At 54.7% G+C, this 112,368-nt stretch carries 116 protein-coding genes, 4 pseudogenes, 2 riboswitches and 1 other annotated feature (1 of these 123 only partly in view); of the genes and pseudogenes, 20 read left to right on the forward strand and 100 right to left on the reverse strand.

Annotated elements, in window-relative coordinates:
* The 5 genes from BLO51_RS30130 to BLO51_RS05755 form a co-directional block, all read right to left on the reverse strand.
* Positions 1–418: DUF7666 domain-containing protein (locus BLO51_RS30130; protein WP_425415798.1), on the reverse strand; the 418-nt coding region annotated here is incomplete at its 3' end.
* Between the two features lie 96 nt (positions 419–514).
* Positions 515–664, reverse strand: coding sequence for a hypothetical protein (locus tag BLO51_RS29105; protein WP_167670114.1), 150 nt, complete (start codon positions 662–664; stop codon positions 515–517).
* Between the two features lie 8 nt (positions 665–672).
* A complete protein-coding gene (locus BLO51_RS05745) occupies positions 673–864 on the reverse strand; it encodes a helix-turn-helix domain-containing protein (RefSeq protein WP_090668169.1) in 192 nt (63 codons plus the stop codon).
* Positions 861–1,652 (reverse strand): ORF6N domain-containing protein, encoded by a 792-nt coding sequence (locus BLO51_RS05750; RefSeq protein WP_090668172.1) that lies wholly within the window; start codon positions 1,650–1,652, stop codon positions 861–863. The genes BLO51_RS05745 and BLO51_RS05750 overlap by 4 nt, the downstream gene beginning before the upstream one ends.
* Positions 1,649–1,849, reverse strand: a complete 201-nt coding sequence (locus BLO51_RS05755; protein WP_090668175.1) for a helix-turn-helix domain-containing protein — start codon at positions 1,847–1,849, stop codon at positions 1,649–1,651. Before BLO51_RS05755 ends, BLO51_RS05750 begins: the two co-directional genes overlap by 4 nt.
* 265 nt (positions 1,850–2,114) lie before the next feature.
* Between BLO51_RS05755 and BLO51_RS31130 the strand changes: the two are divergent.
* The 4 genes and pseudogenes from BLO51_RS31130 to BLO51_RS05770 form a co-directional block, all read left to right on the forward strand.
* Positions 2,115–2,267: pseudogene (locus BLO51_RS31130) on the forward strand (helix-turn-helix domain-containing protein); the annotation flags it as partial.
* Between the two features lie 477 nt (positions 2,268–2,744).
* A pseudogene (locus BLO51_RS30140) lies at positions 2,745–2,852 on the forward strand (helix-turn-helix domain-containing protein); the annotation flags it as partial.
* Positions 2,853–2,856: 4 nt separating this feature from the next.
* Positions 2,857–3,327 (forward strand): ImmA/IrrE family metallo-endopeptidase, encoded by a 471-nt coding sequence (locus tag BLO51_RS05765; RefSeq protein WP_090668179.1) that lies wholly within the window; start codon positions 2,857–2,859, stop codon positions 3,325–3,327.
* A gap of 76 nt (positions 3,328–3,403) precedes the next feature.
* Positions 3,404–4,588, forward strand: a complete 1,185-nt coding sequence (locus BLO51_RS05770) for a site-specific integrase (RefSeq protein ID WP_090668182.1) — start codon at positions 3,404–3,406, stop codon at positions 4,586–4,588.
* Between the two features lie 274 nt (positions 4,589–4,862).
* Here the strand turns inward: BLO51_RS05770 and ileS are convergent, their stop codons facing one another.
* From ileS to BLO51_RS05895, 26 genes and pseudogenes are all read right to left on the reverse strand, one after another.
* Positions 4,863–7,943, reverse strand: a complete 3,081-nt coding sequence (gene ileS, locus BLO51_RS05775) for an isoleucine--tRNA ligase (protein WP_090668185.1) — start codon at positions 7,941–7,943, stop codon at positions 4,863–4,865.
* 42 nt (positions 7,944–7,985) lie between these two features.
* Positions 7,986–8,241: a binding site (T-box leader), on the reverse strand.
* Positions 8,242–8,345: 104 nt separating this feature from the next.
* The gene (locus tag BLO51_RS05780) at positions 8,346–9,644 is read right to left on the reverse strand and encodes an SMI1/KNR4 family protein (RefSeq protein WP_090668188.1); all 1,299 of its coding nucleotides are present in this window, start codon (positions 9,642–9,644) and stop codon (positions 8,346–8,348) included.
* Positions 9,641–10,354: a DUF4274 domain-containing protein gene (locus tag BLO51_RS05785; protein WP_090668191.1), complete on the reverse strand. Its 714-nt coding sequence runs from the start codon at positions 10,352–10,354 to the stop codon at positions 9,641–9,643. The genes BLO51_RS05780 and BLO51_RS05785 overlap by 4 nt, the downstream gene beginning before the upstream one ends.
* Positions 10,355–10,384: 30 nt before the next feature.
* Complete coding sequence (locus BLO51_RS05790; protein WP_090668194.1) at positions 10,385–11,368, reverse strand: phosphotransferase enzyme family protein; 984 nt, start codon at positions 11,366–11,368, stop codon at positions 10,385–10,387.
* A gap of 93 nt (positions 11,369–11,461) precedes the next feature.
* Positions 11,462–12,019 carry a hypothetical protein gene (locus tag BLO51_RS05795; RefSeq protein ID WP_090668197.1) on the reverse strand — a complete coding sequence of 186 codons (558 nt, stop codon included), beginning with the start codon at positions 12,017–12,019 and terminating at the stop codon, positions 11,462–11,464.
* Between the two features lie 173 nt (positions 12,020–12,192).
* On the reverse strand, positions 12,193–12,528 hold the full coding sequence (locus BLO51_RS05800) for an antibiotic biosynthesis monooxygenase family protein (protein WP_090668201.1): 336 nt from the start codon (positions 12,526–12,528) through the stop codon (positions 12,193–12,195).
* Between the two features lie 57 nt (positions 12,529–12,585).
* Positions 12,586–13,686 carry a GerAB/ArcD/ProY family transporter gene (locus BLO51_RS05805; RefSeq protein ID WP_090668204.1) on the reverse strand — a complete coding sequence of 367 codons (1,101 nt, stop codon included), beginning with the start codon at positions 13,684–13,686 and terminating at the stop codon, positions 12,586–12,588.
* Between the two features lie 98 nt (positions 13,687–13,784).
* On the reverse strand, positions 13,785–14,900 hold the full coding sequence (locus tag BLO51_RS05810; protein ID WP_090668207.1) for a GerAB/ArcD/ProY family transporter: 1,116 nt from the start codon (positions 14,898–14,900) through the stop codon (positions 13,785–13,787).
* A gap of 9 nt (positions 14,901–14,909) precedes the next feature.
* On the reverse strand, positions 14,910–16,004 hold the full coding sequence (locus tag BLO51_RS05815; protein ID WP_090668210.1) for a GerAB/ArcD/ProY family transporter: 1,095 nt from the start codon (positions 16,002–16,004) through the stop codon (positions 14,910–14,912).
* A 39-nt stretch (positions 16,005–16,043) separates the two neighbouring features.
* Positions 16,044–16,277 (reverse strand): hypothetical protein, encoded by a 234-nt coding sequence (locus BLO51_RS05820; protein ID WP_090668213.1) that lies wholly within the window; start codon positions 16,275–16,277, stop codon positions 16,044–16,046.
* Between the two features lie 15 nt (positions 16,278–16,292).
* Positions 16,293–17,498, reverse strand: a complete 1,206-nt coding sequence (locus tag BLO51_RS05825) for a Ger(x)C family spore germination protein (protein ID WP_090668216.1) — start codon at positions 17,496–17,498, stop codon at positions 16,293–16,295.
* A gap of 3 nt (positions 17,499–17,501) precedes the next feature.
* A complete protein-coding gene (locus BLO51_RS05830; RefSeq protein ID WP_245719540.1) occupies positions 17,502–19,019 on the reverse strand; it encodes a spore germination protein in 1,518 nt (505 codons plus the stop codon).
* Positions 19,009–19,149, reverse strand: coding sequence for a hypothetical protein (locus BLO51_RS30145; RefSeq protein WP_245719541.1), 141 nt, complete (start codon positions 19,147–19,149; stop codon positions 19,009–19,011). Before BLO51_RS30145 ends, BLO51_RS05830 begins: the two co-directional genes overlap by 11 nt.
* A gap of 221 nt (positions 19,150–19,370) precedes the next feature.
* The gene (locus BLO51_RS05835) at positions 19,371–19,739 is read right to left on the reverse strand and encodes a hypothetical protein (protein ID WP_090668221.1); all 369 of its coding nucleotides are present in this window, start codon (positions 19,737–19,739) and stop codon (positions 19,371–19,373) included.
* Between the two features lie 54 nt (positions 19,740–19,793).
* The gene (gene bioC, locus BLO51_RS05840; protein ID WP_090668224.1) at positions 19,794–20,654 is read right to left on the reverse strand and encodes a malonyl-ACP O-methyltransferase BioC; all 861 of its coding nucleotides are present in this window, start codon (positions 20,652–20,654) and stop codon (positions 19,794–19,796) included.
* Positions 20,617–21,480: an alpha/beta hydrolase gene (locus tag BLO51_RS05845; RefSeq protein ID WP_090668227.1), complete on the reverse strand. Its 864-nt coding sequence runs from the start codon at positions 21,478–21,480 to the stop codon at positions 20,617–20,619. The genes bioC and BLO51_RS05845 overlap by 38 nt, the downstream gene beginning before the upstream one ends.
* Positions 21,477–22,655, reverse strand: a complete 1,179-nt coding sequence (gene bioF / locus BLO51_RS05850) for an 8-amino-7-oxononanoate synthase (protein ID WP_090668230.1) — start codon at positions 22,653–22,655, stop codon at positions 21,477–21,479. Before bioF ends, BLO51_RS05845 begins: the two co-directional genes overlap by 4 nt.
* Positions 22,656–22,667: 12 nt before the next feature.
* Positions 22,668–23,678 (reverse strand): biotin synthase BioB, encoded by a 1,011-nt coding sequence (bioB, locus tag BLO51_RS05855; RefSeq protein WP_425415799.1) that lies wholly within the window; start codon positions 23,676–23,678, stop codon positions 22,668–22,670.
* 30 nt (positions 23,679–23,708) lie between these two features.
* Positions 23,709–24,503 (reverse strand): dethiobiotin synthase, encoded by a 795-nt coding sequence (bioD, locus tag BLO51_RS05860; protein ID WP_090668236.1) that lies wholly within the window; start codon positions 24,501–24,503, stop codon positions 23,709–23,711.
* Positions 24,500–25,867: an adenosylmethionine--8-amino-7-oxononanoate transaminase gene (gene bioA / locus BLO51_RS05865; protein WP_090668240.1), complete on the reverse strand. Its 1,368-nt coding sequence runs from the start codon at positions 25,865–25,867 to the stop codon at positions 24,500–24,502. The genes bioD and bioA overlap by 4 nt, the downstream gene beginning before the upstream one ends.
* A gap of 195 nt (positions 25,868–26,062) precedes the next feature.
* The gene (locus BLO51_RS05870) at positions 26,063–27,478 is read right to left on the reverse strand and encodes an amino acid permease (RefSeq protein WP_090668243.1); all 1,416 of its coding nucleotides are present in this window, start codon (positions 27,476–27,478) and stop codon (positions 26,063–26,065) included.
* A gap of 277 nt (positions 27,479–27,755) precedes the next feature.
* On the reverse strand, positions 27,756–28,745 hold the full coding sequence (locus BLO51_RS05875) for an ABC transporter substrate-binding protein (protein WP_090668246.1): 990 nt from the start codon (positions 28,743–28,745) through the stop codon (positions 27,756–27,758).
* A gap of 213 nt (positions 28,746–28,958) precedes the next feature.
* On the reverse strand, positions 28,959–29,945 hold the full coding sequence (locus BLO51_RS05880) for an AraC family transcriptional regulator (protein WP_090668249.1): 987 nt from the start codon (positions 29,943–29,945) through the stop codon (positions 28,959–28,961).
* A gap of 131 nt (positions 29,946–30,076) precedes the next feature.
* Positions 30,077–30,730, reverse strand: a pseudogene (locus BLO51_RS05885) (discoidin domain-containing protein); the annotation flags it as partial.
* Between the two features lie 200 nt (positions 30,731–30,930).
* The gene (locus BLO51_RS05890) at positions 30,931–32,166 is read right to left on the reverse strand and encodes a Ger(x)C family spore germination protein (RefSeq protein WP_143006829.1); all 1,236 of its coding nucleotides are present in this window, start codon (positions 32,164–32,166) and stop codon (positions 30,931–30,933) included.
* On the reverse strand, positions 32,163–33,221 hold the full coding sequence (locus tag BLO51_RS05895) for a spore germination protein (protein WP_090668740.1): 1,059 nt from the start codon (positions 33,219–33,221) through the stop codon (positions 32,163–32,165). Before BLO51_RS05895 ends, BLO51_RS05890 begins: the two co-directional genes overlap by 4 nt.
* Before the next feature lie 299 nt (positions 33,222–33,520).
* Here BLO51_RS05895 and BLO51_RS05900 point away from each other — a divergent pair, with 299 nt between their 5' ends.
* Complete coding sequence (locus BLO51_RS05900; protein ID WP_090668256.1) at positions 33,521–34,045, forward strand: DUF420 domain-containing protein; 525 nt, start codon at positions 33,521–33,523, stop codon at positions 34,043–34,045.
* A 57-nt stretch (positions 34,046–34,102) separates the two neighbouring features.
* On the opposite strand, the gene BLO51_RS05905 is transcribed toward BLO51_RS05900, so the two are convergent.
* The 10 genes from BLO51_RS05905 to BLO51_RS05950 all read right to left on the reverse strand — a co-directional run bounded on the left by BLO51_RS05905 (position 34,103) and on the right by BLO51_RS05950 (position 47,237).
* Positions 34,103–35,698 (reverse strand): SagB family peptide dehydrogenase, encoded by a 1,596-nt coding sequence (locus tag BLO51_RS05905; protein ID WP_090668259.1) that lies wholly within the window; start codon positions 35,696–35,698, stop codon positions 34,103–34,105.
* A 24-nt stretch (positions 35,699–35,722) separates the two neighbouring features.
* A complete protein-coding gene (locus tag BLO51_RS05910; protein ID WP_090668261.1) occupies positions 35,723–37,666 on the reverse strand; it encodes a TOMM precursor leader peptide-binding protein in 1,944 nt (647 codons plus the stop codon).
* Complete coding sequence (locus BLO51_RS05915; protein WP_090668264.1) at positions 37,663–39,636, reverse strand: putative thiazole-containing bacteriocin maturation protein; 1,974 nt, start codon at positions 39,634–39,636, stop codon at positions 37,663–37,665. The genes BLO51_RS05910 and BLO51_RS05915 overlap by 4 nt, the downstream gene beginning before the upstream one ends.
* A 151-nt stretch (positions 39,637–39,787) precedes the next feature.
* Positions 39,788–39,991, reverse strand: a complete 204-nt coding sequence (locus BLO51_RS29110) for a hypothetical protein (protein WP_217266694.1) — start codon at positions 39,989–39,991, stop codon at positions 39,788–39,790.
* A gap of 407 nt (positions 39,992–40,398) precedes the next feature.
* Entirely contained in the window at positions 40,399–42,018 is a 1,620-nt protein-coding gene (locus tag BLO51_RS05925; protein WP_090668270.1) for a spore germination protein, read from the reverse strand.
* 125 nt (positions 42,019–42,143) lie between these two features.
* Positions 42,144–42,794, reverse strand: coding sequence for a 5,6-dimethylbenzimidazole synthase (bluB, locus tag BLO51_RS05930; protein ID WP_090668273.1), 651 nt, complete (start codon positions 42,792–42,794; stop codon positions 42,144–42,146).
* Positions 42,795–42,813: 19 nt separating this feature from the next.
* A complete protein-coding gene (thiC, locus tag BLO51_RS05935) occupies positions 42,814–44,601 on the reverse strand; it encodes a phosphomethylpyrimidine synthase ThiC (RefSeq protein ID WP_090668276.1) in 1,788 nt (595 codons plus the stop codon).
* A gap of 88 nt (positions 44,602–44,689) precedes the next feature.
* A riboswitch (TPP riboswitch) is annotated at positions 44,690–44,800 on the reverse strand.
* Positions 44,801–44,858: 58 nt separating this feature from the next.
* Complete coding sequence (locus BLO51_RS05940; protein ID WP_090668282.1) at positions 44,859–45,728, reverse strand: MetQ/NlpA family ABC transporter substrate-binding protein; 870 nt, start codon at positions 45,726–45,728, stop codon at positions 44,859–44,861.
* 58 nt (positions 45,729–45,786) lie between these two features.
* The gene (locus BLO51_RS05945) at positions 45,787–46,455 is read right to left on the reverse strand and encodes a methionine ABC transporter permease (RefSeq protein ID WP_090668286.1); all 669 of its coding nucleotides are present in this window, start codon (positions 46,453–46,455) and stop codon (positions 45,787–45,789) included.
* Positions 46,452–47,237, reverse strand: a complete 786-nt coding sequence (locus BLO51_RS05950) for a methionine ABC transporter ATP-binding protein (protein WP_090668289.1) — start codon at positions 47,235–47,237, stop codon at positions 46,452–46,454. Before BLO51_RS05950 ends, BLO51_RS05945 begins: the two co-directional genes overlap by 4 nt.
* A 291-nt stretch (positions 47,238–47,528) precedes the next feature.
* Here BLO51_RS05950 and BLO51_RS05955 point away from each other — a divergent pair, with 291 nt between their 5' ends.
* Positions 47,529–48,881: an LLM class flavin-dependent oxidoreductase gene (locus BLO51_RS05955; protein WP_090668293.1), complete on the forward strand. Its 1,353-nt coding sequence runs from the start codon at positions 47,529–47,531 to the stop codon at positions 48,879–48,881.
* Positions 48,882–48,990: 109 nt separating this feature from the next.
* Here BLO51_RS05955 and BLO51_RS05960 read toward each other — a convergent pair whose 3' ends face one another.
* Together BLO51_RS05960 and BLO51_RS05965 are read right to left on the reverse strand one after the other, a co-directional pair.
* Entirely contained in the window at positions 48,991–49,644 is a 654-nt protein-coding gene (locus tag BLO51_RS05960) for a deoxynucleoside kinase (RefSeq protein ID WP_090668297.1), read from the reverse strand.
* A 173-nt stretch (positions 49,645–49,817) separates the two neighbouring features.
* Positions 49,818–51,614, reverse strand: a complete 1,797-nt coding sequence (locus BLO51_RS05965; protein ID WP_090668300.1) for a M3 family oligoendopeptidase — start codon at positions 51,612–51,614, stop codon at positions 49,818–49,820.
* Positions 51,615–51,818: 204 nt separating this feature from the next.
* On the opposite strand from BLO51_RS05965, the gene BLO51_RS29115 reads away from it, so the two are divergent.
* Entirely contained in the window at positions 51,819–51,992 is a 174-nt protein-coding gene (locus BLO51_RS29115; protein ID WP_167670116.1) for a hypothetical protein, read from the forward strand.
* On the opposite strand, the gene cysC is transcribed toward BLO51_RS29115, so the two are convergent.
* From cysC to BLO51_RS05995, 6 genes are read right to left on the reverse strand one after another with little or no spacing between them, the layout of a single operon-like run.
* The gene (gene cysC / locus BLO51_RS05970; RefSeq protein WP_090668303.1) at positions 51,986–52,525 is read right to left on the reverse strand and encodes an adenylyl-sulfate kinase; all 540 of its coding nucleotides are present in this window, start codon (positions 52,523–52,525) and stop codon (positions 51,986–51,988) included. The genes BLO51_RS29115 and cysC overlap by 7 nt on opposite strands.
* Positions 52,513–53,415, reverse strand: a complete 903-nt coding sequence (locus tag BLO51_RS05975; RefSeq protein WP_090668306.1) for an STM4011 family radical SAM protein — start codon at positions 53,413–53,415, stop codon at positions 52,513–52,515. Before BLO51_RS05975 ends, cysC begins: the two co-directional genes overlap by 13 nt.
* Positions 53,406–54,752: an STM4012 family radical SAM protein gene (locus BLO51_RS05980; RefSeq protein WP_090668309.1), complete on the reverse strand. Its 1,347-nt coding sequence runs from the start codon at positions 54,750–54,752 to the stop codon at positions 53,406–53,408. The genes BLO51_RS05975 and BLO51_RS05980 overlap by 10 nt, the downstream gene beginning before the upstream one ends.
* Positions 54,753–54,782: 30 nt before the next feature.
* The gene (locus BLO51_RS05985) at positions 54,783–55,568 is read right to left on the reverse strand and encodes an STM4013/SEN3800 family hydrolase (protein WP_090668313.1); all 786 of its coding nucleotides are present in this window, start codon (positions 55,566–55,568) and stop codon (positions 54,783–54,785) included.
* A gap of 3 nt (positions 55,569–55,571) precedes the next feature.
* Entirely contained in the window at positions 55,572–56,759 is a 1,188-nt protein-coding gene (locus BLO51_RS05990; protein ID WP_090668316.1) for an STM4014 family protein, read from the reverse strand.
* Complete coding sequence (locus BLO51_RS05995; protein ID WP_090668320.1) at positions 56,760–57,605, reverse strand: STM4015 family protein; 846 nt, start codon at positions 57,603–57,605, stop codon at positions 56,760–56,762.
* 222 nt (positions 57,606–57,827) lie between these two features.
* Here BLO51_RS05995 and BLO51_RS06000 point away from each other — a divergent pair, with 222 nt between their 5' ends.
* Positions 57,828–58,124, forward strand: a complete 297-nt coding sequence (locus BLO51_RS06000; protein WP_090668325.1) for a hypothetical protein — start codon at positions 57,828–57,830, stop codon at positions 58,122–58,124.
* Positions 58,125–58,232: 108 nt separating this feature from the next.
* Here BLO51_RS06000 and fabF read toward each other — a convergent pair whose 3' ends face one another.
* The gene (fabF, locus tag BLO51_RS06005; protein ID WP_090668328.1) at positions 58,233–59,471 is read right to left on the reverse strand and encodes a beta-ketoacyl-ACP synthase II; all 1,239 of its coding nucleotides are present in this window, start codon (positions 59,469–59,471) and stop codon (positions 58,233–58,235) included.
* A 124-nt stretch (positions 59,472–59,595) separates the two neighbouring features.
* Here fabF and BLO51_RS06010 point away from each other — a divergent pair, with 124 nt between their 5' ends.
* On the forward strand, positions 59,596–60,459 hold the full coding sequence (locus BLO51_RS06010) for a helix-turn-helix transcriptional regulator (protein ID WP_090668331.1): 864 nt from the start codon (positions 59,596–59,598) through the stop codon (positions 60,457–60,459).
* A 126-nt stretch (positions 60,460–60,585) separates the two neighbouring features.
* A complete protein-coding gene (locus BLO51_RS06015) occupies positions 60,586–60,801 on the forward strand; it encodes a hypothetical protein (protein ID WP_090668335.1) in 216 nt (71 codons plus the stop codon).
* 67 nt (positions 60,802–60,868) lie between these two features.
* Here BLO51_RS06015 and def read toward each other — a convergent pair whose 3' ends face one another.
* The 3 genes from def to BLO51_RS06030 all read right to left on the reverse strand — a co-directional run bounded on the left by def (position 60,869) and on the right by BLO51_RS06030 (position 62,633).
* Complete coding sequence (def, locus tag BLO51_RS06020; RefSeq protein ID WP_090668338.1) at positions 60,869–61,387, reverse strand: peptide deformylase; 519 nt, start codon at positions 61,385–61,387, stop codon at positions 60,869–60,871.
* A 23-nt stretch (positions 61,388–61,410) separates the two neighbouring features.
* A complete protein-coding gene (locus BLO51_RS06025) occupies positions 61,411–61,656 on the reverse strand; it encodes a helix-turn-helix domain-containing protein (protein ID WP_090668341.1) in 246 nt (81 codons plus the stop codon).
* A gap of 224 nt (positions 61,657–61,880) precedes the next feature.
* Positions 61,881–62,633: a DUF2087 domain-containing protein gene (locus tag BLO51_RS06030; RefSeq protein ID WP_090668343.1), complete on the reverse strand. Its 753-nt coding sequence runs from the start codon at positions 62,631–62,633 to the stop codon at positions 61,881–61,883.
* A 208-nt stretch (positions 62,634–62,841) separates the two neighbouring features.
* Here BLO51_RS06030 and BLO51_RS06035 point away from each other — a divergent pair, with 208 nt between their 5' ends.
* On the forward strand, positions 62,842–63,618 hold the full coding sequence (locus BLO51_RS06035; protein ID WP_090668349.1) for a stalk domain-containing protein: 777 nt from the start codon (positions 62,842–62,844) through the stop codon (positions 63,616–63,618).
* A gap of 475 nt (positions 63,619–64,093) precedes the next feature.
* Here BLO51_RS06035 and BLO51_RS06045 read toward each other — a convergent pair whose 3' ends face one another.
* Positions 64,094–64,456: a hypothetical protein gene (locus BLO51_RS06045; protein ID WP_245719542.1), complete on the reverse strand. Its 363-nt coding sequence runs from the start codon at positions 64,454–64,456 to the stop codon at positions 64,094–64,096.
* 481 nt (positions 64,457–64,937) lie between these two features.
* The gene (locus BLO51_RS06050) at positions 64,938–65,714 is read right to left on the reverse strand and encodes a DUF1836 domain-containing protein (RefSeq protein ID WP_090668356.1); all 777 of its coding nucleotides are present in this window, start codon (positions 65,712–65,714) and stop codon (positions 64,938–64,940) included.
* 236 nt (positions 65,715–65,950) lie between these two features.
* Here BLO51_RS06050 and BLO51_RS06055 point away from each other — a divergent pair, with 236 nt between their 5' ends.
* On the forward strand, positions 65,951–66,898 hold the full coding sequence (locus BLO51_RS06055) for a cation diffusion facilitator family transporter (RefSeq protein WP_090668359.1): 948 nt from the start codon (positions 65,951–65,953) through the stop codon (positions 66,896–66,898).
* Complete coding sequence (locus BLO51_RS06060) at positions 66,874–68,103, forward strand: MFS transporter (protein WP_245719543.1); 1,230 nt, start codon at positions 66,874–66,876, stop codon at positions 68,101–68,103. The genes BLO51_RS06055 and BLO51_RS06060 overlap by 25 nt, the downstream gene beginning before the upstream one ends.
* 4 nt (positions 68,104–68,107) lie before the next feature.
* On the opposite strand, the gene BLO51_RS06065 is transcribed toward BLO51_RS06060, so the two are convergent.
* Positions 68,108–69,007 (reverse strand): aldo/keto reductase, encoded by a 900-nt coding sequence (locus tag BLO51_RS06065; protein WP_090668362.1) that lies wholly within the window; start codon positions 69,005–69,007, stop codon positions 68,108–68,110.
* 126 nt (positions 69,008–69,133) lie between these two features.
* Entirely contained in the window at positions 69,134–70,033 is a 900-nt protein-coding gene (gene rarD, locus BLO51_RS06070) for an EamA family transporter RarD (RefSeq protein WP_090668365.1), read from the reverse strand.
* A 603-nt stretch (positions 70,034–70,636) separates the two neighbouring features.
* Between rarD and BLO51_RS06075 the strand changes: the two genes are divergently transcribed.
* A complete protein-coding gene (locus tag BLO51_RS06075; RefSeq protein WP_245719553.1) occupies positions 70,637–71,479 on the forward strand; it encodes an IS4 family transposase in 843 nt (280 codons plus the stop codon).
* A 282-nt stretch (positions 71,480–71,761) separates the two neighbouring features.
* Here the strand turns inward: BLO51_RS06075 and BLO51_RS06080 are convergent, their stop codons facing one another.
* The 5 genes from BLO51_RS06080 to infC form a co-directional block, all read right to left on the reverse strand.
* Positions 71,762–72,358 (reverse strand): TetR/AcrR family transcriptional regulator, encoded by a 597-nt coding sequence (locus BLO51_RS06080; protein WP_090668368.1) that lies wholly within the window; start codon positions 72,356–72,358, stop codon positions 71,762–71,764.
* A gap of 3 nt (positions 72,359–72,361) precedes the next feature.
* Positions 72,362–73,090, reverse strand: a complete 729-nt coding sequence (locus BLO51_RS06085; RefSeq protein ID WP_090668372.1) for an MBL fold metallo-hydrolase — start codon at positions 73,088–73,090, stop codon at positions 72,362–72,364.
* Positions 73,091–73,335: 245 nt separating this feature from the next.
* Positions 73,336–73,527, reverse strand: a complete 192-nt coding sequence (locus BLO51_RS06090; protein ID WP_090668376.1) for a hypothetical protein — start codon at positions 73,525–73,527, stop codon at positions 73,336–73,338.
* Entirely contained in the window at positions 73,512–73,637 is a 126-nt protein-coding gene (locus BLO51_RS30735) for a hypothetical protein (protein ID WP_281180329.1), read from the reverse strand. The genes BLO51_RS06090 and BLO51_RS30735 overlap by 16 nt, the downstream gene beginning before the upstream one ends.
* Positions 73,638–73,645: 8 nt before the next feature.
* Positions 73,646–74,125, reverse strand: coding sequence for a translation initiation factor IF-3 (gene infC / locus BLO51_RS06095; RefSeq protein ID WP_090668379.1), 480 nt, complete (start codon positions 74,123–74,125; stop codon positions 73,646–73,648).
* A 63-nt stretch (positions 74,126–74,188) separates the two neighbouring features.
* On the opposite strand from infC, the gene BLO51_RS06100 reads away from it, so the two are divergent.
* A complete protein-coding gene (locus BLO51_RS06100; RefSeq protein ID WP_090668382.1) occupies positions 74,189–74,497 on the forward strand; it encodes a hypothetical protein in 309 nt (102 codons plus the stop codon).
* 86 nt (positions 74,498–74,583) lie between these two features.
* On the opposite strand, the gene BLO51_RS06105 is transcribed toward BLO51_RS06100, so the two are convergent.
* From BLO51_RS06105 to BLO51_RS06120, 4 genes are all read right to left on the reverse strand, one after another.
* Positions 74,584–74,823, reverse strand: coding sequence for a YkuS family protein (locus BLO51_RS06105; protein ID WP_090668385.1), 240 nt, complete (start codon positions 74,821–74,823; stop codon positions 74,584–74,586).
* Between the two features lie 48 nt (positions 74,824–74,871).
* The gene (locus tag BLO51_RS06110) at positions 74,872–75,450 is read right to left on the reverse strand and encodes a hypothetical protein (protein ID WP_090668388.1); all 579 of its coding nucleotides are present in this window, start codon (positions 75,448–75,450) and stop codon (positions 74,872–74,874) included.
* Positions 75,451–75,477: 27 nt separating this feature from the next.
* A complete protein-coding gene (locus BLO51_RS06115) occupies positions 75,478–76,257 on the reverse strand; it encodes a (S)-benzoin forming benzil reductase (RefSeq protein ID WP_090668391.1) in 780 nt (259 codons plus the stop codon).
* Between the two features lie 286 nt (positions 76,258–76,543).
* Positions 76,544–77,068, reverse strand: a complete 525-nt coding sequence (locus BLO51_RS06120) for an ADP-heptose synthase (RefSeq protein WP_090668396.1) — start codon at positions 77,066–77,068, stop codon at positions 76,544–76,546.
* A gap of 209 nt (positions 77,069–77,277) precedes the next feature.
* Between BLO51_RS06120 and BLO51_RS06125 the strand changes: the two genes are divergently transcribed.
* The gene (locus BLO51_RS06125; protein WP_090668399.1) at positions 77,278–78,195 is read left to right on the forward strand and encodes a DMT family transporter; all 918 of its coding nucleotides are present in this window, start codon (positions 77,278–77,280) and stop codon (positions 78,193–78,195) included.
* 66 nt (positions 78,196–78,261) lie between these two features.
* Here the strand turns inward: BLO51_RS06125 and BLO51_RS06130 are convergent, their stop codons facing one another.
* The 3 genes from BLO51_RS06130 to BLO51_RS06140 all read right to left on the reverse strand — a co-directional run bounded on the left by BLO51_RS06130 (position 78,262) and on the right by BLO51_RS06140 (position 80,960).
* Positions 78,262–78,744, reverse strand: a complete 483-nt coding sequence (locus BLO51_RS06130; protein ID WP_090668402.1) for a C40 family peptidase — start codon at positions 78,742–78,744, stop codon at positions 78,262–78,264.
* Positions 78,745–78,903: 159 nt separating this feature from the next.
* Positions 78,904–80,274, reverse strand: a complete 1,371-nt coding sequence (locus BLO51_RS06135; protein ID WP_090668405.1) for a sensor histidine kinase — start codon at positions 80,272–80,274, stop codon at positions 78,904–78,906.
* On the reverse strand, positions 80,271–80,960 hold the full coding sequence (locus BLO51_RS06140) for a response regulator transcription factor (protein WP_090668408.1): 690 nt from the start codon (positions 80,958–80,960) through the stop codon (positions 80,271–80,273). Before BLO51_RS06140 ends, BLO51_RS06135 begins: the two co-directional genes overlap by 4 nt.
* 181 nt (positions 80,961–81,141) lie before the next feature.
* Here BLO51_RS06140 and BLO51_RS06145 point away from each other — a divergent pair, with 181 nt between their 5' ends.
* Complete coding sequence (locus BLO51_RS06145) at positions 81,142–81,621, forward strand: GAF domain-containing protein (protein WP_090668412.1); 480 nt, start codon at positions 81,142–81,144, stop codon at positions 81,619–81,621.
* 96 nt (positions 81,622–81,717) lie between these two features.
* Here the strand turns inward: BLO51_RS06145 and BLO51_RS06150 are convergent, their stop codons facing one another.
* From BLO51_RS06150 to BLO51_RS06190, 10 genes are all read right to left on the reverse strand, one after another.
* Positions 81,718–82,239 carry a hypothetical protein gene (locus tag BLO51_RS06150; protein ID WP_090668415.1) on the reverse strand — a complete coding sequence of 174 codons (522 nt, stop codon included), beginning with the start codon at positions 82,237–82,239 and terminating at the stop codon, positions 81,718–81,720.
* A gap of 20 nt (positions 82,240–82,259) precedes the next feature.
* Positions 82,260–82,559 carry a hypothetical protein gene (locus tag BLO51_RS06155; RefSeq protein WP_090668418.1) on the reverse strand — a complete coding sequence of 100 codons (300 nt, stop codon included), beginning with the start codon at positions 82,557–82,559 and terminating at the stop codon, positions 82,260–82,262.
* An 89-nt stretch (positions 82,560–82,648) separates the two neighbouring features.
* On the reverse strand, positions 82,649–84,952 hold the full coding sequence (locus tag BLO51_RS06160; RefSeq protein ID WP_090668420.1) for a thiamine pyrophosphate-dependent enzyme: 2,304 nt from the start codon (positions 84,950–84,952) through the stop codon (positions 82,649–82,651).
* Between the two features lie 38 nt (positions 84,953–84,990).
* Positions 84,991–85,995 (reverse strand): 2-oxoacid:acceptor oxidoreductase family protein, encoded by a 1,005-nt coding sequence (locus BLO51_RS06165; RefSeq protein WP_090668423.1) that lies wholly within the window; start codon positions 85,993–85,995, stop codon positions 84,991–84,993.
* A gap of 401 nt (positions 85,996–86,396) precedes the next feature.
* Entirely contained in the window at positions 86,397–87,281 is an 885-nt protein-coding gene (locus BLO51_RS06170) for a transporter substrate-binding domain-containing protein (RefSeq protein WP_174551199.1), read from the reverse strand.
* Entirely contained in the window at positions 87,278–88,045 is a 768-nt protein-coding gene (locus BLO51_RS06175) for an amino acid ABC transporter ATP-binding protein (protein WP_090668426.1), read from the reverse strand. The genes BLO51_RS06170 and BLO51_RS06175 overlap by 4 nt, the downstream gene beginning before the upstream one ends.
* Positions 88,026–88,712 (reverse strand): amino acid ABC transporter permease, encoded by a 687-nt coding sequence (locus BLO51_RS06180; RefSeq protein WP_090668429.1) that lies wholly within the window; start codon positions 88,710–88,712, stop codon positions 88,026–88,028. Before BLO51_RS06180 ends, BLO51_RS06175 begins: the two co-directional genes overlap by 20 nt.
* A complete protein-coding gene (locus BLO51_RS06185; protein WP_090668432.1) occupies positions 88,693–89,358 on the reverse strand; it encodes an amino acid ABC transporter permease in 666 nt (221 codons plus the stop codon). The genes BLO51_RS06180 and BLO51_RS06185 overlap by 20 nt, the downstream gene beginning before the upstream one ends.
* A 230-nt stretch (positions 89,359–89,588) precedes the next feature.
* Positions 89,589–89,738, reverse strand: coding sequence for a hypothetical protein (locus BLO51_RS29120; RefSeq protein ID WP_167670117.1), 150 nt, complete (start codon positions 89,736–89,738; stop codon positions 89,589–89,591).
* The gene (locus tag BLO51_RS06190; RefSeq protein ID WP_245719544.1) at positions 89,735–90,211 is read right to left on the reverse strand and encodes a hypothetical protein; all 477 of its coding nucleotides are present in this window, start codon (positions 90,209–90,211) and stop codon (positions 89,735–89,737) included. The genes BLO51_RS29120 and BLO51_RS06190 overlap by 4 nt, the downstream gene beginning before the upstream one ends.
* Positions 90,212–90,512: 301 nt before the next feature.
* On the opposite strand from BLO51_RS06190, the pseudogene BLO51_RS06195 reads away from it, so the two are divergent.
* Positions 90,513–90,668: pseudogene (locus BLO51_RS06195) on the forward strand (response regulator transcription factor); the annotation flags it as partial.
* A 149-nt stretch (positions 90,669–90,817) separates the two neighbouring features.
* Here the strand turns inward: BLO51_RS06195 and BLO51_RS06200 are convergent.
* From BLO51_RS06200 to BLO51_RS06230, 7 genes are all read right to left on the reverse strand, one after another.
* Positions 90,818–91,492 carry a response regulator transcription factor gene (locus BLO51_RS06200; protein WP_090668434.1) on the reverse strand — a complete coding sequence of 225 codons (675 nt, stop codon included), beginning with the start codon at positions 91,490–91,492 and terminating at the stop codon, positions 90,818–90,820.
* Between the two features lie 183 nt (positions 91,493–91,675).
* On the reverse strand, positions 91,676–91,942 hold the full coding sequence (locus BLO51_RS06205) for an HPr family phosphocarrier protein (RefSeq protein WP_090668437.1): 267 nt from the start codon (positions 91,940–91,942) through the stop codon (positions 91,676–91,678).
* A gap of 203 nt (positions 91,943–92,145) precedes the next feature.
* Positions 92,146–92,233: riboswitch (cyclic di-GMP riboswitch) on the reverse strand.
* A gap of 147 nt (positions 92,234–92,380) precedes the next feature.
* A complete protein-coding gene (locus tag BLO51_RS06210; protein ID WP_090668440.1) occupies positions 92,381–93,967 on the reverse strand; it encodes a PucR family transcriptional regulator in 1,587 nt (528 codons plus the stop codon).
* 288 nt (positions 93,968–94,255) lie between these two features.
* Positions 94,256–95,704: a nicotinate phosphoribosyltransferase gene (locus tag BLO51_RS06215; RefSeq protein ID WP_090668443.1), complete on the reverse strand. Its 1,449-nt coding sequence runs from the start codon at positions 95,702–95,704 to the stop codon at positions 94,256–94,258.
* Between the two features lie 21 nt (positions 95,705–95,725).
* Positions 95,726–96,280: a cysteine hydrolase family protein gene (locus BLO51_RS06220; protein WP_090668447.1), complete on the reverse strand. Its 555-nt coding sequence runs from the start codon at positions 96,278–96,280 to the stop codon at positions 95,726–95,728.
* A 92-nt stretch (positions 96,281–96,372) separates the two neighbouring features.
* The gene (locus BLO51_RS06225) at positions 96,373–97,089 is read right to left on the reverse strand and encodes a hypothetical protein (RefSeq protein ID WP_090668450.1); all 717 of its coding nucleotides are present in this window, start codon (positions 97,087–97,089) and stop codon (positions 96,373–96,375) included.
* 11 nt (positions 97,090–97,100) lie between these two features.
* A complete protein-coding gene (locus BLO51_RS06230; protein ID WP_090668746.1) occupies positions 97,101–98,252 on the reverse strand; it encodes a nitric oxide synthase oxygenase in 1,152 nt (383 codons plus the stop codon).
* A 261-nt stretch (positions 98,253–98,513) separates the two neighbouring features.
* On the opposite strand from BLO51_RS06230, the gene BLO51_RS06235 reads away from it, so the two are divergent.
* Complete coding sequence (locus tag BLO51_RS06235; protein ID WP_090668453.1) at positions 98,514–98,840, forward strand: hypothetical protein; 327 nt, start codon at positions 98,514–98,516, stop codon at positions 98,838–98,840.
* A 101-nt stretch (positions 98,841–98,941) separates the two neighbouring features.
* Here the strand turns inward: BLO51_RS06235 and hrpB are convergent, their stop codons facing one another.
* The 7 genes from hrpB to BLO51_RS06270 form a co-directional block, all read right to left on the reverse strand.
* Positions 98,942–101,425: an ATP-dependent helicase HrpB gene (gene hrpB / locus BLO51_RS06240; protein WP_174551200.1), complete on the reverse strand. Its 2,484-nt coding sequence runs from the start codon at positions 101,423–101,425 to the stop codon at positions 98,942–98,944.
* A gap of 97 nt (positions 101,426–101,522) precedes the next feature.
* Positions 101,523–102,059, reverse strand: a complete 537-nt coding sequence (locus tag BLO51_RS06245) for a chromate transporter (RefSeq protein WP_090668458.1) — start codon at positions 102,057–102,059, stop codon at positions 101,523–101,525.
* 15 nt (positions 102,060–102,074) lie between these two features.
* Positions 102,075–102,725, reverse strand: coding sequence for a chromate transporter (locus BLO51_RS06250; protein ID WP_245719545.1), 651 nt, complete (start codon positions 102,723–102,725; stop codon positions 102,075–102,077).
* A gap of 272 nt (positions 102,726–102,997) precedes the next feature.
* A complete protein-coding gene (locus BLO51_RS06255) occupies positions 102,998–103,396 on the reverse strand; it encodes a YmaF family protein (RefSeq protein WP_090668461.1) in 399 nt (132 codons plus the stop codon).
* 63 nt (positions 103,397–103,459) lie between these two features.
* Positions 103,460–103,684: a YwbE family protein gene (locus tag BLO51_RS06260; protein ID WP_090668463.1), complete on the reverse strand. Its 225-nt coding sequence runs from the start codon at positions 103,682–103,684 to the stop codon at positions 103,460–103,462.
* Positions 103,681–103,869, reverse strand: a complete 189-nt coding sequence (locus tag BLO51_RS06265) for a hypothetical protein (protein ID WP_090668466.1) — start codon at positions 103,867–103,869, stop codon at positions 103,681–103,683. Before BLO51_RS06265 ends, BLO51_RS06260 begins: the two co-directional genes overlap by 4 nt.
* 172 nt (positions 103,870–104,041) lie before the next feature.
* Entirely contained in the window at positions 104,042–104,389 is a 348-nt protein-coding gene (locus BLO51_RS06270; RefSeq protein WP_167670119.1) for a c-type cytochrome, read from the reverse strand.
* A 92-nt stretch (positions 104,390–104,481) separates the two neighbouring features.
* Here BLO51_RS06270 and BLO51_RS06275 point away from each other — a divergent pair, with 92 nt between their 5' ends.
* Positions 104,482–104,910, forward strand: a complete 429-nt coding sequence (locus tag BLO51_RS06275; protein ID WP_090668472.1) for a hypothetical protein — start codon at positions 104,482–104,484, stop codon at positions 104,908–104,910.
* A gap of 119 nt (positions 104,911–105,029) precedes the next feature.
* Here the strand turns inward: BLO51_RS06275 and BLO51_RS06280 are convergent, their stop codons facing one another.
* From BLO51_RS06280 to BLO51_RS06310, 7 genes are all read right to left on the reverse strand, one after another.
* Positions 105,030–105,716 (reverse strand): sulfite exporter TauE/SafE family protein, encoded by a 687-nt coding sequence (locus BLO51_RS06280; RefSeq protein ID WP_090668477.1) that lies wholly within the window; start codon positions 105,714–105,716, stop codon positions 105,030–105,032.
* Positions 105,717–105,754: 38 nt separating this feature from the next.
* Entirely contained in the window at positions 105,755–107,977 is a 2,223-nt protein-coding gene (locus BLO51_RS06285; RefSeq protein WP_090668480.1) for a heavy metal translocating P-type ATPase, read from the reverse strand.
* A gap of 142 nt (positions 107,978–108,119) precedes the next feature.
* Complete coding sequence (gene nikR / locus BLO51_RS06290; protein ID WP_090668482.1) at positions 108,120–108,584, reverse strand: nickel-responsive transcriptional regulator NikR; 465 nt, start codon at positions 108,582–108,584, stop codon at positions 108,120–108,122.
* A gap of 238 nt (positions 108,585–108,822) precedes the next feature.
* Entirely contained in the window at positions 108,823–109,266 is a 444-nt protein-coding gene (locus BLO51_RS06295) for a YlbF/YmcA family competence regulator (RefSeq protein WP_090668485.1), read from the reverse strand.
* 28 nt (positions 109,267–109,294) lie between these two features.
* Positions 109,295–110,770 carry a tRNA (N6-isopentenyl adenosine(37)-C2)-methylthiotransferase MiaB gene (gene miaB / locus BLO51_RS06300; RefSeq protein ID WP_090668489.1) on the reverse strand — a complete coding sequence of 492 codons (1,476 nt, stop codon included), beginning with the start codon at positions 110,768–110,770 and terminating at the stop codon, positions 109,295–109,297.
* Between the two features lie 97 nt (positions 110,771–110,867).
* Complete coding sequence (gene pduL / locus BLO51_RS06305) at positions 110,868–111,437, reverse strand: phosphate propanoyltransferase (RefSeq protein ID WP_090668754.1); 570 nt, start codon at positions 111,435–111,437, stop codon at positions 110,868–110,870.
* A gap of 114 nt (positions 111,438–111,551) precedes the next feature.
* Positions 111,552–112,368, reverse strand: the 3' portion of a protein-coding gene (locus BLO51_RS06310) for a 2-oxoacid:ferredoxin oxidoreductase subunit beta (RefSeq protein WP_090668492.1). The gene runs 50 nt beyond the window's last position; the window shows 817 of its 867 coding nt (coding positions 51–867); its start codon lies off the right edge, out of view; it ends in the stop codon at positions 111,552–111,554.

The raw sequence follows: 112,368 nt of genomic DNA on the forward strand, positions 1-112,368 counted from the left end.
GGGCACCGTCTCCGCTGCTGGCGAGCTGGGCACCGTCTCCGCTGCTGGCGAGCCGGGCACCGTCGTCCGAATTAGGTTCAAGCTTGCTCGGATCAGACCAACATTTGCTCCAAAGGAAGTCAAAACTAGCTTTGATGAATCCTGGAAGATCAAGTTTCGCACCGATCTCAATTTTATTTGTTGCGGACTTGTCGTCTTTGGTCCGCACATCTCCGAGCGCCTCAACACTAGCGAAATCTGTTACTTCGCCATTCTCATCCACCAGAGGATAGTAGTTCAAAACATCCAGCGGGTTCTCGCAGAAATGGAAGCCACGCCCACATACTTCTGGTGCCCCGGTTTGCTCAAATGTCTTTCCTTCTGAATATTGAAATCCACGACAAACGAGACCTTTTTCAAATGCCTTAAATCCTTTCAAATTAAACCCTCCCGTTTTTTAGCCATTCATGATAAAATGGCTTTGAGTAGTTTGATCAGTCGGCCCGCCAGCCGGCTGTTTTTCTTTTGATAGAATTTACTCCGCTGCTCCGGAGTCAAGTACTTCGATACTTTGACTTTGACCTTCATGGATTTGCATTGCCTCCCCGATTGTTAGCTTTTGCCGGAAGTAACTTTCCGGCAGATCACCGTCGCACGCCCAATTGATGAGTGGATTATCGCCCATGTCGCTGTTCACCTCCTCCCAATGGAGCTTTCTAATTTTTTGATCCACTCTGAATACGCTTCTTTCCGAATACGTCGGCTGTTACCTGACTTAAAGCTCGGCAGATCCCCGCTAGTGCAACGTTGATAGACTGTGTTCGGATGCCAGCCCATCAATTCGGCGACTTGTTTAACGGTAAGGATTTCAGGCAAGTTGTTCATGATGCAATATCTCCGGTATCAACCTTATTCTGAACGGACATTTCCTTAACAATTGCAAAGTAAATCTCCGTCAGTCGGGCATCGTCGAAAATCACATCCAGTTTGCTAACCTTGTCGATCTTGGACTTCGCCACCCCTTCAAGCGCCATTTTCTTCCTCTTGTTCGTCTGACGAATTGAAAGATTACATTCGGCCCGGCTTTCAAGTCGCTGGTAGCTGTCCATACGCACGTCCTGATACGAACTGCCGCCGCCGAGGGACTGCGCAATTTTGTTCAGCAGGGCCGTGACCTTCTTCCGCCCGTCAATGGGATTGAGTCCCATGATTTCTACCGCATCGTCGATTTTCTTTTCCATGACCGTGATCCGCTTTGCTTGCTCAGCTTGCTTCTGCTCCAGTTCGACCGCTTGATTAGCCATCGCCGCTATGATCTCCGTCGTAGTCATGACGGGTAGGGCTTGTTTAATGTAGTAATCGTCGACAAGCGCTTCATATGCCGACCATGCCGCATCAGTGTTCAGTGATTTGGCGTGCATCCACGCGCCTTTTTCGGTCCAGAGGTAGAGCACAGCGGCTTTTTTTGAACTGTCCTCAATTTGAAGACGGTCCAGAAACTCGCGTTTCTCATCGCCTTGAAGAGCAATAAAGTGCTTGCCTTCGGTGTAACGGTCTTGATTACGGTTGAAGTTTTGGCTGATGATTTTCGACTCCGTCCCATAAGATTCCGCCAGTTGTGCCGTCAGCAGCACGCGCTGGTTGTTGTGGTTGATTACTGTTAGCTGTTTCATTTCGAGATTACCTCGCTTTCCATCTCAAGCATTTTTGCAATTAGCGGCTTTTGCTTTTCACCAGGTCGTGTCCCTTTGAAAATTTCTGACACATAAGTGACGGACACGCCGAGTTCCTGCGCTACATCCTTCATTTTGATGTTTTTCTGAAACATGATCTTCCTCGCCTCAGCACCGAATTCAGTGTAATGCGGCATCTCTTAACCTCCTTCTCCTAATGTTTGTAAAAAATACAGCTTAATCATTGACAATCGGCTGAAAATATTCTATTATCGGAAAGAAGGCATAACCAAATAAACGTCGTTGGGGAACGATTTTTAAAATTGGGTATCAAACCCTCTGGTTTTTTGTTGCCTTTTTTGCCATTGATTAAGCTGTTAATGAGATTATAGCGTTAAATTTGCAGACAGTCAATAATATTGCGTTAAATTTTACGTATTTTATTTTCGGGAGTGAATTATCTTGTTAGAAAATATACAGAAACTGTGCAAAGAGAGAGGAATTAAGGTATCGCACCTTGAGAAAGAGCTTGGCTTCGGGCGCGGAGCTATGTATAAATGGGATGTAAATTCGCCGTCCATTGATAAAGTCCAGAAAGTGGCTGATTACTTCAAAGTATCAATGGACCGAATTTTATACGGATTTGATTATACGGAATTTGTGAATATGGTTAATTATGTAAAAGAAAACAGAACTATAGAACAGTTTTCAAAAGAAACAGGTGTCGATCTAAATGAGCTGTATAAAATCTGTCTAGGATTAACATTCAACCCCCCTAGCTTAGAGGTTGTGGAAAAAATAGCATCAAGCAATCCCGTTGATTTTATCGTCAGCAGAGACGACTTATTGGAAGCCGCAGGTTATGTTAACGAGCGGCGAGGAGGCGGAAACACAAGGAAGATGATTGACGTCTTAAGTGACCAATTTGAAAAAGCTGGTTTTTCAGTCAGATTCGAGAATGAAGATCACTATGAAAAAGTTTACATTGATCATGAAGACCAGACCGTCCAAAGCATGTTTCTCCATGAGTTTATTGATATAGGGGAATCCATCCTTGAAGCTCTTAAAGAAAAATATAAAAAATATGAGCCCAAAACCATCGCGGCCCACCATGATGGGGAAGACTGGACAGAGGAAGAACTTGAAGATATCAAACAATTCAAGGAATTTGTGAGGTCAAAACGAAAACAACAGGAGTGACGCTATGACGTATGAAAGCCTGCTTAACGAGGCAGCGCAACATGGAATAGACATCTATGAAATGCCCATGACACCAAGAAACAAGGGGTTATATTCAGATAAGGTAATTTGGATAAACAAGTATACGCCCACTAAAGTCGAAAAGGCTTGCATTCTTGCGGAAGAGCTTGGACATTTCCATACGTCCAGCGGCAACATTCTGGATTTGACCGATATCAGAAATCGTAAGCAAGAGCTGCGAGCTCGACAGTGGGCTTATTACAAACTCATTCCGTTGAGTCGTATCGTAGATGCATACAAGGACTATGTTAAAGGGCGCTACGAAATCGCTGATTACTTGGACGTGACGGAAGAATTTTTACAGGCAGCGATGGACCAGTACCGTGATAGATATGGGTTATGTACTATACTCGATGGGCGGTACATTATATATTTTGATCCTTTAGGCGTTGCTGAATTGTTTATAGACACCTAACTTTGCGCTTCCCAGCCGCAAGGCTGTTTACTTATACACTTGAAACCAAACATATGTTCGAAAGGGGAGTGTGGGCATGATCGGTTCATTCCGTCGCCGTAACTGCAAATGTAAAAAGAAGCGCTGCACATGTGGGTCAAAGTGGACATACCGTTACCACATCGTCGACCCAAAGACAGGTAAGCGGAAACAGAAAGAAACACGCGGATTTGATACGAAGGAAGAAGCGGAGGCAGAAGCCAAACGCATACTCGTGGAGCTTCAAAACGGCACATATATCGAGGAAAAAGATATAACGTTCCAAGACTTCGCTTCCCAATGGCTGGATTTATACTCAAAGTCGGGCAGAGTCAAGCAAAGTACGATTGATATACGAAAGGAAAAACTCAAGATATTAGAAGACCACTTCGCGCAAATCAAGATGAAGGATATTACGCGGCTGATGTATCAGGAGTTTTTGAATAGCCTTCAGGAAAAGTATGCCCGGAAAACGATAGCCAGTATCCATGAAGTTGGAAGTCTAATCTTTAAAAAGGCTGTTGAACTGGAGATCATCGCGAAAAACATCATCGAGTACGCTGAGATCCCAACTAAAAAACTCACGGTTGAAGAACTAGAGGGACAAATCAAAGTCCCGCGATATCTGGAAAAAGAAGAACTGAAACAGTTCTTGGAAGCAGCTAAACTTTCTAACCGAGCAACTGACTATCCGATGTTCGTTACGCTTGCCTATACTGGGTTGCGTGTTGGTGAATTATGCGCCTTAAAGTGGAAGGATATTGACTTTTCCGAACAAACAATCAGCATTACGAAAACCCTTTACAACAAAAATAATAAGTCGGGCGAACATGCCTTGCACACCCCTAAAACGAAAAGCTCCATACGTACCCTTGACGTGGATGAAATCGTACTCACTGCACTAGAGCAGCATAAAAAGAGCCAGAAAGTAGTAAGTCTGGAAGACCGAAAAAACGATTTCGTTTTTGTGGACAGACAGGGGAATCCTGTCTCGACAGCGTATGTTCAAAAACGGATGCGCTCCCTGCTCAAGCACGCTAAGATTGATCTGCATCTTACCCCGCACTCCTTGCGGCATACACACACATCTTTGCTTGCGGAAGCTGGCGTAAGTCTGGAAGTCATACAGAACAGGCTTGGTCACCAGGACGAAAAAATAACACGGGCTATTTACCTTCACATAACCAAACCAAAAAGAAAAGAAGCCTCCCAAAAGTTCTCGGAACTAATGAGAGGCATTTAATATCAACACGATGTGGGCAAATTGTGGGCAAATCAAAATTTCAGGAATAAAAACCCTTGATATATCAATAAAAATCACCATTTGTATTCGAGGAGCATCCTCAAATATCCTTTTTTTCCGTATGATGCTGCTCATTATAACCGATTAACGGTACCCGGTGACATCCGCCGGTTTTCCTGCATTCTGCACCAAAAGGCACAAAGCGTCAAGACGTCTCGCATCTTGATGCTTTGTACCGTAGATGTCCCCTCTGCTTCAAGCAAAAGCAGTTGGATTATTCAATACGCAGGCCGATCGTCCGCTCCCCTAACGAAACGGATTCCATCCCTGTTTCCTTGGCATACCGGACGCCGGACAGCAGCACATTGTCCCGCAGCACATGATCGAACCGCTCCAGCGCTTCCTTCAACTGCGGATCGACGTCGAGCACAAGCGCGACGCGCTTTTCGATCGGCAGCTCCAGCTTTTTGCGGTAATCCTGAACGGCGCGGACGACCTCCCGAACAAGCCCTTCCTGCTCCAGCTCCTCGGTGATCGCCGTATTTAAAGCAACGGTGATTCCGTAGCCGGACGCCGAAGCGAAGCCGGCTTTGGCTTGTTTGTCCACGAGCAGCTCGTCGAGCGTAAGATGAAGCGTTTCTCCGTCAACCGTCACTTCCAGGAAGCCCGCGTTGACGGCTTGCTTCGCTTCCGCGGCGGACAGCTGCTTCAGACGGCTCTGCACCGGACCGACGAATTTGCCGTATTTTTTGCCTGCCACTTTCAGGTTCAGCTTCAAGCTGAAGTCCACGAACCCGCTGTCGCTTTGCTCGATGCGGATGTCTTTGACGTTGATCTCCTCTTTGACGATATCCGCGTACCGGCTCAGCTCGAAGTCCCGGTCCAGCGAAACGATCAGCTCCGCCAGCGGCTGGCGGGTTTTGATCCCGGTTTCGTTCCGGACGCTGCGTGCCAGCTCGACAATTTGCCGCGCGGTTTCCATGTCCCGCTCCAGCGTCGGGTCCACCGCAGAATCGTTCGCCTTCGGGTAATCCGCGAGATGAACGCTTCCCTCGCTGCCAAGATTGCCGTGGATATCTTCGGCGATGAGCGGCGCATAGGGCGCGATCATGGCGGCAACCGTCAAGAGCGCTTCGCGGAGCGTCTGGTACGCGGACACTTTATCCTCGGTCATGCCGCTGGCCCAGAAACGGTCGCGGGAGCGGCGGATATACCAGTTGCTCAGCTCGTCGACAAACGCCTCGATCTGCTTCGCCGGATTCAGGAAGTCGTTGTCGTCCAGCCCTTTCACGACCTGACGTAAGGTGCTGTTCAGCCGCGATAAAATCCAGCGGTCCAGCTCGTTCGCGGAGGTACGTGTCGGGTGCTCCTCCGGCTTATAACCGTCGATCGCCGCGTACAGCGCATAAAACGCATGCGCATTATGGAGCGTGTCGATCACCTTCGATTTCGCTTCGGCGACGATTTGCTTGGAGAACCGCTTGCTGTTCCACGGCGCGCTGTCGGCCAGTAGCGCCCAACGGAACGCGTCGGTGCCGAACTCCTCGATGATTTCCCAAGGATCGATGCCGTTGCCCTTGCTCTTGGACATCTTCTGCCCGTTCTCGTCCAGCACGTGTCCGGTCGAAATGACAGCTTTGTAAGGCGACTGCCCGTTGTACAGCGTCGAGACGGCCAGCAGGCTGAAGAACCAGCCCCGCGTCTGATCGATCCCTTCGCAGATCATATCCGCCGGGTACTGCTCCTGGAACTGCTGCTCGTCGCCGAACGGGTGATGGTACTGCGCGAACGGCATCGAGCCGCTGTCGAACCAGACGTCGATCACTTCCGGGGTTCTCTCCATCGTGCCGCCGCAGGCGCAGCGCAGCTTCACTTCATCGACGTACGGCTTGTGCAGCTCCAGACTCTCGTCAAGTGGCTGAATCGCCCGCTCCCGCAGCTCCTTCCGGCTTCCCGGCGCATGCTCTTCTCCGCAATCCCCGCACACCCAGACGTTCAGCGGCGTCCCCCAGTAGCGGTTGCGGCTGATGTTCCAATCGACGAGCTCTTCGAGAAACTTGCCGAAGCGCCCTTCGCGGAGGTGGGAAGGATACCAGTTGATGTTCCGGTTGTTCTCGATCAATTGGTCCTTGACCGCCGTCGTCCGGATGAACCAGCTTTCCATCGCATAGTACAGCAGCGGCGATTTGCAGCGCCAGCAGAACGGGTAGCTGTGCTCGTAACGCTCTTTGGAGAACAGCAGGCCGCGCTCGGACAAGCTTTTCACGATATCGACGTCGCAATCTTTGACGAAGCGTCCGGCAAATTCCGTCACCTGCTCGGTGTAGCGTCCGGCCAGATTCACGAGGTTGACGTAATCCAGTCCGTGCTTGCGGGTCGTACGATAGTCGTCGTCCCCGTGCGCGGGAGCCGTATGGACGATACCGGTCCCGCTCGTATCGCTCACGTAGTCGGCATCGACGACGATATGCCCTTTGCCCGGACGAATATAGCCGAAAGGCGGCTCGTAAGGGGTGCCGACGAACTCCGATCCCTTATGCACCGACACGATTTCGTAGTCCGCCTTGAACACGTTCTCGGCGAGCTTCTCCGCGACGACGTACACTTCGCCGTTATACTTTACCTTCGCATAGTCGATGTCTTTATTCACGGCAAGCGCTACGTTGGACGGCAGCGTCCACGGGGTAGTCGTCCAGGCGAGGAAGATTTCGTCCCCGCGCTTGCTTTTGAATTTTACGGTTGCGCTCAAGTCCTTGACATCCTCATAGCCTTGCGCCACTTCGTGGGAGCTGAGCGTCGTTTGACAGTCCGGACAGTACGGGCTGACCCGGTGGCCTTTATACAACAGCCCTTTGCCGTGGATCGCGGACAAAAGGTGCCAGACGCTCTCGATATATTCGTTGGTCAGCGTCACATACGGATGGTCCATATCCGTCCAATACGCAATCGCCTCGGTCAGCTCCCGCCACTGCTTCTCGTATTCGAACACGCTGCTTTTGCATTGTTCCACAAATTCGGCCACGCCGTATTTCTCAATCTCCTGCTTGCCCGAGATGCCGAGCTGCTTCTCGACGCCCAGCTCGACCGGGAGACCATGCGTGTCCCAGCCGGCTTTGCGGACGACGCGGTAGCCGGACATCGTTTTGTAGCGGCAAATAAAATCTTTCACGACGCGCCCGAGCACATGCCCGATATGCGGCGAGCCGTTGGCTGTCGGCGGCCCTTCGTAGAATACGAAATTCGGCCGTCCGGTCCGGTTTTCGATCGATTTGCGGTGCGTTTCGTCCCGTTTCCACTGCTCCAGCACGCGAAGCTCGCGGACTCTCGCTTTTTCTTTCACGTCGACTTTTCTCACAGGTCTCATCCTTTCTTCTTGAAAAACAAAAAATCCCGCCCCGTAAGGGACGAGATTCGTTCTCGCGCTACCACCCTTGTTCCGCAGCGATCATCATGAAACATGATCCCGCGGCACCTCCACGACGTACCATCATACGCGTCCCTTATAACGGCGGGACCCCGGGGCTGCTTACTGAAGCTTCAGCATTCCTTCTCAGAGAGGATGTTCGGCTAATTCTTGAACGTTGGCTTTCAGCACAAGGCCAACTCTCTGGGGAACAAGGGATTAGCGTACTCGTTCTCGACAATGAATTTAACAGGCGATTCAATTACTACAGTTGTACACCAGTTTCGACCAAATGTCAACGGCGCTAATCGCGCGGGCGCGAACAAATGGGACAAATTCATTCGTCCCGCCCCGTTACCGCCAATCGGCCAAATGCGCCATTACCTGCCGAGCCGCTTCCTTTTCCTTCTTCAGCACGCCTTCCTGTTCGGCCTTATCCAGCAAACGGAGAATTTCACCGCGATCCGGTTCGCCCTCCGGAGCTTCCCCTTTCGCGAACAGCTGCCCGAGTGCGGACAGCACCGTCTGCCGCATGGCCTCATGCCCGTCCAGCCAGCGGCAGACGTCCTCCCAGTGCGGCGCGGATGACGCGAACAGCGAGTCCCACCCCCCGAACGGAAACGAAACGCGGGACTCCATCCACCGAATGACGTCCCGGCTGTGGAAATACCACAGCAAGCGGTTGGCGCTGTAGCCGTCGATTTTGCTAAGATGCGCCCACTGGGCCAATACCCGCTCCAGTCCTTCGCGCTCCGGCAGGCAGGATGCAGACAAATACGCTCTGCTGTCGTTCGACACTTCAACCGGAGGCTGATCCGACCACAGCGAACGCACCCAATCCGCCGCCGCTTCGCCGACGGTTCCCCCTATATAGCCGAGCACCCGATCCCGGTTAGCCGGGTGCGTCTCCTCCTCAAGTCTGGACAGCCATGCGTCCAGCACATCGGCGGGCTCGTAGCGAGCAAGCGCTTCGCGCACTCCCTCATTCTCCGCTTTATGGAACGTAATATAGTCGAGAAGGAGAGGCAACTCCTTCGCCGCCTCTTCCAGCGTAAGCGTCAAATAGCGATCCAGCCAAGCTTTCCATGCCTTCGCTTCCGGCCCCTCAACATCCAGACCGTCCGGACCGCAGAACGGCTCGTACTCCCACTCCTCGGCGCCGACGAAAGCCAGCTCCGTAACCCGCTCCACAAATTCAGTGAATGAGGGAGCGAGCCGCTGAAACTCGACCGTCTCATGTCCCCAGTTGACGACAGGCGGATCGTCCGGATCGCCTTCAAGATCGAGCAGCACATAGTCCCCGTTGCCGGCCACATGAAAAACGAGATAACGTTTCTCCTCCTCCAGCTCGTCGTCGCCGAAATACGGCCATTCGAACGCATCGAGACTCCACCCCAGCTCTCCGGACGATGCAAAAGGGGACCACGTCTCCTTGTCGAAATACCAGTAAATTGCAACTTTTCCGGCTCCTTCGGCAATGATCTGGCGCACGGTCGACGGCAGTCCGATTCCGAGGCGCGTCTCCGTTTCCCGCACGTGTTCCTCGTCCACATCCGGCTCGACGCCCCGTACGCACACCGTGGCGCCCTGCGCTTCAAGGCGCTTCAGCAGCGTGTCCCAGCGCCCGATCCATCCTTTGACTCTCTCCCTCATTCTTCTGCTTTCTCCTCTAGGTAATTTTCAATTTGTGGAAATCGCTTCAGCATATAACGGATCAACGCGATGTACTGCCGCTCGTCATCGTCCTCTCCCTCGTGCTCCAGCCAGTCGTCCCCGTCGGCGAGGTCGTATATTTCGTAAGCCGTCGCTTCCCGGCACTCCGGGTGCCGTAGAATCGCCTCGATCGGCTCCAAGTCGTCATCCCAGTTAAATTCCAGCACATAAGCGTGCAGAAGCTCCGGCGTGTTCAACAGATGCAGCCGGGCCATGCGCTCCTCAGTCTCGGTATAGAGCAGAGTATCGACAATTTCGCGTTCCGCCTCCGTCAGCGTTAACCGGATGGCCCCTTTTGTGCCAAGCAAAAGATCGGCAATTTCCGGTTGATTTCTCGCCTTAAACCAAGGCGTATGCGCAATGCCCTTCGGATGGTCCAGTTCGATGCTATGCGCGATCAGCAGCTCCACCGCCTGCTTATTGCCGAATTTGATCGCTTTTTCCAGTACCGTTAAGCCGAGCTTGTCTTCCAGCTGCGGATCGGCTCCCTTGGTGAGCAAAAACGCAAACATCTCCATCGGCGCTTTTTGCGTAATGATGTAGTGCAGCGGAGTGCGGCCGGACTTGTCCTGTCCGTTCACATCGTCTGCTAACGCTGCGGCTTCGAGCGCCTCCATCGACCGGTTTTTGATCGCTTCAAAAAGTAGCATAATATCCCCCTCGTTGATCCTCGTTATTTTCTAACTGCTCCCGATTTCCAGAATCGGTTCGTCTTTCAAATAGTTTTCAAAGTAGCTTTTCGCCACTCTGGGGATAAGCTCGGATAACGACGCATGCTCCGCAGGATTGTTGGCGAGAAAAGCGAAATTTCGCAGAATCGCCCAGACGAAAAATAGGTCGAGACTGTTCGCATCGATCTCCCGTAGCTGACGTTCCTCCCGGTAGGCGGACAAAAATTCGCGTCGGTTCTCCGGCGAAAGATGCAAAAACGTTTGGGCCACGTCAAACAGGTAAAAGCCGTAGCCGCACGAGGAGAAATCGATGGGCCTCGGACTGCCCTGATCGAAAACATAATTGCTTTCGTGCAGGTCCGAGTGAATCAGTCCCCACGCGGGCTTGGCCACCGTTTGCCGCTGCAGCCCGACGACGATTTTATGCGCGGTCCGATCGAGGCAAGCATACGCTTCGCCCGAAATGACGTTCAGCTCCAGCAGCCGCTTTAACGGACCGGGCAGCGACAACACGTTGTCCGTATCGTACACCGGGCGGGTGAACCCTGCGGGAGCGCTCCACTCCATCGCATGCCGATGCAGCGCGGCCATGAGCTGCGCCAGGCTCCGAGCTTCTCCGGGTGTCGGCTCCCTGTCCAGCAGTTCGCCATTCACCCATTGATACAGCGTGACGACGACGCTTTCCCCGGATGCGTTGACGGCGACCTCTGCGGTCAGCCCGTTGTCCCGGTTTCTGATCGGAGAAGGCACCGTCAAGGTCGTATCCGCAGCTAACGCTTCGAGCCAAAGCAGCTCCGATTCGACAGTCTTTTTGGAATGGTTTCCCTTTGTAGCATAATGCAGCTTCATCAGATAGTTCAAGTTTTCCTGCTTCGTCTTCACCTGAAAGGTCACATTATCGCTCTTCCCCAAGTAAACAAGCCGCTCCCCATAAACCGGGAATTGCTTTAATGCTTCTCTCGCGATACTCTCGTCGTCCCAATGGAAAAACATAATGATCCCTCCTGCAAGCTTCCGTTGGTCTATCCTGCATCCTACAAAAAAAGGAGGCCGGCTGCAGAACGAACCGACGCTCCTCTATGGGACTTACTTCTCTGCTTTGGTCGCTGCCGCTTCGGCTGCCGTTGGCACAGCGGCCAGCTCGAACGTCTGATTGCCGTTCACCTCGATGTTTTGAACCGCTCCGTTCGTATTCACCCAGCCTCTCGAAAGCAGCGAGGCTTTGCCCGAGTTGACGGAGATTTTCCCCAGATACACGCGATCTTTGCAATTGAGATGGTTGCCAAAGTTAATATGGTACAGCCCTGTGGCATAGCCTTTCAGCGTAAAAGGCTTGCCGGGGATGATCGTGGAGCCGATCTCCTGGTAGGATGTGCCTTCTGTCGTAAACTTGCCGCCGTCCTGTTGATAAAAGGACACCGTAATATCCGCAGGCGTGCTGCCGGCATTGGATAATTGGAACGAAAAGTCCAGAGACTTATCCGCGCTGCAATAATTGTTCGTCGGAATTTGGAAGGCGATTTCTTCAGGCAGCGCCTGCTGCTGTCCCGCCGTTCGGGACGGTCCTTCCGCAATAGCCGGAGCCATGATCATCAGACTTAGCGCCATGGCAGGCAGTAATACTTTGTTAAGCTTGCTTTTCATTTGCCGTACTCCTTTTGTCAAGTCATTCCTCTTCTACTTTAATGGAGCCCGCCCCGATTGTCCAGAGGGATTCCTTCCAGCATATGGGCAGCAAAAAAAGCCTCCGGCGCCCCGTGAGGAGTTTAAGCCGAAGGCTTCGTTTCCGAATCGATAGAACGGACGGAGCGGGCCCGTCACGCTTGCGCTTGCTGCTGATACGGTCCTTTGACCGTTTTCACTTCATAGTTTCCGTGGCTCGAGCTGAGGATGTGCTCCGGCTTCGGCTTGCCTCTTGCTTGTCTGTGACCTTCGAGATGAATCTCGCTGGTCTCCCATTTCTTCCACGCTTCCTCAGACTCCCAGCGAATCATCACAATGACCTCTTCGTCGCCTTTTCTTGCCTTCTTGACAAGGACGCTTAAATCGATGAAGCCTTCGGATTTTTCAATGGCGCCCTCTCCGCTGAAGCGCTGAACGACCAGATCCGAGGTTCCTTCTTTGACGATAATCGTTTTCATTTCAATAAACACGAAATCACTCCCCTAGATAAACTTACCATTTTATAATATTGATAAAGATTATCATTGTCAATGAACTGACGTCTTCCGGTACCGATCGGCAGCAGCAACAAGCATCCATAACAAAAACGGAAAGACGACGGCAAAGCCTGCTCCAAGTTTGCCCATCCAACCGATCATTTTGTCGTTGTCACGGAACGTCGGCTGATAAAAGATGTAAGACACAACGAGCAGCAGCAAAAACACGAACAGATGCGGCCGATGGTCCGGCTTGCCCAGCATCCAGCTCGTGGCGTATACGCTGCAGTACGTAAAAGGTATCCACGTCAAAGAGATAAGCAAAAGATAAAAGGCGAGGAACACGATTTCAAATCGTTCGATGAAGGGAAATTCGACCACCTTCAGCAAGCTGATCACCGGTTCGTTGTATTGCAAGATCTCGTCCGGGCTGTAAAACACCAACGAAGTAAGGTCCAGCAGCAAGTAGACAAGCAGGGCCAGCGTATTGGCGGCAATCACCCCAAGAGCCGCCCGGTCTTTCTTTTGCAGAAACGGATACAGCACAAACGTCATTTCAAAGCCTAAAAAAGTGAACACCATCTCCGGCGTACCCTTCAGCACCGGTCCCCACCCTTCCTTAAGCACGGGAAGCAGATGAAGCCATTCGGCGTCACTAAGCACGTCGATAAAAATCAGAGGCATCCAACAGCAAATCAAAACAACGAACCCCGCAAATCTGCCATGGACCCGGACTCCGCTGCGGGCAATGAGCCAGAATGGAATCATCAGCAGAGCGACGAGCATGAGCTCCGACGTTTGCGGCAGCAGCCATGCTTTGACGTAGATCACCGTCCGGGAGAAAACGACGTACGTGAAATAAGCAAAATAGAGAGCGACGACGATCGCGCCGGCACCCCCCGCCCATTTGCCCCAATAATTCGTCAGCAGATCAAGCAGCGTCCCGTCCGGGCAACGCTTCATGGCTTGGATGATGACCAAGCTGGCAGCCGTAATCAGAACCCAGCCCAAGATGACCGATATCCAGCTGTCCGTCCCCGCATACCGGGTCACATTCGCAGGAAACGGGAGGACGCCGATGCCAATTTCCGAGGCGAAAATGAGAAATACATATTGCCAAGTCGTAATTTCGTTAAAAGCATATTTTTTCATCCGCGAAGCCTCCGAGTTGGACGATCCTGAATGATTAAGATATCCAATTCAAGGAATTATATGCAGTCGCTTACCGCTGCGGCGCATGGCTTCCCGGCTCACCTGCCATTTTTGGTATGACGATTCGTCCTTCGGCCCCGAATCGCCGCAACCGGCAGCAAAACCGCCGGCCACAAGGCATACGTCAACGAAAATAACGGCCACACTTTAAAATCCCATACGTGCTCGTAGCCCACATTCGGATAAATGAGCAGCGCAAAAGGCACAAGGCACAGGCCTGCGGACAAATTGAGCGAGCGATAATCATCCACCTGAACCATTTGTGCCAAGCCCGTTACGGCAGCGTAGTAGCTGACTACCGCTTGATAAAATATGGCCAACAGCCATAACAAGACAAGCAGCGCTTCGATGCGTTCGAAGAAATGGCTGATGTTGATTTTCATCGTCAGGTTATAGGTAGGATACGCCTCGATGGCCGTCCGGTCGGGTCCGAGCACCATAACCGTCAACGCGGTTACAGCCGTCAAAATCGCGCCTGAGCTTAGAACGGCGGTATATAGCGCTTTACCGCACGCTTCGGGACGGGTCACATGCTTCGGATAGATCATCAGCAGCGAAATCCACGGGAAGTAGGCGAAGCTGACGAACGTAAACGAAGCCCGTGCGAGCGGCCCGGGTCCCGATTCCAGAACCGGCAGCAGGTTCCCGGTCCGGGCTTCCGGCAGCAGCGATAACATGACGACAGCAAGCGCGAGCATAAAGATCAGAAAAGACGTTTCCGCAGACCGGGCCAAGGTCCCAAGCCCCAGATGCGTCCCGTATAGCATGACGGCAGCATAAAGAATCATCAGGACCGGCCGGGGGGTTTCCGTGAACAGATTGATCGTCAAAAAGTTGCCAACATACCAGATTAAAGCAGCCGCGGAGTAAAAGTTGAAGAAGAGGTAACCAAGCTTAAAGATGCGGCCTGCCGTTCTTCCAAGCAGATGCGTGCTCATCTCCGGCAAGGTCATGCCCGGCAACCGTCCCGCCAAGGCATCATACAGCGCGACGAGCGCCAACCCTCCCAGAGTGCCTAAAGCGGCGCCCAGCCAGGCATCCTGCTTCAGCTCATCGGCCAGTCCCGATGAAATGACTAGCAGCGTGGAACCTAACGAGAACAAGATCGTCAGGACCGTAAATTGATATACCGATATTTTCCGTTGACCGTCCATTCCTTCACCTCATCTCTTCCCGGGCGACCTGCGCATCCAAGCCGCTCCGAGCATTAGCAAAGGGAGAAACAATCCGAAGGTAAGCATGTAAGGGGTCCAGAACTTCGTTGCAAAATGGTCAAAATACGGCCGGTTCGGAACGAACACCAGAGCCAGCACAACGGAAATCATGGCGAGCGGCAGCGTGACCGGACGATATTTCGGCAGCTTCACGATCTGCGCTATCCCATAGGAAGCGGCATAGTAGCAGACGGATATTTTTACAAACACGGAGATAAACCAAATAAACGCCATGATGGCCTCGATCCGTTCCAATAACTTGCCGACAGCAACCTTCTGCGCCAGCACATAGCTCGGATAGGCCAACAAAGCGGTCATATCACTGCCCATCACCAGAATGGAAACCGTGGAAAACACGGTAAGCATCATCGTGCCGACAGCCAAGCCCGTCGCATAAGCCTTCGCCCCCTTACTCGGATTGCGGATCAAAGGAAACAGCATGAGCAGGATGACGCTTTCCTCCAAATTGCCGAAAAATCTTAAATTCCCTTCCAGAATCGGTTTCAAGCCCTCGCTTAACACCGGCTGGGCATGCTCCAGCTTGATCTGCGGAGAAATAAACAAGACCAGCATCAGGTAAAGCAGCACAAACAAAGGAAACGCCATTTCGGATGATCGAACCAGCGCCACCGCTCCCTGCCGCACACCAAGTACGATGACGCCGGTGAACAGCAGAATGACAACCTCGATCGGAGTCTCCGGCATCATCTGCGTCGTGATGAAGTCTCCGATTTCAAACAGCATGATGGAAATATCGACCAGAATAAAGCTGACGAAGAAGCAGGCCGCGACCGTTCCTGCCCACCGGCCGAAGACGGAGCGGCATAGATCGATCAACGTCGCCGGAAAGTGGCGTTTGGCCAGCGTCGTGTACAGCCAGGCAATCGCCAAGCCCTCAACGCATCCGATCCCGGCTGCCAGCCAGGCATCCTGTTTGGCGGAGGAAGCCAGCCACGAAGGCACGTACAACAGCGCATCCCCGACGACAAATAAAATCACAAGCAGCGTAAATTGATGGGTCTCGATCTTATCGTTCTCGAACATACGGTTCCACCTGCCATTTCCTCGACAGACGATTTGAGCTTAAGCCGAATTTCCGTAGATGAGATTGCTCAGCGGCTTATACAGCACGGAGATCCAGTCCAGCGGATTGGGGATGTCGAGCCGCAGCACTTCCGCCACCCCCAGACTTGTTCCGACAAGACACAGCAGGAAAAATGTCCATAGCTCTCTTTTCAGCTTTCGCTCCATCAAGGAACGCCATTCGATCGCAACAATTGCGGCGGCGGCCAATAAGACGAGCAGCACCTTCCACATGATGAACGCTCCTCCTTATTTTATTTTGTCGATGAACGATTGTCCCACCTTGCCCGTTCTGCGCAGCTTGACGTCGATCCGGGTCTCGACTTTGGCGCTCATGAAATACCGGTCCCAATCGTCTTTCAGCCGATTCCAGTTCCGGGGATCGTACCGGCGAATCGCCTCGCCGAATCCGAAGATGTCGGAACGGCTGCTCTGCCGGGCTTTGCGAACCGCCTGCTGGATGTAGCCTTCAATTTTCCGCTCCGCCCTGCGTTCGAACGCATAGATCGTCTCCGGCTTGGATAAATATTCCTTGCATGAGACTTCGCCGATATTGCCCTCGGCATGGACTTCGACGGTAATCACCGGTTCCCCGCGGGGCGCGCTTCCTTTCAAGCTCGTTTGGCTTCGAAGAATTTCGACCGTCACCCTTCCCCCCGAATCGCATGGAACATCCGTCACCGTAGCGTCGACACGGTTGGTAATATAACTGAAGCCCCGGCTTTCATCCTCATTCAGCCAGCCGACCAGCTTGTCGTTTTTGAACACCCCAATGCTGGAAAACCGGAAATAGCTTGGAGGGTTGACGCTTTTTAAATTCGCATCCGTCTGGCCATGGCGAGGGTTCCCGTTCAATTGCAAACCGGTGATCACTCCTTCCTTGCCTGCTTTCATCAGATCCGTAATAAACTCGTCCAACGTAATGGCAATGGTGGGAGACCAGTTTTTTTCGGAGATTTCCAAGCTTTTCAGCAAGGCGTTGGCAGGCGACTGCTCGATCGGTACCACTTGGCTCATCACTTCCCTGGCTTCGACGCCTTTGGTGACGATAAGGAAAAAATCCGGCCGAATTTCATGGTCGCGCACAAACAGATCAAGGATGTCCCGAAGCCCTTCCCGCGCAAGCGTTTCGCTAAATACAAGGACCCGGATATGAGAAAAATACAGCTTGCGGGGAAGCTCGGTCGTCAACCGGCGAATGCCTTCAAAGACCGAGTCCGCCTTCATATATTGCGTCGTCACCGGCAAACTTGCCCCGCCCCCGCCTCCTCCCGGAGATTCGCTCCCTTGTCCCATATTGAGCACTTGGATCGACAGCAAGTATTGGTTATCGATCTTATCGATGCCGACGCCTGTAACGATTGCCAGCTCGTTCAGCTCGCGACGGCTCCAGCAGCCCGTGGTCAAGACGAGCAGCAGGCATAAAACGCAAACCACCGACACGTTACGCCTCATCGTTTACCTCTCCCGCCTCTCCCGCTGATGATGCGTATCCGACTCAGACGGGACCGTATTTTGCCGAACCGGGTTCGGACTCTGCATCAGGACCGGCCGTTTTCGCATCGCGGACAACGGGAACCGGAATATGGAGTCTTTCATATCGCTTGGAATGAACGGGGCAAAAGGCGCCATATATGGAACTCCGAACGAACGCAGACTGCACAAATGCAAATTAAGCGCAATCAGTCCGATGAATACGCCGAAAAGGCCGAACGAAGCGGCCAGCCCCATCAGGGCGAAGCGCAAAATCCGGATCGGTATGGACATCGCGAACGAAGGAAAGGCAAAGCTGGCAATCGCCGTAATCGAGACGACGATAACCATGGCCGGGGATACCAGTCCGGCCATGACCGACGCTTCCCCTAGCACAAGCGCCCCTACAATGGAAATGGCGGGGCCGATCGCTCGGGGCATCCGGATACCCGCCTCACGGAGAAGCTCGAACGTAAACTCCATCAGGAACGCTTCGATGGCCGCCGGAAAAGGTACCCTTTCCCGTTGTGCCGCGATGCTGGTCATCAGCGTGGTCGGCAGCATCTCTTGATGAAAGGTCGTAATGGAAATAAATAAAGCGGGAGCGAGCAGCGCAATCATCAGGGAAATGTATCGGAGCATGCGAATAATCCCATAATCCGACCGGTGATAGTAATCTTCGGGAGATTGAAAAAATTGGGCGAATACGACCGGCACGATCAGAACAAACGGCGTCCCGTCCACCATGATCGCCACCCGGCCCTCCAAAAGATTCGCCGCGACCGAATCGGGGCGTTCCGTATTGTACACCGTCGGAAACGGGGTAATCGTTTTCTCTTGAATCAGCTCCTCGATATTGCCGCTCTCAAAAATACCGTCGATATCGATGCGGTCCAGCCTGCTGCGCACTTCCTCAATCGCGCTGTCGTTGGCAATGCCTTTGATGTACATCAAAGCGACTTTTGTCTTCGTCACCCGGCCGATCGACCGGGACTCGACCCATAGCTTCGGGTCTTTGATTTTGCGCCGGATTAAGGCAATGTTGGTGCCCAGACATTCCGAGAACGATTCCCGGGGCCCGCGTACCACGGATTGTACGGAAGCCTCCTGGACGCCGCGATCTTCCCAGCCCTTCGTATCAGCGGACAGTCCTTTGCCGAACCCGTCGATCAGAATGATCATATTGCCGGACAGCAGATTGTCGAACAACGCATGAAAGTTGTCGATTTCCGTTACCGAACTGAGCGTTAAGGTAAAGTCTTCAAGCATTTGCAGTGGAGCCCAAGGGGCCTCCGCTCCGTTCAATTCCTGGAATAGCGCCGGATCGCGGGCATGCAGCATGAACGACTCCAGGAACCGGGTAATGATTTCTTTGTCCGTCAGCCCGTCGGTATGAATGACCGCCGCCTTCGTCGTGCCTGAAGCGCCGATGCGAATCGTCCGTATGATCAGATCCGGGCTATTTCCCGTCGTGCCCCGAATGTGCTCTAAATTAAGCTCCATGTCCGGGCTTAAGGGCTCGGCTTCCTGCGGCGGCGACTCGATCCGGCTCGCGTCCCGCTTTGCCGCTGCGCTGCGTCCGGACCTTCCAGCTCTGTTTGATTTGAAGAAACGCATCCTCCGTCACCTGCATTTTTGTAAGTGGCTCTGCTTCTACTGATACATTGCTCAAATTTGGTAAAAAGTATTCATGTGGTAGATGTAATCGAACAAACGTTCTCTTGCTACCGACTTCCAAAATACGGTACACTAAGACCTAGTGGCTCGAATAGCCGAAAGGTCCGTCAAGCCATCAAAAAAAGGCCTGTGGGAAAGCATCCCCGGCCTTTTTTTCGTTCATTAATATCTCCAATCCTACACCTTGACCGACAGCTTCTGCAGCAGAACCTCTCCTTCGGTCTTGAACGTTTGTTTCGCCTCCAGAAACGCTTCGACTTCGCTCAGCTTCGCCGGCCGGTACCCCGGTCCGTCGCAGCCGCAGGAATGATAGCTGAAGCCGTGAGCATACAGGACCTCGACTTTTTTCCACTGTTTACTATCTTTCTGCTTGGGCGCTTGAAAGTCGTGTCCCATATCGTTCATAACTTCGCCGCATTGCGGACATTTGTATTGTCTGTTCGCCGCTTCGATTTTGCCCAGTTCATAATCGGGCCTTTGCTTAAACACTTTGCGGCACGAAAAACAAGCGTAAATATTTTTGTACGTTATCGCATAACGGCACATCGCCATCCACCTCCGGTAACTTCCTTTCCATTTTACCGTTTCCAGCAAATTTTGTCATGAGGGGACTTCCGCTTGGAGCAAAAGAAGCTGGTACGTGGCTGAAATCCCTTCGGGGGCCGGAAACCGCTTTTCGTATTCCCGAAACATACCGGCGAATAAGGAACGCCAGCCAAGGCCTCGCGAAGCGTCGGCCGCCGATGCGCTGGCTCCCGTCGCTTTGACCGAGTGCAGAAATTCGCTGACGGAGGTATAGCCTTCGGTCCGGATGACGCTCTCATCCCGAGCCTCCGCAAAGCCCGCATGTTGAAGCAGGGTCCGCCACTCGCCGGCAGAGGGAAACGCAAGGCCGTGCCGCTGCGGCTCCAGACCGCGGGAGCGATAAACGGCGGCAAACGATTCGTGCAGCTCGCGGAACGTCTCCGGACCGAAGGTCGTGAACGTCAATAGACCGCCGGGACGCAGCCGCCGCCGCAGATGCCTCAGCGTTTCCTGCGGGCTGGCCAGCCATTGAAAGCAAGCGTTCGAGACGATGAGATCGAACGACAACAGCTCCGCTTGGGCGGCCCACACTTCGGCATCCGCCAGACGGAAGTTTACGGGGAGCCGTTGGTTTGCGGCCGTCGATGAAGCCTTGGAGCGGATGCGCCGTTCCGCCGCTTCCAGCATGGCTGGCGCGATATCCAGCGCGGTAATGACCGCATCGGGCCAATCGCGCAGCAGCATCTCGGTCAGCAGACCGGTGCCGCAGCCGATTTCCAGCAGATGCGGCCGTGTTTCCCCGGTTCCCTGCTTCCGGCGGGCCAGCGACCGGACAAGCTCGTCTGCCATGACGCGTTGTACGCGTGCATGCGCGTCGTAGGATGCCTTGGCAGAGCGGTCAAACCGGCGGCGAATCGTATGCGGCCTGTACTCCATGCCACCACCTCCTGATCGCTTCGGCGATAGCTGCCTCCCGCGCAAGAAACGGGATATGCCCGCCGCCTTCGACCGGCAGGATCTCCGCCTGCGGCAGCCGTTCATACAGCTCCTCCGCCGCACCGTACGGGCACACCTTGTCCTCTTTGCCGTGGACAAGAAGCGTCGGACAAACGATCTCCCGCAGATCCGGCACATGATTCGCGGTCCGCAGAAGCTGAATGCCAGCGAGCAGCGCTGCGGTCGGCCAGCTTCCTGTCCGGGGTAGCTGCGGGAGGAGGCCCGCTTTCTTTTCCCCATCCGAGAGCAGCCGTTCGCGGAACTGGGCTTCCACGGCCAGACGGTCCTTGGCGATGGCCGCCGCCATGTGCCGGAGAACCGCGTCCGGCCAGCCGCGGTCCGACTCTTCCCTAGGGCGGACGAACCGCGCAGTTGCGCCGAAAAGCACTAGCGCGTCCGCGAATCCCCGTGCGGCGAGACGCAGCGCAAGCAATCCGCCGAGCGACCAGCCGGCGATCAGGAGTTTTCTGCTTCTGCGGGAGGTCATCGGAAGCCGCTGGAGGGAACCGTCCCACTCGGCGATCCAAGCGACGGCAGCCGCTTCAGCCTGAGCTATCATCTGCTCCGGCGTTTCGGCGCAGCTCAGCCTTACTGGGACATGAATGAACTCCGGCAGATGCGATTGAAGCTCCGCGAATACCGTTTCCGGCATGCTCCATCCGGCCAGCCATAAGATAACGGCACCGCGCGGCTTTGTGGTTTTTGGCGTTCCGGCCGATGCGCCGAGCGCCGCTCTGTTCGCGAAGATGCGAATCGGGTCCGTCATCGCGCCAGCACCCCCAGCCGATGAGCGACCTGTTCGATGCGGCGGGCGGCATCGGCCAGGTCGTCCGGAGTATGCGCGGCGGATAAGGAAAAGCGGATGCGCGCCGTTCCGTCCGGGACCGTCGGGGGACGGACGGCAACGGCGGCAATGCCTCCCGCTTCCAGCGCAGAGCTGAAATGCAGGGCAGTCGCGTTATCTCCGACGATAACCGGGACGATCGGCGAATCTCCGGGCCCGACTTGGAATCCTGCCTTGCGCAGTAAGGAACGAAACTGCCGACTGGACGCAGCAAGCCGTTCGCGCCGCCACTGATCCGTTTGCACCAGATTCAGAGCTTCCGCAATCCCGGCTAACACGGACGGAGGCAGCGCCGTCGAGTAGATGACCGGCCTCGCCTTATTGACCAGCCAACGGATGAGCGTACGGCTGCCGGAAACGTAGGCGCCGTAGACGCCAAACGCTTTGCTAAAGGTTCCCACGTGCACGTCTACGCCGCTCTGCAACCCCAGCGCATGACACAGCCCTTCGCCTCGCGCTCCATATACGCCTCCGCTGTGAGCTTCGTCGACCATGAGGATGGCTCCGTATTCCCGCTTCAGCGCAACTAACTCCGCCAACAGCGCTTGGTCGCCGTCCATCGAGAAAACCGCGTCCGTGACGATCAGCTTGCGTCTTGCATCGCGGTGCTTGTGCAATAACCGGCGCAAATGCTCCATGTCATTGTGGCGGTATCGGGCGTGATCGGCGCGGCTTAGCCCGATGCCGTCCACGATGCTCGCGTGATTCAGCCGGTCGCTGAACACGACATCTCCGCGGCCTGCAAGCGCCTGTATGACGCCGAGGTTCGCCATATACCCGTTGGCAAAAACAAGCGTGGCCTCGCTTTGCTGCCAATCCGCGAGGGCCTCTTCCAATCGGCCGTAGGGAGGCCGGTTGCCGGTGATGAGACGCGATGCGCCGGAACCGACTCCTTCGGAGAGAAGCCCGCGGTTCATGGCGACAGCAATAGCCGGATGGCATGCCAACCCAAGGTAATCGTTCGAGGACAGATCAAGCAGCGTTTTTTGTCCGCGCAACATATACCCTTGGCGGCCGGGTACCGGGGCGCTGGTCTGCAGCGAGCGGTTGAGCGACTGATCTTCCAGCTTCTGAAGCTCGTCTTCGATCCATTTCATGCCACCACCGCCTTATAGGGCACAGACTTCAATCTCGAAGCCCAAATCCTCGATCATTTGATAGTCAGCCGCAGCCTCCTGCCCTTTCGTCGTCAAATAGTCGCCGACGAACAGCGAATTGGCGGCGTACAGGCCAAGCGGCTGCAGCGTCCGGAGATTGACCTCACGGCCGCCCGCTACGCGGATTTCCTTGGATGGGCAGATCAACCGGAACAACGCCAGCACCTTGAGCGCCTTCAACGCGGGAGTACGCCCCGCTTTTTCCAGCGGAGTCCCCGGAATGGCGTTCAAGAAGTTGACCGGAATCGAGTCGGCATCAAGCTCCCGGAGCGCATAAGCCATCTCCACGATTTCGCGGTTCGTTTCGCCCATGCCGATAATTACGCCGGAGCAAGGAGACAGGCCGTAATGCTTCACCTTTTCTACGCTTTCGACCCGTTGATCGTAGGTATGGGTATTCGTGATGGAAGGGTAGTTCGCTCTGCTCGTGTTCAAGTTATGATTGTAGCGGTGTACGCCCGCTTCCGCGAGGCGTTCGGCCTGATCGTCCTTCAGAAGGCCGAGGCACGCGCAAATCTTGAGCGGCATCGTCGCGCGGATTTCCTTGACTGCTTCGACGACCTGATCCAATTCTTTGTCCGTCGGGCCTTTGCCGGATGCGACGATGCAGTAGGTTCCCGCTTGGCGGGCCATCGCTTCGCGCGCCCCGGCCAGCAGCGTGGCTTTTTCCAGCAGCGGGTACTTGGCAATTGGCGCCGAGGATACGATAGATTGGGCACAGTAGCCGCAGTCCTCGGGGCAAAGGCCGCTTTTGGCGTTAATAATCATGTTCAGCTTGACTTTCTTCCCGTAAAAATGTTTGCGTACCCGAAAAACGGCTTGCAGCAGCGGCAGCACTTCGTCGTCATCGGCCTCAAGCACGGCAAGCCCTTCTTCGACGGACAAGCGTTCTTCATTCAGCGCTTTTTGAGCCAATGCCTGCCAATCCGCAGCCGTTTCGGGTATTCCGGGTATTCCAGACACGTTTGCCTTCATCCTTATCTCCCTCTCCTCCTATTGACTTCTTGCGTTTTCCAACATTTGTCGGATCGGCGAAATGTCGATATGCCGCTTCACGGCTCGTACGAGTTTCTCCATCGTGGCTTCGCCGCATATCCACGGGAATCGCCCAAGCACGCGGAGGCCGCCGTAGCGCTCAATCAGCTCCGCATTCGCAGCGGTGCTTGGGTCGTCGCGCGATGTTGCGGGATCGACCTCGTTCATCACAACGCCTGCGACTGGAATCCCCCGCTGCCGCAGCAGCGCAGCGGTTAACAGCGTATGATTGACCGTGCCCAGGCCGCAGCGGGCGACGATCAGCGCCGGAACGCCAAGCTCGGCGATAAAATCCGCTACGAGGGTATCGGAGGTTAACGGCACGGCAGCGCCCCCCGCCCCTTCGATCAGCAGCGCGTCGTAGCGTTCGGCCAATGGTTCTCCTGCCGCCAGAAGCCCGGCTGTCGTCATGGTTACCCCGGCTTGCTTGGCGGCAAGTGCCGGAGCCAGCGGCGCTGCGAACGTAAACGGTGCGACTTGTTCCGGGCGGTCGGAAATATCGGTTCCGCGCAGCAGCCGTTCGGCGTCGGTGATTCCCTTGCCGAGAAGCGCCCCGCTCTGGACCGGCTTCCAGACGCCAACGTTCCGCCCTTCGCTGCGAAGCGCAGCGGCGATTGCCGCCGTAATCACCGTCTTGCCGACGCCGGTATCCGTGCCCGTGACGAACAATCCGCGCCACCGCTTCCGGTCGGGCGCATTCCAGCCGTGCAGCTTCTCGCTGCCCTGTGCAGACACTACGTGCACCCCGGTCACGCTCCCCAGCCTTCCTCGGTGACATCGTAGATCGCGGCCGCCAAAATGTCCGTCATCGCATCCAGCTCCGATTCCGTACTCGCGAGAGGCGGGATCAAAACGATCACGTTGCCGAGCGGACGGGTCAGCATGCCGAGCTCTCGCGCCCGCATGCAGACGCGGACGCCAACACGGTCCGTCCAGACATACGGCTCGCGGGACTTTTTATCCTGAACAAGCTCTATCCCGATCATCAGACCTTGCTGCCGGATCTCGCCGACATGCGACCAATCGGCAAGCGGAGCCAATTTCTTCGCCGCAAATGCGGCCAGTGCATTTACCGTATGTATCCTATTCCGTTCCTCAAGAAGTTGGAGGCTGGCCAGAGCGACGGCGCAGCCAAGCGGATTGCCTGTATACGAGTGACCGTGAAAAAACGTTTTTTGCTCCGAGTAGTCCGCATAAAAAGCAGCATAAATCTCGTCGGTTGCCAGCGTCGCCGCCAGCGGCAGATAGCCGCCGGTCAATCCTTTGCCGACGACCATCAAGTCGGGCGATACGCCCTCCAAATCGCAGGCAAACATCGCTCCGGTACGGCCGAAGCCGGTCGCCACCTCGTCGGCGATCAGCAGCACGTCGTGCTTGCGGCACAGCGCGGCAATCTCGCGCAAGCATCCTTGCGGCATGACAATAATGCCGCTCGCTCCTTGCACAACAGGCTCCACAAGAAGAGCCGCAATCTCGTCCGCCCGCGACTCCAGCAGCTCCCGCAGCGCGGACAGCGTTGCCTCCATCGCGGCGGAAGCCCCACCTTCGGTGCGGTAAGCATAAGGATACGGAATGACGTAGGAGGAAAAAAGCAGCGGGCGGAAGACGTCGTGGTAAAGCGGAATCGCACCGACGCTAACGGCGCCGAGCGTGTCCCCGTGATAAGCTTGGTTCATCGTAATAAATTTCGTTTTGCGGCCGCTGCCCCGGTTGTGCCAATACTGGAACGCCATTTTGAGCGCAATCTCCACGCCAGTCGCACCGGCATCGGAATAAAACACCTTCGTCAGCCATTCCGGAGCGATGCGCACCAGGTTCGCGGCCAGCTCGATCGCCGGCACGTTGGCCATGCCGAGCAGAGTCGAGTGGGCGACTTTCGCCAGTTGAGACGCAACCGCTTCGTTCAACTCGGGAACGTTATGTCCATGCACATTGAGCCAGACCGACGAAAACCCGTCATAGTAAGCGCGTCCCCGAACATCGTAAAGCATGATGCCTTCGCCCCGTTCGATAATGAGAGGCTCGCCTTTAACATAGTCCTTCATCTGTGTAAACGGATGCCATAAGTACGCCTTATTCCAAGCCGCAAGCTCTTCGCAGGTTGTGGCCGTTTCCATGACCGTTCACCGCCTCTATCGTTTTTAATTGTTAACCTAAAAATATAATTCTCGGTTAACAATCGATCCTATTCTAGCAAACCGATGACCTCGTGTAAAGCGAGAGACTAGCACTACCTGTAGTCCTGACAAAACGAAAGGCCCATGGAGGACATTCTTCCATAGGCCTTTGGGGGGCTTCGATCCAAGCCCTTTTTATAAGTTTCTCCCCGTCTGCTCTTGCTTTGGGCGCTTGTGCCGGTAAAACAGATAGTGAATCAAATAGCAAATGATCGTAAACGGGATTCCGTAGTAAAGGGCGATTTTCTGCTGCTGATCGAAGGCTAGTCCGACCAGCGCAACGATGCACAGGATGATCGCAAGAATCGGCACAAAAGGAAATAGCCTGACCCTGTATTTCAGATCGTGAACACTGTTCCCTTCGGCAATAAAACGGCGGCGGAACACATATTGCGATAAGGCGACCCCCATCCAAACCATGATTCCGGCGAATCCGGATATGCCGCTCAGCCACAGAAACACGGTGCCGGGGGCCACGACGCTTGAAATCAAGGCTAACGACGCAATAACGGCGCTGACGATAAGCGCCCGAAACGGCACGCCTTGAGGGGTCAGCTTGCTTAAGTAAGGGCTGGCCATATTGCTTTTGGAAAGCGCCCACAGCATCCGCGAGGAAGCATACAGCCCGGAGTTGCTCGCCGAGAGCAGAGCCGTCAAAATAACAAAGTTCATAATATCGGCGGCAAAAGGAATGCCCATTTTATCGAATACAAGCACAAACGGACTGTCCGTCAAACCTGCCTCCCGCCACGGAATCAGCGAACTGAGGACAAAGACCGACGCGACGAACAAAAACAAAATTCTCCAAATCGTATTTCTTGTCGCTCTCGGAACCGATTCTTCGGGATTTTCGCTCTCTCCCGCAGCAATGCCGATAAGCTCCGTTCCCTGATAGCTGAAATTGACGGCGACCATCGTCATGAATACGGGAATAAACCCATGGGGAAACAGCCCCCCGTCATGGGCGAAGCCCGAGTGGATCGGAGCCGCATTCAAGCCCTCGAAAGGCATCAGTCCCACAATAGCGGCCAGCCCTAACAAGATGAACAGCATGATCGTCGTCACTTTAATGCTGGAGAACCAAAACTCGGATTCGGCAAAAAGACTCGCGGAAAAGGCGTTTAACAGGAACATCAGCACAATGAACAGCGCGATCCACACCCACGAGGGCACGTCGGGGAACCAGCGGGTCATCAGAATCCCGGCGCCGACCCATTCGGAGCCGACGGCGACAATCCAGTTGATCCAATACAACCAGCCGATCGTAAACCCGGTAGCCGGACCTATAAACTTGGTGGTATAGGCCTGAAAAGAACCCGTCACCGGCATCACGACCGCCAGCTCGGCCAAACACAGCATGACCAGATACATAAGAAGTCCGCCGGCCAAATAGGCCAGGACGACACCGCCTGGCCCGGCTTGATTGATCAAGTACCCCGTGCTGACAAACAAGCCCGTACCGATGGCCCCGCCCAGCGAAATCATAAACATATGCCGGCTTTTCATGGAACGTTTGAGACGGTTGTCCTTTTCCTCGATGGCACCAGCCATATGACGATACCCCATTTCCAACAATGTCATTTTACAGAAAACGCTTACAATTATTTTGTAGAATTGACCGTTTTCGAAGACGGCCCGCTGCATTTCTATAGACATGACCTAAACAGAGATATGAAAATAAAATTTTGTAATTTTTTACTATTATACTATAATCCATCATTATGTCAATATTTTGCATATCTAAGCCATTCGGTTTTACCGATGCTCGATAAACAACAATAGCCCGCTCCATCCTTAGGGTTAGGAGGGGTCAGGCCATTGCTTGGATCTAATGGGCTTTTTGCACAATATCGTTGCCTAGCTGCTCCAGAAGCGCTTTCTTACCCAGGGCATAAAATGCCTCGTTATAGTTTTGCTTGCTTGTCAAGCGGTAGACGCGCCCGTTTTTGACCGCTTTCAGACCGCTCCACAGCTTGCTTTCCTGCAGCACGTTGTTTTCGCTGGCGGTCAACAGAATCAGATGATCGGGGTTCAGATTCGACAGCCCTTCCAGACTGGTCACCTTTCCTCCCCATGGGTCCGGCTCCGGCGTCCCCGGAGCTTGGGGAAGCTGCATATCCCGGAAAATCATATCCGCGACGCCCGTTTTCGAATATATCCGGATTTCTTTGGCCGTTGCCTCGATCACCGCGAAGGTTTCGTCCTTCGTGACCGCCGTAATTTTCTCGCGCAGCCGCTTGGCCTGTTCGTCGTACGCTTTCATCCAGGCCTCCATTTCCTTCGTTCTATCCAACACTCCGGCGACGAAGGCGAAACGCTTCCGGAACGCATTGAAGCCGTACGGGACCCGGACGGTCGGCGCGATTTTGCTTAATTGATCGTAAATTTTATCCTGCGTCGGGCCGGCAAAAATCAGATCCGGATTGGCCGAAGCGATCGCTTCGACACTAACCTCGGTTTGAAACCAACCGGTCTTGATTGTATCGGCTTTCAGCTTTTGCTTCAAAATCGGCGTAAGCTCCTTCGGGTTACCCATCTCGGTATTTCCGGTCGCGATCGGCTGAAAGCTCAGGACCAGCAGCTCTTCGGTCGAGCCGGATACATCCGCGATCCGCAGCGGACGGGCTGGGATTTCGACCTCCCCTTTGGCGTCTTTGACTTTGCGGGTTTGCGCTTCCGGACTCTTTCCCGCTTGGCCGGATTGGGCAGCAGTTACGCCGCTGTCTGCCCCGCTCCCCGTACTGCCGCCGCAACCGAACAAGGCGAGCGCCATCGCGATCAGCATAAAACCGGCAATCCCTTTTCTGAAAGAAATCATTTGTTGTCTCCCTCTCCTGTATTGATAATGATTATCATTTAGTCATGATACTCGTCCTTGGACACGAGCACTACCGACGGAGGGATAGGATTGCGGTGTGGCGGATTTTTTGCGGCGAAACAACGAAAAAAAACGCCGGGACGGGTCGTCCTGGCGTCAATTCGATTCGCGCCTGCTTGGATGATGCTGCGATTTCCAGCGAATGGCCCACGGTTAATCAAGCTCGGCCCGCCTGCGAATGAATTCGGAAGGATTGATCCCGAACTTGCCCCGGAACGATTCGGAAAAATGGCTCACATTCGCATAACCGACGATGCTGGCTGCGCGGCTTACGTTGGCGGCGCCGTTTTGCAGCAGCGTCATGGCTTGTTCCAGCCGATTGTCGCGCAAATAACCGAAAACGGTCGTGCCGTACATTTCCTTAAACCCGATCTTGAGCTTGAAATCGTTCAAGCGGACCATCCGCGATAGTTCAAGAAGCGAAGGAGGACAATCCATGCGCCCAAGCAAAATTTCTCCGGCTTGCCGGACTTTGTCCAAGTCGCTCTTAGACAGCCGGGCCTTCCTCGTCTGCTGCTCCCGATCGAACAGAAACGTCTCGAAGTAGATGGAAAGCAGCTCCAGCGCCTTGCTTTCCATATAAAGCTTCCGGGCCGGGGCACGGTCCGTGCGTTCGAGCATTTGAGATATGATATAGGAAGCCCTCGGATCAATGGGCTTCTGGAACTTGCGGAAAGCGCCCCCGCCGATCAGTCCGGCAAAATTGACGCTTCGCCCTTCGGATTCGTCTGCCATGAAGTCGTTGAATAGCGAGACAGGGATGCCGATAGCCAATGATCGTACCGGGTCGCGCTTGTCGTATTCGAACGAAGCCCGGAAGCCTTGCATGAATTGCAAAGCGCAGCTTCCGGCAGCAAGCTCGTGTCGTTCGCCCGACACGCTAACCTCTCCCTTGCCCTGCAAGCAAAAGCTGAGCTCGACCATAGCTCCGCCGGAAGCGACTTGGATGGTCCGGTCCTTGAGCAGCCGGAAATCCGATAACACGATTTCCATACTGGAGCGGGTGACGAGGCGCCGGATCACACCGTCGCCCACAGGCTCGGACAACGGCATCCGTTCCGTCCGTCCCGGAAGGGCGCGGGATAGCCGCATCCCATGAAAGTATTGATCAAAAATGTCATGAAAACGGGTCGATTCCATAGAAGCTACTCCTGCTGATCTCTATTCTGTACAGACCATTTTTGAATGATAATGATTCTCATATATTTCATTATAGGACAAACCCGGGTGACGGGCAATCTACGCTATGGCGGCAGCCTTATGGTTCCTTCCTATTTGTCCGAGCCGTACACTTCAAATTCGTAGAGCGAGTACCCGTAGGACGTGCCTCTTGCCGTGCCGTACATCCGGACATAACGGGCATCCTGCGCGGCAAACGCGATCTCTTCCACTCCTCCCTTCCCCTTTTTCTTCGAATATACGTCCGTCCAATTCACCGGCGAGCCGCTATCGTTCGACACCTGAATTTTGTAGTTTTTGCCGTAAGCGGCTTCCCAGTTCAGCTTTACTTTATGGATGCTGTACGTCTTCCCGAGATTGACATAAATCCATTGCGGGTCGTTTTCTTCCTTGCTCGCCCAGCGGGTGGAGGGATCGCCGTCGAACGCTTTGGACGCTTCGTAGCCGCTTCCTTCCAGCGAGCTGGCCTCGCCTGCTTTCCCCTTCGCAAGATCGGCTTCCGTAGAAGGACCGTCACTCGTCGGAATCCACCAGTTGCCGGAAATGAAGAGCATCGATAATAGATTAAAGGAATCGCTAAAATAGCCTTCTTTCTTGTTTTTCATCCAATCCCAGCCCGCATTGATCCATGCCTGATGGCTGCTGTTCGTCGTGGACGCGGCGATGAACGGTGAGACGAACACGGCCGTCGCATAGCTTGCCTTTTCGTTTACGGTGCCGTCAAGCTTGTAGCCGTCTTTGATATTGTTCGGGTGTGATCGGTTCACCCGTGTTCCAGCGGAGAGGCATGAGCAAAAAGAACCTGAAACAAACTTACAGGTTCTGTGCCGGTCCACGGAATGAACGTCCTTCATCGTATGTAATTTTATATATCTAATTACAATATATAACAATTTATTGCAAAAGTCTTATGTTTTTTATATTTTCTCCAAGCGAGGGATTGCCTTTATGGTCCGGGCGGATTGCGATGCTCAATGACTTTGGAACCGCTCGCTCCGTACTCCGCCACGATCGTTTTGGCGTGTACGCGAACCTCGGCTTGACTGAATTTTTGGTCCCACTGGGATTTGACTTTATCCCATGTTTTCGGCTCATGAATGCGCAGTTCTTTGCCAAAACCGATCACGTCGGCTTTGTACTGCTTCTGAATTTTTTTCAGTGTCTGGCGGATGTTCTGTTCCAATTGCTTCGCCGCGTACTGCCCCTGACGCTTCAGGAAACGGTCGTTGAAGCTTTTCTCATTCATCACCCAGCTTTCGCTTAGCCGGCCCCGGGATTCGATCTGAATCTCGAACGAAAGGTTCTCCCCGTCCACGCGCGGCACAATGTCGCTTTTATACGATAAGATTTCATACAGGTTTTTTTGCCCGGTTTCCTCGTCGGTGAATTTGACGACGCCTCCCCGTACTTGTCCCGTGATCAGCGTAATGCTGCCCAACTCATCTTCATCGAGAAAGCCGACCAGCTTTCCGCTCTGTCCGTGAACGATTCCGGCCCCGGCAAATTTAATCTCCCCTCCCCCTTTGACGATCGCTTGCAGCAAAAAACTCGACTTGCTCTGCAGGTACGTCAGCAGCTTGGCCAAAGATACCGGAGGTAGGATGCGGGTCGATTTGTATTGATTGTCGACCATTTTCAAGATGCGGAACGCCGGAATTTCCTTCGTCCCTTTCAGCTCGAACGTTTCCCTCGCCAATCCGCGGGCGACGAACACCAGGGCGCTCGGTCTAAATTCCGACTCGCGGTACATCAGATCCATAAAATTCCGGATCGGTGTCGTACGAAGCAACTCGTCGCCGATCACCAGCGTCTTGAAATGCTGGGCGAATATCGGCCGTTCCGTCCGGAGCGAAATTTCCCGGGTCGACTCCAATAACAAATCGCCGGTTTCCGTAAAATTTTCGTATCTCTTTTTCTCAGGGGAACCACCGCCCCCGCGGCCTTGCCCGCCCCCGGAGCTGGAAGTGAAAACCTGATACGTAATCGAGATCAAATCGTCTTTTTTGCGCGCCGCCCCATTTTTGTTCAGTGCCGTCTCAACCTTCGTTTCATGAGCTTTATCCAGCGCGATTCCGGCCACAAGACTAAGGTCGTCAATCTCCCGCTGACTCCAGCAGCCCGTCAGAAGCGGTATCACCAGCAGCAGAGCCAGGATCGCGAGCATCCTATTTCGTCGTTTCAAGACCGGGCCCCCTTCCTGCCCGGGAGAACGTACAGAACCGCGGGCACCAGGATAAACAGAACTAACGATGACAAGCCTAACATTTCCCCCAGCTTAAACAATTCGTTCGTATCCGCAGGCGCTAAAGAGATCATATAAATGACCGTCAGCAAGACAAAAATGACCGTCCGATGATTCACCTTCCAGCTTTGGGCAATACCAAGCGCTCCGAGAAAATAAGACAACGTAAAGGTGGTAAAAATCTGCATCAGCCAGATGACGAGCAGCAGCGTCTCGAAGCGCTCGAAGAAAATTCCCCTGAACTCGAAGCTCCGGAAAAGCGAGATGGTCGGCCAGGTGCGGGTAATCACACCGTCCACCGATAACGTTCCTATGACAATGACGCAGGTGACGACGTAGAAGAACACCGGGATGAGCACCCCGATCAGCACCGCTTTGACCGCCTTTTCCGGATGCTTCATAAAAGCAGGAACGACGAGCATGATCTCGACGGACGTGTAGGATAGTACAGTCGTTTTCAGCCCGCGCAGCACGGGCATGATGCCGTGACCCAGTACGGGCCGCATATTGTTGGGCTCGAATACGCTGAGGCCCATGAAAGCGATCAAGATCAGAATGACGGTCGTGATCGGAAAGATCACTTCGAAGAGCCGGGCGACCGGATTGATTCCGCCCAATATCAAATAAACCCCCACCCACATAAAAGCGAACGTAATCGCCCAAGAAGGCGTGCCCTCCAGCAGGAACAGCCGGGTAACGTCGAGCACCGCCCGAAGTTGAAAAGAGGCCATAAATATGAAATATAAAGCCGTAAAAAAACTGAGCGCGATCCCAAGCCACTTGCCGACGAGCAGCCGGTTATATTGATAGTAGGTTTGGCCCGGGAAGCGTTGGGACAATTTTACAATCAAAGTTCCGACCGCAACCGTGATCAGTCCGCTCAGGATGAGCGAAATCCAGACATCTGGCGTTTGCGCCGCCTCTACTGAGGTACGGGGCAGCGTCAGAATGCTTACGCCCAGCATATAATTGGAGATTAGCACGGCTGCTTGCATGGTTGTGATACGGTCCTCGGGCGGCAAAAAAGCCACGACAGGCCCCCCTTCCGAAGTAATGGCGCCTCATTTGTCTCCGAAACGGTGTTTTGAACACGGTACCACATTCTGCTCCAGAGTCCATAATATGGTGCACATTCCGTTCCAACGTTATGCAAGAACGGCAGGCCGGACCTCACGGTACCCAGCTTTCGATAAAATGTAACAAAACGCGGGCAAACCCCGTTGTTTTTAAAGAATAGGATGTCTATCCTTAAATGGACGATAGTTGCAAAATGTCAGGAAAAAGGGGAGATAACATGAGCAAACCACGCAATTTTACCGCATGGATCACAGTTTTTTCGATCATCCTTATCGGAGTGATCGCCGCTTTGTTTTTTATGCCGAAATACGAAGGGACGGTCGGCTTCGACGTGACGGTGCTTCCTCTGCTGAACGCCGTCTTTAACTGCTTTACCTTTGCTTTCTTGCTGCTTTCACTTTATTTCGTTAAGAAGAAAAACATCGCGGCGCACCGGAACTTTGTGCTTCTTGCTTTTGTGACCACGGCGTTATTCCTCGTTTCGTACGTCATTTACCATTTTCTGACCGAGCCGACGAAATTCGGAGGAAGCCTATGGCTGAAATACGTTTACTTGTTTGTCCTGATCACCCACGTGCTGCTGGCGATCGTGAACGTCCCTATGGCCTTAATCACCGTAACCCGGGGCTTCAGTATGAACATCGCGGCGCACCGGAAAATCGCCCGTTGGACGATGCCCATTTGGCTGTATGTAAGCTCTACCGGAGTTCTTGTGTACCTGTTAATTTCACCTTACTATTAACGAAAAAAAGACAGCATGCCCGAATGTGACTTCGAGCTGCTGTCTTTTGCCGTTCTCTCAGGAGTATAGTCCGCCCTCCAGCCGGGAGCTGGGTCTGCAAGCTCCTAGCGGCACTTGGATGAGACTAGTAACGCCCTCCGCTTCCATCTTATATATTTTGTCGCAATCGGCCGGGTTAAAGCTGAGGAGCGGATGCCCGTTAAGCCCAAGAGCGACCCCCGCGATCAATAGTCGCTGAACAAGCATTCCCGCTTCCATCTGCTGAATGCGGTACCCCCGGAAACCGAGCGCATCCGCATAGTGATTCCTGTCCGCGGCCACATGCAGGCAAAGCGGTGTCTGAAACAGATTCACGTTGCCTAGCGTTATTCCTTCCTGCAGCAGCATCCTATAGTCTCCCGGACGGATCATCCGCAGCTCGTGAGCCAGGGCATCGTAACGGTAAGCGCCGTCGGGAATGCCTTCAAGGCCGTACAAGCAGCCATAAATGGATACCCGCTTCCTGGACTCGTGGCCTGCCGTATCCAAATCGTTCGTATAAGGGAACGAGGCCGTTGCCTCGTGCAGTAAAGCGGCGGCCTGATGAGCATCAACCGTGTTAAAAACAAAGTCCAAGTGCGGCGAATACCGTTTGCGGACGACCGAAGCCAGATCAAACGACAGCCTTTGCGCCCGGGGCAGTGCAACCGTCTCCCCACCGCCGGTCATCGTACCTCCGATATTCGCGGCATCGAGCGGACCGAACGATTCCGTTGTTTCCATCAACGAAGCTTCGTTCATGCGAAGCAGCAGCGGGTACTCTGTGGTGCGAAGCGAGCGGACGTAATGCTCGTGCCGGACTACAGGCAGTGCTGCGCACAATTGGCGGGAAGTCAAGACTCCCGCTTCAGCTCCGCTGCCATAGAACCAGCTGCCGGAAGGCTGTAGCGATAAGGGGATGACCGCATACACGCTCTCCTCCTGCTCGGTAAGGCCAAGCAAATGGTTAACGGCCCGGTCGAGAAAACGGAAGTACACCCCTGTATGATATCCGAAGCGTTTGGCTGTTTCCAGCAGCTGTCCGATGAGCGCGCCGGCGTCAAGCCCTTGCAGACGATAACCGAAGTTATTGTATTTATAGAAGTTTTTCCAGAATACAGTGGACACGAACACGGCGCCGAAGCAAGCCGAAAGGTCGCAGCGGTCCCCCAGCCCTCGGGTCAGATAAGCATCAAAATCGCCAAGTCGCAGCAGCACGAGACGATGATGCGCCGTATCGTAATGATAGATCCCGACAGGCAAATCGTCCGTTTTCAAGTATACATACATTTCGCTCGGATACAGGGAGCCGCCGGAAGGCGCGAACCGCCGGAGCGAGTGGAATACGTTCGCTCCTCCCTCCAGCCCGCCGTAATCCATGTAAAAGACAGACTGGCTCAGCTGTGCAAGCCCATAAACATACCAGAGAAAATGACCGATATCGCGAATTTCCGCTCGATCTGGCACAGGCCTTCCTTCAAGGGTCAGCGGCACTTCCGAAGAGAGCGCAAAGGTCGGTAAGCCGCGGTACAGCTTATAAGCGAGCGGAGCATTGTACCAATCGGGTTCGAAGTCCGGCGGCTTGGAATGATCGGGATCGTAATGCAGCTTATGCAAAAAAGACTTAAGGCTCACGGCACTCTCCCCTCTCGTCGTCCCTTACGGAAACGGATGGGGATGCGGATTGAGCTGTTCGACCGTGAGCGGCTGCTTCGTATAGCCGAGCTGCGCCGGAACCTTCAGTACCCGCTCCAGCCCTGTAACACGCGTCAAATGATGACCGAACGTCATCGGCAGCATCCCCGGAATCAGCACTTTGACGCAGGTTAACCCATTTCGCTTCAGTTCGGGTGAGGTCTGATCGACTACGATCACATCCAGATTCAAGGAGCGGAATTTTTCCAAGATCATCTTCAAGTCGTCTGCAAGATCCGTATGCAAACTTTGCGGCGGGAACGCCTCCCGAAACGTCAGCGGAGGTCCGGGCTTCTTCCACAAGAAATCCAAACGCTTCTCCATCTGCGGCAAGCCGTACAGCATAGAGTGATGCTCCATCTCTCTCACTTGGAAAGGGTCCTCTGCCATCCGTTCGCTTTCCTGCCGGTTGGCTTCGAATCGATCATCCAGCGAGAGCATCATGCCGGCCAGTTCAAAGATCGCGCTTTTCAGCGCCCGGATCGGGTCGAGATGGGCTCCCGCCGCACAGATGAGGTTCATCCCGCGCGGTTTCAGGTTTTTCGCGTAGGTCCAGATGCACGGAATGCCATGCTCCATCGTCGCATCGAATACGTGCAGCTCATAACCGGCCACCGCCCTCATCCGGTCGATCATCAGATTTAATTCGCGATCGCCGGCGGAATAGGGGTCGACACGGGAAAGTGGAAGCTGCGCGTACCAAGTCAGCAGGAACGAGTCGCGCTCCAGCACCTCCATAATCCCGTGGAAAATCGCCTCCTCCATGCTGCCGCCCAAAGCGCATCCGTTGGACGTTTCATAGACAACGCCGTTTCCGCAGCCGAGACTGTAATAAGCGAGCAGCTCCGGTACCAGAATGGGACGATTGTGTATGATGGAGCGGCCCCAGACCCAGTCGATCTCGCGGTTGGGATCAAAACGCCGGAAAGGGAAATCAGGCCGCGCATACTGCTTTTCCGCGTGGACTCCTACTTCGAGCGGATTTAACGCATGATCGGCGATCTCGCGGTAGCTTTTGCGAATCTTCGTCCATTTGCCTCGCGGGACCACGCCGCAATGACGCTCCAAGCCTTCCAGTATCGCCGTCAGCTCACTATCCGCATAGGAGAGCGTCCGCCCCGAGCTCGGTTCGTCGCCGGTAAAAAATGGAAGATTTACGGTGATATCGGCGAACGGCGACAAGCCGTCCTTCATTTTGCCATTGATGAGCCCGGTCCGGAAATCCAAATAATCGCGGGTAAGCACCTGCTTCAGTTCATCGATCGAACGGCAGCGGAAGCTGTTCGGATGGATCTTCGGACTTGACCCGAGCGAAAAATTAGCCAGTTCCTCCGAATCTTCCGGCAATTCGCCGCAAACCGGGCACATTGGATCGTGTAAAAAGAGGTGGCGTGAAGTCTTCAAGGTTTTCAGATTCACGAGCAGGATACGTCCTTCCAATTGGGGCTGTCCGCCGAGAAGTACGCGCCGGGCTTCCGTGGCCAAGAGCGTCGCCGCCTGTGTCAGTCCCGTGCGGGAAGCCCAGACGTCCTGCGGGATTCCTCCGCGTTCGACAAGCTGCTGCTGCAGCACACGAAGCTCCTTGCGGTCGCCAGTGGCCATAAGCCGCCGCATATCCGCGCATCTGGAGCATCCCTGAACGCCTGGCCGGACCAACGGTCCGATTATCGCCTCCCCAAAAGACACGAAACCCCGCAGCCACGGTACTTTGGCAGACTGAAGAACCTCCTCCGCTCTGTCCTGCACGGCAGGGAGCCAGCCATCCTGCGCAAGGATAACCAGATCAGCCGAACGGAATTCCTTTTCCTCCAGCTCGCCCGTACGGATCACCCAAAAGGCAGAATTCAGTTCAGCGCATATCAAATCCGCCAGCACGCCTTTGCCGATTACGGCTACAACACTGCTCATGTCGAAACCTCCTCTCCCAGCGCAACGCCCAGGACGTGAATGGGCCCTTTATTCAAGAAAGGATCGAGCCTGTAATCAAATACATGCAGCCGTCTGCCGTGCTGCTTCAGCTGTTGTATGGCGGAGGCCAGTACGCCAGCTTGCGGCGTTTCTTCGCAGGCCGGGATGGTCAGGCTGCGCGGCCTTACCATTTTCGGAGCCCGGCTTGGAACCGAAGCAATCCGGACTTGAAACCGGGGCGCTTGACTTTGAACCTCCGACAGCGCTTGAAGCAGAGCCCTTCGAAGCGCAAGGGTGATATTCAAATCGACGCCCGAGTACCATCTTCCGCCGATATCCGCACGAACCACCGGGAAGCCGAACAGCTCTTCCTCCAGAAGGAGGTCCGGCTCCCCCTGCAGCGTAGACAAGGATTTCAAATAATAACGGACCCGCTCGTCATCCACCATACTCAGCTGCACCGGAGTGACAAGCGGCTTTCGACCGGTCCGCCGAATGTCCAGCTCTTCCGCCAGACACTTTCGCAAGCCCCGGCATACAGCTTCCGTCAGCGTCTCACCCGCCCCGATGCCGACATATTCGGATACACGCAGACCCGTTGCGCCCGTTTCCGACGGCGAAGACGACTGCCCCATACGTTCGGCCAACCGGGACGTATAAGCTTCCAATCCGGCAAGCGCCGATTCCCGTCTTGCTTCCTCATGCGTCAATCCTGTACCGACTATGGAAGGAAGCAGTTCAACCGGCCCGTCCGAGAGCGGGTCCGCCACCTGAACCCGGCATTGCGCAAGCGGCAGCTGCTTTAAGTCGCCTTCGTCCCATTCGTAAAAAATGCCCGTATCCGGCGAGGTTATCCGTTCACAATAATCCAGTAACGGGCTGTGCCTTCCGCTCTGCGGCGCCGGGCCCGGATCCTGCATCAACCGCGGCTCAATATCCGGAATGCGTTCAATCCGGTTGCAGCCGACCACCATCGGGTGAGCCACAAACGAATACCAGTCCCCTTCCAGCGTCTCCAGGTTCAGTAAATATACCGCCTGATTTCGCAGCGGATCGGCAGCTCCCGTCACCGTTTTGAACAGTTCGAACACGATCACATTCGACAGCAAAGCCCCGGCGTGGACAGAAAACCCATGCTGCTGCGGATCTTGACGTAGAACAGGCTGATGAATGCGCCGCAGCGCCGACTCCCAACCATTCCCATCTTCCGGCCGCTCAAGAGGCCCTGCCAAACCGGCTTGCTGCAAGCAAATTGCGGGAAGGAATAGTTTTCTCTCCGCTTTGCAGGCCGCTTGGACGATCCGAAGCTCTTCAATATCCCCCTCCTGCGATACGTACATGATCGAATCGAACGGTTTCAGGACCTCCTGCCAAGCGGAAACGTCCCGTCTGGGGTAAGGCACTTCCTGAATATGTACCTCCGGATCGGATTTCCGGGCATGCTCCCCCAGTTCCTTCAGCCGCTCACGGTTGGTTGGCAATGAATCGCCAATGACCACTCCGATTCGGGATAACCCGGATTCCAGCAAAGCCGCCACCAATGAAACCATGAACGGACCGGAACCAATCGCCAACACCTTCTCTTGGCGATATTGCTCAAAGCGGTGCGCGCCGGAGCCTCCAAAATTGCTCAGAAATTCAATTTGCGAGCCGAACTTCTCAAGAATCGTTTCCGATAGCCGGTGGGGATGGTCTCCGCTTACATCCCGGGCGAAGCCGTTTTGGATCAATAAAGCGGCAATATCGAACACGTGGCCTTTGTGCGGCTCTGGCAACCCGTCCGTCAATTCCATAAGCGTGTACTTCCCGTTAAATACCGGTACCAGCTTCTCGACCCAACGATCAATGGACTCGCCTTCCAACCGGAACGAGCCCATGTTGTTTCTAAAATAGACCGCGCCGTTCCGATCGGGGATAAAAAAGGTGTCCCCGTTCATTTTCGGACGCACGGAAGCATCGAATGTGGTCATCTCACTCCTCCTTATCCTTACTTTTGGTCAATCCGGCCGGATGTTCACTGTTATCTTATGTATTGTCGTTTGTCCTTCTTGTCAATTATTTTCAAGGGGCCGTTCCAGCCCCTGCGGTTTGGATCAAAGGCCGCATGTGCAGGGGCTGATACTACCAGGGGAGTCCCGTTAATGACTTAACCGCAACGATGTCCGCAACGATGTCCGCAACGTCCTCCGCAAGCGCAGCCTCCGCCTCCGCAGCCGCAACCTCCTCCGCAACCTCCTCCGCAGCCGCAACCCCCGCCGCAGAAACAGCTGCAGAAGCAGCGGAAGCAACCGCAGCCGCATGGACAACGGAAACAACCGCAGCCACCTCCACATAGACGAGAATCGGCTTCGTATTGGCCTTGATGTTGTAAAGGCGTTACCTGACCTGCATTGTATGCTGCGACTTGCAATTGTTGAAGCTCATTCTGAAATTCACTCATGTTGAACATTCCCTCCGTCAAATTAATTTGTATGCCGGCTCGCGCCGGAGACTGACCAGAGATAGAAAGGGAAGGGCCCGGGCAAGGAGCATGCGGCCGGGTGATCGCGCTTTCTCTGCTCTCGACAGAACATACAACATTTTTATGAATTTTGATCCGCATGTGTTACGGGGTGCCAAGCTTTATTCCCAATCATTTTTCAATAATGGTTAAAAGTAGGTTTTCATATCGGATAACAACGAATAACCCGGACGACTTATGTCACCCGGGTGATCTAACGAACCCAACCTTTTTATCCACGGCGCTTCGGCTGTTTGACCTGCATGGTCTTCGGGCGGCGCGTCATTAAAGAAAGCGGCGCGCGCAGGACGAAGTCCTTCCAATCGCTGAGCCGGTAAGGAGCCGCGGGGCTCAAGTAAGGAATGCCGAAGCTCTTCAGTTTGGCCAAATGGCTGCATATCAGCAGGAAGAACAGGATGACCCCATACAGTCCGAAGATGGCCGCCGAAAACATCGTACCGAAGCGTATGATCCGCAGAGCAATTCCTGCGCTGTATTGAGGGATGGCAAACGAAGAAATCGCCGTAATGGCAACGACGATGACCATGATGGGGCTGACGATGCCGGCTTGTACCGCCGCTTCCCCAATGACCAGGCCGCCGACAATGCCGATGGTCTGACCGATAGGCTTCGGCAAGCGTAAACCGGCCTCCCGCAAAATTTCGATCGATACTTCCATGATCAACGCTTCGATTAACGAAGGGAAGGGCACGCCTTCTCTTGAGCCGGCGATGGATACCGCCAATTTGGTTGGAATCAGCCCTTGATGGAACGAGATGAACGAAATGTAGAGCGCGGGCCCGAGCGTGGAAATCAATGCTGCGATATAGCGCAGCACGCGCACGAGCGTGCCCGGGATCCAGCGCTCGTAATAATCCTCCGGGGATTGCAGCAGCATGCTGATGCTTACCGGGACGATCAGCGCAAACGGGGAGCCGTCCAGCAGAATCGCCACTCTGCCTTCCATCAGCGCGCTGTTCACCCGATCCGGCCGTTCCGTATTTTGCACTTGGGGAAACAGCGTAAGATGGTTATCCTCGATAAACTGTTCGATATATCCGGAATCGGGAACGTCGTCCATATCGATCCGGTCGATGCGCTTCCGGACCTCCTGCACCAAAGCGTCATTGGCAATGTCGCCGTTGTAAGCAATTGCTACCGTTTTGGGAGCTTTACGCCCCACCACCGTATAAGCGATACATAGGGTGTGACTCCCGCCAAGCTGGCGCAGCAGCGCGGTATTATCCGCCAGGCTTTCATTGAAGCTGACGCGCGGCCCTCGGACCAAAGCCTCCGAGGCCGGTTCGCCGAGGCTGCGTTTTTTCTCGTTCCCGGTGGCCAACACGAAGACATTCGGGCAGCCGTCGATCAAGAGACCAGCATTCCCTTTCCATAAGCCGGGCAGCAGATCGCGCAGGTTCCCTGCTTCGCCCAGCTCGCTCACGGACAAGATCCGATTTTTGATGTGTGGCGGCACTTCCTCCGCGCAGTTTGGTATCGTAAAGTCCGACATCAGAGCGGATAAAATGTGCGTATCGATGTAGTTTTTGTCCGCAAGCTCCTTCACCAGAATCAAGGCAGCCTTCGTACGCGAGCCGCCCATTTCAAACGTCCGGATCAAGATGTCATCATTGCGGCCTAATCTGTCTTGAAGTTCCGGCAAGTCCTTTTCGAACTTTCCGGTAAAGACGTATAACCGCTCTTCGGAGGCGGGTTTACTGCTGCTGCGGATCGTCAACACCGATTTCAACCAAGCTCCCAGCTTGTACACACCATAGGGCGCCACACTGCACAGGATGGCCTGCAAAATAATTTCCCAATTCGTCATATGAGTCGAAATAAATTTCCACATGCCTGTCGCCCCCCATATTATGGTGAGCAAACCGTAATCTTGTTATGCGAGGGTGACGGCTGCACAACAAAAATCCACCTATGTTCCCATAGATGGATCATGTATTTGAAAATAGAAAAGTTCGATCATTCCGGCTGCCGATTTCCCCATGTCTCATGATAGATGAGGTCCTGCAAAGAGCGGCGCTTCTCCCATTGGGCCGTCTCCAGAATCGGCTTCTCCGGGTAGTTTTCCGTATACCCGACCGACAGCAGCGCGACCGGCTCGATATGCGGCGGAATGCCCAGAATTTCGCGCACGTCGTTTTTCTTGTAGAAGCTTACCCATCCCATAGCAAGCCCTTCCACACAGGCGGCCAGCCACATATTTTGGATCGCGCAGGCGACGGACAGCATGTCGGTCTCGGGAATCGAATTCCGGCCGAGCACATGGGCGCCTCCCCGGGTAGGATCGCATGTAATGCAGATCGTCAGCGGCGCCTGCTTCAGTCCTTCCACCTTGAGGCTTAAGAATTGGTCCTGTCGCTGGCCTTCGTAATGGATCGCCAGCGCCCTTCTTTCCTTGTCCGCGGCCCAGGCCAGCTTTTCTTTCAGCGGCTCCGAAGTCACCAGGATAAAGTTCCAAGGCTGCATGAAGCCGACGGACGGCGCATGGTGGCCGGCGTGAAGCACGTTCGTCACCGCTTCCTCCGGAATCGGGTCCGGCAGGAAGGAGCGGACATCCCTTCGCGTATAGATGACTTTGTATAACGCTTCCTTTTCCTGCTCCGTAAACATACGATCCCTCCCAAGGCGATTAATTGTAAATGAAACCACCCGCTTTCTTGAACTCCTTGGACTTATCCTCCAAGCCTTTCTCGAGCGCGGCGCGGTCTTCCAAACCGTGTTGTTTAGCATATTCCCGTATATCCTGCGTGATACGCATGCTGCAAAACTTGGGGCCGCACATCGAGCAAAAATGCGCCGTCTTCGCGCCTTCCGCCGGAAGCGTCTCATCGTGGTACTCCAGCGCTCTTTCGGGATCGAGCGACAAATGAAACTGATCCCGCCAGCGGAATTCGAACCGCGCCTTCGACAGCGCATCGTCCCGCTCCTGCGCGCCCGGATGGCCTTTGGCCAAGTCGGCTGCATGGGCCGCGATTTTGTAGGCGATGACGCCTTCCCGCACGTCGTTCTTGTTGGGGAGCCCCAAATGCTCCTTCGGGGTGACATAGCACAGCATCGACGTCCCGAACCAGCCGATCATCGCTGCGCCGATGGCCGAAGTAATGTGATCGTAGCCGGGCGCAATGTCGGTCGTGAGCGGTCCGAGCGTATAGAACGGCGCCTCCTCGCACACCTCAAGCTGCCGGTCCACGTTCTCCTTGATCAAATGCATCGGCACATGGCCGGGGCCTTCGATCATCACCTGTACATCGTGCTTCCAGGCGATTTGCGTCAGCTCGCCCAGCGTATCCAGCTCTGCAAACTGCGCCTCGTCGTTCGCATCGGCAATGGAACCCGGACGCAAGCCGTCCCCAAGCGAAAAAGCGACGTCGTACGTTTTCATAATTTCGCAAATTTCTTCGAAGTGCGTGTACAAGAAATTTTCCTGATGATGCGCCAGACACCACGAAGCCATGATCGACCCGCCCCGGGATACGATCCCGGTCACGCGATTCGCGGTCAGCGGGATGTACCGCAGCAGCACCCCGGCATGGATCGTAAAATAATCGATACCCTGCTCCGCCTGCTCGATCAGCGTATCCCGGTAAATTTCCCAAGACAATTCCTCCGCTTTGCCTCCGACCTTCTCAAGCGCCTGATACAGCGGCACCGTCCCGATCGGCACCGGAGAGTTGCGGACGATCCATTCGCGCGTCGTATGAATGTGCTTGCCGGTCGATAGGTCCATGACCGTATCCGCTCCCCAGCGCGTCGCCCACCGCATCTTTTCCACTTCCTCGTCGATCGACGAAGCGACGGCGGAATTCCCGATGTTCGCATTGATCTTCACAAGGAAATTCCGGCCGATAATCATCGGCTCGCTTTCCGGGTGGTTGATGTTCGACGGAATGATCGCCCGGCCGCGCGCCACCTCGCTGCGCACGAACTCGGGGGTTACATTTTCGCGGATAGCTATATATTCCATCTCGGACGTGATAATTCCTTTTTTGGCGTAGTGCATCTGGGTAACATTCACTCCCGGCTTGGCCCGCAGCGGACGGCGCGCCGTTCCGGGAAACCATTCCTGCCGCCGGGCCCCCTCTTCCTCCTTGAAGCCGTTATCTTCCGGCTTTACCGCTCTTCCGTCATACGCCTCCACGTCGCCCCGTTCCATAATCCATCCCCGCCGATTGGCCGGAAGCCCCTGCCGGATGTCCGTCCGGACACCGCCGTCCGTGTACGGACCGCTGCTATCGTAGACGCGCACGGGCGGATTGGCCGTTTCCCCTTCCGAGCCCACCGTCGGGCTCAAAGCAATTTCCCGCATCGGGACCCGAATGTCGCTGCGAGAGCCTTGAATGTACACTTTTCGGCTCCCGGGAAATCCCGATACGTCCGGCACTTCATGTTGTTGGTTTGGTTTGTTTTCGCTTGTCATGTTCAATTCCTCCTCGAATGAATGTGAGCAAGCGGGGAACGTAATGCATACAAAAAAGACCGCAACGGCAAAGAAGCGGTCTTTGTGCATACAAAGGCTACGTGTTTCCTCCGCTGGCATTACCCAGATCAGGTTTAACGGTCGATAACATCCGGTTATCCTCTCAGCCTGGCTTCACCAAGCTCCCGCGCATATGAAGTTGTCAGTACAAGAATAACCTGCGGACCGATAGAAATCAACAGGTAATCTAAATTTTTCTAAAATGCCGGAACGACCGCCACGCCGTACTTGTCTTCGATAAACTTCTTCACTTCCGGCGCCGTCAAAGCGGCGTCAAGCTTTTTCACTTCGTCCCGCGTCTCGTCTCCCTTGCGAACGACGATGACATTGGCGTAAGGCGATTTGGAATCTTCCCGGAACAAGGCCGATTTTGGATCAATTTTGGCTTCCAGCACGAGGTTCGTATTAATAATCGCGCCTTCCAGATCGGGAAGCGACCGGGGCAAGGTTGCGGAATCGGCTTCGACGAATTTCAGCTTTTTCGGATTGCCCGCGATGTCCTTGGGCGTCGCTTCATATGTCGTCAGGCCGTCCTTGAGCTTGATCAGCCCTTGCTGCTGCAGCAGTGCCAGCGCGCGGTATTCGTTGGACGGGTTGTTCGGAATGCCGATCCGCGCCCCTTCCTTGATCTCGTCCTTCGATTTCAGCTTGCTCGAATAGAACCCGATCGGCTCCACGTGAACCTTGGTCGTGACGGCAAAATCATAGCCCTTCTCGCCCTTGACCGAATCCAGATAAGGAACGTGCTGAAAGTAGTTCGCGTCGATCTGCTTGTCTTTCAGCGCAGGATTCAACTGCCCTTCGTCGTCATAGACGACCACTTCGAGGTTGACCCCTTGCTCCTTCAGCTTCGGCTTGACGAAGTTCAAAATTTCCGCATGCGGCACGGCGGCCGCGCCGATTTTCAGCGTCGTTTCTTTCGTCGGCTTGGCCGTGCTGGCTGCAGTGCCTTGCGCCGCAGACTTCGTGTCCGGGGCCTGCGCGGTGCCGCCCGAGGCGCAGCCCGAAACGATGGCACCGATAACAACCAAGATGGATGCGAGAGAGAAAAGACCTTTTTTTCCCATACCTACGCCTACTTTCTATAATTAAAATGACGTTCCTTCACAAACGCGATGTCCGCGCTCAATCCAGCTTGTAACGCTTCTTGTCGATCGATTTGGCGATGTAGTCGCCCGACCATTGGATGAGCTGAACCAAAACGATGATGAGCAGAACGGTTGCGATCAGAACGTCCTCGCGGAACCGTTGGTACCCGAAGCGTATGGCCAGGCTGCCCAGACCGCCCGCTCCGATTGCGCCGGCCACGGCGGTGAATTCCGTAATCGCAATGACCGCAATCGTCATCGCGCGGACAAGCGCCGGCAGCGCTTCGGGAATCAGCACCCTGAAAATGATCGTGAACGGCGAGGCGCCGACCGCTTTGGCGGCCTCGATCTTGCCCGCGCTCACTTCCTTGAGCGAATTCTCAATCACCCGGCCCAGAAAGGGCGCCGCGCCGATCGAGAGCGACACGATGGCGGCCGTCGGACCGAGCGAGGTGCCAACGATCAGCCGGGAGAGCGGCAGCAGCAGAATGATCAGAATAATAAAAGGCAGCGAACGGACGCTGTTGATGACCGTGCCGAAGATTTTGTGCAGCAGCGGCGCTTCCAGAATACCGCCCTTCTCCGTCACGACAAGCGTAATGCCCAGCGCAATGCCGAGCACAAGCGCGAAGACGGAAGACCAGAGCACCATGTAGACCGTCTCACCAAGTCCCTGCAGCAGCAGCTCGATCAGATCGTCTTTCATATTCCCGCTCCCACTCCTTCCATCACATATCGGCTGTCGCGGTAATGCTCCAGAATGCGGACGAATCTGCGCGCCGTATCGCTCTCGGGATTCAGAAACAGCTTGTCAACCGGCCCGGTCTCGACGATTTTGCCGTTCTCGATCACCGCCATGCTGCGGCAAATATGCTGCAATACGTCCAGCTCATGCGTGATCAGGACAACGGTCAGCTTAAGCTGACGATTGATGTCCCTCAGCAGCTCCAGAATGGAGTAGGTCGTCTGCGGATCGAGCGCCGACGTCGCTTCGTCGCTGAGCAGCACGTCGGGCTCGTTCACGAGCGCTCTCGCGATGCCGACCCGCTGCTTCTGGCCGCCGCTGAGCTGCGACGGATAGGCGTTCTCTTTATCGCCAAGGCCGACAAGGTCGAGAATTTCCCGGACCCGCCCGCGGATGTGCGCTTTCGGATGCCCGGCGACCTGAAGAGGAAACGCGACATTCTGGTACACCGTCTTCGCGTCCAGCAGGTTAAACTGCTGAAAAATCATTCCGATTTTTTGCCGGGCCAGCCGCAACTCCTTCCCGTTCAAGTCCGTAATGACCGTACCCTCGATCTCGATGCTGCCGGAATCCGGCTCCTCCAACCGGTTGAGGCAGCGGATCAACGTCGATTTGCCCGCGCCACTGAAGCCGATAATGCCGAAAATATCCCCCTTTTCGATCTGCAAGTTGACATTCTGAAGCGCAGGAAATGCGCCTGACGACGTTTTGTACGATTTGCTAAGATTGCGAATGACGATCATTCCTTCACCTGCTTTTCAGGATAAAAATAAAAAAACCAAGCGTCGCCCCGCTGCCATAGCTCGGGGAAAGCTTAGTTTCCAGTGGACTGGTCAACTCATCGTGCATGTTGTCGTTTTTTAATTCCGACTATACCGATTATATTTATTTAATTTAAAGGATGGACTGGGTGCTGTCAAGAACTTTTAGCACGGAACTTATCCTCGGAAACGAACTTGACGGGGTGAGAAGATCATGCTAAATTATAACAAATTAAATCCATTGATTAACTTGGATATATGGAGGTATGGCCTGTGACCCGAACAAGACAAATCAAACTGTCCGCCTATTTGGTCGGCACCGGCATGCATGTCGCTTCGTGGCGGCATCCTGAAGCCCAACCCGATGCGAGTATCGACATCGATTATTACAAGCGGCTCGCGCAGCTTGCCGAAGGCGGAAAATTCGATATCGCCTTTATCGCCGACAGTCTCGCGATCAACGAAGCGTCTCATCCGAATATTTTGAACCGCTACGAACCGATCACGCTCATTACCGCGCTGGCGGGCGCCACTTCGAAGATCGGTGTCGTCGCCACCGCTTCCACCTCGTATATCGAGCCGTTCAATCTGGCCCGCCTCTTCATGTCGGCTGATCATATCAGCAAAGGCCGGGTCGGCTGGAATATCGTCACGACCCGGGACTTGTCCGGAAATACGGCGCTCAACTTCGGAGGCAAGGAGCATTATGAGCACTCGCTGCGCTATAAGCGCGCGGAGGAGTTCCTCGAAGTCGTCAAAGGACTGTGGGATTCGTGGGAGGACGACGCTTTTGTCCGCGACAAGGAGAGCGGTCAATTTTTCGACCGGAGCAAGCTGCATTGCATCAACTACCAAGGCGAGTTTTTCGCCGTGCAAGGTCCGCTCAACATCGGCCGGTCCCCGCAGGGCCATCCCGTCCTCGTGCAGGCCGGCAATTCCGAATCCGGGCAAAGCTTTGCCGCAGGCACGGCGGAGGTCGTGTTTTCCATCAAATACGATATCGACGATGCGAAGCAGTTTTACCGTTCCTTCAAAAGCAAGGTCACTGCTGCGGGAAGGTCGGCCGACGACGTGTACATTTTGCAGGGCATCTCTCCGGTCATCGCCGAAACGGAGGAAGCAGCCCAGCGGAAGCTGAAGCAGTTGGAGTCCTGCATTACCGAGGAGACGGGTATCGGCTTCTTATCCGACTATTTCAAAAGCGTCGATTTTACGGGAGCCACCCTCGGTTCGAGAGCGGCGGACTTCGGGCTGGACCGGCTGCCGGAGACGAAATCCGATTACATCAAGCACCGGCCCGTCATTGCGCGGGAAAACCCTACGCTGCGGGAGGTTTATTCTCTGCTGACCGGTTCGTTCAGCAGCGAGCATTTCGTCGGCACGCCGGAGAAAATTGCGGACACGCTGGAAACCTGGTTTACGGAAAGAGCCGCCGACGGCTTTATGCTGATGGCGCCCCTGCTTCCGCAAGGCTTGGAAGATTTCGTGGAACACGTCGTCCCCCTGCTGCAGCAAAGAGGGCTGTTCCGTACAGAGTACGAGGGCAGTACGCTGAGAGACCATTTTCACCTGCCGAAGCCGCAGAATCGGTTCGCCGCTGCCAGAGCGGAGCAGGCGCAGCTTTAGATTGCAGGAATAGCGAAAGACCGGGCCTCTTCACCTGTGAAGGAAGGAGTTCCGGTCTTTCGTTTGATGCATGGCGGCCGTTGTCTTGTCGGATAAGGAGATTATCCGTTTACATTTGCAACATACTGAGCTTGTCCTTCACCTGCTCGACTAGCTTCCGGGCGTCTTCTTGATTGTTCACCACGTCGGTCAAGTCCATATCGACGATTAATACGTCGGACTGATTGTAATATTTCATCAGCCACTCGTCGTATCCTTTCCACAAATACCGATAATACTCGACAAGCGATTCGTCCTGCTCGAATTCGCGTCCGCGCTGCGAAATGCGCTGCAGTACCGTCTCGAACGTACCCTTCAAATAAACCATCAGATCAGGAGCCTTCTTCGGCAGCTCCTCCAGCTCTTCCAGCATATTGTTCGCAAGGTTCTCGTACACCTGAAACTCCAGATCGTTGATACGTCCGAGCTCGTGGTTTACTTTTGCAAAATACCAGTCTTCGTAGATGCTCCGGTCCAGGACGTTGCGGTTGCTCCGCAGCGCTTTCTTGATCGACTTAAACCGGCTGTCCAAAAAATACAGCTGGAGTAAAAACGGGTATCGGTGCTTCTCGATCTCTTCCTTCGATGCCGTATAGAAAAGCGGTAAAATCGGATTATCGTCCACGCTCTCGTAAAACACTTCCGATCCGAGCTCCCGCCCAAGCAATTCGGCTACGGACGTTTTCCCCAGACCGATCATCCCCCCGACAACAATCACTGACATTGTCCCCTTTCTCCTTACGCCGCTTCTGTGAAGCTTATCATTTTAACAATACTTAACTCATGGCTTAAAACAACTGCTCTATTATAGCAGGAAAGCCCGGCTTTGTCTCAAATTACAACGGTTGGGCGTTCGCATCCAAAGAAAAAAGCGGTCATGTCGACCGCTTCCATAGCTTAGCCTTCTTCTGTTAAAGCGAGGAACTGCTTCACATCTTCGATAGAAAGATCGACCGCCTGCTGCCAAAACTCCGGCTGCTCCAAGTCCACCCCCAAATGCTTGCTCGCCAGCTGCTCGACCGTCAAGCGGCCGGTGTCCTGAAGCAAGGCAATGTACCGCGCCTCGAACGATTCGCCTTCCCGGCGCGCAAGCGAGTAGATGCCCGAGGAAAACAGGAAGCCGAACGTGTACGGGAAATTGTAAAACGGCACGGAGGTCCGGTAAAAGTGCGACTTCGCCGCCCAGAAATGCGGGTGGTACTCGCTCAGAGCGTCGCAGAACGCGTCTTTTTGAGCCTCGATCATCAGCTCGTTCAACCGGTCCGGGCTGACGAGTCCGACCTTGCGCTCCTCGTAGAACCGCGTCTCGAACAGGAACCGCGCATGAATGTCCATGAAAAAGGTGACGGCCCGCTGGATTTTATCATTCAGCAAGAACAGCTTTTGCTCCCGCGTCTCCGCCTGCTTCAACGCAGCGTCGCTGACGATCAATTCGGCAAAGGTCGAAGCCGTCTCCGCCACGTTCATCGCGTAGCGCTGAGTCATCGGCGGAAGCTCGTTCATCACATGCTGGTGAAACGCATGGCCGAGCTCGTGCGCCAGCGTCGACAAGTTCCCCGCCCCGGAGTAAGTCATGAAGATCCGGCTCTGCTTGCTGACCGGGAACGAGGTGCAGAAGCCTCCGGGCCGTTTGCCCGGGCGGTCCTCCGCCTCCACCCACCGCTCCTCGAACGCACGCACGGTAAAGTCGGCGAGCTGCGGCGAGAACCGGCGGAACTGCTCCTCGATCATCACGGCAGCCTCGTCGTAGGAGATGTTCGTGTCCTTGCCTTCAAGCGGCGCATACAGATCGGACCAAGCCAGGCGCTCCACCCCCATCAGCTTGGCGAGCCGCCCCAGATAAGCGATAAAGACCGGCTTGTTCTTCTCGATCACTTCCCACATGGTCAGCAGCGTTTTCCTGGTCATCCGGTTGTTTTCCAGCGGCTCTCGAAGCACCGAATCCCAGCCCCGATGCTTGTACAGCTGGAGGCGAAAGCCTGCAATATGGTTCAACGTATCGGCGCAAAAATCTTCCTGAGCCGTCCATGTTTCCTCCCATTGCCGGAACAGGCGTCCCCGTTCCTGACGATCCTGCTCTTTAAACATCTGGTTGAAAAACTGCCCGACTGAGAGCATGACCGTATTCCCGTCCTTCTCATACGGAAACCGGATCTGCTTCACGATCGTGTTGTACAAGGCGCTCCAGCCATGATAGCCGTCCACAGCAAGGTCGTTCACTAACGTTTCTTGCTCCAGCGGCAGCTTGTCTTTTACCTGCGTCCGGCGTTCCTCCAGATTGAAGGCGAGGGCTGTCATCGCTTCGCTGCCGACCCACTGGGCGAATACGGAGTCCGGCATCTCCGCAAGCAGCACGTCGAAGCGCGTCATGGCGGACTGGTAGTTCGCCTGAATGCCGTCCAGCCGACCGCCTAGCCGAACGGCCCCCCGGTCTGCCTGATTTTGCGCGGACAGGCAGATGATGAAGGCTGCTGCTTGACGCAGCCGTTTTTGCAAGTCCTGCAGCAGCTCCACGAAGCCCTGCAATGCGGCGGCAGCTTCTGCGGTTTGCGGCGACGGCAGAGCGTCCAGCTCGCTGCGAAAGCGGTTCGTGTCGGCTTCAAGCGCATTCAAATATTGCGCGAAATCGGAAGAGTCGCTGCCTCCCGAGAAAAAAACGTCCAGATCCCAAGTTTGCCGCAATGATCGGTTCATCCAGGGGAACCCCTTTCGGATAAGAGTATATAAACGGATAATGACGCGAAAAAATGCGCACTTCATGTTATTCTACAAACGGTCAATTATCCCTTCCGAAAACCCTCCACTCAGCTGTACGCGGCGTTGCCCGGCCTGAAAGTGGAGAACGGCTGCGAATCATTTTAGAAAACAACGACTTGAGGCAGACCGCGAGGACATACCATGAGATTCGGAACGAAAACGAGACTGGACCGTCTTCAGACGCTCCTCCAATCCATCGCCGACGAGCAGCAGCAAAAAGAAGCCCTGCATCTTCTGGAATCGCTCAAACGGGATATCGATGAAAATTACGCAGAAATCCGCAAACCGATCCGCCTTTATGAGAAAGATCAATGACCGCCCAACGAGCGCAGCGCCAGCATAATTTTCTCCACGTTATGCGTCAGGGAATGCTCATTTGTATGAATCGTAAGCTCCGCATGCTCCGGGGGCTCGTAGGCGTCGGATATGCCGGTAAAATTCGGAATAAGCCCGAGCCGCGCCTTGGCATACAGCCCTTTGACGTCCCGCTGCTCGCATACCTCCAGCGGACACTCTACATAAATTTCCATGAACCGCGGCAATACCGACCTCGCGTAAGCTCTCATGCTGCGGTACGGCGTGATAGCCGACACGAGCACGATTGCGCCACTACCGGCGTGTGTTTTCGCAAGCTCGACAATCCGGCGGATATGCTCAAGCCGATCGGCGGGCGTGAATCCCAGATCGCTGGACAGCGTCTTGCGCAGCTCGTCTCCGTCCAGCCATTCGACCCGGCGTCCCTGTTCGCGCAGAACGGATGCCGCCTCCCGCGCCGTCGTCGTCTTCCCTGAGCCGGACAGCCCGGTAAACCAGAGGACCGCCCCTTCCTTTTCGTTCAAAAACCGCATGGCGACGCCTCCTTCGCGACATATCGCGCATCCGCGCCGGGAACTCGTTCCAATATTCCTTTTCCGTAAATCGACTCCATCGACAGCTCCGGCATATGCACGTAGCCGATGTAACAGCCGCACGTTTTCATCCGACACGGTCTTTCCGCGGATAATCGTTCCAAGCCGTCGCGGTACAAATTCCCGATCACTCTCCGGTCCTTATAGCAGCGTTTGACCAGCCCCGAGCCCGTAACGAAAAACACGCGGCTTCCCGTGGCGCAAGGCTTCCCCATGCTGTCATAATCCCGCGCGTTCCACTCAAAATAAGGGTCAATCTCGCGAAAGGCCGCCTTTTCCTCGGGCGAATAATACGCCGGCTGGTCCTTGTACGCGTTCACCCACAAGTAAACATCCTGAGGCAGCGTACGGCGCAGCGAACGGATCGGCTCAAGGTAGCTTTTGATCCCGACGGAGCCGACGCTGAAGGATATCCCTTTGTCGTAAAGCTGCGCGCACTGGGCCAGAAACGACGCTTCGCTCGTTTGACCGGGATGGTATGTGACCCAGAACGCCGCCTTTTCCTTGTTCAGCCCGTTCGTCCAGTCCAGCTTGACGGACAAGTTCGTCTGGATCGCCACTTTGTCAACGTGCTCCAGATGGGACAGCTCCGTTAACGCCTCGCGGTACCATCGGTGGACCAGCGCCTCGCCGTACGGATTGAAGAAGAGGGACAGACGCCTGCCGTCTGCCCCCTGCTCCCGAACCCATGACACAAATCGCTCCAGCTGCGCCTTGTCCTTCGCCAGCGTCTCGCGGCTGTCCGTCGTTTTGCTGAACGGACAATACGGACAATCGTAGTTGCAGGAGGATAACGCGCCCCGGTAATATAACGTCGTGCTTACACGCATACGAATTCCTCCATCCGCTCCCTGACCTCCGGCGAGATCAGCCAGTCGCCGATCGCATCGGAGTAGGCCATGCCTTCGTCCGTCAGGCGCATCGTACCGTCTTCCAACACAGCGAACCCGGCAGCCAGCAGCCGGTTCAGCTCGGGACGGCTGGCGAACGGATCGCTGCCGAACCTCGCTTCATAAGCGCGCCGCTCCAGCCCTTCGCGGTGGAGCAGCGCCTTGATAACGAAACGGCGCTGCTGCTCGGCCAGGTTCAAGACGTAGCCGTAATCGGCCGTATCGTAGCTTGACGCAGAGACGTAGTCGGCGATAATGCTTTGAGTCGCCTTGTAGCTTACGCCGTAGCGGGAAGCGTAATGCACTTCCCCCGTGTACGAACGCGCGCCGCAGCCGAGACCGACCATCCCTTCCTCCTGACAGCCGTAAGGCAGCAGGCTCTTCCCGGACTTCGCGTCCGGCTTGGCGAAACGCCGCATTGAGAACGCTTCGTAGCCTTTCTCCTTCAAGCGCTCGAAAGCGGCTCGGTACATATCCAGCCGGTGATCCTGCCCTTTGCGACGCAGCTCCTCCGGCTTCAAGATCGTATTCTCGCGCGTATACAGCGGGTAAATGAAAATTTCCTCCGGCTCATATTCCATCGCCCGATCCAGCGAATACAACCACGACTCCACCGTCTGGCCCGGCAGCCCGTAAATCAGATCGAGATTAAGCACGGCAAAGTCGTACCGTTTCAGCACTTCGAGCGCGCGCATCACTTCGCCCGGCTTTTGCGGGCGGTAGATCGCAGCGGCTTCGGCTTCGATGAAGCTTTGTATGCCCATACTCACCCGGTCGACCTTCCGTTCCTTCAGCAGCTTCATTCGCGCGTCGGTCACGGTATCCGGGGACGTCTCGACGGAGATCGAGGCACGGTCCGGATCGAGCCCCATCACCTGCTCCGCAATATCAAACAAACGTTCGAGAAGCCGCTCGTTCAGCAGCGTCGGCGTCCCGCCGCCGATCGCAAAGCGGGAGAATGGCCGGTGAGAAACCATGGGCGCCCACTGCCTCGCCTGACGCTCCAATGCAGCGACATACTGCTCGTGCGCGTCGACGCTCCGGTCGGGCAGCGTAAATAGATTGCAGAACCCGCACCGGGCCGCGCAGAACGGAATGTGCATATATAAAAAGAACGACTCCCCGCTCTCCCGCTTCCACAGCTCATGCAGCGGCAGCGGCGGATTCAGTTCGCGATAGGCCGTTTTATGCGGATAGGAGTACAAGTAAGACCGGTATGGCGATGCGGCGATTTGCTCCGACCAGCGCCGGATGTCTTCTGATTCCCGGAATTCCACTTGATGTCCCTCCTTCGATAGCTTTTATGTCTACAAAATAAACTCCCGGTACGGCACGTTCCATACGACCTCGTGCGCAAGCCGGTGGCCGTGATAGCCGTCCTCGCCGTAAGCGGTCCCGTGGTCGGAGGAGACGATGCAGAACGTCTTGCCCCGCGCGCGCATCGCCTCGAACAGCCTTCCAAGCTGTCCGTCCACATAGCGCAGTGCCGCCCGTTGGGTATCCACCGAATCGCGCTTGGCGCCGGGCACGAAATAATGGTTCGGACCGTGAATGGCGCTCACGTTCGTGAAGAGAAACAGCCTCTGGTCCGGGTCGGCCGAGCCGATCAGCTTCAGCGCATGATTCACCTGATGCTCGGTGGAGCGCGGATTCGTTACGCCGAACGTCTGGCGCCAGTAACTCTCTTGAAAATACGACGGTAACACTTTCGCCAGCGGCACTTTTTTCGTAAAAAAAATAACGCCGCCGATGCAGATCGTCCGGTATCCTTCCTTAGCAAGGCCAGAAACGATGTCGGGCGTATCGAACAGCCATGTGTTCGGATTGGTCTGCAGTCCCGTATTTTTCGAGTGGAACAGCCGGATATGACTGGCTTTGTCCGTATTCGCAGGCGTCGGCAAAAAACCGCCGAAGAACGCGTGATGCGCGGCATACGTAAAGCTGCCTGGCGTATGACGCTTTTCCCAGCCGCCCGTTCCGCACAGATTGGGGCAGTTCTCTTCCTCCAGCTTCGCCACGTCGTAGCGAAGCGTGTCAAGCGTCACAAACAAAATGTCGTGCGTGCCGACAATGTCGTTCATATTGATAGTCATGCTTCATTCATCCTTTAACATGCGGGTCATTTGCCATTCGTAGGTGTCCATGCCTTCGTAACGAACGTTCAGCAGCAGATCGCCGAACGGATTAATATCGACGATATAAGGACGCAAGGCGCCCTTGGCGAGAAGCACGTCGATCCCTGCCACAGCGGAACGCGGAAACAGCGAAGCCACCTGCTCCCCGGCCTCGGCCACCGCCTGAACGGTGGCTGCGGGTAGCCCGAGCTCCTCCAGACCGGCCCGCTCGTTGCGCAGGTGGAGGTTCGTGATCGGCGTGCGACTGAGCCGGGCAACCCGGTGGCACGCTTCGCCGCCGACGACGAGCTGGCGGATATCGAATGCCCGGCCGTCGTGCGAAGCTTTCTGCACCCACTGCTCGACGTGCATGCCTTGAGCGCCCAGCCAATTGATAATTTCGCGGATGATCGGGCGCTCCCGGTATCTGCGAAGACGGCGCGAATTGTAATATACCCGCTCATACCCAAGTCGTTCGAAGCCGATCGTCGTGTCGGCCAGTTCCGCTCCGGTAGTTGGGTTAATCTGGTAAGCCAGTATCCCGGAGGCCGAAGAGCCGAACGCCAGCTTAACAAAGACGCGCCGCATGCCGGTCCGCTCCATCGCTTCGCGGAGCTGGTCGTAGCCCCGGATAGAGCCAGCCTCCCCCGGAGCCGGGGGCACCGGCACGCCTCGGGAGCTGAGCAGCCTATGGCAGCGGCGCTTGTCGAACATGACCGCGATTTCCTGCGGATCGTTCGTCCAGCGCGCTTCCGGCGCCGTTTCGGCCAAGTCAGCGCGAAGCCCGGACAGCATCCGGCAAAATCCGCGAAACCATTGCGATGGATAGTAGATGCGTCCCGGTTGTTCGGGCAAATTCCGGGCCGCTTGCGCCGAGATGACCGGCATCGGGAGAAACTCCGGCAATGGGAACAGCTCGTCCGCTTGCCCGCCGTCAGCAGCACCGAGCGCGATCAGCTCGCGCTCCACCGGGAAATGCTCGCCGGGCGAGTCCAGCCGGACAAGGACAGGCTCGCCGCCTGTGATTTCCCGCCAGCGAACGCGGCCCTGCAGCAGATCGAGATACGGCACGATCTGTGCCGGAGACATCCCGAGCCTCCGTCGCGCTTCCTGCAGCATCGTCATCCTCCGGTTGCCGGGATTGCCAACAACAATCAGCGGACGGGCCATTTACTCCGTAACCGCCGGATAACGCCAGTCGTCGTCATCGTCGATCTCCTGCTGGTCGCTGACATCGACGGACATGCCCGACGCTTGCCAGCGTTTTACCATCTCGTCCGACATGTAGTGATAATTCAGGTCGAGGAACGAAAGCTTCCGGACGCGTTCGCTCGCCAGCAGCACTTCCGCGCCTTTGTCGCTAAGGGTTCCCAGCGATAAATCGAGCGTATGCAATTGATCGAGGATCGGCGAATTCGCAATCTCAATCGCGATTTCGTCTTGAATCTCGCTGTCTTTCAGACCGAGGTAAGTCAATTTGAGAAAGCGCCCCGGTTCCATGAGTGGTTTAACATCCTCCAAGCCGCCGTCAAAACCGTAATTGTCTACGCCGAGATAAAGCTCCAGCTTTCTCAGCTCCGGCAGCTCGGCGTCTCGAATATCGGCGAGCACTTCCTTGCTCAGGCCACCGCAGATAATTACCAATTCTTCCAACCGTTCGTGCTTCAACGGCTTCAAGGACAAGTCAGTGCTACCTTTAATACGGAACGAAGTAAGCTGCGGAAACGCCTCCAGCAGCGGAGCCAGATTCGTCTGCGTAATCCACGAAATTTCGCATTCCTCCGAGTCCATATCGCCGATAAACAGCTTGCGCAACGCCGGAAAAGCGTCCTTATGTCCGATCAATGTATCCACGAACGTGTCGGGACCTTCTTCATAGGCCTCTCCCCATGAGCCGATCGTCAGCTCTACCACCTCCCGGCTCTCGGGCTTCGCAGCCAATTGCTCGATCAACTGCTCCATGCGCATTCCATCTTCGTGTTCGTCGTGGCTGATTTCCAAACGGACTTCTGTCATCGATAACCCTCCCACAATATGCCATACTCTTTTCTAAACTATCATCTGATTTTTGTTTCGTCAATCCGAATATCCATGCGTTGTGCCGAAGATAACGAGTCGAGAGACATTTATACTAAACTTAAGAGAATTTTCTGTAAATTGTATTGACTACGAACAAATGTTTGGTATAATAGAGATCAAGAACGCATGTTCCTATTTTCTGAGAGGAGTGTAGATACGATGGTGACGAATGTTAGATTTATCGAACGGGACTACTACAAGAATGTCATGGCCGAAAATGGAGAACAGCTCACGGAGCAGCAGATCGAAAAAATTTTGGATGCTTCCGGGTCGTTCTGGGCCGATCTTACTTTTAAATTTTTCGAAAACGGATCGATGATCATTATCGACAACCATACCGAGCTACAAGTTCCTCTCAGCAGCCTGAGTGAAGCGGCATGCGAGTTTTACGCCCAGCAGCGAATCAAAATGATTAAAGCCAAGCTTAAAAATCAAAAAATTACGGAAGCTTCCTAAAAAACTAAGATTAAGTACAAAAGTCCGCGCGTTCTCCGGGGTTGTCCCTTCGTTCCGCAACGGACCTTTATGCTGGTTATTATTATTGCGTGTTATGCTTGTACTAAGTTATTCCGCAAAGGCTTTTAGCACGATGACCGCATTGTGTCCGCCGAATCCGAAGGAATTCGATATGCCGATCTTCAGGTTGGCTTGACGCGCTTCATTCGGCACATAGTCCAAATCGCAATCCGGGTCCGGCTGTTCCAGATTAATCGTGGGAGGAATGATTCCCTGCTCCAGGCTCTTGGCCAGAGCAATGGCTTCTACTCCGCCGGCCGCTCCCAGCATGTGGCCGGTCATGGACTTATTGGCGGTGACCGAAATCCGATAGGCATGTTCGCCGAACAGCTTCTTGATCGCCATCGTTTCGGACCTGTCCCCCAGTTCCGTACTCGTCGCGTGCGCGCTGATAACCTCCACTTCCTCGGGGTTTATAGCCGCTTCGCGAAGCGCCGACTTCATAGCCAGGTAAGCCCCGATCCCCTCCGGATGGGTGGCGACGATATGATAGGCATCAGAACTGGCTCCATAACCGATCACCTCGGCGTAGATTCGAGCGTTCCGACGCTGTGCATGGGAGAGCGATTCCAGTACCACAATGCCCGCCCCCTCGGCCATGACGAACCCGTCCCGTCCCCCATCGAACGGACGGCTTGCTCTGGCAGGCTCGTCGTTTTGGCTGGACAAAGCGGTCGCGTTGCCGAAGCTGGCAAGCGATATTTCCGTCACGGCGGCTTCTGCACCACCGGCAATGATCGCGTCCGCGCCACCTGCCCGAATTAAACGGAATGCTTCGCCGATGGCGGTGTTTCCTATGGAGCATGCCGTTACCGGAGACAGCGTTGGGCCCAAAGCTCCATATTTTATGCTGATCGTCGCTGCGGCCATATTCGATATCATCATCGGTACCAGCGTCGGACTAACCCGTTCCGGTCCCCGATCCCGGAGAATACCGTCCTGTTCGAGCAGCGTTTGAATGCCTCCGATGCCTGATCCTACATATACGCCAAGTCGTTCCCGATCGATTTCATCAAGCGTTAACCCTGAATCCTCCAACGCCTGCTCCGCAGCGGCCAAAGCAAACTGACAAAACCGATCCATCCGCCGCGCTTCTTTGCGGCCGAACCGGGCATCGGCGTCAAATTCCCGGACGACCCCCGCAATTTTCGTTTTAAAGCGGGAGGTGTCGAACGTATCGATCCGGCTTATCCCCGATTCCCCCCGGCACAAACGATTCCAAAAGGTTTCCACTTCATTTCCAAGCGGCGAGATAATCCCCATCCCCGTTAACACGACTCGTTCCATCGTATTTCCTCCCTCTCGTTCATCGGTTAAGTCCTATGTTGTCATAGTTGTTATCCTATTACAAGTTGTAGTTTATTATAGTATAATAACTACCATGATAACGAAACCAAAAGGCGGAACCGAAATGAATCATCAAACGAGGCTTCAGGCGTTATCGGCTTTTTTGAAGGCACAACGGGCTAAAGTGCTTCCGCAAACGGTCGGACTTCCAGTGGGAACCCGCAGACGCACCCCGGGCTTAAGACGCGAGGAAGTCGCCCAACTTGCCGGGGTCAGCCCCACGTGGTACACATGGCTTGAGCAAGGACGGGATATCAAAGTGTCTAAATCGGTCCTGGACTGCGTCGCCGCCGCCCTGCAATTAACAGTAGACGAGCGGAAATATTTGTTTTCGCTTGCTCTGGAAACCGGGTCGGGCGCCCATACGCTAATAGAAGAGCTCCCCGAGATCAGCCCTTCGCTGAGAAGAATTTTGCAGGAGCTGCGCTTTTGTCCGACCATTATCTCTGACCGCCGCTGCCATATTGTCGGCTGGAACGAAGCAGCTTCCCATGTGTTTCTCAATTTCCAACATATTCCCGTCGAACAGCGGAACATGATCCGGCTGCTGTTTACACAAAAAGAATTTCAGCGTCTCGCCGTCAACTGGGAGCATTTTGTCCGCGGTTTTCTCGCTATTTTCCGGGCGTATTACGGGCAATACGTTGAGGACGAATGGTATGAGCGTTTTCTTGCGGAGATGAAGGAGGTCCACCCGGATTTCGATCGGCTATGGGAGCAAAGCGAAGTCAGCTCGGCGCCGGAGGTGCTAATCGAATTCAGGCATGCGAAAGCGGGCAAGATGCTGTTTCACCTTACCTCGCTGCAGGTACAAGGGAGTTCTGACCTGCGGTGCAGTATATATACTCCTGCGCCCGATTCCTCGACGGAATCGAAGCTAAAGCAGTTGATGGAGCGCAGCTTAAGCTCCCCTGATCGATCAGACTGAGCCGATCCGGCGGTGGTGAGAATGGCTTCCCGCTCGCCGTTCCTTATTCCTCCACCATTGCATACTCTGATGATTCTTCGCAAATATGGTACAATGGATACAGCTTAACGACGAAGGAGAACAAGGATGGCGCGCAATCATAGATTGGTAACGGATGCGGATTTCCAGGAAGCGATGGAACGCGAAGCATCGATCCGGGTTTTTCAAGACGACCATGTGGTCGGTTCCGGCGGGATCATCACCCGTTTCGATAGCGACACGGTCGTGATTCAGTTCGGGGTCAGTGATGTGGCTTATCACCGCAGGGAGTTGTGCGAGTTTTTCGAAATGAGAAAAAGGTAGAACACACGAAACAGCTCGGAACTTGAACGCAAAGTCCGGGCTGTTTCTTTTTGGCGCTTCTGCTTCTTTAATGCTCAGGCTTAGACAGACGGATAATGTCGAACACATTGACCTTGCGTCCCGTCTCGTCGTGGATGAGTACATTCCCTTCAATCTTGTCGATGTAAAGAACCCCGTCCAGATGGTCCATTTCATGTTGAATGCAGCGCGCAAGGTACCCTTCCGCTTCGAGAACGAACGTCTCGCCTTGCCGGTTCAAACTGCTGATCTTGACTTGATTGGCCCGCTTCACAATACCGGAATGCCCGGGAAGCGACAGGCAGCCTTCCGTTCCGATCTGCTCTCCGGACATTTCCAGCATCACCGGATTGATAAGCTCAATGAGTCCGTCGCCGCAGTCCATCACAACTACCCTGCGCAAAAATCCGATCTGCGGCGCAGCAAGTCCCGCCCTACCCTCTGCGGCATACAGCGTATCGACCATATCGTCAAGCAGCTTAATGATTCTCGAATTTACCTCTTCCACCGGTTTGGCCTTTTTGCGTAGAACCGGGTCGCCGAATGGCAGGATTGTTTTTTCAGCCATAACGTTAATGCCTCTTTTCTTTTTTAAATGGACGCGCTTCTGACTTGCGCCGGCGTATGCACCCACAAGTCGTTCGGGGTACAGTCCAAAGCCGTGCATAAAGCGTCCAGCGTCTCAGCCTTCATCTGCTTCGGCTGTCCGGTCATCAGGGCGCTGATCGAGGGAGCGGACAGCTCGTAGCCTGCTTTTTCCTTTAACAGCCGGGCCAGCGCAGCCCCTGTCCAGATGCCCCGCTCCGCCATCATCTTTCTCAACATCCACACCAGCATGAGTTTACCCCTTTCCGAACCCAAAGGTTAAGCAGCACCTAATTTTATTAGGTAATACCTAATATATCACATCTGCTACTAACAATAAATAGCATGTGTAAAAAAGAGGAACCCGCGTCAAAGCTGGCGCAGATCCCTCTTCCTTATGTTGCTCGCGGCTCTTGCTTTTCCCGGTTGTATCCCTGCTCACCGATTCATGGCCAATTCCTTTTTCTCCCCAACCGTTACTTCAGCCAGTACTGGCTTCCGTCCGGTGTTCTGTCTAAAAAACCGTATTCGATGAGATAACGCCGTAAGGTAACGAAGTCGTCGTGTGCGGCCTTCAAAGATTCATTGACTTCCTTCTCACTGTAGACATGCCCGCTTTTGAATCGTTTAGCGATCTCTCTCAGCACGACAAGCTTATGCTTTTCCTGCAGATGGAACGTTTTTAATGGCCCATCCGTACCCTCGGGAAAATATTTCTGCAAAATCTCTTCGATTTCTTCCGCAGTTATGTTGTATCGCTCATCCACCATTTTGGCGGTTCTGTGAGGCTCGACAAAGGCCGGAGCATACTTGTCCTTTTCCTTCAGCAGCTCCATCATCGCCAAATACACCTTGGACTGGCGTTCTTTTTCCTTCAAAGCAAAGCGGTGATTGCGGATGGTGGACGCGCTGCCGATGCCCATCTCCTTCTGAACGTCCGCATCGCTCATTCCTTGGTAAAAATGCCGGAGCAAACTGTTTTGATGGTCGGTCAGCCCGGTCAGCTTTTTATCGAGCCCAATCAAATATTCGAACACGGAGCCATGGGTGTTTTCAATATGAACCCGTGTATAGCGTTCCGCCTCGTAGAGCGTGCCTTCGTCCGGATAAATAATGCCCTTCTCCACCGTTTTGCCGCAGAGCAAGCAAATATAACAGTCCGTCTCCTCAACGTAACCCCGCTTCAACGCTTCGAGCGATGCATTCCAAAACTGTTCAGACAGCTGCATAAAACAAACACATCCTCATCTCGTTTACCTTATGATGGACATATTACATTAGCGTTTATATGTATGTCAACCATTACGGAATGCCTCTGCTCTATCACGTCTGTCTGCAACCCGTCATTGGACAAAACCGCTGAAAATATAGATAATTAGATTGTTATCCAGTTATTAGCCAATCCCCCAGCCGATGGGGAATAAGTGAGGGAAAACCATGAAGAAGAAGATTGCGGTCTTGTCCGCCACCCTGATCCTGATGGCCGGAGCCGTAAGCGCCTCCGGATTGAACGGGGATTACAAAGGAAATCCGATCGTGAAAGTAACGTCGAACGGGAAGCCGCTCGAAACGGGCGAAGTGCCTGCCATGATCTATGACGGCAACACGCTCGTGCCGATTTCTTTGCTGCGGCAGCTTGAGGCTTCCGTAACATGGGACGGCGACGCTTATCAGGTGGATGTCAAGCTCCCCGAGCCTCCTGCAACAGCGGACAAATCCGAGGTCACGAAGCAGCAAAGCGATGTAAAGAAGCTTAAGCAATATGCCGCTGCCGCCGAGCTGTACTTGAAATTGCAGACACTCGGCGAATCGTTGGATTCCGCCCGCACTACCATCCGGTTGACTGCCGATACCATGAATGCAGGGAAAGCGGAGGCCTCCTCCTTAATTACCAATGCCAAGACGAGCTACTACAAAGCTAATGAAACGCTAACAAATCTAACTAAGGAAACAACGGATAGCGTCTATGACGATTTCATTAAGCATGGTATCGATTCGAGCCAGATTAGGTCTATCCTAACCGATTACCAAGAGAGCGCCCGGCATTATCAGCTTGCATTGGATTATCTCGATAAATACATTCGGGACAAAAAAGCAAGCGATTATAACGAATATTTAAATAACAATGGAAAAGCCGACAATTCCGCCAAAAGCGCAAGAGAAAAATCCTCCAAAGGATACGCCGAATGGTCCAAGAATGTGCATAACTATTAATCTCCGGCTGTCGCATGAAGCATACAAAAGCCCCTTTCCGGGGCTTTTCATCTTTCCAGAGCACCTTGCCGTCAGATGAGAGACTCAAGCCTTGATCTTCTCTCAAGTAGCATTGAACCGCATCATTTTATTCATGCAACCCATTCGTTTCTTTACGAGCGCTTTGTTCATTTTCTCGATTCAAAAAACCGCAAAACGATCAGCAAAATCTCGCAAAAAATCTTCCAAATCACAACGGATATCACAAAAGCGACAACGCCGTACAAGACTCCCTTCGGAAGATCATTTACCGCCTTGGCCGTGAAAAAGTACCCTTCTTTAACGTTGCCATATAGGTATTCGTCCTATAGATTTCTTCTCCGAATAGGGCGGCTTGATAGGCTATCGGAATCCAGCCCGTATAAAACAGAACCATGATTAACCGAATCGGCGGCGTCTCCCCGAACTCAAACAGTTTGTTCCACATATTCATTTTCTAGGACTTTGCTTTCTGCAATTGTTTTTCGATATAATCCATCGCCTCGTCTTTATGCTTGAACACCCATTCAATCGTTTCCAGCCCTTTATTGCTGTTGATTCCAAGCAGCAGCGTCCTGACGGCCTCCTCACAAGGCGGGCCTACGATGACAGCCATAGGCAGGGCCGGCCCGCAGCAGCCGGTATCGATATCCAGCGCCAGCTCCAGCATATCTCCCCATTCGTACTTCAGATCGGACCAGTCCAGAATAATGGCATCCGCTTTCCAGGCTTCAAGTGCCGCCAGGCCCATCGCTTTCATATATACCGCATCGCTGTTCCCCTGAGAGCCGAAGCCGTACTCGCCCGAGTATTTTATCATTATAATATCGCGATATTCCACGGTCTTTGACGGCCCGATAAAATAATCAACTTGAATATCGCTTAATTCTGACAATTTTACTTCCCGAAAATCGGATTTCATTGCGTCCACCCTTTTCATTTATTATTTTCGTACATGCAAATTCTGCGGCCTGGCTGGGACGTCAAGCTCTTCACCACGAGGCCCATCGATAAACCCATCAAGACCAAAGGGTACTGTATGAACTCCATCGTCACTTATTGTAAATAATCCCATTATATCAATTTCGCGCTTACAAGAGTAGCTTCTTCTTAAATGCCAAGAAACGATAGAAAAGCACCACGAACATGGAAGTCCGTGGTGCAAGAACTTATTGCTCAGCCGCCTTTCATAGTTTGCTTCATCTCATCCAGCATTGGTTGTCTGGCTATTCGGTGAACGAGTTCAGGGTTGATAGTACAGGAGCTATTTTGATTAGCATGAATATTTCGAGCTTACTTAACTACACCAAATCTTGCAAAAACAGCGTTGCGTTCAAATAACGTTTGGCGAGAGATTGAAAATACGAGGTCTGCACCGACACCATAGCGATAAAAATCGTATGGCTCAGCAGCTTCTTCTGCCCATCGCTCAATCCCTCCACCGCCTCGGCATATTCGTCAGCCTTTTGCTTGATTAAATGCTCCAGCATATGGTCATGGTTGCGCAGGCCGCTGTCGTGCCCGGACAGGTCCAGCACTTGGTCGTTGTTTTGGTCCAGCTCTTCAAAGATCGAGGAGTACGCAGCGTACAGCCGTAGCGGGGAAACGATATCGTCGTCATCGTCGTCCGGGTGGCTGAAGACGAGCGTCAGCAGCTTGCGGATCGACTCGAAATCGAGCGTCGCCTTCAAATCGTCGATAATGAACAGGATGGCGGTTTGGTCGATCGAATATTTTTTCCCCAGCCTCGGTGAAGGAATGAGCGACTTGAAGTCCCGCTTCACCCAATTTTGCACCGAAGTGACCGAATACTGCGCGTATTCGATCTGATTGCCGAGCGCAACGATATCGGTCAACGAGAAACCTTCGCTCGTGGTTTTCGTCTTGATCAGCTTCTCGAAGATCGGCGGCAGCGAGGTGGATACGAACGCCCCCAGCGTCTTGCCGTGCTCCATGTCCGACCGATGCGATTTGGCCCAGGCCTCCTGCAGCGTAGCGAGCGGCGTCCGATCCGTCTTCCCTGCAAGAGACATCAACAAGCTGGCCATCTGTTTTCGCGTCAAATAAAAGGTTTCCATAAGCGAGCCCCTTCACAATAACAAGTTCATTTGAACTAATCATAGGACTTTGTAGTGAGAATGTCAAAAAGCTCATCTCGCTAAGATTGAGCTTCCTACGGCATTCTCATAAGAACTTGTAATGCGAAAGTTCATCCTGACGCTTCTGCCGCTGAAACAAACGGGTTACATCAGGAACGACTAAGCCGCAGCCGGCAGTAAAGTATCAAACTCGAAAACGATGAGGAGAGTAAACAATGGGATTATGGGCTTTACTTAAAAAAGGAAATACTTCTTCCTTAATGGCGGCGCTTGGAAATACAGCGGTTGCGGCTGCCAAGGGAGTCGCCGCAGCGCTTAGCGGAAGCGGCGCCATGTTCGCGTCGGCCATGCACTCGGTAGCGGATGCGATCAACCAGGGGTTTGTTTTTGCCGGAAGCGTGCTCGCGGAAAAACAGCCAACCCGACGGTTTCCCACCGGCTTCGGCCGTGTAATCAATCTGTTCTGTATGGTCGCGGTTATGGTCGTTTCCTTCATGGCTTACGAGACAATTCTGGAAGGCTTTCATCTGCTGGCCCACCCCTCGGAAGCTTCGAATTTCTGGCTGAACTTTGTCATCCTGCTGATCGCCATCCTGTGGAAGGCAATGAAAGAAATTGTCCGCGAAGCGCGCACGGAAGCCAAAGGACTTGCGATCATCCCGGCCGCATTTCGGAATGTCGGGCGTTCCGCCCCTCCTACCCGGCTGGTCTTCTATGAAGATATCGTTGCGACGTTGGGCGCGGCTCTCGCCTTGATTGCGGTCATCGTCACGCAGCTGTCGGATTTCAAAATGCTGGACGGAATAGCCACGATCCTGATCGGATTTCTCATGGTCGGTGTGGCGTTCAAGGTCGGCTATGACAATATGGTAGGTCTGATCGGCGTAGCCGCGCCGAAAGCCGTGGAGGACCGGGTCGCCGGTCTGCTGCTGGCCGACCCGGATGTCCGGGACATTAACCGACTCCGCATCCTGCAGGAAGGCCGGACGTATCACGTCGACGGCTATGTAGAGCTTCGCGTCGGCTTGACGCTGGCGGATGCCGACGATATTAAGTTCCGTTTGAAAGCGACGCTGCTGAACGATCCGGACATTACCGACGTTACGCTCGGCATTCTCGAAGACAACGGCGTCCGGGATTGGAGACCGGAGCTTACTCCTTAAACGTCGTCCCGGCAACCGAGCGGCAACAAAAAAAGCGTACGAGCCCGTGTACCGAGTTCATACGCTTGGCTGCGCATCGTTGCAGGCCCGATTTTCATTGTCAATCCACCGAGCAATGCCATTTACGGGACATACATTCCCGTTTATTTTCAGTCGACCAGATCGGGGCGCTGCTCAGCGTCGGTCCGTTCGTCGCCGTGCTCGCTCAACCGCTATGGGGCGCCGTCGGGGACCAGGCCAAAACGAAAAACGCCGTCCTCGGCTGGCTGATCGTCGGCAGCGGGGCGATGATTCTGCTCTTCCCCTTCTCCGAAGCGTTCTTGTATTTGCTTGTCGTCGTATGCTTGTTTACGTTTTTCCAAACGTCGATCTTCGCCTTGAGCGACGCCATCACACTGGAAGAATTGGAGAAGCACAAGCGGTGGTCGTTCGGCCCGATCCGACTCGGCGGCACGATCGGCTTCGCGGTCATGTCCATTACTTTCGGTTGGATCGCCAAAGATCATATCGGCTATTTGTTTTACGCGTACGCCTTGGTCATGCTGGTGTCGCTGCTACTGCTGGCCAAGTTCCCCAAGGTATCGGGATACCAGTCGGCCGGCAACAAAATGCAGGTATGGGCGCTGTTCAAAAACCGCAAGCTCGTCACCTATCTGGCAATTAATCTGGTGCTGCAAATTACGATGGGGTATTATTATACGTTTTTCCCGGTGTACTACAAAGAAATGGGCGGCGACAGCGTGCTGCTCGGCTGGTCAATGGTCATATCGTCCCTGAGCGAAATCCCGTTTCTGCTGTTTGCCTCCAAGATTATGAAGCGCGTTCGTATGACGCATATTTTGCTTTTATCGAGTCTGGCGGCCATGGCCCGCTGGTTCATCTTCTCGTTCACGGACAACCCGTATTGGGTGCTCCCCACGCAGTTGCTTCACGGGCTTATCTTTATCGTGCTGACTGTCACGATGGCGATGTATATCAACCAGGAAGTGCCGAAGGAGCTCAAGGCAAGCGGCCAGACGCTGAACGGACTGCTGAATCTCGGCCTTGCCCGGATCATCGGCAGCTTTTTGGGCGGTTATGCAAGCGAGGCGTACGGCATGCGAAACGTCTTTATGTTCAACGGCTGGGTCGCCGCCGCCTGCGCCGCAGTGATCGTCATCATTGGCCTCAGGCAAGCCCGCTCGGAGCGGGCGCTTGACGCCTGACGTATTACCTTTGCCCTCTCCAGTCCTGTCCGGACGCGGTTTCGAGCCAACGGCTGCGAATCGATTGCAGCTGCGCTTCCGGCAGGACGCCTTTCCTCGCCAGCTCCGCGTTCCGCACCCAGCGGTCCGGTTTCGCCGTGCCGACAATAGCTGTGCTCACGCCGGGAATGCTCAGGGTGAACCGCAGAGCGATTTCGACCGAATGCTCCAAGTCTACGTGCAAAAAATCGTAACGAAGCTGCTGTAACCGCTCCCAATACGGCCCATAATAAGCCGAAACGGGCTTCTCGCCGGTCCGCCAGGCCACCTTTGCGAGCGGTCTCTTGGCAATGACGCCCATTCCCCGCTGGACGGCTTCCGGTATCGTAAGCTCTATGGCTTCCTGATCCGCAATATTGACCGACGTCTGCAGCGTATCGAACGCCCCGCAACGAATCGCATACATCGCCGCCTCACGGTCGCCGCTGTAGCCGATGTAGCGCGCTTTTCCCGCCTCGCGCGCCCGCTGAAGCACCTCAATAACATCCCCTTGCTTCAATAATTGTTCCGAGCAGCTGTGAAGCTGTATCAAGTCGATATAATCCGTCTTCAGCCGCTTCAAGCTGCGGTCGATGCTTTGAACAAGCAGATCCGGGTCCCAGTCCGGAATGGCAAAGCCGGAGGCATGTCCGCATTTCGTGAACAGATAATAGTCCTTCCGGCGGTGACTGACCGCTTGTCCGATCAGTTCCTCGCTCCCTTTATAACATTCCGCCGTATCAATAATATTCAACCCCGCATCCAGCGCCGAATCGAGCAACCGCTCCACAGTTGATACGGAAGCGGCTTCAAACCCGATCTCCGCTCCGCCGAATCCAAGCATACTGACCTGCATATCCGTATTTCCTAACTGACGTCTTTCCATAGCTTGTCACCCCTTCGCTTCGGATCAACTTTATCTTAACAAATATTTACTCCTTTGTAAGCCTCAAGCGGTCAGGAATAACAAAAAGCCGGCCGAACCAAACGGTCGAACCGGCTTCCATGAAGCTCATCCCTTCTGCACTCCGGTGCCCGTCGCACGCATCGCGAGCCTACCTTTCAGCGAGCTCAGCGTGAACAGCAACAGCGCGCTCCAGATCAGACAAAAGCCGATCAGGTGCACGGTCGTAAACGGCTCGTCGTATAAAGCGACACCCAGAATGAGGCTGATGGTCGGAGCCAAATATTGCAAGAACCCGACGGTCGTCAGCGACAGCCTTTGAGCCGCTTGGGCAAACCACAGCAGCGGCATCGCCGTCGCTACCCCCGACAGTGCCAGCAGCAGCTGGTAGCCCGCGCTTAACGACGATGTCGTCGATTGGCCTGTCATCCCAACAACTAGCAAATAAACGGCGGCCACAGGCAACACGACGATCGTTTCTCCGCCGAGGCTAACCATGGGATCGAGTTGCATTTTCTTTTTGACGAGCCCGTACACTCCGAAGCTCAGCGCCAGAACCAACGATACCCAAGGAACCGATCCGTAGCTAAGAGTCAGAACGGCTACCCCGGCCGTAGCAAGCGCCATCGCCATCCATTGTACCGCGCGAAGCCTTTCGCCCAAGAAACAGACCCCAAGCAGCACGCTGATCAGCGGGTTGATGTAATAGCCCAGGCTCGTTTCGACAACGCGATCATGGTTGACGGCCCAGATGAAGATAAGCCAGTTGAGGCTGATCAGCAGGGAGCACCCCACCATCGGCAAAACATTTTTGCGCTCGGAAAAAGCACTCTTGAGCGCCTTCCAACGGCCGCCGATCAACAGCAGCAGCGCAACGAATACGAAGGACCACACAACGCGGTGACCTAAGATTTCTCCCGACGATACGGAATTAAAGGTTTTCCAAAACAACGGCAAAAGGCCCCAGGCAAGGTAAGCCAGCAGCCCATAACCGATCCCAGCATTCACGTTTCTCTCTCCCTCTCTATTTCTATATAATCGGAATGACTAAAGAATCTATTATACTCCCGATCCGGATATCCAACAAGTACGACTCGATGAATGATGCGCTTTTATCGGGACTGTCTGCGGATACTTTTATCGATAAAATAACACAAGGCAATGAAGACGAAAACGACCGCTAACAAGGGAAGAACCGTCCCGTTTAAATCCATGGAAAGAAATTTGGTTATCGTGTCAGGCCTGTTGATTAACCACTAAATGGTAGAAAAAAGATCGCCTTTGCTGTAGAATCGTTTGTACCAGCAAACCGATTCAAGAAAGAGGCGATCTCATGAAAAATTGTATCACCATCCCATCCGTTCTTCAATCCATTCTGAGTGCTGAAGAAGTCAAATCAATTGTGCAAATGATAGGTTATGAAGACAAAGCCCGCAAGTTTACGGTATACGACTTGTTACAATATTGGTGCACGGCTGCTCATCAACAATGGGAGGGTTACCGGGCAGGGGCTGACTGTGCTCATTCCTACGGCTTAATTCAGGTTCACTATTCTAGCTTTTCGAGCAAGCAGCAGAGGTACCTTTCGCTGTTTTCAAAGAGCTTTTTCATCTGCTTGTCCAAAAATGTAGTCGTAAGACGCGTCGAAAATTGGCTTTCCCTAAAGAATTGCTTCTTATTGATTCCACAACAATGACCGTTGGCAAAACCCGTCTGCCTTGGGCACCTTATCATGGGGAACGAGCAGGCGTAAAATTACATGTGGCCTTGCAGGCAGAAAATCTTCAGCCACTGAAGGCAATCGAGAGCATTGGCTCTAAGCATGACGGACCGATGAGCGAGAGCTTGGCTCATACGGACTACATTATGGTCATGGACAGAGCTTACGGAAAACTCGAACGTTTGGATGGCTATAAAGAAAACGGACAGTCATTCGTCGTTCGGTTAAGAGATAATGTTCACCTTGAAAAACCGCGTGCTTTGCGTCGCCAAATCGAGGAAGATTCGCCAATTATCCGTGATATCACGTGTCAACTTGGAACAGCCCAATGTCGATCTAAACATCGCCATCGTGTTGTGATCTTTCGGGACTTTGAAGGTCGAGAAATCCGAGTCGCCACAGACCTAATGCAGGTCACTGCCGAGCAAATCGCGCAGATGTACAAAGCTCGCTGGCAGATAGAGGTATTCTTCCGTTGGATTAAGCAGCATTTAAACATTCCTACGTTGTTTGGGACAACAGAGAACGCCGTTTATGGTCAGTTATTTGCAGCATTGATGGTGTACGTTCTGCTGAAATGGCTGTTTGACTCCGTTTCTGCATCCATATCTCGGCATGTGGAACTCTCCTTTGTCCGATTTACACGTTTATTCGCTCTTCATCTGCTGCCTGCTGAATGGCTTATAAAGATTCAATATATTGTGCAGACACATAACCCCCAGAGGGTTGTTTAGATTACATAATTTGGTTAATCAACAGGCCTGTTATCGTGTAAATGAAAGTTGCAATCATCCGATCAGCTCCTTTTTCTATCGACCTTATCTTTCAAAATGCCTATGAATGTGATTATAGCGGAAATTCAAGTTATTGGAAACAAAAAAGGAGGGTTCCCATCACATCCGTTACATACCGCCTGCCGCAACAGCCCACCCTCGACAGCTTCGTTCCGCCGCCGTGACCGAGCGGAAATACAGCACGACACTGACCGTGGGGACCTGCCACAAGCCGAGCACGGATCAACTCGGCTTTGTCTCCTCCTTCGCCCTTCGCTTCATCTCGTGCAGACCCGCGAGAAAGGTGTCGAGCAGCAGCCGGAAGCTGACGTCGAGATCGAGCGGCAGCCCGAATCCTCCGCGCTGCTCAAGCGATGAGAAACCGTGCAGGAGGCTGCGCAATCCGCGTACGGCATGCAGCGCCGCATCGTCCTTCAGCTCGTACGCCTGCAATGCGCGGACCACGAGATCAACCGTTTCGCCGGCCAAGCGCCGCACTTCCTCGTCCTGCGGGTCGGGAGCGCGGAGCGTCGCATCGTACAAGCCCGGATGCGCGCGGGCAAATGCCACGTAGGCTTTGCCCAATTCGCGTACCGCATCGTCTCCCGAGCGGTCGACAACGGCTTGCGTCATGACGTGCAGAAGCTGCTCCAGACCGTGAACGGCCAGCTTGCTTCGCAGCCCGCTTAATCCGTTCACATGGTTATAAAGGGAAGGAGACCGAACGGCCAGCTTCTGTGCGAGCGAAGCCAGCGTGACTTCCTCCAAACCGCGGGTATCGGCGATTTCAACCGCGGCTTGCAGGATCGTAGGCAGATCGAGACCGATTCTTGGCGACATCGTTTACACACTCCTTTTCGCAACGACGGGCAGTCTGCGCTCGGCATCAGCAATGGCGCGGTCGATCGCTTCTCCGGGACGGCCGAGCATGCTCCCGTGCCCTACGGCCAGCAACGAAGGCTGATGCGCCCGAAGCTTGCGGGCGCTCTCCAGCGCAAGCTCCTTGCTCCAGGTTGCCATCGCCGGGTATGGAAACCAGGGCCGGACTTGACCCGATACAGCGATGCCGCCTCTCGTCTGGAACGCGTCGCCTGCGATCAGTGCCCGGTTACGGGTGTCCAGAAAGGCCATCGAGCCAGGCGTATGTCCCGGGGCCGCCAAAGCCAACAGCGAACCGATCCGGTCGCCGTCCTGAGGCAGCACGTCGGCACACGTCCGCACGTTCTTCGGCACGCCGCCACGGACCGGAGTATCCGGTTCGTCCGGGTCCAACGTGACGTCACCCGCCAGCAGCCGCGCATCCCGGGCGGAAATATGCACCGGAACGCCGGGCAGCGCTTGCTTCAGCTTATCAAGCGCGCCGATATGATCGTCGTGCGCGTGGGTCAAGACAATCCGCGTAATCGGCTTCCCGATGGTTTGTGCCGCTTGAAGAATTCCCTTGGCACTATACGGCAGAGCAGCATCGATCAAGGTCAAGCCGTCGTCCTCTTCGACAAAGTAACAATTTACCGGGAAAATCCGCGGCATAAACGTCAGTTGATAGACAGTCAGTTCTTGTTTAATTTGCATCGTCATATCGCCCCTTAGTTAATTAACTAATACTATTAGTTTTATATTAACTAATGGTATTAGTTTTTGCAAGCCTATTTTTTTCGCGGATGAAAAAACAAAAAACAGTTACCTTGGAAGATAACTGTTTCCGTTGCCTCGACTTCGCGCAGCGGCAGCTCGGGACAATAGTGCCTGAGCGATTCATATACAATGCTTTATGTTCTATACGCATCAACTTCCTCGCACCATGCAGTTACAGCCGTTCAAGCTTCTGCCGGTTTGGTCGCCCGGATCGAGAACAACATCGGGATAAATTCCTTCCCCTTCATTCTCCACCAGCCGTCCTCGCCCTTCTCCATCAGCCCCGGAAACTTCTCATACATGCAGAAGGGAAACTCATGAACGAATTCGATGCGCAGCCCGGCTTGAATCAGCGCGGTCACGATGGAGCCCAACGAATGCGCCCACCATAGGTGACGGTATTGTTGAGCTTGGCGTCCTGGTCGGCATACGTGCCCTCGGTATCGAATACGATCGCTTTGTCTTCGAAATACGAATAAACCATGCGCAGCCCTAATCGGTCAATGGATCGACTTGAACAGCCGCTTGCTTCCCGCTAAGCTGGATACCCGTCTTCTTGCGACCGCTCGCGGCCAAATCGTTCAGTAGCGATTCGAGCAGCGCTCTCGCTTGGACCCCTTCCTTGCCTTGAATCCGCACGACAAATTGGACAGCGTCCCCGGATTTCAAAATCCGCTCCGCCTGCTGCTTCTTCGTCTCGTAATCGTGCTCCTCGATCTGCGGCGTCAGACGAATTTCCTTCAGCTTCGGCGCCCGATCGCGCTTGCGGGCTTGCTGCGCCTCCTGTTTCGCCGCGCTGGCGTGGACAAACTTGCACGGCGGCGGACTGCTCATGAGCGACGTGCACACCAAGTCGACCTTGAGCTTCCGGGCCATTTTCAGCGCCTCGACCGTAGGGACGATGCCGAAATCTTCGCCGTCGACCCCGGTTAAATGAACTTCGGACGCTTTTATTTTTTCGTTAAGAATCATTGTGAACCCACCTAAACTTTCGATATAATGAACCCATCTTATCGCTTAGAAGGAGATTTTTCAATGAACCGCAAAGAAATCGAAGAGCAAGTCATCCGCAATTATCAGCGGGACGAAAATATTATGATTCTCGCGTTCGCCCAGTGGTGCGTCAACAACGGCCTCGATCCCGTCGCGTTGTATGAGCGCGCCTACCCGCAGCAGGAAGCGAACGCCACGCTACAGCAAGCGCTGGAGCTCACCGTGCCGAAGGAGGAAGCCGGGGAAGTACCGGACGATACGCTGCTCGGCGTCCTGTCCATGTTCGGCAACGAAGATCTGGCTTTTGTCGTTACGCAAGAAATCGCAAAGCGTCAAAAGTCCGGACGGTAAACCGGGCATTTGATACAAAAAAGACCGGCTTCGATGGAATCCGGTCCTTTCGGCATGTCCGCGAATGGCTGGCGGAGCGGGGCGAATCAGCTTAAGCTTTGGTTCACTCGTTCGACAATCTGGTCGGATGTCATGCCTTGAGCATTGATAACGGAAGCTTTCGTTGCGGTTTCTGCGATGCCCAGTACGTCCTCGTCCTGTCCAGAAATAACGCAGCAGTCGCAATTTTGCAAATTCGCGTTATCGACGGATACGACTTCGTGCCCGCTCTGCTGCAGAGCGTCCTTTACATCCTGCAAGCTGTTTTCCACTGCAATTTTCGCCATGATCTTCCCTCCTTATCCAGATTGTAGTATACCGAGCTCCGGCTGTTTTTATTCGCTGTCGCGCCCCCTCCTCTTCCGCTCGCCAACCTCGTCCGCATCGACCAAGCTGTCGACCAGATGGGTAAGCAGGCTTTCCATATCACCGATATGGCTTTCATCGATTTTACGGATAAACTCGATATGTATCCGGTAAGCGCCGTTTTCATCCGAAACCTCGCCTCCCGAACGTCCTGGGCCGTCGTCCGGAACGAATTCCGCCGACCTTTCGTGACGGATTCGGGCTTCCTCCGCCCATCGGTCCGCCATGGCTCGGTGGAGCTCCGCCGCGTGCTCGGAGTGGCTGAGCGGCATCTCCAGTCGGAGCGCGAGCTTGGCGCCGGGCCGCTCACCGGGTTCGACGAGCCGGAACCGTTCCCCGGCAAAGTCGGACAACACGCTGGTCATGCTGATTTCCGCTTGACAGCAGCCTTCGTCGCGTCGGATGCGCATGCTGAATATCCGTTTCATGCTGGCCAGATCGATGAAATCCTCCCGGCCGATGACCCGGATCGTTTGCTCCGCATCCAAATCGTACAAATGTCCTTCGAGCACTACTTTTAAATTGTCAAATATCGTCGGGTCAAACAAGGTAACTTCCCCTTTCGCAGCATGGCTTTACGCCTGCGGCAAATGGCGGATATCCAGCACTTCTCCCTGAGCGAACCGTCCGCCCTCCACCACGTTTATAATTCGCTCCGCCGCCTCATCCGGCGTATACAGTCCGCCCGTTTGCTTCAGACCTACAAAGCGCTCCACCTCCGGGAACCGGTCCGGCTCCGTCCCGCGGATCAGTTCCTGCATGCCCGTATCCACGACGCCGGGCGCGATCGAGACGATCTTCACCGCCTGCGGCCCGTCGCCTTGCTCCAGCCCGACGCAGCGCGTCAGCATATCCAGCCCGGCCTTGGTGGCGCAGTAGCCGCTCCAGCCGGAATACGGCTTTTTCCCCGCGCCGGAAGAAATATTGACGATCGTTCTGACCGTCGAGGCGGGCCAATCCTTCGTCGCCCGGATAAAAGCGGACATCAGCAGCATCGGGGCCAGCAGATTGACGTTCATCTGCTCCGTCAGCGTGAGGCTATCGGCTTGATCCAGCGGCATGATCGGTTCCAGCATGCCAGCGTTATTAATCAGCGTAAGGGCGTCGAGCGGCTCCTTTTCAAGCGATCGGACGATAGTCTCGATCAGTGCTTCGATCCCGTCCACGCGTTTCAGATCGTATGCGTAGTGCTCGGCCTTCCTCCGGGCCGCAGCTCCGTCCGCACGGTCGCGGGCGTCCGCCGTATCCACAGCGGTCCGTGAAATACCGATGACACGGTGCCCGGCAGCGAGCAAGCGGCGAGTCAGAGCCAGTCCTAACCCTTTGGAAGCGCCAGTCACAACATAACCTTTCATTCAGGGTTCTCCTTCCACAAAAAACTCCCCTTCCAGCCCGCTGTGATGCGCATCGCGGCAACAGCACGTAAACCTGAAGGGGAACCTCGCTATGGTCCTAATTCTATTGTATCATCGATTGACTTAAATTTCAGCTTTTGCTGTATGCCGCTCTGCCCCTTATGGCGAACGGAGGTGTCGGTTTGTGACAGCCTGCGCGAAAAAAAACGAAAAAAAGCCAACCGGGCAAATCCGGTTGACCTGTCGCCGGCGGCATCCCCTGATCGGGATTCCGGCATGCATTTGGCTACGGCTTCATCAAATCGTCTGCAGTGATCCCATCTTCGACGGCGAATTCAAAATCATACACGTCATACACTTGAACGGGAACCTCGGCCTGAATGATTTTCTCCATCAATTCAAGCTGGTCCGTCAAAATTGGCGCTTTCTCCCGCAGGGAGGTCAGCACGACCTCGGTTTCGATCGGATCGAACGATTCCCCGTATTGGGCATTATCCACGGCATTGATGACCGTGAACGTTACATTCTCGTTGATCGGCAGCGGCGGACTTGGGCGCCATGGGGCGACAAGCGCGCGCTCCAGCTTCTTCTTATTGAACGAGTCGTCGAAGAAGGCGATGAGTTCCACGATTTTTCCTTTGACATGAGCGTCGTCATCCGTGTCCGGCATGACCGGCTCAGGGCTGTCTTTCATCTCGTATAATTCCAATATCGTCGAATACGGAATCAAATATTCCACCGGGCGGCTTGGCGCCATGAGTTCGCCATATACGGCCACAAGCACCGCCTCGATAACAAAACGCCGGGACATGTTTCCAATTCCCCCCTATTATGATGCGTCCGTTCCTAAGTCCGGCCTACATTCTTTCATATCACAATTGGGAATAAAAGTCCAACTTTGCAGACGTTCTCACGCTTTGTCCGCTTTTTCCATTCCGGCCCTGTAAGAGTCGCGAATCCGGTGCTATAATAGAGCAATGTGCCTGTTTACCGACCGTTATGAAATGGAGAATTAGCCTGATGAATACTGAGAAACGTTTTCCCGTTCCTTTGCCGCTTCTGCTGGTGATCGGCATCGTTGCGATTTCTTTTTCAGCGATTTTTGTCCGCTGGTCGAATGCTTCGTCTTCCGTCATTGCGATGTACCGGCTGCTGCTGACCGCGGCGATTTTGCTGCCTTGGCTGCTGCGGTACCGCCGCGAGGTGTCACAGCTGCGCTTAGGCGACTGGGCGGGCTTGTTCTGGTCCGGCCTTGCGCTCGGACTCCATTTCTTGTTCTGGATGGAATCGCTCAAGCTGACGACGGTCGCAAGCTCGACCGCGATCCTTTCGCTGGAGCCCGTCTTCGTCCTGATCGGCGCGTGCCTGTTCCTTGGCCAACGGACGAATCTGCTGGCCGTGCTCAGCATGGCAGTTGCGATTCTGGGCGCGGCTATGATCGGTTGGGGCGATTGGGGGCTGACCGGAGAAGCGCTGCTCGGCGACCTGCTGTCCCTGCTCGGAACGGCGGCGATGGCCGTGCAAATCCTGCTGGCCAAAAGCATGCTGAAACGCATTCCCGCCTTTGTCTTCAGTTTCTTCGTTTTTGTGATTGCCGCGCTGGTGCTCGCCGTTTATAATGTGGCGGCGGGATTGCCTTTTACTGGCTACGACTCGCGAGAATGGGGCATTTTCCTGCTTCTGGCCGTCGTTCCGACGCTGTTCGGCCACTATTTGTTCAACTGGCTGCTGAAGTATATGCGTCCCGAATCCGTATCGATGGGCGTCCTCGGCGAGCCTCTGGGCGCGACGATATTGGCCTATCTGCTGCTCGGCGAGAGCGTCACGTGGATGCAAGCTGCCGCCGGCTTCGTCCTGTTGGCCGGGGTATGGATGTTCCTCCGCTCGAACGAACGGGAAGCCGTCGCCGCCAGGACCGGCAGAACAGAGATGACCTAATGCGCAAAAGCCGCTGCTTCCCGGAAACCCGGGAGCAGCGGCTTTTGTTCATGCGCTTGCCAGAGATTAGAGTACGCGGCGTGCCGTCGTATAATGCTGGCTCCACCAGCCGCTGTTCAGATCGGAGATCGTAACACCTGGCTTGCCGTACGTGTGCATAATTTTCCCGTTGCCTATATAAACCCCAACATGATGAATCGGAGAGTAGAAGAAGACCAGGTCTCCCGGCTGCAATTGGCTTCTTGGCACAAAGGTGCCGGCTTTAGATTGAGCCGCTGACGAACGAGGCAGCTTCACGCCGTATTTGCCGAAGATCGTCGCCGTGAAAGAAGAGCAGTCGAATACTTTGGTCGTACCGATCGGCGCACCGAACTTGTAAGGGGTATGCAGGTAGTTTTCCCCTGTGGAAATAATGCTTTGCGCTTGGGATGCGGAATATGCGAAAGCACTGTTGGCCGGAGCCCCGAGCGAGCTGCCGAACAGAAAAGCCGTGCACAGGCCAATCGACAGTACCATGTTCCCCCAGCGTTTTCCAAACAGTTGTTTCATCTGTAACGTCCTCCTTGAAGTCAGGTTTGGCTAATTGCCTCTACCCCACTATAGCACAGATGAAAGTGCGACTATTTCCGCCAAACTCCGCTAAACGCCTGCCACCCGGCGCTTCAAAGCCGATTATTAAAAATGCATGAGAAAACGCTCATCTTACTCTTATTGAAACGATATCAAGGATGATTTTAGCAGCTTGACCGTCGCCATCGTTCCCTTTCCTTCCTCACTGTCCAAGCGGATCGAGCCTTGATGCAGCTCGACAATTTGCTTCGCGATCGCAAGGCCCAGCCCCGATCCTCCGGTGCCCCGGCTTCTTGCTTTATCCACGCGATAGAACCGCTCAAACAGCAAAGGAAGCTCCTCGGGCGGAATCCCCATTCCTTGATCCATGACTCGAATGACGACATAGCGCTCCTCCTCCTCGCATTCGACGATAACGTTCTTCTGACTATATTTGGTCGCATTGTCCAGCAGGATGATCAGCAACTGCTTCAGCCTTGCCGCATCGCCGCTGCATTGCGTCTCTTCCGAACCGATCCGGACGATAATATCTCTACCGAACGCCCGGCGCATTTGCTCGGCGGTTGAGCGGATCAGTTCCGCGATGCGGACAGGGTGCAGCTCCGGTTCCACGAGACGTTCCACCTCTGCCATCCGTAGAAGGGCATCGATCAGCTCTTTGAGGCGCACGGTTTCTGAATGAATCGCATTCAGCGCTTCCTGCCGAATGGCAGGGTCGCGGCTTCCCCACCGGCGCAGCAGCGACGTATAGCTTTCGATGACGGTCAGCGGCGTTTTCAGCTCGTGCGAGGCGTCCGCAACAAAATGCTTCTGCCTTCGGTCGTTTTCCTGCAAACGCATGATCATTTCGTTAAACGTTCGTCCAAGCTCGCCAAGCTCGTCCTTTTTTGTCGTGAACTGGGGACGAAGCAGTATAAAATCCCCTTTGCTTCGGATCGTTCGCATCGTCTCCAGCAATTGCCGGATCGGACGTACGAGCGCCTTTGTATAGAAAAAACCGACGATCGGCGAAAATAACAGTACACTGCCCGTCGTCACCGTTAGTCCTGCAACCAGGAGCTCCATAAAGGCGGCGACGACATTCAACCCTTTTCCAAGCTCCAGCAGTCCGATCTGAACGTTGTTTTTACCGACGATCGGCACTTGAATGAACAAAAGAAGCAGGCCCAGCTCGTTCTGCACGACGGTGTGATACTGTGAACGGTATGTTGCCGGGTGGGCCGACAGTTCCTCGCTTGCCGACACTTGCGCGCGCACGGCGCCGTCCGGCGAAATAATTCGAATGAGCGAGTCGGACTCCAAATATTGTTGCAGTTGCCCGGAATTCCAATTGGCCGGATGATGGATCTCCGTATCGCGCAAGATAATTTTCGCTTTATTCCACAACTGCCGCACTTCGTTATCCGTCGTCTTCTTCAATATATAGTAATAAATAAACCAGTTGAAAAAAATGACGATCAGCAAAATCCATAAGCCCGACAGCAGCATCAATCGCGTCCGCAGGCTCATAGCTCGGGGTCCGTCAGCTCGTAGCCGACACCTCGCGCAGTCTTGATCAGCTTAGGCTGATAGCCTTTGTCGACCTTTTGGCGCAAATAGCGGATATAGACGTCGACAATGTTGGTATCGCCTACGAAATCGTAGCCCCACACGTCGGAAATAATCTGATCTCTCGCTAGAACGTGTCCTTTGTGCTGAATTAAATATTGCAGCAAGTCGAACTCCTTCGGCGTCAGCTCAATCGGGTTGCCCCCGCGCGTCACTTTTCGCGCTTTGAGATCGACGGCTAAGTCCGCCGCGCTCAGCGTGTCGTTCTCCGGCTTCTGACGGTTCGTTAGCCCGATCAGATTGCGGACGCGTGCCAACAGCTCCTCGATCACGAACGGCTTCGTAATGTAGTCGTTTGCTCCTTGGTCGAACCCGCTGACAATATCCGGTGTCGCATCGCGGGCCGTCAGCAAAATGACAGGCACCTCTGCGTTGACTTGACGGATACGGCGCAGCACTTCCAGGCCGTTCCATTCCGGAAGCATGACATCGAGCAGAATAAGGCTCCAAGGCTTGGAAGTAGCCAATCTGGCCCCTTCCCGGCCGTCATGCGCCGTCTCGACCTTGTAGCCCTCGTGTTCAAGCTCAAGCGTCAGCACCCGGGCGATATGTTCTTCGTCTTCAATGACCAGAATAGATTGCGTCATGCGATCACCTGCAGCCGTTTGTTTACAGGGTAACCATTCCAGCCGGACCGTATTCCGTTTTCCAAGATAACCGCAGCAGCCTGTCGCGATCACGGTAGAGTCATGGTCCGGCGCCTTGACGTCCTATGGAAAATATGCTAATTTCAGCGTAATCTGCCGCCAAAAAAAGGAGTCGTCGTTTATGTTTCATACCTCTGCCTATACGGGAACGCGCGAGGAAAATTACAAGCTGCTCATTTCCCAGTTGTCCGCGCTTATCGAAGATGAGCCGAACCGGATTGCCAACCTGGCCAACGCCGCCGCGCTGCTTAACCAGTTTCTGGAGCGGGTCAACTGGGTCGGGTTTTATTTATACGAGGAAGGGGAGCTGGTGCTCGGGCCTTTTCAAGGCTTGCCCGCCTGCGTGCGCATTCCGCTCGACAAGGGCGTTTGCGGCCGCGCAGCCAGCCTCCGGGAAACGGTCCGCGTCGCAGACGTCCATCAATTTCCCGGCCACATCGCCTGCGACGCCGCCTCGCAGTCGGAAATCGTCGTTCCGATTCTTCATGGCGAGCGACTGATCGGCGTGCTGGACATCGACAGCCCGGAGAAAAATCGTTTCGACGAGACGGACCAGCATTATTTGGAGCTGTTCGCATTGAAGCTCGCTGAACGGATGTAACGACAGGTCGCATTTTATCCACACGAAAAACCGGGATTTGAAACGGTTTCCCGCTCGAATCCCGGTTTATCCTCGAATTTCTCAAACCAGCCCACTTTATCCTTCTTTATTTTGGTTCATGGCTTCCTGCCGCTCGCTGCCGAAGGCCATCACAAGATTTTGAATTTTTTGCAGCCGGATATATTCGTTCTGCTTCAGGTCGCTGCGGAAGTACGCGTATAAATACGCCCCCTCCATAAAGCTGAGTCCGGGGTAGCATACGAGATCGGAATTCGTGTACGGATTATCGAGCAGCACCTGCCACTCCCCTTCTCGCTCTTCGGCCGGAATAGTCTCCAGCACCGTTTGCTTGTATGCGGCAATCCGCTCGAATTCGTCCCATATGTTGACCCAGGAAGGACTGAACGTCTTCGGCTCGGGAAACAACCGTCGGGCCTGCTCCAGCAGCCTGTTCACGGATGGAATATCCCCGTCTGAGAATTGTTTGAGACGATCCCGGAAGCCTTCGAGCAGCAGCCGGAAGGCGGTAAAGTCCTGGCTTCGAATCGATTCCTGAAAGGCAACCAGCTCCTGCTCGGTGCCCGCCGCTTCGAAATCGGCAAAAGGGTTTGTTTTCATCAAAACTACCATTCCCCGTTTTATAGTCGTTCGGAGGCGGAATGAACGGTGATCTGGCCGTCGCCACTCAGGCGCACCCGGCGCGACGGATCGTTCTTCAGCTTCACGTTGCAGAGCTTGACACGGTCCTCTTTGATCAAAAGGATATGCCAATGATGAGGGTTATCATACCCGATGTTCTCCAGAAAAGAATGCTTGTCCACCTCGGCCTGTCCCTCGTCTTCCCACTGTTTGACGCCGAAATAATCGAAATCGTATACGTTTTTTTGAATGCATGCGGCGATTTCGCCGGAATCGGCATGTCTCAGTACATAAGGCATCGAAACTCCTCCGAATCGGTTCAGAAAATAAAAAGGCGCAAGCTCAACAGTACGAGTTTGCGCCTGAGGTTCGTGCCGGCCTTACCTTTTTACAGGTAAGGATTTTCGTGCTTCGCCTTGAGACGGCTCCAGCGGCGTTCGACTTCGTTCTCGAACGATTGCAGCGCCTCCGCGTATTCGGGCTTCGTCAGGTGCTTCGTTTTGCCCATATTTTTCAGCCAGTCGCCGACCGGAATCCGCTTGTTTTTCTCTTCCGGATTGAACGTGATCGTCGTTACACCGTTCTCCACTTCATACAGCGGGAAGAAACAGGAATTGACCGCTTGATCGATCAGCGATTGCCCGATTTGTTCCTCGGACAGCCAGTTGAGCGGACAGGTAATGAGAATTTTGCCGTAAACCAGACCCTCGTTCTGCGCATAATACTGCGCCTTGGCGGCTTTTTTCAGCAGATCCTGCGGGTTCGCTTCGGACCCGGTGAATACGTAAGGAATGTTCGTCGCGGCCATAATCTGCGGCGTGTCCTTATGATGGAACAGCTTGCCGCCCTGATTCTTACCGACGTTGGACGTGGAGGTCCGGTGGCCGAGCGGCGTCGAATAGGACAGCTGCGCGCCGGTATTCATGTAGCCTTCGTTATCGTATTCGAGAATGATCATTTTATGATTGCGCAGCGCTGCGCCGATGGCCGGGCCCATCCCGATGTCCATCCCGCCGTCGCCAGTGATCATGACGAACGTAAAGTCGTCCGGCAGGTTCAGATGCTCCAGCTCGCCGCGGCGTTTGCGCTCCCAGAACATTTCCACGACGCCGGAGAGTGTAGCCGCGCCGCTTTGGAACAAGTTGTGAATGTAGGTCGCTTTATGCGAAGAATACGGATATCCCGTCGTCACGACCATCGCGCAGCCAGTATGGAACAGCGCCACGATATCTCCTTCGATCCCTTTGAAGAACAGCTCCAGACCGGAGAAAATACCGCAGCCCGGACAGGCCCCGTGCCCTGGCGCAAGCCGTTTCGGCTTCTTGGTCAGCTGACGGATCGGCGGAACCTTCACCTTCAATTGGCCCGTCGTCTCGTCTTTGTCGACCGTAATCAATCCGGTCTTCAAATCCTCGTATTTCATCGGTTCGATGACACGCTGCGGCTTCTTGTTCGGATCGCCCGGCGTATGTCCGTAATAATCGAACGGTACGTCGACCCGCCCTTTTTGGGCCGCTTCGATCGCCAATTCGAACAGGCGATGACCGTCCTCGGCGTAGAAATCTTTGCCGCCCAGCCCGTAAATCCGGCTGATGACCATCGTATCGCGATTGCCTTCCGTGAACAGCGCCGCTTTGATCTCCATCGTCATATTCCCGCCGTACGCGCCGTACGAATCCGCGCGGTCGCCGATCGTGACGGCTTTGACGTTTTTGAGCGCTTCGGCAATCTGCTTCTGAGGGAACGGGCGAATCATGTTCGGCGCGATCGATCCGGCCTTGATGCCTTTAGCCCGCAGCTGGTCAACGACATCTTTAATGATCTCGGACGCCGAGTTCATCAGGAATACCGCCACTTCAGCGTCTTCCATCCGGTACAGGTCGAGAATCGGATAATCGCGGCCCGTCAGCACCCGGTATTCTTGACGGATGCGGTCGAATACTTCCCCGGCATTGTACATCGCAACGGACTGCTGATAGCAGTTGTTTATGTAATCCGGCTCGTTCATGTAAGGTCCTACCGTAATCGGATTGTTGCGGTCAAGCACGTGCGGGAACTGCTTCGGCGGCTCGCCGATGAAGGCATGCACGTCCGATTTGTGGGCGAACGTTTGTACGCGTCGTTTTTGGTGAGAAGTGAAGTAACCGTCGGAAGCGACGATGACCGGCAGGCGAACCTCCGGATCTTCGGCCAGCTTAATGGCTATAATGTTCATATCGTAGACGGCTTGCGGGTCGCGGCACATCAGGATCGGCCAGCCCGTATTGAGCGCGTAGTACAGGTCCGAGTGGTCGCCGTGGATGTTCAGAGGTCCGGATACCGACCGACAGACGAGATTCAAGACCATCGGGAACCGGGTCCCGGATTGTACAGGCATCTGCTCCAGCATGTACAAGTAACCGTTCGCGCTGGTCGCGTTGAACACGCGTCCGCCCGCGGTGGAAGCGCCGTAGCAAATTCCCGCCGAGCCGTGCTCGCCGTCCGCCGGAATCAGCTTGATGTCATGCTGGCCGTTCGCCTTCATCAGATCGAGGAACTGCGCGACCTCCGTCGACGGCGAAATCGGGAAATAACCCATAATATGGTAATTTATCTGGTGAGCCGCATAAGCCGCCATCTCGTTGCCGGATTCGTAAACCATCCGCTGCTCGACCGTACCTTGGCTGACCTCTTCGTTAATCTCAATAGCCATTAGTTTGGTTCACCTCTCCCTGCTAACAGGTATTTGTCTTACTGGGCCAAGCTAAAACGATGCGGCACGCGATGCTCTTCCGCGTAGCCTTCCGTTTCGCGGTTCGAGGATAGCGCCTCGGTCGGACAGGCGACGACGCATTTCAGACAGCCTTTGCAGTACTGGTAATCAATGCCTTGGAGGAACATTTGCGGACGTCCTTTCTTGTCCGGCTGTTCTTCCCACACGAAGCAAAAGTCGGGACAGGCGGTATCACAGGCCGCGCAGTGAATGCATTTTTCGTCGTCAAAATGCGGCATCATTCCGCTTCGCGATATGCTGAGGTCCTTTAACATGCTGTTCCCCGGATTCAACACCATCCCGCCGATCGGCTGGGTTTCGTAACCGTACACCGGAATATCCCACCGCTTCGGCAGCGGCATCTCCAGACCCTCCGGCAGCGCAAACGTCTGGAACTGCACCTCGTCATAGCCGCGCTGGAACGTCCGCAGGGCAGGCTCGACCGCGCCGGGGTATTTTTTCTCCAGCGATTTGCGGATAATACTCTTCATGTGTTCGAAATCGAGGAAATCGCACAGCCGAAACAGACTGCCTAGCATCGCCATGTTGACGCGGTTTTTCTCCTCCAGCGCAATGCCGGTTGCGTCGACCACCGCGATGGTGCCGCCGATCAGTTTCATTTTCTCTTTCAGGGCTTCCGGACTTTTTGCCGAATTGACCAGAACCAGACTGTCTTCGTAAATGCCGCTGATCACGTTGACCGTTTTCGACAAATTTTCGTGGAAAACGCCTACGATATGCGGACGTTCCACTGGAGTCGTATCGCGAATATTCGTATTTATATCGCAAAAACGGATATGCGCTTTAACCGGCGAGCCTTTTTTCTCCGAACCGTAAGAAGAAAAGCTCACGCCGTTGAACCCGCTTCCCACGACGCCAGCCTCCGCAAGCATTTTCCCCGCCAGGTTGGCTCCCAGTCCGCCGATGGATTCGAGCCGAATTTCAAAGAAGCCGAGATCGTTCGTTTTCGGTAGAACTCTCATCTGTTCAACTCCCTTCATGTTTGAAAAGTTATACTATTCTCACAATTCAGTATACCAGTTTAAACCTGACTCGCATAGGTCTTTGGACTTGAAAGTTTCGTGTCGCAAGCGCTTTCGTCAACTAAGCTTCCATTGTTCGAGCACTTGACCTGACACGAGATTTAAGATACCTTCGATTGGCTGCCTGGCGCCTTGCTGGTGCAGGAAGCCGGAGGCACGGTCACGGATACATAAGGGCGTCCGTTCGGACAAGGTCCCGGCGGAATTGCAGCCGCCAGCCGTACGCTTCACCCGCAGTTGATCGCCGCATTGCAGGAGGCCGTTTGACAGGCTTCGCAGGAGGAATTAGCACAAAAACCAAGCCCTAACATACCGTTGGGCTTGGTCCCCTTTTCTATCAACTATTGCCACTTGCCCCCTTCGACGATAATTTCGTTCGGATCTACGTCCGGGCCAAGCTCTGTCCTTACATATTTGTCGTAGAGCTGCAGCAGAAATTTTTCCTTCCCCAGCGTCTCCAGCTCCTGATTGACCCATTCCCGCAGCACGTTGTTTCCTTTTTTCACCGCCGGAGCGATCGGAGCTTCTTTCTCCAGCTTTTCGGGAAGCACCGTGAAGTCGGGATTTTTACGCACCCAGCTCAATAAAATGAGACTGTCTTGGGCGTAAGCGGAGCTCCGTCCATCCTTGAGCGCTTGAAGCGACTCGGTATTTTTCTCAAATTTGATCAATTCGACATCCGGCCGGTTTTTGGTCAGGAAAATATCGGCGGTCGTTCCTTTCGTGACGATCGCCTTTTTCCCTTTCAAATCGGCCAGCGACTTAATGCCGCTATCGCCCCGGACGATGACCTGTGTCGCCGCCTTCAAATTCGGGTTGGTGAAGTCGACCGCCTGCTTCCGCTCCTCAGTCACTGTCATATTCGCGACGACGAGATCGACCTTGTTGCTTTGCAGGAAAGGGACGCGGCTTGCCGGTTCGACGACGACGAACTCGACCTTGCTTTCATCGCCGAGGAGATCTTTGGCAAACCGTCTTGCCAAGTCGTTGTCAAAGCCGACAAGCTTGCCCTTCTCATCCGTAAAGCCGAACGGAGGCTTATCCGAGAACACGCCGACGATCAGCTTGCCGCGGTCTTTGATTTTTTGCAGCGCGCCTGCCTGTTTCGGCTCCGAAGCGGCTCCCGACTTCGGGGCGTTCGTCGCCTTTCCGCCCGTGCCGCAGGCGGTAAGCAAACCCACCAGCAGACTTAAAACCAATAAGGATAGGTTTCTCTTTTTTATCATCCGCTCTCTCTCCCTTTCCATGTCTCCACAAACAAAAATTTGTCCAAAAAGCGCCGGGCACGCTCCGTTTTCGGTTTCGTAAAAAACGTATCCGGCGAGCCCGTCTCGCAGATTCTCCCTTCGTCCATGAAGACGATCCGGTCGGCTACGGCCCGGGCAAAGCCCATTTCATGGGTGACGATCACCATCGTCATGCCCTGCTCAGCCAGACCGAGCATGACCTCCAGCACCTCCTTGACCATCTCGGGGTCCAGCGCCGCCGTGACCTCGTCGAAAAGAATGACCTCCGGGTTCATGCACAGCGCCCGCACAATAGCAATCCGCTGCTGCTGACCGCCCGAAAGCTGCCTCGGATAGGCGTGCTTCTTATCGAGCAGCCCGACGCGCTCAAGCAGCTTCTCCGCTTGAGCCTCCGCTTCCCGCTTGGACCGGCGCTGAGCTTTGACAGGACCGAGCACAATATTGTCGAGAACGGTCAAGTGCGGGAACAAATGGTAGCTCTGAAATACCATGCCGATCTGCTGCCTGATGTGCTGCCAGCGGACGTTCCCCGAGGTCAGCTCCTGCCCGCAAAACCGGATGCTGCCGGTTTGTGCCGTTTCCAGCCCGTTCAGGCATCGCAGTAAGGTGCTCTTGCCGCAGCCGCTCGGTCCGAGGATGACGACGACCTCGCCTTTGGTAATCTGAAGATCGATCTCTCGCAGCACCCAATGCCGGTCGAACGATTTGCTTACCTTCGTCAGTTCAAGCAAAATCCCGGACACCCGCCTCTCCTCCTCTACGCAATTTGTTTTCCAGTTTTCTGGATATGATGGATAGTGGATAGCACAGCGCAAAATAAAGCAGGAACAGCGTTCCGTAGATCAGCACGGATTCTCCCATCCGCTCAATCATTTGCTGCCCCGTCTTGATAATTTCCGTAACGCCGATCAAGACAGCGAGCGACGTCGTTTTGACAATGCGGATATACACGTTGATGACGGGTGGAATCATGCGGCGCAGCGCCTGTGGAAGCAGGACGTAGACATAAAGCTGTACCGGGCTCAGACCGATGGATTGTCCCGCCTCCTTTTGCCCCTTGGGCAGCGAGATCAGGGCGCCGCGAACCACCTCGCCGACCTCCGTCATCCCCCACAGCGATAGCACCAGAACGGCGCAGGCGAAGCCGGGCAGGTCAATGCCGAAGAAGATCGGCAGTCCGAAGAAAAAGAAAAACAGCCAGACCAAAATCGGAATCGACCGGAACAACTCCAAATACGTCCGGGTAAGCACGCCCAGCCAGCGGCTGCGGGAGGCTCGAAGCACTCCGAACACAAGGCCGCCGAACGTGCTGCACACGATGCAGTACAGTGCGAGGGTTAACGTTTGAAGCAAGCCTTTGCCGAGCTGGGGAAGCGATACGATCAAGAGATCAAATCCCGAATTGGCCATGCCGGAACCTCCTTTCCACCCATGAAAGCAAGAAGGACATCGGCAGGAAAAGCAGCAGATACAGGAAGGTCATCAACAGCAGCATTTCGTAGGTTTTGTAGTAGAGCGCGATGTAGTTCGTGGTAGTGTACAAAATTTCAGGGATGGCTACCGCGGAAACGACCGTCGTTTCTTTCAGCAAAAAAATAAAATTCGCAAACAAGGACGGTGTCGCAATCCGCAGCGCTTGGGGCAGAACGATCATGCGAAACAGCTGCCAGTGGGACAAGCCGAGCGCCAGCCCCGATTCCTTCTGGCTCCTGGACACGGCTTCGATCCCGGCGCGGAATACCTCCGTGAAATACCCGCCGCCGAGAAACGTCAGTGCGAGTATCGCCGTGGCGTAATTAGACAGATGGATGCCCAGAGACGGCAGCGCAAAATAAACGAAAAACAGCTGAATCAAAAGCGGCGTATTCCGTGCAAGCTCGACGTAGGCGCGCACCACCCAGGTTAGCCCGCGCACCCGGAAAAAGATAACGGCCGAGTTCAGCGCTGCCACGAGCAGCGAAGCGACGATGGCGATTCCGGCGACGGCAAGCGTCACGAGCGCCGCATGGCCGAAGTCGGGCAGATGGTCAAGCATGAATGCGGTATCGAGTGTCATGTCAACGTTTTCCGCTCCTGTCCGCCCTCGTGGTGCGAGACATAGCTGTAGGACACGATTGGTTCCCTGCCTTTCTACGGAATGCCGCACACGGTTGTAACAAAGGAAAAGCCCTCGCTTCGTTCCGCTTACGCAGAATGAAACAAGGGCTTCCGTTCGTACGGTCAGCAACCTGGCACGATTCGTTTATTTGATGCTTTTATACTATATAGAGTATTCCAATTTGTCAACTATGATTTTGAACGCCGGTTAAATGGACTCGGGCCTAATCGAAAATCCGGCTGCGCCGCAGAAAAGTTCCAGCCGACGCTGCGGGCCAAAGCGAGCAAATGCGCGCCGTCGCCGGTGTTCATCGATTCCAGAGCATAAGGTTCGTTCATCTCTCCCAATTCGTCCCTTCCACGGAATACGTCGTGAAGCCTCCGTTCTCGTCGATGACCAGACAGTTCAGCTGCTGTCCGTAGACACAACCGCCATCGATGCCGATTTTGTCGCCTCCGAACCATACGCCGGGGGAATCGTGCAGACACGAGGTACTCGTATGGCCGAAAATAACAGTTTTCTCGACCACGGTCGGATGGGCGTAAAACGGTTCGCGAATCCAGATCATATCCCGGGCAGGCTGTTCCTTCCAGTTGGGACACGCCGGGTTCAAGCCCGCATGGACATAAATGAACCGCTCGTCCTCATAAAACAAAGGCAGGCTGCCTAAAAAAGCCAAATGATGGCCATACTCCGACCGAACCCATTCTTTGGCACACTCGGTACGTTCCCGGTCGGTCCCTTCGTTTGATTCAAAAGGGGCATAATAGCTGGCAAGCGTCTCCACTCCGCCGTATTTTAAAAATTTCATCTCTTCGTTCTCATCGCACGAGCCGGTTACGACATCTACAAAACGTTGATCGTGATTCCCCCGCAGCGCGCAGCAGTGCGTCGAAGCTCTCGTAGCTCCCGTGAATGTCGCTGATGACTAACGTTCTGTTCAATGCCAATCTGTCCTTCCGCTCTGGTATCCCATTCCGTAGCCGTTCTGATAATAGGTAATTTTATCACAGCGGTTGGTCTCTGGATAGTGTTCCTTTTCCGTCCAAGTGGATCTCGACAGTCGCTTCCTTCGCTAGCCAATCGCGCATATCGCCCAGCTCGAACAATTGCTCGTCAGAGGCTTATCCACCAAAGAGCTGGCCCATTTGCTTCATATTTCCCCGTACACGGTTCAGGATCATCTCAAGTCGATTTTCGAGAAAACCGGCGTAAAAAGTCGACGTGAGCTGATCTGGCAGCTGTTTTCCCGGTTCGGCGTGCACTAACCTACGCAATCGTAAAGAGCAGAACAACGGAGCGACGCTCCGTCATTCTGCTCTCTGGTTTTGCTCATCCGGCTTGACCGGACGGTATAGGGCCACTTTTTCATCTGCCATCAGATTTATTACTTCCTATCCGTTCTCCGCAAGCCTCTCTATGTCCGCAACTCCAACCGGTAGCCGAGCCCCCGGATCGTGCTGATTCTGAACGATTGTCGCTCTTCGGGAAACCGTTCCCGAAGGCGGTTCACATGGACGTCGACGGTCCGCTCGCCTCCGTCATAGTCGTAGCCCCAGATGTCTTCGATCAACTGATCGCGCGAGAACGTTTTACCGGGGTAGCTGGCCAGCTTGAACAGCAGCTCGAATTCCTTGAGCGGAAGCGTAATATTTCCCTGTCCTATGGAAAGCTCATACGTGAGACGGTTCATCGTCAGTTCGCCGACCTGCAGCGTCTGCGACGAAGCGATCCGGTACCGCTTCAGCAGCGCCTTCACGCGGACGATCAGCTCTGCCGGTTCGAATGGTTTCACGAGATAATCATCCGTGCCAAGCTCGAAGCCCTTGACCTTCTGCTTCGTCTCGCTGATCGCCGTCAGCATGAGCAGCGGCACATCGTAAAGCTGCCGAAGCTGACGGCACAGTTCCCAACCGTCCATATGCGGCATCATAATATCGAGAATGACCAAATCCGCCTTGAACGATTCCAGCTTGTCGAGCGCTTCCTGCCCGTGGGCAGCTTCTTGCACCGTAAAGCCTTCCTGACGCAAGCATACTTTAACCAGCTCGCGGATATGCGGATCGTCGTCGACAACCATGATTCTACTCATCTGCTTCGTCAACCGCCTTTCTGATGTTCAACTTCCTTTAACTTACAATACAACAGAATTATAAACTGGATGTGAACGACAACGGGTCCCCGTACGCAAGAAATCCCCGCCGGGACGGACGGGGATGCGTCAACTATATTGGAATTCATACAAAATCTTCGTCCGCTGCCTCCATGCGCAAGATCATACTTGACGCTCCTTGTTCTCCAGCATATGGCTCATCATCTCGATCGCTTCCTCTTCGTCAGCGCCTTTCGTCTGGATTGTCAATCTCGTCCCGCGCCGGATCGGAATGAACATCATCCCGAGGATGCTCTTGGCATCGAGCTGCATACACTCCGCCTCGAAACGGATCTTGATGTCGGAACGGTATTGGTTCGCATACTGAACGATTTGCTGCAAATATTCGGGCCGCAGATCATCGGATATAACAATTTCGTGAACTCGCATGATACGCCTCCGGTACTTTTAGTGGAAAGAGTATATAAAATTTACTGTATTATACTGCAATTCCAAGGAGGGGAAACTGTTTGCATGCCTATCTTTTTCCTTAACCGGGAAAATACGTACGTTCCTCACTTATTCTTGCGGTGCATGACAAATAGCCCCGCAAGCTTATACGGAACGTAGCGTACGTTTAAGCTGCATCCCTCTTTGGCGGCTCGGCCGTCATCGCATAACTTATGCCTTAGACCCGTAGCTTTGCGTCCCCGCTTTTCAACAGGTTTGCCTTTCTCAGTAAAGATGTCTTCTGCGTCCTTGCCCTACAAGCGGCGCTTGATAAAATTGTAAGCCTTCTCGCTAAAATATGTCAAGTAAATCCTTCACACCCTAGAAGCCCGTACCTGCATTTACAGCAGCCCCCTTTCAACGAAATGGCGAGACAGTTTACATCGGTTTCAGCATTTGTCTAAAAGTAAACGCCAGCTTCAAGCGAAGCAGATCGTTAATTTTTTTGTAGTCGACCTCCAGCAGCTCGCCGACCTTCTCCAGCCGGTAAGCCACCGTGTTGCGGTGAATCAGCATCTGCTTAGCCGTCTCATTCACTTGCCCGTCGTTCTCTATAAACGCTTCCAGCGTACGCAGCATTTCCTGTGAATATTCCGGGTCCTTCTTCAAGAGCATTTCCAGCACCTCGTTGACGTATGTCTGCATATGCTCCCTAGGAACATGCTGGAACAAATACGCGAGCTCGACCGCCCCGAATTGCACCACGGCTTCCCGAATGCCGAGCCGGTCAGCCAGCCGGGACGTCTCTAAACATTCATTGTAAGCATCCCGCAGTTGGTCTGGCCTGTTCTTCTTATTGCTGACACAGATCCGAAGCGGAGTGCCGCTGTCCTCCTGCAGCACCCCGCGCAGACACGTGCGCAGCAAGTCGTTCAGCTTCCCGTCGGCCCCCGGAGCATCGACTAGGAAGACGGAAAACAAGCCCTCCTGAATGGAAAAATGAATCACGGCCATCTCCTTGAGCTCCGGGTGATACTGCATCTCCTCGCGGATATTCCGCAGCAGCGAATCCTTCTCCCTGTATCCCGTATCCGGAGATATGATGGAGAGCAGACCGCGATACGCGCCTTGAAACAGCGGAATCCCCCGCCGGGCCGCTTCTTCCGTCAGCGCTTCGATCGTACCGCTCCCCCGCAAATACCGGCTCAGCAGCAACCCCAGATCGTTTTGTGCGGCATGGTTTCGATATTCATTGAGGATTACTCCCATATGATACGAAATGATCTCGGCGGTTTGCAGAAATAACTCTTCCTCCACCTTGACCCGGTGGGGATTCTCCGGAAAAATGACCATATAGCCAATACACTCGTCATGCTCTTTCAGGGGAACGCGAAAACATCGGCTCTCTTCCACAAACGCCCACTGCGCTTCTTTCTCCCACGTCCAGCCGTGCAGCAGCTGCGAAGCTCCGAAAGAAGTCGCATTGAATATGACTTGACCGCGGGAACCGACAACGGCGATTGGATATCCTAAAATACCCAGAAGCTTTTGAAAAAAATGATCGATTCGATCCGGCCTAAGCGCGAATTGCATCAATCTCATTTGCTTGTCGAGCACGCTGTGAAGAATTTGCGTATGATATTGCATTTCAATATGAAACATTCCGTTCATCTGGTCGGAAAAAAAACATTCGTAAGGCAATTCAATCAGAGGGAAATCGAGGCGGTTGGCTTCTTCGAGGATCGGCTCGGGCACTTTGTCCCAAAAGCGGCCAATCTTTATTCCGAGTCCGGCCGAGCGGCATTGGTTCAGCTTGCGAAGCAGAGAAATAGCATCATACGGGACGTCTTTCATCAAATAAGCGGTCGTGAATACCATCTCCCCTTCCCTGAACCAATCGGCAATATCCGGCGTATCCATGACTTTAACCGACTTGACGAGGCGCGACGCACCGCTTTGCCCGGCAACAAGCTTTCCTTCGGATAACGGATAGATGGACAGCACTTGTTCGACGGTGATGTTCATTTCGTATCTTCACCTCCTGGAATGGTCTTTTGGGCGAATGTGACTCGAATCGGACGTATTTTTTCTATGCAACAAACTGTATCAAAATTATGTTACATGATCAATGTGTTTTTTAAGTGTATCTATTGTATGAAAACAGCATCAGGGCAAAGTGGCCGGAAATAAAGTCAGCGGACGTACAAAGGCATACATCCAACTCGCCGGTGGCTGCTGGAACGTGAGGGGCAAGCATAAAAAAAGGAGCCCGACATTTCAGGCTCCGACGAGAAAGCGGCTGCGTACGCCGTCCTATTCTTTATGCTTGCGAATCCGAATCAGCTCCATCTTCTGGTCCCAAGCTTCAGGGCTCAGGTCAACAGGATACACTTCCGGATTCAGCTTGCGCAAATATTCCGGCCAGAATAAGGTCAGCTGCTCCCGGTGATGCTCGCGGATCGTCTCCAGCGTAGGCAGCTCGTACACCTGCTTGCCATTTGCAAAAATCGGACGAAGCATCGGCTGCGCTTCGTATTGCTCCACCGTTTTCGAAATATAAGTGTGCACCGGGTCGAACAGCTTCAGCGGCTTGCCTTGCTGCACATCGTCTTCGTCCGTCAGCGCGATATAGTCCGCCATCGCCTTGTTGGTCTCGCGATTGACGATGCGGTAGAGGTCCTTAATCCCCGGCGTCGTCACTTTTTCCGGATTGCCCGAAATTTTGATGACCGGTACGAAACCGTCCTCACGTTCGCGGGCGACCAGCTTGTAGACGCCCCCTAGCGCGGGCTGGTCGGCCGCCGTAATCAGCTTCGTGCCGACTCCCCAGCTATCGATTCTCGCCCCTTGGGCTTTCAGGTTGAAAATAATGTTCTCGTCCAAATCGTTCGATGCGACGATCTTGACATCCTGCAGCCCTGCTTCGTCCAGCATCACACGCGCCGTCTTCGACAAATAAGCCAAGTCTCCGCTGTCGAGCCGGATCGCCCTCATCCGTTTGCCCTGGCTTTGCAGCCATTTGGCCGTTTCGATCGCATGCGGCACGCCGCTTTTGATCGTATCGTACGTGTCGACCAGCAGCGTGACCTGCTCAGGCAGCGCGGCGGAAAATTTCCGGAACGCCTCTTCCTCCGAATCGTGGCCCTGCACCCAAGCGTGCGCGTGTGTACCCTTCGTCGGAATGCCGAACATCATGCCCGCTCTCATGTTCGACGTGGCGTCGAAGCCGGCGATATAAGTCGCCCGCGCACCCCATACCGCCGCATCCGCCTCTTGGGCCCGCCGCGTGCCGAATTCCATCAGCACATCGTCCGGCGCGACCTGCCGGATACGCGACGCCTTGGTCGCGACCAGCGTCTGGTAGTTCATGAAGTTCAAGATCGCCGTCTCCAGCAGCTGCGCTTCGAAGACGCTCGCTTCGACCCGGATCAGCGGCTCGTTGGGAAACACCAGCGATCCTTCCTCCACCGACCATAACGAACCGGTAAATCGGAACTGGCGCAGCTTCTCCAGAAAGGCCGGGTCATAATTCTCCTCCTGCTCCGCCAAGTAGCGGATCGACGCTTCGTCGAATCGCAGGTGTTGAATATACTCGACGATGCGCTGCAGGCCAGCAAATACGGCATATCCGTTTCCGAACGGCAGCTTGCGGAAGTAAGCCTCGAACACCGCCTTGCGGTCCATCGAGCCGTTGAACCAGTGGGCGTACATCATGTTGATTTGATATTTATCCGTATGAAGCGTCAAATTTTCGCAGCTCATCGTAGTTCCCCTCTCGCTTCGTTAGACGTTCTTATCCGCAGCGCGGACGACTTCGGCGCCCAGCACGTTCCGAAAATGAGTCAGTGCCCATTCGTGTCCGGCCGGATTGAAGCTCGCGACCGCGTCCTCATGAACAACGATTTTATACCCCTTATTATAGGCATCCACAGCGGTATGCAGTACGCAAATGTCCGTACAGACGCCGATCAGGTGCACCTCGTCGATGCCGCGGGCCCGCAGCCGCAGCTCCAAATCCGTCCCGCAGAAGGCGCTGTATCTCGTTTTGTCCATCCAATAAATGCCGTCCTGGCGCGCCGAATAGACGTCGTGAAGCCGGCCGTACAGTTTGCGCCCCTCCGTATCGCGGATGTTATGCGGCGGAAACAGCTTGTGTTCTGGATGATACGTGTCATTTTCCTCATGAAGGTCGACGGCCATAACGACCAGATCGCCCCCTTCGACAAACCGTTCTGTCAATTCGGCGATTCTTTGTTCCAAATCGATCGCCGGCTGCCCGCAGGGCAGTTTGCCAGTAACGAAATCGACCGTATAATCGATCACAACGAGAGCTTTCATAAGGGCACCTTCCCTTTCCATACGTCTGTATTGATGTAGACTGGCAACTCCGTTCTTTCAATAATGTCATTATGACATATTTAAAATAAATGTCAAGCCTCATTTTCCGAGTCCCATCGCTCCAGCAGCCAAGCCGTCGTATAATCGACAACGATCTGCGAATTAGTTCGTCCGTCCGAATTTACGAACTGCTCGTGGCCGCGAAAATAATCCGGATGCCCGCCCGTCAGCGCCAGGTTGATCCGATACGCCGGAGCATGCTTGAAGCGGTCGTACCGGAACCGGTGACGAAGCCCGGAGCCTTCCGTTACCCAGCCGCCCCACGAACCGAGCCGGGCAATCGGATCGCCGCCCTTCGCGCCGGTGCCGCGTATGTAAAGCGCTCGTTCCCGGCCTGTGGAGCTTACCGGGCATTTCGGCGAGCCGATCTGTACCGTCAGGATACCCGGCATGGAAAGCGCCGGGCGCAGCAGCTCGGCCGCCTGCACGCCTGCCACTCCCCCTCCGCTGTGCCCGATCAAGACGGGGAAGCCGTCCCCGCAGACACTGCGGATCGCCTCTACCGCCTTGCGGCCTCCGATCGAGCGCGCGGCCGCCTGCGGTCTCAACCGCAGATCCTGGTAAATTTCCAGCATCTGAGCCGCTGTTTTCCGGCTCCAGTCGCCGTATGGGAACAGCAGCCGATACTCCGGCTGGAATCCCCTCGCCTCCAGCCTGCGGCACAACTGCTCTCCGAACGTTTCCATAAAGTTTGGCGCCGTCGCCATTCCGGACAATAAGAAAAGCCGCGGTCTGTAAAAAATGGACATACAACCGCTCCTCAGTCTCTGGTCAGCAAGTCGGCCGACGGGTTTGCCTGTGTCCCGGCTTCGTCGGCGTCCGTGATGTCGTACGGGCAAGCTTGGCGGAAATAATTCGGCTTGACGATGCGATCATCGTAGGAACGGTGGAAAATATGCGTCGCCGCCGGCGAAACCGGAGGAATCAGCCACGTCCAATCCCCGGTTAGCGGGCGGCCGCTCCGCTCTTCCTGCTGCTCGAACCGCCGGAACTGTTCCGCCGCCGTATGATGATCTATGATGCTGACCCCTGCCGCCTTAAAGGAATGAAGAACCGCCGCATTCAACTCGACCAGCGCTCTGTCCTTCCACAGGGATATGTTGGTCGACGTATCCAGCTTCAGCAGCTCGGCCACCTTCGGCAGCATATGGTAACGGTCCGGATCGGCCAAATTGCGCGCGCCGATCTCCGTTCCCATATACCAGCCATTGAACGGCGCCGCCGTATACCGGATGCCGCCAATGTCCAACAGCATGTCGGAAATAAACGGAACGCCGTACCATTTAAGTCCCAGCCCGGCGAACGAATCATATTCAGGGTGTTGAATCGGCACCTCAAGCACCAAATTATCGGGAATCGGATACCAACGGGGCTTCCGCCCGTTTACTTGGACGACGAGCGGCAGCACGTCGAACGGCGTGCCCGCGCCCCTCCAGCCCAAGTTCATGCAAGCTTTCGTGAACCGGACGGAGGCCGGATCGCCCACGATTCCGTTCCCGGTTTCATATCCGGCATAGCGGATCAACTGATGGTTCCAGATGCGGATACGATGCTCGTCCGTTTCTGCGGCAAACACCGTGATCGACGGCCTGATCATGCCGCCGTTGGTCCCATAGACGATATGGCGGAATACTGCTTCCGCAATGTCGTCTTCCTGCTCCAGCCCTCTTTCGTCAAACACATTTAACGACGGCCAAAACAGCCTGCCGATGCAGCGATTGCTGTTTCGCCAAGCCATTCTCGCACCATGAGCAAGCTCCTCATAGGTAAGCTCGTAAGTTCCGCGCCGGGAGAGCTCTTCCCGAACGTCCACGAGCCGCCGCCGCGTTTCCTCCCCGCTTTTGCCCAACTCTTCATAGCACGACGTTACAAACGTCGCCGCTTCTTCTTGTATCGCTTGATTCGTCGTCATTTCGTCCTCTTCCGCTGCATTTTTTCCTCCATTATAACCTAGCCCCATGAAAAAAGCTCGCCGCCCGCCTGTTCAAGCCGCCATTTTCCCGGTTCCATGTGTCATTTCGTGTCGAATCTATGGCAAAAGCCGGATTGCTCCCATCCGCCGTTCTCCCCGACTAAAGTCCAGCTTCCGTACCGCCTTTGGACGGTTTTACCGGACATGCAATTCGTATACAATAGAGACAAGATCTAAACGAACGAAAGTCAGGTGACGACGATGAAGTTGAAATGGAACATACAGACGATAGGCGGCTTCGTCCTGATGGGGATCGGTATCATCGGATTGATCGGCTGGGGCGGCATCATCGGATTTTTCGGGTATCTCTTTGCCCTGATTATGATCGCTTTCGGCTACTGGCTGTGGATAACGTCGGACACGACGATCAAGCGCGTGTGCAGCGGCTTGGTCATGCTGGCGGGCGCGGCGCTCATCATCTTCTGGCTGCCGAAGTTCATCAGCTTGGTATTGGCCGCAGCAGTCATCTACATCGGCTGGATCCTTGTCAGAATCGGCCAGTCCCAAAGTTATCGGTATTGGAAATAAAACGACGAAAGAGGCGGCCCCTGTCTCCCTTTCCACCCGGCAGGTCAGCCGGATGGATGGACATGGTGCCGCCTCTTTTGTTTTGTTCTTCTTAAAGCGAGTTATACGCGCGGCTTGGCGCGGTTCGTCGGCAAGGCCGTGAGCGGATCATCAGGCCATACGTGCTTCGGATAGCGGCCCTTCAAATCCTTCTTCACTTCAAAATAGGCGTCCTGCCAAAAGCTCGCTAAATCGCGCGTAACCTGTACCGGCCGATGCGCTGGGGAAAGCAGATGCAGCAGCAGCGGCACCTTGTCGCCCCCAATGCGCGGCGTCTCCCGCAGGCCGAACAGCTCCTGGAGCCTTACAGCCAGCACCGGCGACGCCGGATCGCTGTAATCGACCGGAATCCGCGAGCCGCTCGGCACCGTAATGTGCGTCGGTACGAAGTCGTCGAGCTGCTGGCGCTGCGGCCACGGGAGCATGCCGTCCAGAATCGCGGCCATCGAAAGCCGCTGCAGGTCATCCCGGCTTTTGAGCCCGTACAGATGCGGGCCGAGCCACTCCTTCAGCCCCGCGAGCAGCGCCTCGTCGGAAACATCGGGCCAAGCCGGGTCCACCCGGTGCATAAAGCCGATGCGCTCGCGCAGTTGCTTCGCCGCCTTGGTCCACGGCAGCATGGACAAGCCTTCGGCCGCGATACCCTCGAGCAGCGCATTCAGCACCTGCTCCGGGTCCGGGGCTTCCACCGACGCTTCCCGCAAGGTAAGCGCGCCGAGCTTCTCCCGTCTGCGGGCGCGGACCGCTTGAGCCGCCCGGTCCCACACGACCACGGTCTCCGTTTCAATAGCGCCCACGAACACCCGATGCAGCTGCTCCTCCGAGATCGGAACCGCCAGATCGATGCGGCCGTCCGCCCCCTGATCATCCAGCTCCGCGACGACCAAATATTTCTCGCTGTAGAGCGGCTGAGGACCTGAAAACGAGCCTCCCCTGCCTCCGCTCAGCAGGAAGCGTCCGTTTCCTTTATTTTGCGAGATCCGGTCGGGATAGGCGAACGCAAGCAGCATTCCGCAGGCGTTCACTTCGTCTCGTTGCTCAAGCGGCAGGCCCAGCGCGCGCTTTCCCTGTTCAGCCTCTGCCGCGATCCTGCGGCGGGCCGCCGGATCTGCCGCCTGCGCGGAGCCCACTCCGCGAAGCGCCTCCACGCGCAGCCGCAGGTCCGCATTGGGCGAGTCCGGCCGGAAGCGCAGCAGGTCGCGGTCGCTAAGCAGCGCAGCCAGCTCGCAAGCCAGCCCGCCAAGCCCGAGCGGCACCGCCCGCAGCATCATGTGCGCGAGCCTGGGCGACGCGCCGAGCTCGGCCATGCGGCGGCCGTGTGGGGTCATCGCTCCGTCGTCCCCCATTGCGCCGAGCTGCTTCAGAAGCGCAACCGCCTGCCCATAGGCGGCTGCAGGCGGCGGCGTCAGCCAAGCGAGCTGCGCCGGATCGGCGACGCCCCAAGCGGCAAGCTCAAGCGCTAGAGCGGCCAGATCCGCTTCCATGATCTCAGGCGCCCGGTGAGATGCCAGCCGGCGGTCCTCCTGCTCCGTCCAGAGCCGGTAACACACACCAGGAGCCGTACGTCCGGCGCGCCCGCGGCGCTGGTCCGCCGAATCCCGTGAGACGGTGACCGTCTCCAGCCGCGTCATGCCCGTCCGGGGCGAAAACCGCGGCACGCGCATCCGGCCGCCGTCGACGACGATACGCACCCCTTCTACGGTTAAGCTCGATTCGGCGATGGAAGTAGCGAGCACGACCTTGCGCTTACCCGGCACGCTCGGCGCAATGGCCGCATCCTGCTCCCCTTGAGCAAGCTGGCCGTACAGGGGAGCGATCCTTACCTGCGGATCGAGTCCCGCTTCATGCAGCAGCCGTTCCACGCGCCGAATTTCCCCCGCTCCGGGCAAAAACGCCAACAGATCCCCTTCTTCGGCAGCCAGCGCCTGACGGATGCACGCTGCTACCGTCGGCTCCAGCCTTCCTTCCACAGGCTTGCTTAAATACCGCGTCTCCACAGGATAACTGCGGCCCTCGCTGACCACAACGGGCGCATCGCGCATCAGCGCGGCGACCGGAGCCGCGTCCAGCGTAGCCGACATGACCAGGATGCGCAGGTCGTCCCGCAGCACCGCCTGCGACTCCAGAGCAAACGCCAAGCCCAGATCCGCATGCAAGCTTCGTTCATGGAATTCATCAAAAATAACGACGGCTACGTCCTCAAGCGCGGGATCAGCCTGCAGCATGCGCGTAAGCACACCTTCCGTGATGACTTCGATGCGCGTTTTCGGTCCGACCTTCGTATCCAGCCGGACCCGGTAGCCCACCGTTTCGCCGACCTGCTCTCCGAGCCGGGACGCCATGTACCGGGCGGCGGCTCTCGCGGCCAGTCGGCGCGGCTCCAGCATCATAACTTTGCGTCCGGCCACCCATGGCTCTTCCAGCAGCGCAAGCGGCACGCGAGTCGTCTTGCCTGCGCCGGGCGGCGCTACCAGCACGGCATTCGTATGCTCGCCCAGCTTCTCCTTCAACTGCGTTAAAACGAGATCGATCGGCAGTTCTCCCATATTCATTCACTCCAACGTACGGCAAATTCGGTTTTTATTGTACCACAACCGCACAAAGAAAGCCCCATAAAGGGGCTCAGCCTGTACGATTCTCGATTCATTGAAAAAAGGCGATTCCAAGCACGCCCGAGAGGACGATCACCGCAAGCGGATGCAAGCGGTATTTGATCAGAGCGCCGAGACATACCGCCAAAATAATCAGCATCCCGACCGTATGCCAGCTCATCCAATCGGTCCCGCTTCCCGGCAAACTGAAATGAATCGCGGCGTAGACAATCATCCCAGTCACCACCGGCTTCAGCCCGTAGAACGTCGCTTTGACCCACTGCCGCTGCTGCATTCGGAAAAAGAACGCGGCGATGAGCACGATAATCGCCAGCGACGGCAGCACCATGCCGAGCGTCGACAGGATCGCTCCGGGAACACCGGCGGCTTCGTAGCCGATCAAGGTGGCGCTGTTCGTCGCAATCGGTCCCGGAGCCATTCCCGCCAACGCGACGGTATCCGTAAACTGCCGCTCCTCCATCCAGCCGTGGAGCAGCACCTCATGCCGAATCAGCGGAATCATCGCATACCCTCCGCCGAACGAGACAAGACCGATTTTAAGAAATACTGCAAACAAACTCCATAGCATAACCGTCACCCCGTTCTATATCCCGTCCGCAATAAAGTAATCCGCATATTTATAGCCATTTCCGGCAGTTGTAGGTTCCTCATCCTTAGGTTCGAGCGCGCGATAGCCGAGCTTTCGTTTCATGTGGACAAGCAGATGCCCGATCACAAGTCCGATCAAAATAACCAGCAGCGGATGCACATGAAAAATAAGCAGAAGCACGACCGTAAAAGCCGCCGTAGCTAGCGTCGTACGGTCCACGATAGAGCTTTTTCCCATGTTATACGCCGAAATAATGATCAAGGCGGCAATCGCCGCTTGAATGCCTTGAAAGGCCGCAGCCACTTTCGGCAGGGCATACATCTCTCGAAACACAAGACTCAACAAAAATACGATCAAAAAAGCCGGCAGCGTCATTCCGCCGACTGCCACCGCGGCTCCCGGAACCCCAGCCAGCCGATAACCGATGAACGCCGCTGCATTGACGCCTACACCGCCCGGAGCAGATCCAGCTATCGATAAGACGCTGCTCATCTCGCCAGGTTCGATCCAGCGCCGTTTGCTGACGACCTCCCGTTCCATGACAGGGATCATCGCGTAGCCGCCGCCGAACGTGACCGGACTGATTTTGCAGAAGGTCCAAAAGATCGACCCCAGCGGCCCTAGTTTCTTCAGCCATGATTTCATCCTGCTCCCCCCGTTCCTCGTTGTCCTTTTAAGTATACCTTTCTTTAATTCATTTTGGAATAATGTTTTCGCTATTTCTCCTGAATGATCCTAAGTATAAGCAAAACAACTCTAGATGACGAGCTGAACTATAAAGAAAACTCTTAGTTTTAATCATATTGGAATTTTATTCACAATGTCTATCCGAATACATTGAATTTTAAGCAAACAAGGCCAACAAAAAAAGACCCGGATCGTCTACATCCGCGTCTGAAAAAGATAGCCTATGGCACTCACCAGCCCGGGGGCTCATAACCGATCCCCGTTCCCGTTCGTCCGGCAAATTTGTGCGTGTGTCTTTTGACCGATAGCATGGTCTTGTAATAATTTTGCTTAAACTCGAACGGCTCGTCGTCCGTCAGCACGTCGATCTCATGATAATGGGAGCCATCCGGCAGCGTAATCGGCGGTCCCGTCATCCCGATGAAACGGTGAAAGTGGCCCATAGCCATTTTCGTATACCCTTGATACCTGTGCACGTGCCCGTCCGTTCCATCTCCGTTCACGGCATAGACGAACATCTCTACTCCATGGAAATGTCCAAGCGCCACAGAGGTCAAGCCAACGAACGCGTGGGCATGAGCCGGCGGCTGCGGAACATACGGCACCGGCGGAAGCGGACAAACAGACATAAAAGCGCTCTCCCCTTCGCTTTTTTATCGCAGATGCTACAGGATACGCAGGGAGAGGCACGATTATTTCCGTTCTGGCTTCTTGGCTTCCGGATTGACGATTTCTTTGACCCGACCGACTTGTCCGTCCGTCAAACGCACCTTGATGCCATGCGGATGTGTCGCCGAATTCGTCAGCAGATCCTTCACGATACCGCGCGTCAGCTTTCCGGTCCGCTGATCCTGCTTTAGGACGATGAGCACCTCGGCGCCCGGAAGAACGTTTGCGCGCTTGCGTCCGTCGCTCATTTGTACTGCTCCGGCAGCTGAAGCCAGCCCTCAAAAATGGCGTAATAGAACAAGAATGCGCTTGCGAGGCCCAAAATTGTAAAGCTGATGGCAAGTCCCTTTTTTTTCTGAAACAGCCACACGAAAGCCAAGCTGAAGAACGTACCCATAACAATTAAGCAAACGATCAAAATGATAGTTGCCATTACTTCTGTTCAAACCCCTTTCGAATCAACAGTTTATTCTAACCGTTTGCTTACCAAAATACCACAATTTCCAACGAAAAAACACTCCGCTGCTGCGATAACCTTGACAATTTCATGAAACGGTCAAAAAAAAGAGAGGCGTCCACCGCTCGGCAGGACGCACTCCCTTCGTTTACTTTTTGGCGGACAACCATTCCGTCAACGCCTGAATCTCGGGTTCCTTCAACGTGTTTTTGTAGGAAGGCATTCCTCCGCCTCCGTTTTGAATCTTGGCTGTGATTTGTTCCTGGCTCAGCTTGGCCCCCGTCTTCTGAAGATTAGGACCGACTTTACCCGAGAGATCGGCCCCGTGACAGGAGATGCAGTTCGCCTTGTAAATCGCCGCCGCATTAGACGCTTCGCCTGCTGCCGTTTTGGAGGGGGCATTCGCAGGTGCACCGCTTTTGTCCCCGCCGCAAGCCGTTGTAATTCCGGCTAGCAATAGCAATCCGATTGCCAATGGGACCCAGGCTTGCTTCATGACCATGACCACCTTTGTTTTGAGGAATATTGGAGCTTGACCCGGGATACATATGAAACGATATTACCCGGAAAGGCAGGGATACGTCCGCTATGCCCAACACCGCTTGGCTTCGCCTCTTCGGCCTCGGCGCCATGATCGTCCTCGGGACTTGGTTCGGCCTCCGGCAATTCGCCGCCACCTCCCCGCAGTTCCCGCCGGTCTCGGATTTTATGGTAGAAGGCTACCGCATTCAAGTGTCACTTTACCCGAGCCCGACCAGAGCGCTGAAGCCTGGTACGTTTACCGTCACGCTACGCGACGCGGCGGGCCGGCTGGTGAGCGGCGCGACCGGGGCCGCCACCATCTCGATGCCGCAAATGCTATGCGGTGCGAGCCCCTTTACCCTGACGGAAACGGAGGCCGGCCGGTACGTCGGCGAAGGCATTCCGCTCATGGCGGGCTCGTCCGTTGCCGACGTGTCGATGACAACCGGAGACAAATCGCTCCGGGTCCGGTTTCCTTTTGCCGCCGTCCGATAATATCCGGATTTCCCTAGCCTGCTTCCACTGTATCGAATCGTCCGTGGCCTGCCTATGACTCCCCCGGGCTATTTTTCACTTTATTTATGGCGGTTTTGCGGACAATCCCTTACAATTTATCACCAAAGCCAGGGATGAACACTGGGAATCCATCCGGCCGCAGCCAAGCCCCGCAGTACGGACAGCGCTCCGATCCAAATGGCTACGAATTGGCCGGCTATTGCGGCCTTGCTTCGCAGCCGCTTGTTTAATTTGCCCGCAAACAGCCCGACGGAAACCAGCGCAGGCACGGTGCCCAGACCGAACAGCAGCATAAGCAGCAAGCCATGCAGCGGACTTGCGCTCGCCGCCGCATTCATTTCCATCGCATAGGTCAATCCGCAGGGAAGGAATCCGAGCAGCAGACCGCTGGCGACCGCGGTCCCTGCCTCCTCAGCCGTCCGGTACCGCGCTGTAAGCCGCCGGACAAGCGGCAGCCGATGCGGGTCCAGTCGATGCAGCGGGAGAGCGATACGCCGCAAAGCCCACAGCAAAATAAGACAGCCGCCCAATAAGCTAGCTGTCCCCTGCACATTCGCCAACTTCCCCGCACCATCGACGAACGAGCCGACCGCGCCCATAAACGCCCCGAGCGCAGCGTAGGTTGCAATCCGTCCGGCATTGTAAGCCAGAACGGAGCGCAGCGGACTTGTCTTCGCTTGCAGTGCAAAGCCGGAGACGGTTGCGCCGCACATCCCAATGCAGTGCGGCGCGCCAAGCAATCCGGCAAGCCAAGCCAGCGTCAGATCATGAACGCCGATCGCCATCTTCTCTTCCCCGCCTTCTTCGCTTGGAATGAAGGAAGTTACACCCGCTTCAGCCGAAGTGCGTTAACAATTACCGTCAAAGAGCTTAAAGCCATAGCCGTGCATGCCATCCATGGCGCCAGATGACCGCTTAAGGCCGCAGGAATCGCCAAAGCGTTATAACAGAAAGAGAATCCCATATTCTGATAAATATTTATCATCGTCTTTCGGCTGATCCTCACGGCATCAGCCATAGCTTTCAAGTCGCTTTTTAACAAATGCACATCAGCGGCCGCCTTGGCTACATCCGTCCCGTTACCGACGGCTACGCCGATATCCGCTGCCGCGAGCGCCGGCGCGTCGTTTACGCCGTCACCGACCATGGTCACCCGCTTCCCTTGGCTCTGCAGCCGCCGGACGAGCCCGAGTTTCTGGTCCGGAAGCATATCCGCATAATACGGCACATTTCCAAGCCGTTCCGCAACCATTTTAGCCGCCGCAGCATGATCTCCGGTCACCAGCCGGACGTCCATTCCCTGCTTTTTGAGCTGCCGCAGCGCCGATCCCGCCGTCGGCCGAAGCGTATCGGCTAGAGCGACAACCCCGGCTGGACGTCCATCCACCGCCACATAGATTAGCTGCTTCCCTTGGCTACGCAGAGGATCGGCAACCTTTTCCGTTTGCGCAAAAGGGACACCCTGCTCCTCCAGCCAACGCCGAGTCCCTGCGACGATCCCGCGTCCATGCACCTCCGCCCGGACCCCGCAGCCGGGAACGGCCAAGAAACTGCCGCAGTCAGGCACTCGCACTCCCCGCCTCTCGGCCTCTTCGACAACCGCCCGCGAGAGCGGATGCTCGGAGAGCTGTTCCGCACCCGCGAGCTTGCTCAGCAGTGTAGCCTGCGTTTCGCCTTCTGCGGCAATCACATCCGTCACCTTGGGTGTCCCGAACGTCACCGTCCCCGTTTTATCGAACAGAAGAATGTCCGTTTGATGAAGCCGCTCCAGTGCAGCCCCTTCCTTGTAAACGATCCCCTTCTGAGCGGCACGGCCCGATGCGACCAGAATGGATACTGGCGTCGCCAGTCCCAAAGCGCATGGACAAGCAATCAGCAGCACGGCAATCGCCTTCTCCAAAGCCCCGCCCGCAGCCCCCGGCTCGCCCATTCCGTACCAGTACAAAAAGGTGCACACGGCTGTAACGGCAATGACCGGAACAAACACCGCGGCAATTTTGTCGGCGACGCGCTGAATCGGCGCTTTCGCATTCTGTGCTTCTTCCACCATCCGAATCATCCGGGCTACCGTACTTTGACTGGTCGTACGCAGGACACGGATTTCCAGCACGCCGGAACCGTTCAAGGTTCCGCCGATGACGCGATCTCCTTTTCGCTTCTTAACCGGCACGCTTTCCCCGGTGATTAGCGATTCGTCCACCGCGGATATCCCTTGCGCGACGATACCGTCGAGAGGCACCCGCTCGCCGGGACGGACGCGGAGCAGGTCGCCCTCTTTCAACATGCTTACCGGGACCCGGCGTTCGCCGTCCGGGGTCAGCATGCTGGCCGTGTCCGTCTGGATCGCATGAAGCTGTGAGAGACTGTCCGCCGTACGCTTCCGGGCGGACGCTTCGATCCATCGGCCAAGCCATACGATCGTAATGATCATGGTGCTCGTATCGAAATAGTACGGGCTATGGTGCCCGCTCCCCATCATGGCATGCCCAGGATGAAACAACAAATAATGACTATACAAAAAGGCCGTTGACGTACCCAGAACAATCAGCACATCCATATTCGCGCTTCCGTTTTTCAAAGCTTCATAGGCCCGGATGTAAAAAGGGAGACCGAAACCGAACTGCACCGGAACGGCGAGTGCAAGCTGAAACCATGGGTTCGCCAGCAAGTCGGGTATCCAGGGCGAGGAAGAAGCAACATGATGTGGGACCATCGCCCAGAAGAAAGGCAGCGTAAAAGCAAGCGAAAGCAAAAACATAACCCGACTGCGACGAATTTCCTCGCTACTATTGCCGTTTATTTTCCCATCGGCCATATGCAGCGGACGGACGCCATATCCGAGTTGTTCGATCCGGGCTGCGACTTCCTCTGCCCGGACCCGCTTCGCGTCCAGCAAGACGACCGCCCGCTCCAAAGCAATATTGGCGCTGACCTCGGCCACGCCTTCCATTTTGCCTACCGCCTTCTCGATGCGTGCAGCGCAAGCCGTGCACGTCATGCCTGTAACATGCAGCGTAATCCGGCTCAAATCCGCTTGTCCGCTCATTCCCGTCTCACTCCATTCCGATTGAGGCCCCAGCAGCCGGTCATCGTTAAACTATATGGACGAGCGGCGATTTTCATGACAAAGAAACGCGGCCGCTTCTTTGTGAATTGCGAACAAAGAAACGACCGCCGTTTAAAGGTGGCTAGCTATGATGATGCTCCGCGGCATCGGCGTGCTCCTGTCCGGCCCCCCGCTCGTCCAAATACGTGACGGAAAGCTCAGCGTAAAGCACACCCTTCTGCACTTGAATCTTGTGCTGCAACTCCCGAAGCCTAGACAGTAGGCCGCGAACGACAATGATTTCAAGACATTGATCGTGATTCAGATGGACATGCATCGTCGAAATAATGTCGTGATGGTAATTATGCTGCAGCTCGATAAGCTGCAAAGGAAGATCGGCCGCATGGTGATCGTACACCATGACGATCGTCCCCGCTACGAGTTGATCGGCCTTCAAGCCGCCCGGCTCCAATAGCACTTTACGTACCAGATCCCGGATCGCTTCCGATCGGTTCGTGTAGCCTTGCTCCGTGATATATTGATCAAACTGCTTGATCAGTTCCTCTGGCATGGATACGCCAAACCGGGTCAATACGTCTTTCTCCAACGATCATTCACCTCAATCCGCACACTCTCCCGATTATTGTAGCACACCCGCCGCCCATACTGAATTCGGGCACAAATGAGCCCTTCCGCCAGCATTCGACGCAAAGGCTTCTTCGGCCTTATTATCCGGTGATTCCCCCACATGTTACCAGCCAAACACCGATAAAAAACCGGCCTGCCTCCCCTATCCGGGGCTGCACGCCGGTCCTCAAACTCACTGTGTATCGGTATAATTTTGTTTACTCGCTGCATCCCGAACGGGCTACGGTTCCTTGCTCCACCGTAATCGTATCGGAGATGGTATCGCGAATGACGCTCATAACGAGCTGAAGCAAGTAATTGATATCTTCCTGCGACTGTTTGAATTGGCTGACAATCGGGATCGAATCAAGCTGATCCTGCAGCTCGTCGATTTCCTTCTCGATTTTTTCAACCATCTTTTTATTGTCGAACGACTCGAAAGCGACGATTTCCTTCTGCTTCTTTTTGATAGCGCTAATCAACGTCTGGATTTGATCGTTTCCTGCAATTTGCTGCTCCGCCTGCTGGAAAAACTGCACCTCGTTCGAGGTAGCCAGCAGCCCTGCCAGCTCCTTAGCTTTATCCAAAATGTCTTCGCGCACGATCATTTCCGTATTCGTATACAGCTCCATGCCGCAATTCGTAAATTTCTGCTCTGCCATTAGGATTCGTCACGCCCCTGCAATCGATTTATTGAGCCACGGCTTCTCCGACCAATTCGCCTTTGATATAGAATGTCGGGGTTTCCGTTATTTTCACTTGGACAAACCGGCCTACCAGTTCCTTCGGCCCTTCGAAATGGACGAGCTTGTTCGTGCGAGTCCGGCCGGCCAATACGGCGGCATTGTTCTTGCTTTCACCCTCCACCAGCACTTCCAGCGTCTGTCCTTTCAGCCGCTCATTGCTCCGTTTGGCGTAGACGTTAAGCACGTCGTTCAAACGAATGAGACGGTCCCGCTTCACCTCATAAGGCACGTTATCCTCCATGCCCGCCGCCGGCGTACCTTCCCGCGGTGAGTAGATGAACGTAAAGGCGCTGTCGTAGCCGACTTCCTGCATAAGCGAGACCGTTTCCTCGAACTGCTCATCGGTTTCGCCCGGAAAACCTACGATGATATCCGTCGTCAGCACGACATCCGGAATCGCCTTTTTGATTTTGGCGACCAGCTCCAGATAATGCTCACGCGTATATTTGCGGCTCATCCGCTTCAAAATCTCGTTGCTGCCCGACTGCACAGGCAGATGGATATGCTCCATCAGGTTGCCTTTCTTAGCCAGCACCTCGATTAAGCGGTCGTCAAAATCACGCGGGTGCGACGTCGTGAAGCGGACACGCGGAATGTCGATCTTGCGGACTTCGTCCATCAAATCGCCGAGCCCGTATTTCAAATCGTCGAAATCTTTGCCATAGGCGTTTACGTTCTGGCCGAGCAGCATAATTTCCTTGAAGCCCTGACGCGCCAAGTCGCGTACTTCGGCAATCACGTCCTGCGGAAGGCGGCTGCGCTCCTTGCCCCGCGTATACGGCACGATACAGTACGTACAGAACTTATCGCAGCCGTACATGATGTTGACCCACGCTTTGATGCCTTCGCGCTTCTTCGGCAGGTTTTCGATGATGTCGCCTTCCTTGGACCATACCTCGATCACCATTTCCTTGCTGAACATCGCTTCCTTCAACAGGAACGGCACACGGTGGATGTTGTGCGTGCCGAAGATTAGATCGACGAACGGATGCTTCTTCAAAATCCGGTTCACGACCGATTCTTCCTGCGACATACAGCCGCACACGCCCAGGATCAGCGATGGCTTCTCGATCTTCAGATGCTTGAGATGGCCGAGCTCCCCGAACACTTTATCTTCAGCATTTTCCCGTACGGCACAGGTGTTGAGCAGAATGATGTCCGCCTGCTTGCGGTCATCAGTGGACCGGTAGCCCATCTGTTCCAGCAGGCCTTTGATCGTCTCGGTGTCGTGCTCGTTCATTTGACAGCCGTACGTTTGAATCAAGTAATACTTGTCCTTGCCGATCTCACGCATCTCTTCCGGGATGTCGAAATCGTAATGCACTTGAATGTCTTCTTTCCCCCGCTTCTTCGCATCGCTGAGAGACGGCGGCTGGAAATATATCGAGTAATCTTTTTCGGATTTATTTTTTGTCGTCATGAAATGAATTCCTCCTGAAGCTTGCATATGCTGCAAAGATCATACCTTTCATTATATCATGCTTGCAGCCTGCATTTCAAAGAAATTCATGGATGGGTTACGCTAAAATAACCCCGACATCACCGGTTTTAATTCCGGCTGCGTTCGCTTCGTCCGTATCGATATGCATGTCCAACGCGAATTGATCGGATACCCGGGCAATCACATGCTCAAACGTTACGCCACGCTCTCCTTCGACGCGCACGGTAAGCTCCTGTTTATCCGCAATGCCCCACTTGGCCGCATCGTCCGTATGAAAATGAATATGACGCGCCGCTACGATCACGCCCGCTTCCAGTTCCACTTCACCGGCCGGTCCGATGACCTTAATCCCCGGCGTACCGTCGATATGGCCGGACTCGCGTACGGGCGGGTTCACCCCGAGAGCGAACGCATCGGTACGAGATATTTCAAGCTGGGACTTGCTGCGGGCCGGTCCCAAAATGCGAACCTTATCGAAACGGCCTTTCGGTCCGACGACCGCGACCGTTTCCTCGGCAGCATACTGCCCCGGCTGCGATAATGCCTTCATCTCCTTTAATTCATACCCTGCGCCAAACAGCAAAGCGATATCTTCTTTCGACAAATGAATATGTCTGGCGGAAACGCCGATCGGTACTTGTTTCATGTCCATATGCCCCTCTCTTATGCAAAAGATTCCATGAAGCTCAAATCTATTATACCCGCACGGCATAAAAAAAGCATACGGCCCAGGGCCATATGCTTAAGAAATTTCGGAAAATTATTTGAATTCCGCCACCAATTTTTCAAACTCTTGCTCGGTGATGTTAAGATTTTGCTTCGCAAGACCTTCAGGTTTGAAGCCTGCAACCATATCCTCGTAGCTTTTTCTGCTCTTGTCTTGATAAATAAGTCCCGTCACGAGGCTGTTGGTTTCCATGATTTTGGTCATGGCTGCCACACGATTGGAAGCATCGTAATCCGGCGTTTCTTCCAGATCGACGATATGCTCTTTAAACCACTCGTACGTGTTCACTTTGTTGAACGTGACACACGGGCTGAATACGTTGATGAAAGAGAAGCCTTCATGCTTCATGCCTTCTTCGATCAAGGAAGTCAGCTGTTTCAAGTTGCTGGAGAACGATTGACCGATAAACGTAGCTCCTGCAGCCAACGCTACTTCAAGCGGCGACAATGCGGACTCGATGGAGCCGGACGGCGTCGATTTCGTCTTGAAGCCCTCGGCGCTGCGGGGCGACGTTTGGCCTTTGGTCAAGCCGTAAATTTGGTTATCCATAACGATATAGGTGATGTTGATGTTACGACGGATCGCATGAACCGTATGACCCATCCCGATCGCGAAGCCGTCGCCGTCGCCGCCTGCGGCGATGACGGTCAGCTCGCGGTTAGCCATTTTGAGACCTTGCGCGATTGGCAACGAACGTCCGTGAACACCGTGGAATCCGTAAGCGTTGATGTAACCGGAAATCCGGCCGGAGCAGCCGATCCCCGAGACAACCGCAAGCTGTTCTGGTTCCAGACCGACATTGGCAGCCGCTCTTTGGATAGCCGCTTGCACGGAGAAGTCGCCGCAACCT

Origin of the sequence: Paenibacillus tianmuensis, from assembly GCF_900100345.1 — a bacterium.
In the GTDB taxonomy this organism is placed as follows: Bacteria; Bacillota; Bacilli; order Paenibacillales; family NBRC-103111; genus Paenibacillus_G; species Paenibacillus_G tianmuensis.

What these genes read in the sequence shown, in the direction of transcription:
- BLO51_RS29105 (WP_167670114.1), bottom strand. Translation starts at nt 664, where the DNA reads ATGGGCGATAATCCACTCATCAATTGGGCGTGCGACGGTGATCTGCCG.
- BLO51_RS05745 (WP_090668169.1), bottom strand. Translation starts at nt 864, where the DNA reads ATGAACAACTTGCCTGAAATCCTTACCGTTAAACAAGTCGCCGAATTG.
- BLO51_RS05750 (WP_090668172.1), bottom strand. Translation starts at nt 1,652, where the DNA reads ATGAAACAGCTAACAGTAATCAACCACAACAACCAGCGCGTGCTGCTG.
- BLO51_RS05755 (WP_090668175.1), bottom strand. Translation starts at nt 1,849, where the DNA reads ATGCCGCATTACACTGAATTCGGTGCTGAGGCGAGGAAGATCATGTTT.
- BLO51_RS05765 (WP_090668179.1), top strand. Translation starts at nt 2,857, where the DNA reads ATGACGTATGAAAGCCTGCTTAACGAGGCAGCGCAACATGGAATAGAC.
- BLO51_RS05770 (WP_090668182.1), top strand. Translation starts at nt 3,404, where the DNA reads ATGATCGGTTCATTCCGTCGCCGTAACTGCAAATGTAAAAAGAAGCGC.
- BLO51_RS05780 (WP_090668188.1), bottom strand. Translation starts at nt 9,644, where the DNA reads ATGAGGGAGAGAGTCAAAGGATGGATCGGGCGCTGGGACACGCTGCTG.
- BLO51_RS05785 (WP_090668191.1), bottom strand. Translation starts at nt 10,354, where the DNA reads ATGCTACTTTTTGAAGCGATCAAAAACCGGTCGATGGAGGCGCTCGAA.
- BLO51_RS05790 (WP_090668194.1), bottom strand. Translation starts at nt 11,368, where the DNA reads ATGTTTTTCCATTGGGACGACGAGAGTATCGCGAGAGAAGCATTAAAG.
- BLO51_RS05795 (WP_090668197.1), bottom strand. Translation starts at nt 12,019, where the DNA reads ATGAAAAGCAAGCTTAACAAAGTATTACTGCCTGCCATGGCGCTAAGT.
- BLO51_RS05805 (WP_090668204.1), bottom strand. Translation starts at nt 13,686, where the DNA reads ATGAAAAAATATGCTTTTAACGAAATTACGACTTGGCAATATGTATTT.
- BLO51_RS05810 (WP_090668207.1), bottom strand. Translation starts at nt 14,900, where the DNA reads ATGGACGGTCAACGGAAAATATCGGTATATCAATTTACGGTCCTGACG.
- BLO51_RS05815 (WP_090668210.1), bottom strand. Translation starts at nt 16,004, where the DNA reads ATGTTCGAGAACGATAAGATCGAGACCCATCAATTTACGCTGCTTGTG.
- BLO51_RS05820 (WP_090668213.1), bottom strand. Translation starts at nt 16,277, where the DNA reads ATGTGGAAGGTGCTGCTCGTCTTATTGGCCGCCGCCGCAATTGTTGCG.
- BLO51_RS05825 (WP_090668216.1), bottom strand. Translation starts at nt 17,498, where the DNA reads ATGAGGCGTAACGTGTCGGTGGTTTGCGTTTTATGCCTGCTGCTCGTC.
- BLO51_RS05830 (WP_245719540.1), bottom strand. Translation starts at nt 19,019, where the DNA reads ATGGAGCTTAATTTAGAGCACATTCGGGGCACGACGGGAAATAGCCCG.
- BLO51_RS30145 (WP_245719541.1), bottom strand. Translation starts at nt 19,149, where the DNA reads ATGCAGGTGACGGAGGATGCGTTTCTTCAAATCAAACAGAGCTGGAAG.
- BLO51_RS05835 (WP_090668221.1), bottom strand. Translation starts at nt 19,739, where the DNA reads ATGTGCCGTTATGCGATAACGTACAAAAATATTTACGCTTGTTTTTCG.
- bioC (WP_090668224.1), bottom strand. Translation starts at nt 20,654, where the DNA reads ATGGAGTACAGGCCGCATACGATTCGCCGCCGGTTTGACCGCTCTGCC.
- BLO51_RS05845 (WP_090668227.1), bottom strand. Translation starts at nt 21,480, where the DNA reads ATGACGGACCCGATTCGCATCTTCGCGAACAGAGCGGCGCTCGGCGCA.
- bioF (WP_090668230.1), bottom strand. Translation starts at nt 22,655, where the DNA reads ATGAAATGGATCGAAGACGAGCTTCAGAAGCTGGAAGATCAGTCGCTC.
- bioA (WP_090668240.1), bottom strand. Translation starts at nt 25,867, where the DNA reads ATGGAAACGGCCACAACCTGCGAAGAGCTTGCGGCTTGGAATAAGGCG.
- BLO51_RS05870 (WP_090668243.1), bottom strand. Translation starts at nt 27,478, where the DNA reads ATGGCTGGTGCCATCGAGGAAAAGGACAACCGTCTCAAACGTTCCATG.
- BLO51_RS05875 (WP_090668246.1), bottom strand. Translation starts at nt 28,745, where the DNA reads ATGATTTCTTTCAGAAAAGGGATTGCCGGTTTTATGCTGATCGCGATG.
- BLO51_RS05880 (WP_090668249.1), bottom strand. Translation starts at nt 29,945, where the DNA reads ATGGAATCGACCCGTTTTCATGACATTTTTGATCAATACTTTCATGGG.
- BLO51_RS05895 (WP_090668740.1), bottom strand. Translation starts at nt 33,221, where the DNA reads ATGCAAGCAGCCGTGCTAATCTCCAATTATATGCTGGGCGTAAGCATT.
- BLO51_RS05900 (WP_090668256.1), top strand. Translation starts at nt 33,521, where the DNA reads ATGAGCAAACCACGCAATTTTACCGCATGGATCACAGTTTTTTCGATC.
- BLO51_RS05910 (WP_090668261.1), bottom strand. Translation starts at nt 37,666, where the DNA reads ATGAGCAGTGTTGTAGCCGTAATCGGCAAAGGCGTGCTGGCGGATTTG.
- BLO51_RS05915 (WP_090668264.1), bottom strand. Translation starts at nt 39,636, where the DNA reads ATGACCACATTCGATGCTTCCGTGCGTCCGAAAATGAACGGGGACACC.
- BLO51_RS05925 (WP_090668270.1), bottom strand. Translation starts at nt 42,018, where the DNA reads ATGTGGAAATTTATTTCGACTCATATGACGAATTGGGAAATTATTTTG.
- bluB (WP_090668273.1), bottom strand. Translation starts at nt 42,794, where the DNA reads ATGTTTACGGAGCAGGAAAAGGAAGCGTTATACAAAGTCATCTATACG.
- thiC (WP_090668276.1), bottom strand. Translation starts at nt 44,601, where the DNA reads ATGACAAGCGAAAACAAACCAAACCAACAACATGAAGTGCCGGACGTA.
- BLO51_RS05940 (WP_090668282.1), bottom strand. Translation starts at nt 45,728, where the DNA reads ATGGGAAAAAAAGGTCTTTTCTCTCTCGCATCCATCTTGGTTGTTATC.
- BLO51_RS05945 (WP_090668286.1), bottom strand. Translation starts at nt 46,455, where the DNA reads ATGAAAGACGATCTGATCGAGCTGCTGCTGCAGGGACTTGGTGAGACG.
- BLO51_RS05950 (WP_090668289.1), bottom strand. Translation starts at nt 47,237, where the DNA reads ATGATCGTCATTCGCAATCTTAGCAAATCGTACAAAACGTCGTCAGGC.
- BLO51_RS05960 (WP_090668297.1), bottom strand. Translation starts at nt 49,644, where the DNA reads ATGTCAGTGATTGTTGTCGGGGGGATGATCGGTCTGGGGAAAACGTCC.
- BLO51_RS05965 (WP_090668300.1), bottom strand. Translation starts at nt 51,614, where the DNA reads ATGAACCGATCATTGCGGCAAACTTGGGATCTGGACGTTTTTTTCTCG.
- BLO51_RS29115 (WP_167670116.1), top strand. Translation starts at nt 51,819, where the DNA reads ATGAGATTCGGAACGAAAACGAGACTGGACCGTCTTCAGACGCTCCTC.
- cysC (WP_090668303.1), bottom strand. Translation starts at nt 52,525, where the DNA reads ATGCGGTTTTTGAACGAAAAGGAAGGGGCGGTCCTCTGGTTTACCGGG.
- BLO51_RS05975 (WP_090668306.1), bottom strand. Translation starts at nt 53,415, where the DNA reads ATGCGTGTAAGCACGACGTTATATTACCGGGGCGCGTTATCCTCCTGC.
- BLO51_RS05985 (WP_090668313.1), bottom strand. Translation starts at nt 55,568, where the DNA reads ATGACTATCAATATGAACGACATTGTCGGCACGCACGACATTTTGTTT.
- BLO51_RS05990 (WP_090668316.1), bottom strand. Translation starts at nt 56,759, where the DNA reads ATGGCCCGTCCGCTGATTGTTGTTGGCAATCCCGGCAACCGGAGGATG.
- BLO51_RS05995 (WP_090668320.1), bottom strand. Translation starts at nt 57,605, where the DNA reads ATGACAGAAGTCCGTTTGGAAATCAGCCACGACGAACACGAAGATGGA.
- BLO51_RS06000 (WP_090668325.1), top strand. Translation starts at nt 57,828, where the DNA reads ATGGTGACGAATGTTAGATTTATCGAACGGGACTACTACAAGAATGTC.
- fabF (WP_090668328.1), bottom strand. Translation starts at nt 59,471, where the DNA reads ATGGAACGAGTCGTGTTAACGGGGATGGGGATTATCTCGCCGCTTGGA.
- BLO51_RS06010 (WP_090668331.1), top strand. Translation starts at nt 59,596, where the DNA reads ATGAATCATCAAACGAGGCTTCAGGCGTTATCGGCTTTTTTGAAGGCA.
- BLO51_RS06015 (WP_090668335.1), top strand. Translation starts at nt 60,586, where the DNA reads ATGGCGCGCAATCATAGATTGGTAACGGATGCGGATTTCCAGGAAGCG.
- def (WP_090668338.1), bottom strand. Translation starts at nt 61,387, where the DNA reads ATGGCTGAAAAAACAATCCTGCCATTCGGCGACCCGGTTCTACGCAAA.
- BLO51_RS06025 (WP_090668341.1), bottom strand. Translation starts at nt 61,656, where the DNA reads ATGCTGGTGTGGATGTTGAGAAAGATGATGGCGGAGCGGGGCATCTGG.
- BLO51_RS06030 (WP_090668343.1), bottom strand. Translation starts at nt 62,633, where the DNA reads ATGCAGCTGTCTGAACAGTTTTGGAATGCATCGCTCGAAGCGTTGAAG.
- BLO51_RS06035 (WP_090668349.1), top strand. Translation starts at nt 62,842, where the DNA reads ATGAAGAAGAAGATTGCGGTCTTGTCCGCCACCCTGATCCTGATGGCC.
- BLO51_RS06045 (WP_245719542.1), bottom strand. Translation starts at nt 64,456, where the DNA reads ATGATAAAATACTCGGGCGAGTACGGCTTCGGCTCTCAGGGGAACAGC.
- BLO51_RS06050 (WP_090668356.1), bottom strand. Translation starts at nt 65,714, where the DNA reads ATGGAAACCTTTTATTTGACGCGAAAACAGATGGCCAGCTTGTTGATG.
- BLO51_RS06055 (WP_090668359.1), top strand. Translation starts at nt 65,951, where the DNA reads ATGGGATTATGGGCTTTACTTAAAAAAGGAAATACTTCTTCCTTAATG.
- BLO51_RS06065 (WP_090668362.1), bottom strand. Translation starts at nt 69,007, where the DNA reads ATGGAAAGACGTCAGTTAGGAAATACGGATATGCAGGTCAGTATGCTT.
- BLO51_RS06080 (WP_090668368.1), bottom strand. Translation starts at nt 72,358, where the DNA reads ATGTCGCCAAGAATCGGTCTCGATCTGCCTACGATCCTGCAAGCCGCG.
- BLO51_RS06085 (WP_090668372.1), bottom strand. Translation starts at nt 73,090, where the DNA reads ATGCAAATTAAACAAGAACTGACTGTCTATCAACTGACGTTTATGCCG.
- BLO51_RS30735 (WP_281180329.1), bottom strand. Translation starts at nt 73,637, where the DNA reads ATGGTTTATTCGTATTTCGAAGACAAAGCGATCGTATTCGATACCGAG.
- infC (WP_090668379.1), bottom strand. Translation starts at nt 74,125, where the DNA reads ATGATTCTTAACGAAAAAATAAAAGCGTCCGAAGTTCATTTAACCGGG.
- BLO51_RS06100 (WP_090668382.1), top strand. Translation starts at nt 74,189, where the DNA reads ATGAACCGCAAAGAAATCGAAGAGCAAGTCATCCGCAATTATCAGCGG.
- BLO51_RS06105 (WP_090668385.1), bottom strand. Translation starts at nt 74,823, where the DNA reads ATGGCGAAAATTGCAGTGGAAAACAGCTTGCAGGATGTAAAGGACGCT.
- BLO51_RS06115 (WP_090668391.1), bottom strand. Translation starts at nt 76,257, where the DNA reads ATGAAAGGTTATGTTGTGACTGGCGCTTCCAAAGGGTTAGGACTGGCT.
- BLO51_RS06120 (WP_090668396.1), bottom strand. Translation starts at nt 77,068, where the DNA reads ATGTCCCGGCGTTTTGTTATCGAGGCGGTGCTTGTGGCCGTATATGGC.
- BLO51_RS06125 (WP_090668399.1), top strand. Translation starts at nt 77,278, where the DNA reads ATGAATACTGAGAAACGTTTTCCCGTTCCTTTGCCGCTTCTGCTGGTG.
- BLO51_RS06130 (WP_090668402.1), bottom strand. Translation starts at nt 78,744, where the DNA reads ATGAAACAACTGTTTGGAAAACGCTGGGGGAACATGGTACTGTCGATT.
- BLO51_RS06135 (WP_090668405.1), bottom strand. Translation starts at nt 80,274, where the DNA reads ATGAGCCTGCGGACGCGATTGATGCTGCTGTCGGGCTTATGGATTTTG.
- BLO51_RS06140 (WP_090668408.1), bottom strand. Translation starts at nt 80,960, where the DNA reads ATGACGCAATCTATTCTGGTCATTGAAGACGAAGAACATATCGCCCGG.
- BLO51_RS06145 (WP_090668412.1), top strand. Translation starts at nt 81,142, where the DNA reads ATGTTTCATACCTCTGCCTATACGGGAACGCGCGAGGAAAATTACAAG.
- BLO51_RS06150 (WP_090668415.1), bottom strand. Translation starts at nt 82,239, where the DNA reads ATGAAAACAAACCCTTTTGCCGATTTCGAAGCGGCGGGCACCGAGCAG.
- BLO51_RS06155 (WP_090668418.1), bottom strand. Translation starts at nt 82,559, where the DNA reads ATGCCTTATGTACTGAGACATGCCGATTCCGGCGAAATCGCCGCATGC.
- BLO51_RS06160 (WP_090668420.1), bottom strand. Translation starts at nt 84,952, where the DNA reads ATGGCTATTGAGATTAACGAAGAGGTCAGCCAAGGTACGGTCGAGCAG.
- BLO51_RS06165 (WP_090668423.1), bottom strand. Translation starts at nt 85,995, where the DNA reads ATGAGAGTTCTACCGAAAACGAACGATCTCGGCTTCTTTGAAATTCGG.
- BLO51_RS06170 (WP_174551199.1), bottom strand. Translation starts at nt 87,281, where the DNA reads ATGATAAAAAAGAGAAACCTATCCTTATTGGTTTTAAGTCTGCTGGTG.
- BLO51_RS06180 (WP_090668429.1), bottom strand. Translation starts at nt 88,712, where the DNA reads ATGGCCAATTCGGGATTTGATCTCTTGATCGTATCGCTTCCCCAGCTC.
- BLO51_RS06185 (WP_090668432.1), bottom strand. Translation starts at nt 89,358, where the DNA reads ATGACACTCGATACCGCATTCATGCTTGACCATCTGCCCGACTTCGGC.
- BLO51_RS29120 (WP_167670117.1), bottom strand. Translation starts at nt 89,738, where the DNA reads ATGAACGAACCTTATGCTCTGGAATCGATGAACACCGGCGACGGCGCG.
- BLO51_RS06190 (WP_245719544.1), bottom strand. Translation starts at nt 90,211, where the DNA reads ATGAAATTTTTAAAATACGGCGGAGTGGAGACGCTTGCCAGCTATTAT.
- BLO51_RS06200 (WP_090668434.1), bottom strand. Translation starts at nt 91,492, where the DNA reads ATGAGTAGAATCATGGTTGTCGACGACGATCCGCATATCCGCGAGCTG.
- BLO51_RS06205 (WP_090668437.1), bottom strand. Translation starts at nt 91,942, where the DNA reads ATGCGAGTTCACGAAATTGTTATATCCGATGATCTGCGGCCCGAATAT.
- BLO51_RS06210 (WP_090668440.1), bottom strand. Translation starts at nt 93,967, where the DNA reads ATGAACATCACCGTCGAACAAGTGCTGTCCATCTATCCGTTATCCGAA.
- BLO51_RS06215 (WP_090668443.1), bottom strand. Translation starts at nt 95,704, where the DNA reads ATGAGCTGCGAAAATTTGACGCTTCATACGGATAAATATCAAATCAAC.
- BLO51_RS06220 (WP_090668447.1), bottom strand. Translation starts at nt 96,280, where the DNA reads ATGAAAGCTCTCGTTGTGATCGATTATACGGTCGATTTCGTTACTGGC.
- BLO51_RS06225 (WP_090668450.1), bottom strand. Translation starts at nt 97,089, where the DNA reads ATGTCCATTTTTTACAGACCGCGGCTTTTCTTATTGTCCGGAATGGCG.
- BLO51_RS06230 (WP_090668746.1), bottom strand. Translation starts at nt 98,252, where the DNA reads ATGACGACGAATCAAGCGATACAAGAAGAAGCGGCGACGTTTGTAACG.
- BLO51_RS06235 (WP_090668453.1), top strand. Translation starts at nt 98,514, where the DNA reads ATGAAGTTGAAATGGAACATACAGACGATAGGCGGCTTCGTCCTGATG.
- hrpB (WP_174551200.1), bottom strand. Translation starts at nt 101,425, where the DNA reads ATGGGAGAACTGCCGATCGATCTCGTTTTAACGCAGTTGAAGGAGAAG.
- BLO51_RS06245 (WP_090668458.1), bottom strand. Translation starts at nt 102,059, where the DNA reads ATGCTATGGAGTTTGTTTGCAGTATTTCTTAAAATCGGTCTTGTCTCG.
- BLO51_RS06250 (WP_245719545.1), bottom strand. Translation starts at nt 102,725, where the DNA reads ATGAAATCATGGCTGAAGAAACTAGGGCCGCTGGGGTCGATCTTTTGG.
- BLO51_RS06255 (WP_090668461.1), bottom strand. Translation starts at nt 103,396, where the DNA reads ATGTCTGTTTGTCCGCTTCCGCCGGTGCCGTATGTTCCGCAGCCGCCG.
- BLO51_RS06260 (WP_090668463.1), bottom strand. Translation starts at nt 103,684, where the DNA reads ATGAGCGACGGACGCAAGCGCGCAAACGTTCTTCCGGGCGCCGAGGTG.
- BLO51_RS06265 (WP_090668466.1), bottom strand. Translation starts at nt 103,869, where the DNA reads ATGGCAACTATCATTTTGATCGTTTGCTTAATTGTTATGGGTACGTTC.
- BLO51_RS06270 (WP_167670119.1), bottom strand. Translation starts at nt 104,389, where the DNA reads ATGAAGCAAGCCTGGGTCCCATTGGCAATCGGATTGCTATTGCTAGCC.
- BLO51_RS06275 (WP_090668472.1), top strand. Translation starts at nt 104,482, where the DNA reads ATGCCCAACACCGCTTGGCTTCGCCTCTTCGGCCTCGGCGCCATGATC.
- BLO51_RS06280 (WP_090668477.1), bottom strand. Translation starts at nt 105,716, where the DNA reads ATGGCGATCGGCGTTCATGATCTGACGCTGGCTTGGCTTGCCGGATTG.
- BLO51_RS06285 (WP_090668480.1), bottom strand. Translation starts at nt 107,977, where the DNA reads ATGAGCGGACAAGCGGATTTGAGCCGGATTACGCTGCATGTTACAGGC.
- BLO51_RS06295 (WP_090668485.1), bottom strand. Translation starts at nt 109,266, where the DNA reads ATGGCAGAGCAGAAATTTACGAATTGCGGCATGGAGCTGTATACGAAT.
- miaB (WP_090668489.1), bottom strand. Translation starts at nt 110,770, where the DNA reads ATGACGACAAAAAATAAATCCGAAAAAGATTACTCGATATATTTCCAG.
- pduL (WP_090668754.1), bottom strand. Translation starts at nt 111,437, where the DNA reads ATGAAACAAGTACCGATCGGCGTTTCCGCCAGACATATTCATTTGTCG.